Origin of the sequence: Shewanella sp. SP2S2-4, from assembly GCF_031932025.1 — a bacterium.
GTDB lineage: Bacteria > Pseudomonadota > Gammaproteobacteria > Enterobacterales > Shewanellaceae > Shewanella > Shewanella baltica.
Genome location: NZ_JAUOER010000020.1, coordinates 1 through 97943, shown reverse-complemented (window position 1 = coordinate 97943; position 97943 = coordinate 1). Strand labels below are relative to the sequence as shown.

General features: G+C 47.3%; 71 protein-coding genes. 44 read left to right on the top strand and 27 right to left on the bottom strand.

The window, feature by feature from the left end:
* A partial coding sequence (gene fumC, locus Q4Q54_RS15605; RefSeq protein WP_311988912.1) for a class II fumarate hydratase occupies positions 1–1281 on the top strand: 1281 nt, incomplete at its 5' end.
* A gap of 112 nt (positions 1282–1393) precedes the next feature.
* Here the strand turns inward: fumC and rimO are convergent.
* The gene (gene rimO / locus Q4Q54_RS15600; RefSeq protein ID WP_012088137.1) at positions 1394–2812 is read right to left on the bottom strand and encodes a 30S ribosomal protein S12 methylthiotransferase RimO; all 1419 of its coding nucleotides are present in this window, start codon (positions 2810–2812) and stop codon (positions 1394–1396) included.
* A 418-nt stretch (positions 2813–3230) separates the two neighbouring features.
* Here rimO and Q4Q54_RS15595 point away from each other — a divergent pair, with 418 nt between their 5' ends.
* From Q4Q54_RS15595 to Q4Q54_RS15570, 6 genes are all read left to right on the top strand, one after another.
* Positions 3231–3944, top strand: a complete 714-nt coding sequence (locus Q4Q54_RS15595) for an oxidative stress defense protein (protein WP_063884277.1) — start codon at positions 3231–3233, stop codon at positions 3942–3944.
* 203 nt (positions 3945–4147) lie between these two features.
* Positions 4148–4921, top strand: coding sequence for an EAL domain-containing protein (locus Q4Q54_RS15590; protein ID WP_311988911.1), 774 nt, complete (start codon positions 4148–4150; stop codon positions 4919–4921).
* A gap of 125 nt (positions 4922–5046) precedes the next feature.
* Positions 5047–5508: a hypothetical protein gene (locus Q4Q54_RS15585; protein WP_311988910.1), complete on the top strand. Its 462-nt coding sequence runs from the start codon at positions 5047–5049 to the stop codon at positions 5506–5508.
* A 254-nt stretch (positions 5509–5762) separates the two neighbouring features.
* The gene (locus tag Q4Q54_RS15580; RefSeq protein ID WP_311988909.1) at positions 5763–6620 is read left to right on the top strand and encodes a methyltransferase domain-containing protein; all 858 of its coding nucleotides are present in this window, start codon (positions 5763–5765) and stop codon (positions 6618–6620) included.
* A gap of 238 nt (positions 6621–6858) precedes the next feature.
* The gene (locus Q4Q54_RS15575) at positions 6859–7554 is read left to right on the top strand and encodes a DUF4336 domain-containing protein (RefSeq protein ID WP_259511453.1); all 696 of its coding nucleotides are present in this window, start codon (positions 6859–6861) and stop codon (positions 7552–7554) included.
* 462 nt (positions 7555–8016) lie between these two features.
* The gene (locus Q4Q54_RS15570; protein WP_012088141.1) at positions 8017–8595 is read left to right on the top strand and encodes a porin family protein; all 579 of its coding nucleotides are present in this window, start codon (positions 8017–8019) and stop codon (positions 8593–8595) included.
* 754 nt (positions 8596–9349) lie between these two features.
* On the opposite strand, the gene Q4Q54_RS15565 is transcribed toward Q4Q54_RS15570, so the two are convergent.
* The 3 genes from Q4Q54_RS15565 to Q4Q54_RS15555 form a co-directional block, all read right to left on the bottom strand.
* The gene (locus tag Q4Q54_RS15565; RefSeq protein WP_311988908.1) at positions 9350–11509 is read right to left on the bottom strand and encodes a tetratricopeptide repeat protein; all 2160 of its coding nucleotides are present in this window, start codon (positions 11507–11509) and stop codon (positions 9350–9352) included.
* Positions 11510–12075: 566 nt separating this feature from the next.
* Positions 12076–13179 carry a phosphoribosylaminoimidazolesuccinocarboxamide synthase gene (locus Q4Q54_RS15560; RefSeq protein ID WP_311988907.1) on the bottom strand — a complete coding sequence of 368 codons (1104 nt, stop codon included), beginning with the start codon at positions 13177–13179 and terminating at the stop codon, positions 12076–12078.
* Entirely contained in the window at positions 13166–13594 is a 429-nt protein-coding gene (locus Q4Q54_RS15555; RefSeq protein ID WP_311988906.1) for a hypothetical protein, read from the bottom strand. Before Q4Q54_RS15555 ends, Q4Q54_RS15560 begins: the two co-directional genes overlap by 14 nt.
* 189 nt (positions 13595–13783) lie before the next feature.
* Between Q4Q54_RS15555 and Q4Q54_RS15550 the strand changes: the two genes are divergently transcribed.
* From Q4Q54_RS15550 to nrfD, 5 genes are all read left to right on the top strand, one after another.
* Positions 13784–14263 carry an SRPBCC family protein gene (locus Q4Q54_RS15550; RefSeq protein WP_311988905.1) on the top strand — a complete coding sequence of 160 codons (480 nt, stop codon included), beginning with the start codon at positions 13784–13786 and terminating at the stop codon, positions 14261–14263.
* Between the two features lie 104 nt (positions 14264–14367).
* Positions 14368–15030: a pentapeptide repeat-containing protein gene (locus Q4Q54_RS15545; protein WP_311988904.1), complete on the top strand. Its 663-nt coding sequence runs from the start codon at positions 14368–14370 to the stop codon at positions 15028–15030.
* 442 nt (positions 15031–15472) lie between these two features.
* A complete protein-coding gene (gene phsA / locus Q4Q54_RS15540) occupies positions 15473–17755 on the top strand; it encodes a thiosulfate reductase PhsA (RefSeq protein WP_311988903.1) in 2283 nt (760 codons plus the stop codon).
* Between the two features lie 12 nt (positions 17756–17767).
* Positions 17768–18334, top strand: coding sequence for a 4Fe-4S dicluster domain-containing protein (locus tag Q4Q54_RS15535; RefSeq protein ID WP_311988902.1), 567 nt, complete (start codon positions 17768–17770; stop codon positions 18332–18334).
* A 2-nt stretch (positions 18335–18336) separates the two neighbouring features.
* A complete protein-coding gene (nrfD, locus tag Q4Q54_RS15530; protein WP_311988901.1) occupies positions 18337–19284 on the top strand; it encodes an NrfD/PsrC family molybdoenzyme membrane anchor subunit in 948 nt (315 codons plus the stop codon).
* 105 nt (positions 19285–19389) lie between these two features.
* Here nrfD and Q4Q54_RS15525 read toward each other — a convergent pair whose 3' ends face one another.
* Both Q4Q54_RS15525 and metJ read right to left on the bottom strand, forming a co-directional pair.
* Positions 19390–20133: a sulfite exporter TauE/SafE family protein gene (locus tag Q4Q54_RS15525; RefSeq protein ID WP_311988900.1), complete on the bottom strand. Its 744-nt coding sequence runs from the start codon at positions 20131–20133 to the stop codon at positions 19390–19392.
* 81 nt (positions 20134–20214) lie between these two features.
* Positions 20215–20529, bottom strand: a complete 315-nt coding sequence (metJ, locus tag Q4Q54_RS15520; protein WP_006083215.1) for a met regulon transcriptional regulator MetJ — start codon at positions 20527–20529, stop codon at positions 20215–20217.
* A 212-nt stretch (positions 20530–20741) separates the two neighbouring features.
* On the opposite strand from metJ, the gene metB reads away from it, so the two are divergent.
* The 3 genes from metB (at position 20742) to metF (ending at position 25415) form a co-directional block, all read left to right on the top strand.
* Positions 20742–21905 (top strand): cystathionine gamma-synthase, encoded by a 1164-nt coding sequence (gene metB, locus Q4Q54_RS15515; RefSeq protein ID WP_107946474.1) that lies wholly within the window; start codon positions 20742–20744, stop codon positions 21903–21905.
* Positions 21906–21916: 11 nt separating this feature from the next.
* Positions 21917–24310 (top strand): bifunctional aspartate kinase/homoserine dehydrogenase II, encoded by a 2394-nt coding sequence (locus Q4Q54_RS15510; RefSeq protein ID WP_311988899.1) that lies wholly within the window; start codon positions 21917–21919, stop codon positions 24308–24310.
* A 217-nt stretch (positions 24311–24527) separates the two neighbouring features.
* Complete coding sequence (gene metF / locus Q4Q54_RS15505) at positions 24528–25415, top strand: methylenetetrahydrofolate reductase (protein ID WP_173247104.1); 888 nt, start codon at positions 24528–24530, stop codon at positions 25413–25415.
* A 56-nt stretch (positions 25416–25471) separates the two neighbouring features.
* Here metF and Q4Q54_RS15500 read toward each other — a convergent pair whose 3' ends face one another.
* On the bottom strand, positions 25472–27373 hold the full coding sequence (locus Q4Q54_RS15500) for a methyl-accepting chemotaxis protein (protein WP_311988898.1): 1902 nt from the start codon (positions 27371–27373) through the stop codon (positions 25472–25474).
* Between the two features lie 221 nt (positions 27374–27594).
* Here Q4Q54_RS15500 and slyA point away from each other — a divergent pair, with 221 nt between their 5' ends.
* The 5 genes from slyA to Q4Q54_RS15475 all read left to right on the top strand — a co-directional run bounded on the left by slyA (position 27595) and on the right by Q4Q54_RS15475 (position 32278).
* A complete protein-coding gene (gene slyA / locus Q4Q54_RS15495; protein WP_006083211.1) occupies positions 27595–28068 on the top strand; it encodes a transcriptional regulator SlyA in 474 nt (157 codons plus the stop codon).
* Between the two features lie 8 nt (positions 28069–28076).
* On the top strand, positions 28077–29135 hold the full coding sequence (locus tag Q4Q54_RS15490; RefSeq protein WP_311988897.1) for an HlyD family secretion protein: 1059 nt from the start codon (positions 28077–28079) through the stop codon (positions 29133–29135).
* A gap of 201 nt (positions 29136–29336) precedes the next feature.
* The gene (locus Q4Q54_RS15485; protein WP_311988896.1) at positions 29337–30365 is read left to right on the top strand and encodes a DUF2955 domain-containing protein; all 1029 of its coding nucleotides are present in this window, start codon (positions 29337–29339) and stop codon (positions 30363–30365) included.
* A 208-nt stretch (positions 30366–30573) separates the two neighbouring features.
* A complete protein-coding gene (locus tag Q4Q54_RS15480; protein ID WP_242326387.1) occupies positions 30574–31200 on the top strand; it encodes a c-type cytochrome in 627 nt (208 codons plus the stop codon).
* A gap of 10 nt (positions 31201–31210) precedes the next feature.
* Entirely contained in the window at positions 31211–32278 is a 1068-nt protein-coding gene (locus Q4Q54_RS15475) for a c-type cytochrome (RefSeq protein WP_259521091.1), read from the top strand.
* Positions 32279–32790: 512 nt separating this feature from the next.
* Here Q4Q54_RS15475 and drt4 read toward each other — a convergent pair.
* Positions 32791–34374, bottom strand: coding sequence for an antiviral reverse transcriptase Drt4 (gene drt4 / locus Q4Q54_RS15470; protein ID WP_012586704.1), 1584 nt, complete (start codon positions 34372–34374; stop codon positions 32791–32793).
* Positions 34375–35089: 715 nt separating this feature from the next.
* Here drt4 and Q4Q54_RS15465 point away from each other — a divergent pair.
* The gene (locus tag Q4Q54_RS15465; RefSeq protein WP_012586705.1) at positions 35090–35419 is read left to right on the top strand and encodes a cysteine-rich CWC family protein; all 330 of its coding nucleotides are present in this window, start codon (positions 35090–35092) and stop codon (positions 35417–35419) included.
* Between the two features lie 17 nt (positions 35420–35436).
* Here Q4Q54_RS15465 and Q4Q54_RS15460 read toward each other — a convergent pair whose 3' ends face one another.
* Both Q4Q54_RS15460 and Q4Q54_RS15455 read right to left on the bottom strand, forming a co-directional pair.
* Positions 35437–36549, bottom strand: coding sequence for an energy transducer TonB (locus Q4Q54_RS15460; protein WP_311988895.1), 1113 nt, complete (start codon positions 36547–36549; stop codon positions 35437–35439).
* Between the two features lie 239 nt (positions 36550–36788).
* A complete protein-coding gene (locus Q4Q54_RS15455) occupies positions 36789–37607 on the bottom strand; it encodes a hydratase (protein ID WP_311988894.1) in 819 nt (272 codons plus the stop codon).
* A 316-nt stretch (positions 37608–37923) separates the two neighbouring features.
* Here Q4Q54_RS15455 and Q4Q54_RS15450 point away from each other — a divergent pair, with 316 nt between their 5' ends.
* Both Q4Q54_RS15450 and Q4Q54_RS15445 read left to right on the top strand, forming a co-directional pair.
* Complete coding sequence (locus Q4Q54_RS15450) at positions 37924–38898, top strand: DMT family transporter (protein WP_259511492.1); 975 nt, start codon at positions 37924–37926, stop codon at positions 38896–38898.
* Positions 38899–38929: 31 nt separating this feature from the next.
* Complete coding sequence (locus Q4Q54_RS15445) at positions 38930–39544, top strand: HAD family hydrolase (protein WP_012586709.1); 615 nt, start codon at positions 38930–38932, stop codon at positions 39542–39544.
* On the opposite strand, the gene Q4Q54_RS15440 is transcribed toward Q4Q54_RS15445, so the two are convergent.
* On the bottom strand, positions 39541–39906 hold the full coding sequence (locus Q4Q54_RS15440) for a DUF6677 family protein (protein WP_012088164.1): 366 nt from the start codon (positions 39904–39906) through the stop codon (positions 39541–39543). The two genes, Q4Q54_RS15445 and Q4Q54_RS15440, sit on opposite strands and share 4 nt — an antisense overlap.
* Before the next feature lie 218 nt (positions 39907–40124).
* On the opposite strand from Q4Q54_RS15440, the gene Q4Q54_RS15435 reads away from it, so the two are divergent.
* A complete protein-coding gene (locus Q4Q54_RS15435) occupies positions 40125–40649 on the top strand; it encodes a type II secretion system protein (protein ID WP_006083197.1) in 525 nt (174 codons plus the stop codon).
* A gap of 145 nt (positions 40650–40794) precedes the next feature.
* On the opposite strand, the gene Q4Q54_RS15430 is transcribed toward Q4Q54_RS15435, so the two are convergent.
* From Q4Q54_RS15430 to uvrA, 3 genes are all read right to left on the bottom strand, one after another.
* Entirely contained in the window at positions 40795–42693 is a 1899-nt protein-coding gene (locus Q4Q54_RS15430; RefSeq protein ID WP_311988893.1) for a DEAD/DEAH box helicase, read from the bottom strand.
* A 195-nt stretch (positions 42694–42888) separates the two neighbouring features.
* Positions 42889–44058 carry a M28 family peptidase gene (locus tag Q4Q54_RS15425; protein WP_311988892.1) on the bottom strand — a complete coding sequence of 390 codons (1170 nt, stop codon included), beginning with the start codon at positions 44056–44058 and terminating at the stop codon, positions 42889–42891.
* 182 nt (positions 44059–44240) lie between these two features.
* On the bottom strand, positions 44241–47123 hold the full coding sequence (uvrA, locus tag Q4Q54_RS15420) for an excinuclease ABC subunit UvrA (RefSeq protein ID WP_311988891.1): 2883 nt from the start codon (positions 47121–47123) through the stop codon (positions 44241–44243).
* Positions 47124–47538: 415 nt separating this feature from the next.
* Between uvrA and Q4Q54_RS15415 the strand changes: the two genes are divergently transcribed.
* The 6 genes from Q4Q54_RS15415 (at position 47539) to yidZ (ending at position 55786) form a co-directional block, all read left to right on the top strand.
* Positions 47539–48906 carry an MFS transporter gene (locus tag Q4Q54_RS15415; protein WP_259576998.1) on the top strand — a complete coding sequence of 456 codons (1368 nt, stop codon included), beginning with the start codon at positions 47539–47541 and terminating at the stop codon, positions 48904–48906.
* Between the two features lie 109 nt (positions 48907–49015).
* The gene (gene ssb, locus Q4Q54_RS15410) at positions 49016–49720 is read left to right on the top strand and encodes a single-stranded DNA-binding protein (RefSeq protein WP_006083192.1); all 705 of its coding nucleotides are present in this window, start codon (positions 49016–49018) and stop codon (positions 49718–49720) included.
* A gap of 126 nt (positions 49721–49846) precedes the next feature.
* Entirely contained in the window at positions 49847–50410 is a 564-nt protein-coding gene (locus Q4Q54_RS15405) for an imm11 family protein (RefSeq protein ID WP_311988890.1), read from the top strand.
* Positions 50411–50619: 209 nt separating this feature from the next.
* Positions 50620–53427 (top strand): insulinase family protein, encoded by a 2808-nt coding sequence (locus Q4Q54_RS15400; RefSeq protein ID WP_311988913.1) that lies wholly within the window; start codon positions 50620–50622, stop codon positions 53425–53427.
* Positions 53428–53658: 231 nt separating this feature from the next.
* Entirely contained in the window at positions 53659–54852 is a 1194-nt protein-coding gene (locus Q4Q54_RS15395; RefSeq protein ID WP_311988889.1) for an MFS transporter, read from the top strand.
* Entirely contained in the window at positions 54827–55786 is a 960-nt protein-coding gene (yidZ, locus tag Q4Q54_RS15390) for an HTH-type transcriptional regulator YidZ (RefSeq protein ID WP_311988888.1), read from the top strand. Before Q4Q54_RS15395 ends, yidZ begins: the two co-directional genes overlap by 26 nt.
* A 5-nt stretch (positions 55787–55791) precedes the next feature.
* Here the strand turns inward: yidZ and Q4Q54_RS15385 are convergent, their stop codons facing one another.
* On the bottom strand, positions 55792–58521 hold the full coding sequence (locus Q4Q54_RS15385; RefSeq protein ID WP_311988887.1) for a DEAD/DEAH box helicase: 2730 nt from the start codon (positions 58519–58521) through the stop codon (positions 55792–55794).
* A gap of 375 nt (positions 58522–58896) precedes the next feature.
* Here Q4Q54_RS15385 and Q4Q54_RS15380 point away from each other — a divergent pair, with 375 nt between their 5' ends.
* Entirely contained in the window at positions 58897–60270 is a 1374-nt protein-coding gene (locus Q4Q54_RS15380) for a DUF4397 domain-containing protein (RefSeq protein WP_242326198.1), read from the top strand.
* Positions 60271–60428: 158 nt separating this feature from the next.
* Entirely contained in the window at positions 60429–61550 is a 1122-nt protein-coding gene (locus Q4Q54_RS15375; protein WP_106651750.1) for a sterol desaturase family protein, read from the top strand.
* 190 nt (positions 61551–61740) lie between these two features.
* Here Q4Q54_RS15375 and Q4Q54_RS15370 read toward each other — a convergent pair whose 3' ends face one another.
* Entirely contained in the window at positions 61741–63186 is a 1446-nt protein-coding gene (locus Q4Q54_RS15370) for a LysM peptidoglycan-binding domain-containing protein (protein WP_311988886.1), read from the bottom strand.
* A gap of 220 nt (positions 63187–63406) precedes the next feature.
* On the opposite strand from Q4Q54_RS15370, the gene Q4Q54_RS15365 reads away from it, so the two are divergent.
* The 4 genes from Q4Q54_RS15365 to Q4Q54_RS15350 all read left to right on the top strand — a co-directional run bounded on the left by Q4Q54_RS15365 (position 63407) and on the right by Q4Q54_RS15350 (position 71338).
* The gene (locus tag Q4Q54_RS15365) at positions 63407–64744 is read left to right on the top strand and encodes a leucine-rich repeat-containing protein kinase family protein (protein WP_311988885.1); all 1338 of its coding nucleotides are present in this window, start codon (positions 63407–63409) and stop codon (positions 64742–64744) included.
* Between the two features lie 294 nt (positions 64745–65038).
* Positions 65039–66259 carry an efflux RND transporter periplasmic adaptor subunit gene (locus Q4Q54_RS15360; RefSeq protein ID WP_311988884.1) on the top strand — a complete coding sequence of 407 codons (1221 nt, stop codon included), beginning with the start codon at positions 65039–65041 and terminating at the stop codon, positions 66257–66259.
* Positions 66259–69336: an efflux RND transporter permease subunit gene (locus Q4Q54_RS15355; protein WP_311988883.1), complete on the top strand. Its 3078-nt coding sequence runs from the start codon at positions 66259–66261 to the stop codon at positions 69334–69336. Before Q4Q54_RS15360 ends, Q4Q54_RS15355 begins: the two co-directional genes overlap by 1 nt.
* A gap of 184 nt (positions 69337–69520) precedes the next feature.
* Positions 69521–71338, top strand: coding sequence for a sel1 repeat family protein (locus tag Q4Q54_RS15350; RefSeq protein WP_311988882.1), 1818 nt, complete (start codon positions 69521–69523; stop codon positions 71336–71338).
* Between the two features lie 166 nt (positions 71339–71504).
* Here Q4Q54_RS15350 and Q4Q54_RS15345 read toward each other — a convergent pair whose 3' ends face one another.
* Positions 71505–74630, bottom strand: coding sequence for a M9 family metallopeptidase (locus Q4Q54_RS15345; RefSeq protein WP_311988881.1), 3126 nt, complete (start codon positions 74628–74630; stop codon positions 71505–71507).
* Positions 74631–75105: 475 nt separating this feature from the next.
* Here Q4Q54_RS15345 and Q4Q54_RS15340 point away from each other — a divergent pair, with 475 nt between their 5' ends.
* Positions 75106–76107 carry an NAD(P)H-quinone oxidoreductase gene (locus Q4Q54_RS15340; RefSeq protein WP_311988880.1) on the top strand — a complete coding sequence of 334 codons (1002 nt, stop codon included), beginning with the start codon at positions 75106–75108 and terminating at the stop codon, positions 76105–76107.
* A 497-nt stretch (positions 76108–76604) separates the two neighbouring features.
* Positions 76605–77009: a hypothetical protein gene (locus Q4Q54_RS15335; RefSeq protein WP_006083132.1), complete on the top strand. Its 405-nt coding sequence runs from the start codon at positions 76605–76607 to the stop codon at positions 77007–77009.
* Between the two features lie 158 nt (positions 77010–77167).
* Here Q4Q54_RS15335 and Q4Q54_RS15330 read toward each other — a convergent pair whose 3' ends face one another.
* The 5 genes from Q4Q54_RS15330 to cutA form a co-directional block, all read right to left on the bottom strand.
* Positions 77168–78202, bottom strand: a complete 1035-nt coding sequence (locus Q4Q54_RS15330) for an aldose epimerase family protein (protein WP_006083131.1) — start codon at positions 78200–78202, stop codon at positions 77168–77170.
* A gap of 160 nt (positions 78203–78362) precedes the next feature.
* Positions 78363–79508: a galactokinase gene (gene galK / locus Q4Q54_RS15325; RefSeq protein ID WP_311988879.1), complete on the bottom strand. Its 1146-nt coding sequence runs from the start codon at positions 79506–79508 to the stop codon at positions 78363–78365.
* 295 nt (positions 79509–79803) lie between these two features.
* Positions 79804–81459, bottom strand: coding sequence for a cation:proton antiporter family protein (locus tag Q4Q54_RS15320; RefSeq protein WP_311988878.1), 1656 nt, complete (start codon positions 81457–81459; stop codon positions 79804–79806).
* Positions 81460–81640: 181 nt separating this feature from the next.
* On the bottom strand, positions 81641–83500 hold the full coding sequence (locus tag Q4Q54_RS15315; RefSeq protein WP_311988877.1) for a protein-disulfide reductase DsbD: 1860 nt from the start codon (positions 83498–83500) through the stop codon (positions 81641–81643).
* The gene (gene cutA / locus Q4Q54_RS15310) at positions 83497–83820 is read right to left on the bottom strand and encodes a divalent-cation tolerance protein CutA (RefSeq protein WP_012088202.1); all 324 of its coding nucleotides are present in this window, start codon (positions 83818–83820) and stop codon (positions 83497–83499) included. Before cutA ends, Q4Q54_RS15315 begins: the two co-directional genes overlap by 4 nt.
* Positions 83821–84054: 234 nt before the next feature.
* Here cutA and Q4Q54_RS15305 point away from each other — a divergent pair, with 234 nt between their 5' ends.
* Complete coding sequence (locus Q4Q54_RS15305) at positions 84055–84663, top strand: FxsA family protein (protein ID WP_261273719.1); 609 nt, start codon at positions 84055–84057, stop codon at positions 84661–84663.
* Between the two features lie 125 nt (positions 84664–84788).
* Here Q4Q54_RS15305 and Q4Q54_RS15300 read toward each other — a convergent pair whose 3' ends face one another.
* The 3 genes from Q4Q54_RS15300 to Q4Q54_RS15290 form a co-directional block, all read right to left on the bottom strand.
* Positions 84789–85325 carry a hypothetical protein gene (locus Q4Q54_RS15300; RefSeq protein ID WP_311988876.1) on the bottom strand — a complete coding sequence of 179 codons (537 nt, stop codon included), beginning with the start codon at positions 85323–85325 and terminating at the stop codon, positions 84789–84791.
* Between the two features lie 195 nt (positions 85326–85520).
* The gene (locus Q4Q54_RS15295; RefSeq protein WP_311988875.1) at positions 85521–88610 is read right to left on the bottom strand and encodes an efflux RND transporter permease subunit; all 3090 of its coding nucleotides are present in this window, start codon (positions 88608–88610) and stop codon (positions 85521–85523) included.
* 3 nt (positions 88611–88613) lie between these two features.
* On the bottom strand, positions 88614–89696 hold the full coding sequence (locus tag Q4Q54_RS15290) for an efflux RND transporter periplasmic adaptor subunit (protein WP_311988874.1): 1083 nt from the start codon (positions 89694–89696) through the stop codon (positions 88614–88616).
* Between the two features lie 128 nt (positions 89697–89824).
* On the opposite strand from Q4Q54_RS15290, the gene Q4Q54_RS15285 reads away from it, so the two are divergent.
* The gene (locus tag Q4Q54_RS15285) at positions 89825–90826 is read left to right on the top strand and encodes a LysR family transcriptional regulator (protein ID WP_311988873.1); all 1002 of its coding nucleotides are present in this window, start codon (positions 89825–89827) and stop codon (positions 90824–90826) included.
* Here Q4Q54_RS15285 and Q4Q54_RS15280 read toward each other — a convergent pair.
* Positions 90823–92184, bottom strand: a complete 1362-nt coding sequence (locus Q4Q54_RS15280) for an MATE family efflux transporter (protein WP_311988872.1) — start codon at positions 92182–92184, stop codon at positions 90823–90825. The two genes, Q4Q54_RS15285 and Q4Q54_RS15280, sit on opposite strands and share 4 nt — an antisense overlap.
* 224 nt (positions 92185–92408) lie before the next feature.
* Between Q4Q54_RS15280 and Q4Q54_RS15275 the strand changes: the two genes are divergently transcribed.
* From Q4Q54_RS15275 to Q4Q54_RS15260, 4 genes are all read left to right on the top strand, one after another.
* Positions 92409–92699, top strand: coding sequence for a co-chaperone GroES (locus Q4Q54_RS15275; protein WP_006086113.1), 291 nt, complete (start codon positions 92409–92411; stop codon positions 92697–92699).
* A 57-nt stretch (positions 92700–92756) separates the two neighbouring features.
* Complete coding sequence (gene groL / locus Q4Q54_RS15270) at positions 92757–94394, top strand: chaperonin GroEL (protein WP_259511555.1); 1638 nt, start codon at positions 92757–92759, stop codon at positions 94392–94394.
* 409 nt (positions 94395–94803) lie between these two features.
* Positions 94804–95040: a type II toxin-antitoxin system antitoxin HipB gene (gene hipB, locus Q4Q54_RS15265; protein ID WP_263200738.1), complete on the top strand. Its 237-nt coding sequence runs from the start codon at positions 94804–94806 to the stop codon at positions 95038–95040.
* Positions 95041–95043: 3 nt separating this feature from the next.
* Complete coding sequence (locus tag Q4Q54_RS15260; RefSeq protein ID WP_311988871.1) at positions 95044–96351, top strand: HipA domain-containing protein; 1308 nt, start codon at positions 95044–95046, stop codon at positions 96349–96351.
* A 631-nt stretch (positions 96352–96982) separates the two neighbouring features.
* Here the strand turns inward: Q4Q54_RS15260 and Q4Q54_RS15255 are convergent.
* Positions 96983–97943 (bottom strand): hypothetical protein (locus tag Q4Q54_RS15255; protein WP_311988870.1); only part of this gene is annotated, 961 nt, incomplete at its 5' end.

Sequence of the window (97943 nt, the reverse complement as noted above, 5' to 3'; positions counted from 1 at the left end):
ATGCCGATTGAAGTGATCCATGCATTTGGTTATCTCAAAAAGGCCGCCGCCATTACCAATCAACAACTTGGCACTTTGACTCAAGCTAAAGCCCAACTGATTGCCCAAGTGTGCGATGAGCTGATTGCGGGCGAACTCGATACGCAATTTCCCTTGGTTATTTGGCAAACGGGCTCGGGCACGCAAACTAATATGAACGTCAATGAAGTCATTGCCTATCGCGGCCATGTGCTCTCGGGTGGGCAACTCACCGATGCAGTTAAATGTTTGCACCCCAATGACGATGTAAATCGCTCGCAATCTTCCAACGATACTTTTCCCACCGCCATGCACATTGCTGCCTATCGTCAAGCCGTTGAGCTGGTTTTGCCCTGCATGAAGTCACTACAGCAGAGCTTGCAGGATAAGGCCGAGAAGTTTGCGCACCTAGTTAAAATAGGCCGCACGCATTTTATGGATGCGACACCGTTAACCTTAGGCCAAGAGTTTTCGGGTTACGCCGCGCAATTAAGTCATGCCCTCGAAGGCATTGAGCACAGTCTCAAGCGGGTGGCCGAGTTAGCCTTAGGTGCGACCGCCGTGGGCACTGGGCTGAATACGCATAAGGATTACGCCGTTAAGGTGGCGGACAATATCGCAAAACTCACGGGTTTGCCCTTAGTGACGGCGCCGAATAAGTTTGCCGCCCTTGCTGCCCACGATGAATTAGTCGCCCTGTCGGCGGCCTATAAAGTTGCGGCGGTCAGTTTAATGAAGATCGCAAATGATATTAGGATGTTAGGTTCTGGACCGCGCTGCGGCATCGCTGAGTTATTGCTGCCTGAAAATGAACCGGGTTCGTCGATTATGCCGGGCAAAGTCAACCCGACTCAGGTTGAGGCCATGACTATGGTGTGCGCGCAAATCATGGGCAATGATGTCGCCGTTAGCATTGGCGGCAGCAATGGTCAGTTTGAGCTCAATGTGTTTAAGCCGATGATCATCGCCAATGTGCTGCAATCGGGGCGCTTATTGGGGGATGCTTGTCAGTCGTTTAATGACCATTGCGTGGTCGGCATAGTGGCAAATGAACCTCAGATTGCTAAGCATGTGGAAAACTCACTCATGCTAGTGACAGCGCTGAATCAACATATCGGTTATGAAAAGGCCGCTAAGATCGCCAAAAAAGCCCATAGCGAACACAAGACGCTGCGCCAAGCGGCATTAGAACTTGAGTTTGTCACGGCAGAAGAGTTCGAGCTTTGGGTCGATGCCAATAAGATGTTGGGGCCAGATGTCTAGTGAAGGTAAAAAGCAGGGCGGGCTTCGCCCTGCTAGGACGCTGCAAAGAGCGCAGCTGCTAGAATCTAGAATCTAGAATCTAGAATCTAGAACCTAGAACCTAGAACCTATCTTAGTCTTGGGTGTCAGCGTCGACTACTTCAGCCCATAGATCGTGTTCATCTGAATGGGTGATGCGGGCACGAACTAACATACCAGGTTCCAGCTCAGTTTCACCATTGATAAACACCATACCGTCGATTTCAGGTGCATCGGCGAAGCTGCGGCCAATGGCGCCTTCTTCGTCTACATCGTCAATCAGAATGTCTAAGGTACGGCCAACGAAACGGGCTAAACGTTCGGCGCTGATCTCGGCTTGGACTTCCATAAATCTGTGGTATCTGTCTTCTTTAACATCTTCGCTGATAAGCTCGGCGATGGTGTTGGCGACAGCGCCATCCACTTCTGAATACTTAAAGCAACCGACGCGATCAAGACGTGCTTCTTTTAAGAAATCGAGCAGGATTTGGAAATCCTCTTCGGTTTCACCTGGGAAGCCGACGATGAAGGTCGAGCGGATCACTAGATCGGGACAAATTTCACGCCAGCGTTGAATCGCTTCTAACTGACGGTCAACACGGCCTGGGCGTTTCATCATCTTCAGGATACGTGGGCTTGCATGCTGCATTGGAATATCCAGATACGGCAGGATTAAACCTTCGGCCATCAGCGGGATCAGATCGTCAACCCATGGGTATGGATAGATGTAATGCAGACGCACCCAAGCGCCCATTTTACCCAGTTGGCGCGCTAGGCTAGTAATGTCTTGCTTGACTGGCATACCGTTCCAAAAATCGGTACGACCGCCTTTGTCTTTGCCGTAGGCCGAGGTATCTTGGCTCACGACTAGAATTTCTTGTACGCCTGATTCAACTAGACGCTTGGCTTCATCTAAGATGCTGCCCGCTGGGCGGCTGTCGAGATCGCCACGTAGTGAAGGAATTATGCAGAAAGTGCAACGGTTGTCGCAACCTTCTGAAATCTTCAAATAAGCGTAATGCTTAGGCGTTAACTTAACCCCAGTTTGTGGGATTAACGAGGTGAAAGGGTTGTGCTCTGGCTTAGGCACGTACTTGTGAACATGCTTCAACACCGCTTCGTAGCTGTGTGGGCCAGTGATTTCTAACACATCTGGGTGCACTTCGCGGATTTGGTTTTCTTTAGCGCCAAGGCAGCCAGTGACGATCACTTTGCCGTTTTCTTCTAAGGCTTCACGCACAGCATCCAGAGATTCTTCAACCGCAGCATCGATAAAGCCGCAGGTATTGACGATAACTAAGTCGGCATTGTCGTAGCTGTTAGTGACTTCGTAGCCGTCGATGCGTAACTGAGTCAGAATACGCTCTGAATCCACGAGGTTTTTTGGGCAGCCCAAAGACACGAAACCGATGCGATTCCCAGTGGTAACAGCATTAGTGCTTGCTGCTTCTAATGTTTTTACTGGGATATCAAGCGTGGTCGTTTGCTTGGGTTTAAAAGTTTCAACTGTCATGGTTTCTCGCTGAGGTTAGAGCAGCCTTAAAAAAGATGGCGGATTATACCTGAAGTGGTTAAAAGGTACAGTAGCTTTGGCTGAAAAGTGTACAACTGGGGCGCTGAATATGCCAGTTAACCCTAAGGCCTATTTTGGGTGTGGATATAGAGATATCCGCTAGAGATCCGCAGTCGAACTCATAGGGGTAAAAAGAGCTAAATATTTTTCAGAAAAATTAACCCTTTTTAAAATCCGCCGCGTTTATAGGGAGCAAGAGACAGTTTGTTGATGCTGTTACATATTGGTACAGGTATTGGCACTTTTTACTGATAGCCTAAGCGCTAAATAAGCGACACAGTCGTGTTAGCCGTCTCGTTTTGAATATGCGTTCTATTTGAAGTGGTTTAGCTATAAGCACATTATTTTGGAGTAAGTTATGAAAAATTCTCTTTTAGCGGTATTGGTAGCGGGTGGCCTTTTTTCGAGTACGTTTATGGCGCCAGCAGTACTCGCCGCTGAGGTCGATTTTCCCCACATTGAAACCATGGGTGTGAGCCAAATCCAAGTCGAGCCCGATATGGCGGATGTGAATGTGGAAGTGGCCGTGACCGAAAAAACCGCTAAAGCCGCCAAGGATAATTCCGATGCCGCCGTGGCTAAGTTTATCGCCCGTCTCACCGCAGCGGGAGTGACTAAAGACCAGATCCAGAGCGCGAATTTAAATCTTCAACCGCAATACGTGTATGTGCAGGATAAGGCGCCAGAGCTGACGGGTTACACCGCCAGTCGTCAAATTACCGTGACGGTAACAGACTTAAGCCGCTTAAATGCAATCTTAGATTCGGCTTTGGAAGAGGGCATGAATCGGGTGAATAACATCGCCCTTAAATCGAGCAAAGAAGCGGAATATGTCGCCAAGGCACGCCAAGCTGCAATTGTGGATGCCAAACAAAAAGCCGAGTCTTTGGCTAAAGGCTTTGGTGAAAATCTCGGTAAGATCTGGCAGATCCGTTATTACGATCAACGCCCTGTGCAACCTGTCATGTTACGCATGAGCGCTAAAGCCGATGCCATGGGCGCCGCCGAGAGCTATCAGTACGGCCAAGTGAGCATAGAAGATAGAGTTGAAGTGATTTATAAACTGAAGTAAATCAGTCAGAGGCATATAGTGATGGATGAAGCTCCTATTGGGATTCATCCATTTTTTTATGCCGTTTACAATCGTTTTATATTTTTGGAAATAGCATTCTTCACTCTATATGTGATGGATTTTATTAGGATGATGAACAGTAAAAACTGGCAAATTTAACCATTTATCCTCACACTAGTAAGGTGATGTTTAGGAGGCCGTTTATGGATTTTCCCGCTCAAATAAAGCAACAAACTTGCATGGATTGCTTAAGTGGTAAGTCATTAGGATTTGAAATTCGAATGGCATTTCAACCTATCATTCATTGGCCTAGTCGTGAGAACCACGGGTATGAGGCACTTGTCCGTGGGCCCAATGGAGAGGGCGCTGGATGGGTGTTTGAGCGGATTAACGAAAGCAACAAATACTATTTCGATCAGGCCTGCCGAGTTAAAGCGATAGAAACCGCCTCCAAACTGGGACTCGATAAGATGCTCAGTATCAACTTTTTACCTAACGCCGTATATAACCCTGAGACCTGTATCCGCGCGACGATTGAAGCCGCCGACATGTATGGGTTTGATATCCACAAAATTATGTTTGAAGTGACAGAGGGTGAGCAAATTGTCGATCGGGCGAAATTAGTCCGCATCTTCGAGAGTTATGCTAAGCGTGGTTTTATCACCGCAATCGATGATTTTGGCAGTGGTTTTGCTGATTTAAGTTGGTTGGATGCCCTGCGCCCTCAAGTATTAAAACTCGATATGACCTTGATCCGTGATATCGATGCCGATAAAGAAAAACAGCTGGCGGTGGATGAAATACTGCGTATTTGCCTAGAGCTTAATACCAGAGTTTTGGCCGAAGGGGTTGAAACCGAAGGTGAACTGAATTATCTCGCGGCTATAGGGATTGAGTATTTTCAGGGTTATTACTTTGCTAAACCTAAGCTCGAATATTTAACTACCTATGAAGAGCTGAACTTTCATGCACCATAGTCGTGCTCGTTCGACGTCTTAAACTATCTGGTTATTCTTCTGCTTTGTGTGTTTGCCATCGAATCTAAAATGGCGATATCGACACATCTGACTAAGCTTACTCTGACTCAAACAAAGGAGGTGTTATGAAACAATTTACAGCTTTAACCCTATTAGTATCTTGTTCCTTACTGCTAGCTAGCCCAGTATTTGCCCACGGTGAAATCGGTGAACCCTCGGATGGCGCCAAGGGAATGGCGGGTGCCATGGGCACCATAGAATTTAAACCCTCAGATTGGCAAGAGAATAAACAGAGCTGGTGGAAGGACAGTGATGGTGTTGCGCCCGGTGTTGCCGGTTGCCATGTCGGTACCGATGCACAAGGTGTGCCTAATGGCAGAGTGTTTGGTGAGGCGTGTTTGCCCGATGGCCTGTTAGTCGAATCTAACCCCGGCAAAGATGTAATACACGGTCACAGTGACGACTTAGGTCATCCTGATACCTTTGACTGTAATGCTTGGTGTGTTGGCGAAGGTAAAACTGCGGGTATGTGTGAAGTGGCCGCTGCGCCACCTTGCGAGCAATCCGCGAGATGTGCCTGCAAGTAGTTAATTGTGAGTGTGAGCTCGATGTGTGTTGTGAGTTCACTGCGATTTCATTTCTTTAGCTAACATATTCTTCTATCTGCGATTATCGCGCTTAGCGGCTCTCCTATCCAACATACTTATTTGAATCCTTGAGTGTACAATTGGCCGCTTTAGCTTTAGCCGTACTGAGCTGCGGGGCAATTGTTTGTTTATGATATCGGCTAACTGATATATCATGCGCCACCTAAAATTGCCCTTGTTACCTATTCGCTACTATGTCTTCCAACGCGCTCTATACCGATTTATCCGGCTATTACGATTTAATGTGTTCTGATATTAACTACCAGCAACAGAGTGCGAGCATTCATCGTCTGCATCAGTTCCTTGGCAATAACGGTAAACAACACCTTGATTTAGCTTGTGGTACGGGTCCGCATGTGCGGCATTTTATCGATCTTGGTTATCAATGCAGTGGCCTCGATATCAATCAGCCAATGCTTGACATGGCCATGCGCCGTTGTCCCGAAGCCCAGTTTAACCTCCAAGATATGACAGCTTTTTATTTAGAAGAGCGCGTCGACTTGATTACCTGTTTTTTATATTCCATCCATTACAGTGCTTGTATCGAACGGCTTAAAAGCTGTATCGCCAGCGTGCACAGTGCGCTCAATGACGGCGGACTGTTTTGTTTTAATACTGTCGATAAACACAGAATTGATAACACTACCTCGGTTAAGCATTTTGCCGAGTTTGATGGTAGTCATTTCGCCTTCGAATCCGGCTGGCATTACAGTGGTCAAGGCGAGAAACAGTCCTTAAAGTTGAGTATTGCCAAAAGCAGTCTGCCGTTTACTGAGGTGTCAGCTTCGCCTTTACCAGTCTCTGACATGAAAGGTTTAGGCTCGCTGGAAGCGGGGTTGCAGGCCGCAGGTTTGCAGGAAGTTGGCTTACAAGAACTACACAGCATTGAGCAATGGCAAGATCAACATGCCATGGTCGCGACGAGCTTCACAGAACTGCGGGAACTGTTAGCCCCCTATTTTGAAGTGCATGTTTTCGAACATGATTATGAAAGAATCGTCCCGTGGGATTTAGCATCCGGCAACGCGCTGTTTGTCTGCGTGAAGATTTGACCTTCTGTTGAAGGTTGGGCAACTCAAATGACTCTTCGCAACGTGGAAGGGCAAGGGCGATTCATTGGGTTTAAGTAAGGTTTGTTAGCCCTTAAAACAAAATGAGTCTTGGGTGCTCTGTCTTTTCAATTCTCTTTTCATACTTTTGTGATGATGGCTGGCGGCTGATTTCGTGCTTCAATGTACGGTAAAGCGAAAGCTATTGTTGATGGAATGACTGGCAGCATGGAGAGTTGATATGAAGCAACTAGCAGAAAACCTGTGGATCTTTGATGGTGAGGCCGTACCATTTTTTACCTTGCCCTATACCACTCGGATGACAGTGATCCGCTTAAATAATGGTGCTTTGTGGGTGCATAGCCCAATTAAACTCACCTCTGAACTTCAAGCACTGGTCGAGGCGTTAGGCGAAGTTCGTTATCTTATTGCGCCTAACCACTTGCACCACCTATTTTTAAAGGACTGGCAGCAACGTTATCCACAGGCCCAAAGCTTTGGCACCTCGGAAGTTCAAACAAAGCGGCCAGATCTCCATTTTGATGGCCTGTTCACCGCTCAATTTCATGCCATGTGGGCGGCTGATATTGACCAACTTTTATTTACGGGCTCTCATTTTATGCAGGAATGTGTGTTCTTTCATAAAGCATCGCGTACTTTGATTGTGACGGACCTTATCGAAAACTTTTCACCCGAATCTTTTAATGCCTTACAGCGATTATTGGCTCGCGGAGCGGGAATACTCGCTCCAAACGGTAAAATGCCCTTAGATTGGCGCTTAAGTTTTATGTTTGCTAAGACACAAGCGCGCAGTCATATTGATAAAATATTAGCTTGGGAGCCCAAAGCCATCATCATGGCCCATGGTCTTATTATCGAGAATGATGCAACGGCATTTTTGGAAAAATCATTTTCTTGGGTAAATAGGGAAGGATAATATTATTATTTTTGCCTCAATATCATTTTAGCGTTTAAACCGCTATACATTATCAGCGAATAAAAGGCGAACACTTTATAGTTGAATTCAGGAGTTAACTATCTGCAATATTATTTAAAATTAACCAGAGCGACATGAATGATGACTAATTTATAAGAGGCAGTAGGTTGATGGGATGTAGCGGGCTTGTGAATTTACTCCTTATCTATGAAATAGTTACAATGCAATAGGCAATAAATACATTCGCCAGAGTGGTTGCAACTTACAGCTATTAATATATAAGTGATTTTAGCTGTTATTTTTGACGGTTTTTCTTCATTTTAAATTATCTTGGTTAAGGTATAGCATTGATAGTAATGTTTTTTATTAACTTTCTTAAATCTATTTAGCTTGAGTTCGGTAAGTCTGGCATTACTTTTGTAATGTACTTAGCGTATTTAAATAATTAACTAGGAGTACATTATGAAAAATACCATTCTTACTTTGGCCGCCATTATTTCTTTAGCCTCTGTTAGTGTTTACTCTCATGCGGAGAATATGAAAAATAATGATGTCGCAGAAAATGGCATTTATGTTGGTGCTAACTATGGTTATTTAAAAGTTGATGGTAAAGATGACTTTGATGACAATAGCGATGTTATTCAAGGGCTTGTTGGTTATCGCTTTAACCAATATTTAGCTATCGAAGGCGGATACGTCAACTTCGGTGATTATGGCAATAGCCTTTCTAATGCAGAAACAGATGGTTATACCGCTGCGCTAAAAGTCTCATATCCCATTGTAGATCGCGTTGAGTTGTACGCTAAAGGTGGGCAACTATGGTATTCCACTGATTATGATGTGTTAGGTTTTTCTGGAAATAAAGATGATGAAGGTGTGTTCGCCGGTGCCGGTGTTGCATTCAAAGTCACAGACCGATTCTTAATTAATGCCGAGTACACTTGGTATGATGCAGGAATTACCGTTGAGAATGTTAGCAACGGTGCAGATACAGACACAGACTTTAAACAAGCAAGTTTAGGTGTTGAATATCGCTTCTAATTATTCTTTTTTGATATTTATAATTTAAAAATTGATTATCTAGGTGTGACACGCTAAGTGTCACACCTTTTTTACTTTGATTTTATTTTTATTGTAAAATTTATTTGGTTTCACTTATTTTAAATAAAGATCAAAGGCGTGGGGTTTCCCCCTTGGATGCTCGATGACCGAACTCATGCACTCTTTATTAAATAAAGACCTCTATTCGTCCTGCGGCAACTCCGAGGGGAGGTGAGTTTCTGTCGCCGCGGTATTGGCGTTGCTAAACCCGAGGTGACCATATATGTCCTTCTTTGTCTGTCATTGCGGCCTTACGGCCGAGGTGAATCAAAGTCGTGGGGCTTCACCCCACACCTGACCAAAAGGGGAAAAGCGCCTGTTCCCCTTTTGGAAATCCCCCGGCGTCCCTAGCGAAGTTACATGCATTAGTTAGTGGCTTCGTGCTTATTCGAAAATCGCTAACGCTTCCGATGGTACATCCTGTACCCCGAAAGCTAGCGAGGCATCCATGCCTCGCTCACGCGACTTTCTTCAACGCCCTTCAGTAACTTCGCAGGGGATGGAGAACTCCTGATACTGAGGTGTTCGTTGTTAATCCCGAAAGAGTTATGTATGTCCCATCTTTTCCGGTAAACCATTAACGACCGATACCCCGTTGTGAAAGGTGAATTATCGATTAGCACAAATTAGTTTTAACAAAATAGGACATTGCCTTGCTAACCCCGAGGTGACCATATATGTCCCATTTTTTTCATCAGCTATAGCAGCTTTGTTCTGTTGACCAAAGTTGCCACTGGCGTTTAACAAGCTCACGCATTGGCTTATCCTCATCCACTGGGTGGATATCTAAATCCTTTAAAGTCGCATCATATAAAAACTTGCCACCATATTCCTCAGCACGCAATGCTTCAGCAAACTGTTTCTCAGCTAACGCAGTATCAGCCAGTAATGCAAGTGCATAGGCTCGGTTACCCATGATAATTCCACTTGCCTTACCTGTTTGTTTATGATTTAAAGCCGAATTAAAGTGAGTTAGTGCCTCTTTAAATGTTAACTCTGCATCAATCTTATTTTGTTTAGCTAACTCTTCCTTCCCTCGACATAACAACTTAAATCCTAAAATGTTAAATCCATCTATCAACAGCTTAATTTGCTCAGGATCTGTTGAATCCCTTAATCGATGAACAGCCTCCTTATAAGTGAAAATCGCAGCATCTTTCAGTCCAAGTTCTTCTTGTGCTAAACCTTTGTTTAGGATTACTTGGGCTAAACGCTTCAGCATTTTTGGCTCTGTTGTATCATTAAAACGATTAATGAACTCATTGAATGTATTTAAGGACTCTATATTCTGCTTTAGCTTTGCTTGCGAAATCCCTTTATTTAGCAAAGCCGAAGCCAATTGGCCGATAAGCTCCATATCTTTTGAATCACCAAAACGCTTAACCACCTCGTCATAGGTGGCAATAGCACCTACTGTATTTCCTAGCTCAATTAGTAAGTTACCCTTGTTAAGTAAAGCTACAGCCACATGCTTTCTTATTTCCAAATTTTCGGAATCGCTAAAACGTTTTACCACCTCGTCATAGGCGGTACAGGCGCTATCCTTTTTATCTAACTCAATGAGTAATTTACCTTTATTGATTAATGCCACCGCTAAGCGCTCCATTTGTCTTGGCTCCGTGGAATTCCCAAAAAGCTTAAGCGCCATATCCAATGTATCAAGCGCATCTTCGCTTCTTTTAAGTACAACTTGAAGGATACCTTTATGAACTATCGCCATTAGCACCATATTTTGCAGCAGTGTATCTTCACTAACCCTAAATCTGCGAATAATGTCATCAAAAGAGGCAATCGCGGCATCGTTTTCTTCAAGTTCCTTTTGTATATTCCCAATAGAAAACAAAGCAAATGCTATTTGTAAACTGTCTTTCTGCACAATATCTTCTGACGCATCATTACGACAAATAACCTCGGCATAATTGCCTATCGCTTCAGTGTAATGCTTCAGTCCATCTTGAATTATCGCTTTATTTAATAACGCAGTCACAACACTCTCTTTCAGCCGAGGTTCGGATGAACTACCAAAACGGCGAACTATGTCATCATATATACCTATTGCATCTATAGTTAGGCCTTGGCTGTTTGTTCTACGAGCATTATTTAACAATGCGGTGGCAACCCTCCCATTAATTTCAGGGAATTCACTAATACTAAATCTATCCACAAGTTCATTGCTTATGGATAATGCTAAATCAAGTTTGCCATCCTTTTCATGTTCTTGGGCTCTATCTAGATAAGATTGCGCAATGAGTAGATCATTATGAGATTGAAAGTTAGCTTGTAACTCTTTAATTTGCTGTTCGAACTGCTCTCTCAAATGTTCGAATCGCCCCTGTTCATCCCTTACAAGAAGTTCAGTTTCTTTTGCAATAAGAGTCTTAGCCTCTTTGCTAGCTGCGGTTTTAGCTTCATATATCGCTCTATTTTTGGCGGAAAAACCTAAAAAAATTGCTCCAATTGTGATTATCAAGCCAAAGAGACTGAGCATAACGCCCCAAATATTCACAAACGAATTGATATCAGATATTCGATTGTCATAGCTTTTTGTTTCCCTTAACTGACTATCTGCTTGTGCAGCCAACTTCTCTTTCAGCTCCATCAGTTGTAATTGCAGTTGCTGGAGCTCCTTTTCTGCCTCTTTTACATCACTACTGGTCTGAGTTTGTTGCTGAAGCAAAACCTCTAACCGAGTGCTGCGTTCTTGCAATTGCATAATTTGTTGAATTACCCAAGACTGCTCCTGACTATCAGTTTTAACACTTTGTTTTACTGCATAAACTGTAGCGGTATGAAAGCTACAAATAGCAAAGAGTATACATAGTAGGTATGGGCGAAGTGGATACAATAGCGACACGGTGTTCCTAGTTAAACTGAAGGCATCAATGGACTTTAATTTATCAGAAAATCAGATACTAGCGAATAATAAGTGATACGCCCTATCACCTTCCCGTAAATTGCTAAATTTAACGAGCTACACATTGTTAAATTTTCTAAAAGTGATGGTAGGTATCACTCTGTTTGCTTTGCATTACTCTCAAGTAACACCAAAGCCTCAGAAGTACACCTTTCCCTGCGAAGTTGCTGAATGGCGTTGAAGGAAATAGCGTGACGCAGACAGGACGTCTGCGTAGCTTTCGGGGGGAAGGGACGCCCCATCGGAAGCGTTAGCTATTTTCGAATAAGCACGAAGCTAGTACCGAATGCATGTAACTTCGCTAGGGGCGGCAAGGGAGATCCAAGAGGGAATTGCTGTTGATCCCCTCTTGGTCGGGTGTGGGGTGAAGCCCCACGACCTTGATTTTGATTTTAAAAACAGCAAACGAAGTTTGGAAAATCTACTTTTCGAAGCAAACAAAAAGGCGCCTAAGCGCCTTTCTACTCTTGGGGAAAGGGAAAACTCCTCATTCCACTATGATCTGATTACACAATCAGATCATACTCTTCCCGTAGGATCTTGATGATATCTGCCTTTGGATTCGCTGGCAGCGGGATTGGGGCGCCTGTCACTTTCTCGGCAACGCCTGTGTAAGTGCGTGACACTTGCATCATGGCCTCAAGTGGGAGGTCATTGTCGCGGGCTAGTGCTTCACGCTCTGGCATTCTGTCTTTATTAAGCAGCACATCAGGGTCTGGGAAATGATTCAGCAGGAACTGGCGGAAACCCTCTTTAGAGTTTTCTAAAATCTTGCCATCGCGGTAGGCGGCGCCGTCCCAAATACGGGATGAGTCTGGAGTGCCGACTTCATCCATGTAAATCAGTTTTGAATTGCCATCTTTGTCAGTTACATAACCGAACTCAAATTTAGTGTCGACAAACACTTGGTCAAGTTTTGCCAGCGCGGCTGAAATCACTTTAAAGCCATCTTTTAACAGCTTCTCGTACAGGTCGATATCTGCAAGCTTTTCAAAGCCAAAGGCTTGGTAATTGGCTTCGATGTCGCTGCGGCTGATGTTCACGTCATCTTGGGCGGGCACGCCTGGGATGCCGGTTAAAATGCCTTTAGTCGATGGGGTGATTAACAGCTCAGGGAGCTTTTGATCTTTTTCTAAGCCTTCTGGCAGTGTGATGCCACAGAATACTCGCTCGCCTTTTGAGTAAGCGCGCCACATTGAGCCTGTGATGTACTGGCGACAAATAGCTTCGACTTTAATAGGGCGAGCTTTTTGGACTATCCATACGAATGGGTGCGGGATATCCAAAATATGGCTGTCGGCTAGGCCGTTTTCGGCGAACAGTTTAAACCAATGGTTAGAAATCGCGTTTAATGCCGCGCCTTTACCGGGAATGCCTTTGAGGCCGCCTTCACCGTGGAAGATACAGTCGAAGGCCGAGATACGGTCGCTGATCACCATGATGGCGAGCGGGGTATCTTCGGGGACGTTATAACCTTTAGTGGTAATTAAACGGCGGCTGTCGGCATCGGTTAGCCAGTAAACGCTGCGAACCTTGCCGCTGTGGACTGGACTGTCGGTGCGGATAGGCAAATCGTTATTGATGGCAAGTACGGAATCAGCAAGACTCATGACGAGTATTCCTTAGGATAGAGAGTGTAGGGATAAGGTTTTTATAAGTGTCGGTTTGCAGAAGGGCTAGGGCGTTAGCAACAGCCAGATTCATTGCAACCGCTTTATTATTCGCGCGTGGCTTAAGGCGTAAAGTGTTCGGCCAGTTTGCGGGATTTGATGTTAAATCTTGAACAGCAAAAGGGGTATTTTCGGGCGATGTTTGAATTGTGTCAGCAGGAGATAATGCAAGGGATGGAACAAACGCAGGGCAAGGTTGGCACCACAGTGAAAGTGGTCTGTTAAAGCGGGCTGGCCCCGTGCCATTTTGCTCGAAAATGCTAACCATTAATCCGAGAGAACCTTGTGCTAGACTGCCGCGAAAAAGTGGCGACATTTTACCTTTATTGACAAAATTTGCCACGGCTATTTGCATTGTTCTTCGCAGCGAGTCTAGCGGCCGTAAGGATTTGCCTCGCAATGGCGCGCTAAAGAGAAACGATGGGCGTCATGTTTGATACAAAAATCGGATATTGAAAGGCTGTATTTTAGCTTGCTGATGTGCGAGTTTATGACACAGTTGCAGCCCACAAGACCATCAAGCTAAATATCCAATGGAGGGAATATGAGCACAAGTCATCCACATCCTGATAGCGACAGAGAATTGATATTAGAGCGGATTATCGACGCGCCGCCGGAAAAACTGTTCCGCGCGTGGACCGAGCCTGAGCTTCTCAAAATTTGGTTTACGCCAAGGCCGTGGACTGTGGCTAGCGCGAGCTTAGATGTGCGTGCCGGTGGTTCAAATGTGATCGTGATGCGCAGCCCTGAGGGACAGGATTTCCCGAATCGCGGCGTGTATCTCGAGGTGGTTGAGAATGAGCGTATCGTATTTACCGATGCCTTTACCGAGGCATGGGTGCCGTCCGACAAGGCCTTTATGACAGCAACCATCACCTTTGAAACTGTGGACGGTAAGACCAAGTACACTGCGCGGGTGCTGCATTGGAATAGCGAAGATAGGCAGAATCATGAGGATATGGGGTTTCATCAGGGTTGGTCTAAGGCGACCGATCAGCTTGAGGAACTCGTCGCGAACATTTAGCCGGTGAGTCTCAAGCCTCGTATCAGAGAGTAAACAATAAGCAGTATCTAGCCCAATTGCTCTGCATATTTTATTGCTGGGGATTGGGCAGGATTAGAGGTGTTATGTCGTCACAGAAAGAAGTGCCAATGCTTAAACAATCAGTGCTTGCGCCATCGCAACTCGCGCAAAGCGCAGTTTTGCAGGGCAATAGTTTTTTATCAAAACAGTTCAATGGTTTGTCGGAATTAGCCCAAGAGCTACAGGGCATCGAGTTCGAGGATTGCTGCTTTCAAGACTGCCATTTTAGCGAGAGCGTTTTTCGTAAATGTAAGTTTATAGATTGTCGCTTTGTACGCTGCAACTTGAGCTTAGTGAAAGTACCCCAGTGCCAGTTCAGCGGGGTCGAGTTTGAAGAGTGTAAGTTAGTCGGTATCGATTGGACCCGCGCCGCATGGTCGCGTTTATCCTTTGCCGCGCCCTTTTCCTTTAAGCAATGCATTCTAAACGACTGCTCATTTTTAGGCTTGTCCCTCGATGAAATCATCATCGAAGAGTGTAAGGCCCACGATGTGGATTTTCGCGAGGGCAGCTTTAATCAAGCCAATTTCACCTACACGGATTTTAGTCATAGTCTGTTTGGTCGAACTCAATTATTGGAGGCGGATTTTAGCGAGGCATCCAATTACGATATCGACATTTTTAACAATAAAATCAAAGGCGCTAAGTTTAGCCGTGACGAAGCGATTCGCCTGCTCAATTGCCTCGATATAGAGTTAATGGATTAATGCGATTGTAATCAGTTTGCGCCCGCTAGTGAGATGTTCTTATCCTGCTAGGGTTATCGCAATTGACTGAAATGTTTGTTTTCTTCTAAGCCGCCAGTGTCCAAACTGGCGGCTTTTTTCTGCCTGAATCCTACTGTTAAAACATGTTCCCATTAAGCCTGTTGATCTTATTCACGTATTTCAAGGTCAGTCCTAGGTTTTAGTTGCGGTAGATCACACAGAGCTTCCCCATGTGGTTTACCACAATACCCACCTACCTCTTTCGGGATAACAATCTCTGTGGATGAGCAGTGTATTCAGCGTATGCCGTGTATTTTGAAGATATGGTGGCGCTGTTTTAACGCTTTATAACTAAAAAAGTAATCAAATCAGTGAGCAAACCTCTGCTCGATGGCGCCAAAAATGGCGACTGACGAGTGGGATGAGCGTGATGGAGGTAACCATGATTGAGCTTAATAGGCGAACCTTTTTAAAGGGAGCGGGAGCGAGCAGCGCCACGTGTGCGTTAGCCAGTCTGCTGCCGGGCAGCTTAGCAGCATTAGAGAATAAGCAGCTAAAGGGCATGGGCAAGAAAATTGCCAGTATTTGCGAGATGTGTTCAACCCGTTGCCCGATTTCGGCGCGGGTGATTGAGGGCAAAAACGTCTTCATTAGTGGCAACAAGGCCGCTAAATCCTTTGGCGGTAAAGTGTGTGCCCGAGGCGGCGCAGGCCATAGTTTGTTGTACGATCCACAGCGTATCGTTAAACCGTTAAAGCGTGTCGGTGAGCGCGGCGAAGGCAAATGGGCTGAGATCAGTTGGGATGAGGCTTATAAATTAATCGCTGAAAACCTCAATAAAATCAAAAAAGAACATGGCCCAGAGGCAGTGGCATTCTCGTCAAAATCGGGCTCACAAGAAAAGCATTTGTTTCACCTTGCGACCGCCTTTGGCAGTCCCAATACCTTTACCCACGCGTCGACTTGCCCCGGCGGTTATGAAATTGCCGCTAAGGCTATTTTTGGCACTAAGGTCAAACGAGATTTAAGTAACTCTAAATACATTATTAACTTCGGCCATAACCTGTACGAAGGCATCAATATGTCCGAAACCCGCGGCATGATGGCGGCGCAAATGGACAAAGGTGCCAAGCTGGTGGTCTTCGAGCCAAGATTCTCCGTCGTGGCCGATAAAGCCGATGAATGGTACGCCATTCGCCCCGGTACCGACGTGGCCGTCGCCTTGGCGTTATGCCATGTATTGATTGAAGATAATCTTTACGACAAGGCATTCGTCGCGCGCTATGTGGAAGGCTTCGAAGCCTTTGCCGCCGAAGTGAAAGCCTATACCCCTGAATGGGCAGAAACCATTTCCGATGTGCCTGCCAAAGACATTCGTCGCATCGCCCACGAATATGCGGCAAAAGCGCCCCATGCCGTGGTCGATTTTGGTCACAGAGCCACCTTTACCACCGAAGAGTTTGAGATGCGCCGCGCCCTGTACGCCGCCAACGTCTTGATTGGTAATATTGAGCGCAAGGGCGGGATTTATATCGGCCAGAAACCCGGTGATTACAACAAGCTTGCCGGTGAAGCAGTTGCGCCCGTATTGGCTAAACCTGGCGTGAAAGACATGCCAAAACCAGCAGCGAAACGTATCGATCAAGTGGAAGAACAGTACGCCATGATGTGGACATCGGGCGGCGTTTACCAAACTATTCTCGATGCCACCTTAAGCGCTGTTCCTTACCAGTTACACGGCTGGGTGATGTCACGCACTAACCCAATGCAAACCATGACAGACAGGGCGCGCGTTGTTGAAGCGATGAAAAAGCTCGACTTTGTTGCCGTGTGCGATGTGTATATCAGTGAAACCGCCGCCTATGCGGACGTGATTTTACCTGAGTCGACTTATCTTGAACGTGATGAAGAAATTGCTGATAAATCCGGTAAAAATCCGGCCTATTATGTGCGCCAACGTGTGGTTGAAACCTTAGGTGATACTAAGCCTTCTTGGCAGATCTTTAAGGATGTGGGCGTGGCTATGGGCCTTGGCGAGTTCTATCCATGGGAAAACATGGAAACCCTGCAAATGCTGCAGGTGAACCGCGACACTGACCTGCTGCGCCGTATCAAAGACGAAGGTTTTGTGAGTTTCGGTAAGCCAATTATGTTGTGCGAGCCTAAGATGGTTGCTGAGTTTATTAAGGCATACCCCAATGCGCGACCTGCCGATGAAGACGGCACTTACGCCAGTGCACTCACCTTTAAAACGCCAAGCGGCAAGATTGAACTCACTTCCGCGAAAGTGGAAGCCATGGCACCAGGCCGTGGGGTGATCAAGTTCCGCGAAGTGAATCTTAAAAAAGCAGATGAGCTGTACTTTATCCAAGGCAAAGTGGCGGTGCACACCAATGGCGCCACCCACAATGTACCTATGCTCGCTAACCTGATGTCGGATAACGCTGTGTGGGTTCACCCCATCACTGCGGGCAAATTAGGGATCAGCAATGGCGACCCAATCCGCCTCACCAGCAGTGTTGGCACAGAAGAAGGCCATGCCTTAGTCACGCCGGGTATTCGCCAAGATACTGTGTTTGCTTACATGGGCTTTGGTTCTAAAAACAAAGAGTTGGTCAGAGCAACGGGCAAAGGTATCCACTGCGGTAACTTACTGCCGCACGTGACGGCTCCTGTGTGTGGCATGACAGTGCACACCACGGGCGTCACGCTGGCAAAGCGCTAATCGGAGGCTTAAATGAATAAACGATATGTAATGGTGCACGACGAGAACAAGTGCATCGGCTGCCAAGCCTGTAACGTGGCGTGTCGCAGTGAAAATGGCGTACCCGAAGGCGTTACTCGTCTGCAAGTGCGTGTGGAAGGCCCCTTTGGTGAGATGCCCAATCTGCACTTCAAATACCACAGGGTATCTTGCCAGCAATGTGAAGATGCGCCCTGCGTTAAGGTGTGCCCAACGGGCGCGGCCTATGTGGGTGAAGACGGTATTATCTCTATCCATACCGAGAAGTGTGTCGGCTGTATGTACTGTGTGGCAGCGTGCCCTTATAAAGTGCGCTTTATGAACCCAGAAACCAAGGTGGCGGATAAGTGTAACTTCTGTAAAGACAGTCGTTTAGCGCGGGGCGAAGAGCCAGCGTGTGTGACAGAGTGTCCAACCGATGCCTTAGTGTTTGGCGATGCTAATGATCCGCAGAGTGACGTGGCCATCATGCTCAACACTAAAATCACATACCAAGATAAAACCCATTTGGGCACTAAACCTAGGGTATATCGCGTTCCTACCAAAAGAGGGGGGATTTGATTATGAACAATACTTGGGGCGACATGGCGCAATATGATCCTGTCACTTGGCACTGGGTCATCGCCGTTTACCTGTTTATGGCGGGGTTATCCGCGGGCAGTTTATTGATTGGCATTGGTTTACGCTGGGCGAATAAGGAACTCAGCGCCGGAGCCGAAAGTAGCATTCTTAAGGCGGCCGCCATTATTGGACCTGTGGCGATTAGCTTAGGTTTAGCCTGCTTAGTGTTTGATTTAACCAAACCATTCCACTTCTGGCTGATCTTAATTCACTATAACTTCCAGTCTGTGATGGCCATTGGGGTGCTGGCGCTGCTGGCGTATTCTCCCTTAGCCTTTGCCTACGCCATTATTGTGCTGCGGGATGACTTACCAAAATGGGGTTTGGGTTTCCTAACACCTATCGCTAAGTTACTTATGCCATTTCGAAAGCTGATTGAAGTATTGTTGTTTGTCCTCGCCATTGGCGTAGGGGCTTACACTGGCTTCTTAATTTCGGCGATGAATGCTTACCCTATGCTCAACACTGCGGTACTGCCTGCGCTGTTTTTAGTGTCGGGTTTATCGGCGGGCGCTGCGGCAAACGCGGTACTGGCACTCTTGCTGTTTAAGACTGACAGCCACGATAAAACTTTAGTCAAGATGCACGGTTTAGAGTTGCCTGTGATGGCAATTGAAATCCTGTTCCTGTTCATGTTGTTCTGCGCCTTGTACTTCAAGGGCGGCGCGGCGTCTGCGGCCTTAGCATCGTTAACTTCTGGGCTATGGGCAAGCGTGTTCTGGATAGGCGTCGTCGGTATAGGTTTTGGTATTCCATTGCTGTTCATGTTGCTACCAGCCGCGACTCGCCATACTAAGGGCGCGATGATCATGGTGGCTTGTGCGAGCTTAACGGGCGTACTCGCCTTAAGACACTTTATTGTGTACGCAGGGCAAAGCTATTTAAGCTGAGTGTAAGCTGGCTTTAGATATTGATAGATAAAGAAAAAGCACTGGCAATGTCAGTGCTTTTTATTGTTTGAATTTTCAGATGATTTGCCAGTACAAGCAGAGCGCTTATTGGGGCAATAACTCGATAACCGATTTCACCGTTAGCACTAAGGCGCTGATGCTGCACAGGACTAAGGTCGCCATTTTAGTTTTATCTTTATCGACACGGCCCACTAATCGCCCCGCGACTAAATACCCTAAAAGCACTGAAGGCAGCAACATTAAGGACAGCCACAGGTGCTTCAATTCTAATAAGCCAGTGATCGCCAGAATGACCATAGCTATGGTGGAGCTAAAAATGAAGAAGGCCGACAGGGCGGCGCGAAACTGCGAGGCATCTTTGCCTGATAATAGAATCGCCATCGGCGGGCCACCAATAGCGGCAATATTACCGAAAATCCCCGAGACGACGCCCGCCCCAAAGAGGGTTTTCTTATTCACTGGCAGGCTGAATTTATACAGGCTGAGGATAACCGCGACAGCCACAATGGCGGCGATGGATAACCCGAGTATGGGCTGAGGCGCAAACAGCAACAGACTCGCGCCGATAAAACCACCGGGCACGCGACCTAGGAGTGCATATTGCAAGCCATTGAATTCTAAATGACCACGCTCACGCACTAAGGTCAGCAGGGCGATGGAGAAACCCATAGCAATAACAGGCGCAGGTACGAGCTGCGGATCGACGATATAAAGCAAAGGACTGGCGACAACCGCTAGGCCAAACCCAATCAGGCTCTGGGTTAAGGCGCCAAGAAACACAATCAGTGAGGCCAGGGCGAGAGTCTGTGGATCTATCATAGAAAACATAGGATTCCATATAAACAAAAAGGGATCGTTAACGATCCCTATTGATGAGCACTGTGATGTAACTTTGCCAGCGACAAGTCGCTATTCCATGTCTTCCCACTCGATCCCCATCTCGTCCATCAGCAACTTGGCTTCGGCGGGAATGCTGTCTGGGCTATCTTTTGACAGATCTTCATCGTTAGGCAATGGCTGGCCAGTGTAGGCGTGCAAAAATGCCTCACACAACAGCTCGCTGTTGGTGGCGTGACGCAAATTATTGACCTGACGACGAGTTCGTTCGTCCGTAAGGACCTTAAGCACTTTGAGCGGAATAGACACAGTAATTTTTTTTACTTGTTCATTCTTCTTGCCATGTTCAGCATAGGGGCTGATGTATTCCCCATTCCATTCAGTCATTGACTCACCTGTTATAACGCTAAATTCGGGGCAGATTTTAAACCCTTACAAACAACAGTCAAATTATTGCTACTATTTCTTTGTGATTGCAAACAGATTTCTTTATGTTTAGACGTCTAAACGTCTTCACGCCTATTGACGATGGCGTTGTGCTTAGGTACATTTAGACGTCCAGACATCTCTATCAGTCTACCGAATTTAGGAGTCCACCCATGGCAGAGCGTCAATTAGCCACACTGGCAGTGCGTCAGGGTATCGAAAGCGATACTCAATATGGCGCAGTTGTGCCACCGATTTATTTGTCGACTAATTACGCCTTCGATGGTCATAAAAATCCTCGCGAATTCGATTACAGTCGTTCAGGCAACCCAACGCGCTGCATTTTAGGCGAAGCATTAGCGCAATTAGAAAAGGGCGCCACTGGCATAGTGACCTGCACTGGCATGGCGGCCATCACCTTAGTGACTACTTTGCTCGGCCCCGATGACCTATTGGTTGTGCCCCACGATTGCTACGGCGGTTCTTACCGTTTATTTACTAATTTGGCGAAGAAAGGCCAGTTTAAGCTGATTGTGGTCGATCAAACCGACAGCCAAGCGTTAGCCGTCGCTATCGCGCAAAATCCTAAGATGGTGTGGCTCGAAACCCCATCGAACCCGCTATTGCGTGTGGTGGATATCGAAGCCATTGCCAAGGCTAGCCATGAGGTCGGCGCGCTGGTGGTGGTTGATAACACCTTTTTATCGCCGATATTGCAACAACCCCTATTGTTAGGCGCGGATATCGTTATCCACTCCACCACTAAATATATCAATGGTCACAGCGATGTGGTTGGCGGCGCTGTGGTTGCCAAAGATGCACAAATTGGCGAAAGCTTACATTGGTGGTCGAACACGTTAGGCTTAACGGGGTCGGCATTTGATAGTTACTTAACCCTGCGCGGCCTACGCACCTTAGCGGTGCGAATTCGTGAACATCAAGCCAATGCCCAGCGCATTGTTGAGGTATTGACGCAAAGCCCTGTGGTGAGCAAAGTTTATTACCCTGGTCTTGCGGATCACCCTGGTCACACCATTGCAGCCAAGCAACAAAAAGGCTTTGGCGCTATGCTGAGTTTTGAGCTCAAGGGCGGCGAGGCCGAAGTGGTGGCCTTTTTAGGTGCACTCAGCTTATTTAGCGTGGCGGAAAGTTTAGGTGGCGTCGAAAGTTTAGTGGCCGTGCCCGCAACTATGACCCACAGAGCCATGGAGCCGCAGGCGCGTTTTGAGGCAGGCATTAAAGACACCCTATTGCGTTTATCGGTGGGTATTGAAGATGCCGCCGATTTAGTTGCAGATATTCAAGCAGGATTAGCCGCCGTTGCGGCTTGTCAGTAGAGGAATAATAGATGGCACGTTGTCACTTACATAAATTTGGTGGCTCCAGTTTAGCGGATGCCGATTGTTATCGTCGAGTCGCCCATATCCTGTTAACCCACGGTCATAGTGATGACCTTGTGGTGGTCTCTGCGGCGGGTAAGAGCACGAATTTCCTGTATAAATTATTAGAGCTGCGCGACGCGGGTCAGTTGTGGCAAGAAGAATTACAAGTGCTGACCAGCTATCAACAGGGGTTGGTAGAGCAGTTATTGTCGAACGAACAAGCCCGCGATCTGCGTGAGCGTTTGGCGACAGATCAGGCGCAACTCATCAGTTTATTGTCCCTCGACGAACGTAACGAATATCAAGTTAACCATGTGGTGAGCTTTGGCGAGCGTTGGTCGGCACGTTTAATGGCGGCGCTGCTGCGCGAATCTGGTGTGGCGGCAAGCCACGTGGATGCCTGTTCAATTTTAGTGGCCGATGAAGCCGCCGTGCCACAAATTCGGGTGCAGGAATCCCGCGCTAAAGTACAAGCGCTGTTGGCCGCCCATCCAAATGAACGACTGGTGATCACAGGCTTTATCTGCGCTAACGAGCGCGGCGATACTTTATTACTTGGTCGTAATGGTTCCGATTTTAGTGCTAGCTTGATTGCCAGCCTTGCCGACATCGAGCGCGTGACCATTTGGACCGATGTGGAAGGGGTGTTCAACGCCGATCCTAATAAGATCAACGATGCAAAATTACTGAAAAGCATGTCACTTGCCGAAGCCGACCGCTTAGCGCGTTTAGGCTCGCCGGTATTGCATTCGCGTACTTTGCAGCCTTTGTTTAATACCGAAGTGAGTTTAGCGGTGCGCTCAAGTTATGCATCACACACCGACTTTACCTTGATTGCGCCCCACAGTTCGTCGGCGAGCGCGCCTGTGGTGACGAACCTCAATGCAGTCGTGCTGTTCGGCTTTAAGCTTACGGGCGAATTAACAAGCCTATTAGATTCGTTGATTGCCGCGGGTTTAACGCCATTGGCACATTGGACGTCTGCCCATCAAAGGGTTGAGCTTGCCTATACCGCTGAAAATCAAAAACAAGTACAAAGATTACTCGATGCCGAGGCAGAAGCATTAGGGATCAGCGAACAACAGATCAACACAGATCTCGGCCTAGTGGCGTTAGTCAGTGCCGATGCAGAACATTATCGACGCAGTTTTGCTCGTTTATTAAGTCGTGATGCTAAACCTTTGTTTAGTGGTGACTTAAGTTTAGTGACGCTGGTGCCTCAGTCGCAGGTGAATTTGTTAACCCAAAAGGTCCACCGTCGCTGCGCTGGGCCGCGTAAACGCATTGGTGTCTTACTGCTCGGCGTGGGCAACATAGGTGAGGCTTGGGTCGATTTGTTTAAGTCGGTGTCGCCATCACTGGATCATGAACTCGAAGCCAGTGTTGAGTTAGTCGGTTTAGTCAGTTCGAGTAAAGCCTTGATTAAATCCACAGGCATTAATCTTGCCGCGTGGCAGACTGAGTTTAATACCGAGGCTACGCCTTGGCAGTACGAGCACTTGTTCGAGCAATTAGAACGGGTTAACTGCGATGAGCTGGTGGCCTTAGATATCAGTGCCAGCGCCAGTTTGACGCTGCAATATCCAGAGCTATTTGAGCGCGGCATCCATGTGGTGAGCGCGAATAAACTCGCGGGCTCGGGTCCACTGCCTTTCTACCGTGAGTTAAAGCAGCAACTGGGTAATCGTCGTTTATTTTGGCGTTATAACGCCAGCTGTGGCGCAGGTTTGCCTATCCAACATGCGTTAAATGATCTGCGTAACAGCGGTGATAGCGTTGAAGCCGTGGGCGGGATTTTCTCTGGCACCTTGTGTTGGTTATTTGAAAAATACGATACCAGCAAGCCTTTCTCTGAATTAGTGATTGAAGCCAGGGGCTTAGGGATTACTGAGCCCGATCCCCGTGACGATCTGTCTGGTCGTGACATGCAGCGTAAACTGCTCATTTTGGCCCGTGAAATTGGCCTTGAAATCGAGCTTGAAGATATTGAATTACGCTCATTAGTGCCAGCCGACTTGGCCGATATTCCCTTAGATCAGTTTCTCGCCCGCATTGCCGAGTTAGATGCCGATCTGCTGCAACAATATGGCGCAGCGGCGGAGCAAAATAAGGTGCTCAGATACGTGGCATCCTTAGATAACAGCGGCTCAGAGCTTAAAGCCGAAGTCGGTTTGCAGTGGATTGATGCCCATCATCCCTACGCTAATTTGACTCCAGGCGATAACGTGTTTGTGATCCGCAGCGTTTTCTATCAAGGCAATCCGTTGATCATCCGTGGACCGGGCGCCGGACGCGAAGTGACAGCGGCGGCGGTGCAGTCGGATCTAACGCAGATCTGTCGCGATCTCTTGCAAGAGTAGACTGAAATTCAGCAGCTTAAAGGACTCATTCGAGTCCTTTTTTATTGGCTAGAATAAATCTATCGAATTAACCGAGATTAAATGCGGTTTATGGACATTTTTTGGCTTGACTTACATCTCAGTTTCTCTAGTATATGGACATATAGACGTCCAAACGTCCATTTGAACGAATTCATACTAGCAAAGAGTAGCGCCAAGGGCGGTTGAGGAAATACACATGGCTTTTCATCACGCACAACATTCACAATCGCTGAACCAGAGCTTGTCTGAGCTTAATGGCGATATTAATGTTTCTTTTGAGTTTTTTCCGCCATCGACCCCCGAAATGGAACAGATCCTGTGGAACTCTATCCGTCGTTTAGAGCCGCTGAATCCTAAGTTTGTGTCTGTGACCTATGGCGCTAACTCAGGTGTGCGCGACCGTACCCACGGCGTGATTGAACGTATTCAACAGGAAACCGACCTTGTTGCCGCGCCGCACTTAACCTTAGTGGATGCCAGTGATGAAGAGCTGTTAGAACTGGCTAAGCATTACTGGAAGTCGGGCATTCGTGACATAGTGGCGCTACGGGGTGATTTACCCGCAGGCAGCCCTAAGCCAACCCGTTTTGCGGCGGATTTAGTGCGTTTACTGCGCTCAGTGGCTGACTTTGATATTTCCGTTGCGGCCTATCCAGAAGTGCATCCCGATGCGAGCAATGCACAGGCGGATTTGATCAACCTTAAGCGTAAGATTGATGCGGGCGCTAGCCGTGCCATTACCCAGTTTTTCTTCGATGTGGAATCTTACCTGCGTTTTCGTGACCGCTGCGTTGCCGCCGGTATCGACGTTGAAATCGTGCCAGGCATTTTACCTGTGACCAACTTTACCCAGTTAAAACGTTTCGCGGGCATGACCAATGTGTCGCTACCTAACTGGCTGCATAAGCAATTCGATGGTTTAGAAAACGATGCCGGTACACGCCAATTAGTGGGTGCAAACGTAGCGATTGATATGGTTAAGGTGTTGTCACGTGAAGGCGTGAAGGATTTCCACTTTTACACCCTAAACCGCGCCGAATTGACCTACGCGATTTGCCATACGTTAGGCGTGCGTCCTAAGTAAAACTTTATAAAATAAGCTAATAAAAACGCCGCAGAGAATGCGGCGTTTTGTTTTGTTTAAATTCTAAATTGAGCTAATAAAGTTGTTAAACGGACTGCGAGTTGGGCAAGCTCATCTCCAGCCCGTGCAGTTTGTACCGCACTATCTGTCGCATTAGTTGCAATGTCATTGATGTTATTAACATTCTTATTAATCTCAGCTGAAACCGCACATTGCTCATTTGCAGCGCTGGCGATCTGGATATTCATCTGGCTAATGGTGGAAACCGCATGGGTAATGGCTTCGAGTGCTTCACCCGCTTGGTGAACTTGGGATACACAGCTTTGGGTGGTGCGGGTGCTGGTTTCCATCGCATTGACTGTAGACTTAGCTTTATGCTGAAGCGCTTCGATCATCTGCTGAATTTCTGCCGTAGATGCTTGAGTGCGACTCGCCAGAGTGCGTACTTCATCGGCAACGACTGCAAACCCTCGACCTTGTTCTCCCGCCCTTGCGGCTTCAATTGCCGCATTGAGTGCGAGTAAATTAGTTTGGTCGGCAATATTACGGATAACTACAAGTACAGAATCGATTTCAGCGGTATTACGCTCTAATTCATTGATTGCACTTGCTGCTGTGGCTATTTCCTCGGCTAATATTGCGATAGTGGTTACCACTTTTTGTACAACTAATTTGCCTTGTTCGGTTGAGTCATTGGCATGATTGGCGGCATCGGCCGCATCGGTTGCGTTATGGGCAACTTCTTGTACCGTTGCGGCCATTTCATTCATTGCGGTGGCAACTTGATCTGTTTCGAGGTGTTGACGACTCGCCATCTTCTGGGTTTCCCGCGTAATGCTCGACATTTCTTCAGCAGAGGTTGCGAGTAAACTCGTGGCATCAGACACTTGAGTTACTGTGTGGTGGATTTTCTCCACAAAACGGTTAAATGCCTGCGCTAACTCGGCGATTTCATCTTTACTCGTTATGGTAATTCGACGGGTTAAATCGCCTTCACCTTCGGCGATGTCATTCATGGCTTGGGTTGTTTCTGCTATCGGGCGGGTAATGCCCTTAGCAATAAACCAAGCAATGGCTGTGCCGATTAACATTGCAGCGAAACCGATGAGGATCAACTTGAGGCGAATATCCGCCATGACTTGCTCTGAATGGCTTCTGTCCATCGCAATATCCAGTACCCCAAAGACTTGTCCCGAGTAATCTTTTATGGCGTGGCGATACAAAGCGAAGGTTTTGCCCTCTAAGCTAATAGTGCGAATAACTTCGTTGCCTTGCATCACGCTATTGAGTTCACTTATGGCCTGAATATCGGGCGTGAACGTGGCGCCAAATGCTTTAAAATCCGCGCCATTGGGCAACAATAATGCGATTTCAGCTTGATAAGCATCTTTAAAAATGTCGAAGAAAGGTTGTCCAAAGGACATACCAAATTCCACTGAGCCTGTGTGTTGGCCTTGATAACCCATGGGTACTAAACCGCGAATCCCTAAACCTTCAACACCATATTCCAAACCGTTTAAGGGCTGTTTTGTGGTGTTGGTTTCCACAATCGTTTTACGAATTGCAGTGAGATCATCACCGAATTTTTCGGGGCGATGTAATCGTAAAAAAGAGGTTGCTGGTGGCGTATGAAACTGAAATTGTTGTACGTCGAAATCTTGCTTAAGCTTGGCAAACAGCGGCAGAGTACGGTCTTTGAGTGCAGGGCGATCCCGTTCGGCGAAGTTACTTTGGATCTCTGGCGTCAGTGAAACTATCGTTGCCATTGCTTGTGCGAGTTTACCGGATGAGGCTATGTTGGCTACCGCAGTTTCGTACAGTTTATGCAGTTCTCTTTGCTCAGATTCTTTCACCTGACTGCTGAATTCCGACAGGACTAGCAGCATGATAAAGCTCATCATGGCCAACAGTAATAGACATATCCCAACCACAATCCTCGTACTAATTTTTAAATTCACCAAAGCCAACCTCCCAGTTCACTTCATCAGTCTGATTTATCTTTTTAATATTATAGAGATACGGCTGACTATATTTGAGATGGCGCCAGCCTTTTGGATTATTTGTTTCCCTATGCGACATTTTTGCGCCATAGGACACAGAAAATTTTTTATATGAGCACATTTACTTAGCCTGCTAACTAAGTATAATGCTTAGCACGCTAACTAAGTGGGTGAGCAAGATGCAAAAAGAATTAGAGCGATTGAAAGAGTTATCACTGGCGGAGCATTTAGGCCGTCTGCATCGACTGTGGCGCACCGTGGCCGATGTCGAGCTGGCGCCTTTGGGATTAACTCATCCCCGTTGGACGGCATTGTGGAAATTACTGCGTTTAGGCGACAGCGTGAGCCAAAAAGTGTTGGCCGATGCCTTAGAAATTGAATTGGCTTCGTTAATGCGCACCTTAGGGCAATTAGAAGAGCAAGGTTTAGTCGAGCGTCATTGCTGCGACAAAGATAAGCGCGCAAGGATTGTGACGCTAACGCCTGCGGGATTGGATGTATTAAAGCAAATGGAAGCGCGGATAATTCAAGTCCGCCGTGAGTTATTAGCTGGGATCAGTGCCAGCGAGCTCAGCGAATTTGAACGCATTATTAGCCTGATTAGTGACAACGCCAGCGCCAAATTGGCCAAGGCAACAGCAACCATTTTGTGAGAAAGAAGATGACACCGGATCAACAGTTTGCCCGTTTAGTAAAATTTGCCATGTTCGGCTTTGTGATGGTTTTTGGCTATTTTATGCTTGCCGACACTATGATGCCATTGACGCCGCAAGCTATGGCGACGCGTGTGGTGACTAAAGTCACGCCGCAGATCAGCGGCAAAATTCAGACCATAGCCGTGACGAACAACCAAGCGGTTGCCAAGGGCGATTTGCTGTTTCAAGTCGATCCCGCGCCCTATAAGTTAGCGGTATCTCAAGCTAAATTGGCCTTAGAGCAAGCCCGCCAAGACAATGCCGAGTTAGATGCCTCGCTGCTGGCCGCGAAGGCCGACGTCAATGCCAACAAAACCACCTCACAACAGAAACGCAGCGAAGCTAAGCGCCTCGATGCGCTGTATGCCACCCATGGTGTATCGCAGCAGCAAAGGGATCAGGCCGATAGTGATGCCGCCGCCGCGGAAGCCAATTTACTCGCCGCCAATGCGCGTTTAGAAAAACTTAAGGTGAGCCGTGGCAGTTATGGCGAAGAGAATCTTAAGGTACGTCAGGCACAAAATCATCTTGCCCAAGCTGAGCTCAATTTGTCTTACACCCAAATCCATGCTGATCAGGACGGGATAGTGACTAACCTGCAGTTAGAAGTCGGGAGTTTTGCGACTGTGGGGCAACCTCTGTTAGCCGTGGTATCGGATAAGATTGATATTATTGCTGATTTTCGTGAAAAGAGTCTGCGTGGCGTCAATGCTTCATCGACCGCTTTGATTGCGTTCGATGGCGAACCCGGTCGTTTATATCGGGCGACGGTGAGCAGTGTCGATGCGGGCGTGAGTGCGGGGCAATTCGATGCCAATGGCCGTTTAGCGGCGCCGCAGGAATCTGATCGTTGGGTGCGTGATGCCCAAAGATTGAGGCTGCATTTGGAGTTAGATGGGATGGCGATGAACAGCTTGCCAGCCGGTTCGCGCGCGACAGTACAACTGCTGCCTGATAATAGCCTGTTTAGTCTGCTGGCTAAAGTGCAGATTAAAGTCATTAGCCTGCTGCACTATATTTATTAGCCTATTTACTAGCTTATTTATTAGCGTATTGACTCGCCTATCTACACGCACTTATTGCTGTTGACGGGCGAGTGACTCGCGGTTGGTGTGTGTTTGCCGTGAGTCGCTTGAGTGAACGCTTCAAAGCAACATAAGTGTGAACGCAACATAAGCCAGCTAAACATCCCCAATTTTACGTATCGATAGAACAAGGCGACGAGCATGTTACTACGCCATAGCCCATTGACGGCCAACGATTTACGCCAGTGTTTACGGATTGCGAGTGGCGCGACCATAGGTTTTACCCTGTGTAAAATGTTTGGTTGGAGCAATGGAGTCTTCTTCACTGTTACGCCTATGCTATTACTCGGACTCGTGCCTGTGATGAATGGCCACGCCATGCGCCAGTTATTGGCCTCATCTGCCATGGCGGGGTTAGAGGTTGGACTGCTCGGTGGTTTCTTTGGCAGCCATCCCGGCCTGATGACGCCCATCGTCTTTCTGTTATTTCTATACCGTTTTGCGGCCATGTCCCGCGGCAGTTTATTCCTCTTTGGCGCCAATGGAGTGCTCAGCCTTAGCATCATGCTGCACTTTGCAAGCTATCCCAATACCAATCTGAATGACTTAGTTTTCAGTAACTTTTGGGCGACGGCATTATCGGTCGTTATTGCCTACGCTATGACGGCACTCTGGCCCGATGTGGAACCTAGGGCGGCTTACAAGCCTGGACCTAAGGCGCCACATCGAATGCGTCACGAAGCGTTACTCGGCGCGACCATAGCGACCGCATCGTTTCTGGTATTCCAAATATTTGATCTGCGGGATTCGATGTCGGCTCAGGCGACCACCTTGTTGCTCCTGTTTCCTATGCATTGGAATGGCGCACTCGACTATGCCCGTAAGCGCGCTATTGGTACTTTGCTGGGCGTGTCGTTTGGGGTCGTTGTGCAGTTGGTACTCTATGACTGGTCAGGACTATTGATATTAATCGTCCCTTTGCTATGGATTGGACTGATGATCTTTAGCCAAGCCCATGTGCGAGAGGCAAGTGGCTCTGGCGTGGGTTTTGGCGCCATGACAACTTTAGGTATTCTGTTTGGCCAGTATCTGACCCCAGGCAACGATTTAATCTTCAGCGCCTTATATCGAGTGAGCAGCATTCTCACCGCCATCGTCGGCACGCTACTCCTGTGTTATTTGATACATAAGTTATTGAATCGTTTTGAATCGACGCGATTTGGTTATTGATTCTGGCTACTCGGGCTTGAAGACTTGCAGCATACCCTTTCAAAGAGTAAGGTAAATTTATCCCATTTGGATTGAACAATAAATGAGCTTTAATGAACGCTAAGGCTCATTTATTGACTGTTTTAAAAATGGGCTCAGTGTGTGAGCAGCAACATAAATAACAATTACCACCTATGCTTTAGAGCTTAACTCTCTTCAAGGATAGAACATGAAGATTAAAACATTCGTCATAGGCTTAACGCTATGCAGCGGCTATGCGGCCGCCTCCGTTGCGCCTTCTGGCAAACAATTGATGGAAATTATCCCCCAACCGGCACAGTTATGTGTGTCTTGTCATGGGGTAGAAGGTCAGGGCGTTGAACCGCTCGGCCCTCGATTAGCGGGATTATCTAAACAATATATCTCGACCCAGTTACAGCATTTCCAAGCGGGTGTGCGCCAAAATGCGACCATGATGCCGATGGCAATGACGTTACAAGGTGATGGGATTGAGCAAGTGGCAAACTACTTTTCTGCAAAGCCTGCCAATGAGGTCAAGCCCGTTATCCGCGGTGAACAGGTGGTTTTCAATGACGATACCGCCCGTTTAGCCTACCAAGGTGATTGGTCACGTGGTTTACCAGCCTGCGTGACCTGCCATGGTCCTTCGGGGTTAGGTGGCGGCTTATTTCCCCGTTTAGCCGGTCAGCAAGCGAGTTATATTAAAACTCAATTACTGGCATGGCAGTCGGGAATGCGCAAAGGTGATGTCGATGGCATGATGGCGAACGTAGCTAACAAGCTTACTGCCGCTGAGGTTGATGCCTTAGCGAACTACTTTGCTAATTTGAAATAAGGAGCTGGCCATGAAATATTCCGCAATGTTATTACTGGCCGCGATGGGGTCGTTAACCGTGCAGGCACAAGCCGAATCGGATCCGGTGCAAGAGCGCCCAGATAAACAAGCCCCGCTGCCTTCTTTCCCTAAGATACCGGATCAAACCTATCTTACTCCTAGACCTTTGAGTGCCATTCCTGAAGGCGCCTTTGGTGACAAAGTGCGTTTGGGTTATCAGCTATTTGTGAATACCCAACAGCTGCGTGATAAGTATGTGGGCAACGAACTTAACTGCACCAACTGCCATATGGATGCGGGCCGTAAAGCCAATGCTTCACCCCTATGGGGCGCGTATTTTGCTTATCCGGCCTATCGCAAAAAAGATAATAAGGTCAGTAGCTTTGAAGAACGCATCCAAGGCTGCTTTAACTATTCGATGAATGGTAAAGCCCCTGCATCGGGTAGCCCTGAGTTAGTGGCGCTTTCTGCCTATGCCTATTGGTTAGGCATGGGTGGCTTGATGGACGAAGCAAATATTAGCGGCCCAGTCCCTGAGCTTAGCGATGCCGAGTTAGTCAAAGGTGCTAAACGGGAAGACTTCCCGCTACCTGAGATATTAGCCAAGGCGATGACAGTTGAGCAGCGTGCCAACTTGCCGGGTCGTGGTTATCCTGAGATCCCAAAACCCGAACAAGCCTATTCACCTGAACGGGGTAAAGAGGTCTATGTCGCCCATTGCCAAACTTGCCACAGTGTTGATGGCCAAGGTCAAGCGATTGCTGGCGTTTATGCGCTGCCACCGCTGTGGGGGCCTAAGAGTTACAACTGGGGGGCGGGAATGCACAGGGTCAATACTGCCGCATTCTTCATCCATGAAAACATGCCTTTTGGTAAGAGTATGCAGTTGACTAACCAACAGGCTTGGGACGTTGCAGCTTATATCAACTCCCACGAGCGTCCACAGGACCCGCGTAGCAAAGGTGATGTGAAGCAGGCGCAGGAAAAATACCATAATGACAGCGATTACTATGGTGTCACGGTCGATGGCAAAGTGTTAGGCACTGAGTCCTATCCCATTTTTCCTAAGAAGTCATAGTTGAGCGGCTTTGATTCAGTGCTCGTGTGATGTTATAAAACGAGTGAATAAGTTAGACAGAAAAGCCAGTAAGCATTTAGCTTTGCTGGCTTTTTTATTAATTAGCCCAAGAGTTTAGGCTTGTCATGGCACTTTCTCACCGACACGCAGCTAGTCCATCCGTGGATGCTCGACCGCCCCGTCCATGGGGCGGACGGTCGTCTCGCAAATCACCATGACTCACCTTTCGGACATCAGTGTTAACTGTCGCTTTAAAAGCATACGGAGATTTTCGCTATAAGTGGCTTATTCACTATCTCGAATGTGCAAAACGTATTGAGGGAGTCGAACCCTCTCTACGTTTTCTAAGAAGCTGATTTACGCTGGTTTTATGTGTGTTATAACGGTTCATTGTTACACTTTACTGTAATCGTATTAGTCCACTAATTGGTGCGTTTTATTTAGGTTTACCAACAACCAATAAATAAAGTTAGGTCACAGTGTATTGGCTTAAACCAGACTACCATTTTAACTTAACTAACTTGTAAGTCTGAAAATAGCTCGCTTACAAAGGCCATACGAATTTTTTCGCACTCCTGTTCGGCTTCAGAAATTGACTCATCAGGGATAAAGTTCACGTTAAATCGTTTCAGTACTGGAAAGACATCATCTCCATATGGGTCATCTTGCAGATCGTCGAACAAAAATAACTGATACAAAAGGAGCCAGTAATTATCTTTTTGGTAGTCATCACCACCAAGAATTTTTCCTGCAAACTCAACAATTACCTGCCTATTTTCTAGCATTGAGTGAAGTATTGTAATAGAAACGCAATCTCCACTAGTAATTACTGCATTTATAGCCTCATCTGATGGCATTTGTTGATTTTGTTTTAGTATATGAAGAGGCCAAGCCATACCGTCAGAGCGCTGTTGCTTAGCATTCTCTATAATCATTCTATCAAGTTGAGTCAAATATGAAGCGGGTAATGCTGCAGACTTATCAATGAGCTGGGCTATATAGGGGATAAGTATCGGATAGTGCCAAGACAAATTGATTACAACAGACAGAAAGTCATGGGATGCAGCATCATCAATATGAGGTGTGATTAATTGAACTGCGTACTTAAGAACACTTCCATCCGGAGTAGCCTTATTGACAGCAATAGCCCTATTAAGAAATGTAATAGCTTCAGCGGCATTAAACAGTTGATTTTGATCTTCTGGTTTACCAAATCTATTCGGCAATGCTCCTAGCAACTCAAGAACCCAGTCGTCTTCACTTGAGCTTGGTAGTGCTACTATATAAGTTTTGTTTAAATTCAACGTCAGTTTGAAGACCGATAATTCTTGTCCCAAAACTAGAATGATTTGCTGCGCTTGTTCATAGCTATCACAATAAAACTGATAGTCATCGACATAGCGCTCAAAGTTAAATCCACAGGCCGATAGTTTTTGATCGACTTTTTGAAGAATTAACTCGACTACGAAACTAGAAGTCGCTGGTCCAATCGGTATTCCCTGCGTCTCGCCGCGCTTAGATTTACGTTGAAACATATCAAGTTTATTGTACCAGAGTTCATTTTCTCTATTATTCTTAGCAGCCTCAACCCCCACAGCAGCCCAAGGGATTGCATGTGTATAGATACTATTAAAGCAGTTCGCTATATCGGCCTTGACACAGAACTTCTTAGAAAAGCTTGCTTCGTTATACCTTCTCTTTTTGATAATTGGCGCTTCATAGTTCATTACCATAATGCGGCCATCTTGTCTTAGTTCAGGTTTGATTATACTGTTGTCGCCACTTTGAATAAACTTGATTTCATCCCAGTTATCACAAATATGTTTAACCAGAAATGCATATGCTTTGGGATGAACAAGAGCCAACGTTCTTGGCACGTTGTTATATCTGGTCGCTTTGTATTCAACTAAATCATAACCATTTTTACGTCTACTAGCTGAATCAACGAGTAGTGCAAGAGCTTCACACACCTCAGGAGTAAACTGCCTACTATCAATGCATGGAGGCAATTCCCCAATAGTTTCCTTTTGATTTGGAAAATAATTCCTTCGAGTAAGTGCTTCATAAAGATTTCTTTCATCATTTAAACCCAGCATTTTTCCTCCTTGAATCTATGATCTAATCGTTATCTATTTCAACCGACTGATTCGGTGGTGATAACAATAGATAGGTTAATATGTTGTGGTCAATCAAAATCTAACAGAAATGATGCAAACCAATGATTAATTGCAAAAAGTCCACAAATTTAGAACCATAACAACAAATACAATCTTTTTATTTTAGTGATCACCATGTATGCATCTGTGAACACACTTGCTATAACACAGGAATGCGGTTCACTGAGCCAAATGAATACACCCAAATATTATTTAAGTTAGATAACTTGATGAATACAACCAATTGAACTTTATTGAAACATCCATAGTTTAATTTAGCGACAGGTATACTCGGGAATTAACGAGATTAAGTACTTGCATGGAAGTGACCGTTGGCGGCAAGGATGCCGCCGTCGAGCCCTCAGGGATGAGTTTATGGCGTGTCACTGGAATACAAGTACTTAATCTTTTAGCAAATCAGAAAGGATACTTTATTGTATCTGACCGATAGCGGCATAGAGAATATCACTATAATGCCTAGGACATTATTAACACTTCTTTTTAAATCATAAGCAGGCGTGTCACTGGGAAAACAATGGCAATTAATGCTGCATAACTCAGCAGCTTTGCTTTGGTGGGAAACAACTCAGCCTGAGTTGCAAAAATCTATTATGATCTCCGCGCTATAACAACTTATCTTGCTATAAGGATTACCGTGTCTCAGCCATTGGAAGTACCTAAGTTAGAAACTGCGCAAATTTGCCCTCTGTGCCAAGGCGCGAATCAATGTGCTGTGATTTTAGGTAAGGGTATTGAGGATTGTTGGTGCGCTCTGCAAACATTTCCACCTTTGGCCGCCTTGCAAGCGCAAGCATCAGATTCGCCGCTAGGGGTCATCAACCATATTTTACCGTCTGCCGATGCGTGTATTTGCCAAGCTTGTTTAATCCAACTTAAGCAGGGGTTAAGTCTGGGGCAGATCGCAGAGCAGGATGAAAAAAGCCCATCGAGTGTGAGCGATGGGCTAGGTTATGAGGTGAAATAGCGGGCTGAAGTAATGAGTTATCGACCGATTGTGTAATCCAGTTGCACAGTGGTTTGTGCCTCAACGGCTATACCATTTTCAAACTTGGGTGCGTAACGCCATTTATCTATCATTTTTAGCGTTTCTTTCTCAAAGAGAGCACCACCCTTAGAAGCTAAAATTTCAGGATTTTTGACGAAGCCATGCTCATCGACAGTAAATTTAAGCTGAACCCAGCCACTTTTACCTCGCTGCGCATAGGACATTGGATAGTCTGGAACGGTACGGAAAATAGGTTGTTGTTCCTGTGCGTCGGCCCAAGGACGCATTTTGCCGATAGCAATACAGTGAGCGGTGGATTCGTCACGCTTTCCTTGGCGCTCATACAGTTCGACTAAATACGCATGGGCACTCAAGGCATAGGGATGACTAAAATTGAGTGCGTCGAATTGTTTAACCACTTCCAGCAGTAAAGGTTCGGCTTTACTATCATGTTTTTCCACAAATTCAACAGCGCCAACAGTAAAGGTTGCTTTGACTCTGTCTATGGCGTTCTCTGGTAATATTTCTTTATAAATATCATAGACATCGAAGGCATAGCGTCTAACGCTTTTGGTGTATAGTTCTGTATTGGATAAGCGGTTAAAGGCTGCCATTTTTACATCAGCGATCAGTTTCTTTTTATCGGATTTTTCCGCAATTGCGATTGCAGTAAGAAAATCCTCTTTCGCATCTTTGGCTTCGACGGCGGTTTGCGCAGCGCCCAGTAAGGGATCGATAAGCTCAAGCGCTTGTTTACCATAATGAACTTTATAGTTTGCGAGAGCGAGCTGATACAACTCATTCGCCTTAGCCGTTTTTGGCAGATTCGTTTCTGTAAATGGGTAGGGTGCAACTTGCTTCTCTATCGCGCTGGCCCAATTCAAGGCGAGGTTAGCTAAGTCGACACTGTCTTTGGCATATTGAGCTTCGCCGAGTTGATAAGCGGTTTTTGCGCTCGCTTCAATATTTGCAGCATCGCCTTTTTCTACGGCGGCTTGATAGTCACTATAGGCTTTGGCAAAGCTATTTTCTGAGGCGTGCACGCTAAGAGATGTGCCTAAAGTGAGGGCAAGAAGACAGGCTATTGGCAACATTTTTCCGTGCGACATTCTATATATCCTTATTATTTATGAATTTAGATGATACATAGATGTGCATTATGGGACAAGTCGGTTTGGCTTTTGTTAATAATGCTGGGGGAGTGCTGATAACTGGGAATTGATAATTGAGAGCTGAGATTAAAAATAAGCGAGCCCAGTTTAAACCGAGTTCGCTTATTTATCAGTGCCTTGTCGCTTTACTAGCCGTTATGAGTTCGAATAGCCGCAAGTGCTTTTACTCGCCGCAATTACTTAGCTGTGAACGTTATGGCAAATTGCCCGAGTGCGCCGTATTCAAAGTCACAAACCTGCGCCAATGGCAGATCGAGGACGCCAGCGTAGGAGCCGGTGATCACATATTGCTCTTGAGTTAAGCCAATGCCTTGGGCGGATAGAAAGTTAACTAACCAGTAGAGTCCCGCTTTAGGGAAACCATTGGGATGAATGGCGAATTTTTGCAGCGTTTCATTTTGCAGCTGCTCGCCATTGGCAATATTAACGCTGAGTTCGAAATGGCTGGTCTCTAAATCTGCTAGTGGGTTTAGCACTGGCCCTAACCATAATCCTTGATTGACTAAGCCATCGGCGAGGGCATCGAAATGCGTCGCTTCACTGGGCGTATGGTAGCGGCTTTTGATCAATTCCAAGGCTAAGCGAGTGTGGCCTAAGGCCGCGTCGATTTCAGCCTCTGTGTAAGGTGTGGCTCTTGGTGGTAAATCGCGAGCAATCTCGAAGGCGAGTTCGGGTTCGACTCGGGCCAGATCTTTAGTCGATGGATAGAGTGGGCAAGTGGCCGATTGCTGATACACATCCTTTTGATAAATAGGCGCTACGACGGTTTTTTCCGCCGAGGGTAATAGGCATTTCCACGCCGCGATAGGATTGTTGTTAGCCTTATAGATGGCAGCCACGGTTTGCTGAATGGCGAAGGCCTGTTCGAAGCTCGTTGGCCTCAGCTCTGGGATCAGTAAATCGCCGCTGGTGCCTGCGGCGCGGCGCTCGGCGAGTTCCTTTGCTGCGGCATGAATCTGCATTTGAACTGGTTCGAGCGTGGCGGTAGATGACATTAACTTTCCTATTTAAAGCGTTCGCTTAAAAAGAAGTGGCCTAGAGAGTGTGTGAAGAAGCCATTTAATCGGCCAAATATACTCGGTTATTGCCATCGCGGGAAATGCCAATGTTGGCTTTCCTAGTAAATCAGCTGCCGCTGGGTCAAGAGTGCGGCCAATATTTCAATTATTGTAAGATGCTGAAACTTGCTCCACATCAGTGTCAGCTAAAGTATCCAATCTAACGCGAATGTTTCCATGATGTGCCGCTAGATATTGCGCTGACTCAGTGCCAGAATGACGCTCCATTTTGCGGTCTCTACTGGATATCTCCGTGAACCTTAGCCATAACGCCCCTTCGGCAAATAATCATGCTCAACTCGGGCTGCTCTTCATCTCAGTTGCGATTGTATTTTGGGGTATGTTACCCATAGCCTTGAAGCTTTCGGGGGCTTTTATCGATCCTGTCACTTTGACTTGGTTTCGTTTTTTGGTTGCGCTTGTGGTCAGCATACTAATCCAATGGAGCGCGGGCAGCCTTAAGCAATTTGCGGCGCTCGATGCTAAAGTCTGGTTAAGATTAGTGCTTGCGGGCGTGTTTTTGATGCTCAATTATGTGTCTTTTGTTTACTCACTCGATTATCTCGCGCCGGGTGCTGCCCAGCTGAATTTCCAGACTTCGCCCTTTTTCCTTGCCTTCGGTGGCGTGCTGTTTTTTAAGGAACGGCTGAATGCGGTGCAGCTCAGTTGTTTTGCGACACTGGCCTTAGGCATGTTGATGTTTTTCCATCCGTATTTGGATTTATCTGGCGCCAATAATCATCAGGTTTGGATTGGGGTGATGATCATTCAGTTCTCGGCGTTGTCGTGGACTAGCTATGCCTTGTTGCAAAAATCCTTATTGAATCGTTTATCGCCCGCGAACGTGCTTTTAGTGATCTATGGCTTAGGTATTTTCGTAATGGCTCCCTTTAGCGACTTTAGTCAGTTTGCCAGTATGGACAGCTTCGAGTGGCAGATTGCGCTGTTTTGCGCCGCCAATACCTTGATCGCCTATGGCTGTTTTGGGCAGTCGATGAAGTACTGGCCGACGGCACAGGTGAGTGCCATGTTGGCCCTAACGCCAGTATTTAGCTTTAGTGCCACTGCTTTGGTAGTGAGCATTGGCTGGTGGCCAGAAGTCTTCCATGCAGATGAATTAGATGGATTATCTCTGCTGGGGATTGGCGTCATTATTGTGTCTGTGATGGTGGTACAATTACTGCCACTGTATCGCAATCGTCAGGCGAAGCGTTTGCAGATTGTCTAAGGCGTACATTTTCACCTAATGGGAAAGGTCAGTGATCACTAGACTTAGCGATTTAAAACTTAAGGATATCCGTGGGGTCATCTTCGATCTCGACGGCACCTTAGCGCATTCCAATCCGGATTTTGCTGGTCTGCGGCGTGAGTTGGGGATTCATTCTGGTACGGATATCTTGGCCCATGTCGATAGCCTGAGTGCGGGTGAAGCACAGGCTCAGGCGCTGGAAATCGTCCATGAGTACGAGAGACAAAGTTCACTTAAGGCCAGTTGGATTGATGGCGCGCGTGAGCTTATCGAATGCCTACGGGCTAAATCGCTGCCCTTGGCTATTTTGACCCGCAATATGCCGGAAGCGGCGCAAATCACTATCGATAAGCTCGGCATAGATATCGAACTAGTATTAACGCGCTACGACGCGCAGCCTAAGCCGCATCCCGAAGGTATTCATCTTATTTGCCAGCAGTGGCAGCTTGCCCCCGCAGATATCTTATATGTGGGCGATTATCTATTCGATCTGCAAACCGCGCGTAATGCGGGTAGCCGCTGCGCATTATATTGCCCTGAAATTATTCCCGATTATGCCCACGAGGCCGACATGCTAGTGGCTTGCTACCATAGCTTTATCGAAGCGTGGACAGTGGGTGACTAGGCATTGTTTAGGACTGCATCTTGCTTATCTTGCTTCAGTCCCAAGCGTACGCTATCTAATAAGGCAATCAGCCAGCAGAGGATAAAGCCATACATCAGCTTGTCTGCACCATCCCGAATGGTTGCCGTGGTTTGTTTGGTCACTTCGGCCGCAATTACGCCCATATCCAGCGGCAAAACACCAGTTTGAATATCCAGCGAGATAAGCTGCGCCACTTGCATGACTTGTTGCAGCAACAGGCCGAGACTCAATATTGCCAGCACAAAAAACACTAGAGCGCTGCGTTTATGTTGCAGATAAAAATGGCCGCTGCCAGGGGCGACGAAGGCGGATAATAGTCCAGCGGTAAGGGCTTTTTTCATGGGGAAACTCTCAAAGGGAACGCTTAGCGTTTGGATGACATTGTTAAGCGAATAAGCATTAGAGTCAATCTTGAGCCATGGCTGCTTGTTAAGGAGTCTGTTTTTGTCGATATTGTGTCTTTGCGCTGCTTATTTGTCGTTTATTTATTAACACCAGTCTACACAGAGCGTATTCTTCCACTGCTTGCATGGCAGCTTCTGGAGGAAAAGGAATAAAAATGCAGATGTCTTTAAAGAAACGTGTTCAAGGGTTTACCTTAATTGAATTGGTCGTCGTGATCATTATTTTAGGCATTTTGGCTGTTATCGCCGCGCCTAAATTTATGAACTTGCAAAGAGATGCCAAAGTGAATGCCGTAAAAGGGTATTTAGGGCAGATGCAAGATATGACCAAGATGCTGCATATGAAAGCACAAATCGTCAACACCACTGGCGACGATGTTACTATCGCGACCCAATACGGTGATTATCAGTTCTATGCAGGTTTTCCTGAAACTAAGAGTGAATCTACGTCACCTAATTTGTATTTCCTAGAGACTTTTATGGATTTAGGCGTGCCTAAACAACAGACTAAAGATAATACTAAAAGGCAGGCTGATTACGGCGATATACAAGCATTTGAAGATAATGACTATTCGCGGTTGGGTTATGGAACGGGAGATTTAACTGCCGGCCAGTGCTATGCCGAATATCACCATACCTCAACTGGACACTCGTTTTTATTCGAGACCGATGGATGCTAGTTTTAGCTGTTAGCAAATTCGTTATCTGAGGCCTGTATTCATGTTGTGAATGGTCGTAGGCTCTCTTTGTTAGAGACAGATTACTGATTTCAAGCCAACAAAAAAGGAGCCTAGGCTCCTTTTTTAGTCTCTAGCTTAAGCTAGATTAGTCTTCACGTGGTTTACGTGGCTTACGCTCACCGGCAGGTTTGTCTGCACGAGGTTTGCGGTCAGCAAATGGCTTGTCACCCGTAGATGCTGTGCGAGGCTTACGATCACCCGCTGGGCGGTCACCACGTGGTTTACGGTCACCAGCAGGGCGGTCTGAACGCGCGCTACGGCCTGAATCAACAAATACTTGATCGCCAGCTTCACGGATGTTCAATGGCTTGCCACAAACACGTACTTTACGTAGGTGCTGTAACACGTCTTTTGGCATGCCGTCTGGCAGGTCAACAGTGGTCACTGCATCGTAAAGTTGGATTGCGCCAATGTAACGGCTGTCGATGTTAGCTTCGTTCGCGATAGCGCCAACGATGTTACCCACACCTACACCATTCTCACGACCTACGTCGATGACGTAACGGCACATTTTCAAATCTGGGTTATCTTTCAACGCTTCAGCTGTACCTAAGCTGGCTGGCATTGGACGCGGTTCGCGACTTCTGCGTTCACCACGCTCACCACCACGGTCGCTACGCTCGCTGCCGCGATCAGTACGTTCACTGCGCTCATCACGGGCACGTTCTTGAATTGCTGGCAATTGAAGCGGGCGTTCTTGTTGTACTTGATGCAACAAGGCTGCGGCGAGAAGATCGGTATCGACTTCTAACTGTTGGCATAGTTGAGCAACCGCTTCTTTCATGAAATCTAAATCGCCGTTGATCGTCTCAGCCAATTGCTCACCTAAGCGAGATAGACGACGTTCTGCAACAGTCTCTGGGCTTGGGATTTTCATTGGAGAAATACGGCTGTTAGTTGAACGCTCGATCGTGCGCAGCATGCGCATTTCACGGCTTGTCACAAACAGGATCGCCATACCAGTACGGCCAGCACGGCCAGTACGGCCAATACGGTGTACATAAGCTTCGGCATCATACGGAATGTCGTAGTTCACAACGTGACCGATACGCTCAACGTCAAGACCACGGGCCGCAACGTCAGTCGCGATCAATATGTCTAACTTGCCACGTTTCAGTTGGTCAACTGCACGCTCACGGGCTTGCTGGTTCATGTCACCGTGTAGTGGTGATGAAGCATAACCGCGGGCTTCTAACTTCTCGGCTAACTCAACACATGAGTTACGAGTACGCACGAATATGATTACACCTTCAGTGTTTTCAACTTCTAATACGCGTACTAAAGCTTCGAGTTTGTTGTGCTGTGATACTTGCACGAAACGCTGCTCAATTGACTCAACCGTTGTTTGGCTTGATTCAATACGAACATGCACTGGGCTGCGTAAGTGTTGGTTTGCAACACGCTTAATTTGCTCTGGCATAGTGGCAGAGAATAACGCCAGTTGGCGCTCGCTTGGCGTGTGCTCAAGGATCCATTCGATATCATCGATGAAGCCCATTTTTAACATTTCATCGGCTTCATCGAGCACGAGTGCTTTTAATGAGTCGAGTTTCAAAGTACCGCGACGCATGTGGTCCATAACACGACCAGGCGTACCCACAATAACTTGTGGACCACGTTTCAGGGCATTCAACTGTTGTTGCATGCTTTGACCGCCGTAAATTGGCAGTACGTGGAAATTCTTCATAAATTTGGCATAGCTGCTGAACGCTTCAGCAACCTGAACCGCTAACTCACGTGTTGGCGCTAATACTAAAATTTGCGGCGTGGTTTGGCTGGTCACTTTGTTTAGTAGTGGTAAAGCGAAGGCGCCAGTTTTACCTGTACCTGTTTGCGCTTGGCCTAAAATATCTTTGCCAGCCATAAGTGGGTCGATACTGGCTGATTGGATTGGCGTTGGTTTTTCATAACCTAGCTCGTCAAGAGCACGCAACAAATTCTCGGATAAGCCGAGTTCACGGAAAGTTCTTTCATCGGATGACATTGGGTTGTAGCCTTGTGGATGCGCGCGCGAAATGGCGCTAATAGTTTCACAGACAGAAAATCAACCCCGTGTCGATTTCCCGCGAACGACGGATTATAGCAGCATGGACGCCACTTTACCAATCAGAGTCACGCTATTTAACCTGTTTTCTGCATTTTTTTCGCTAAAACTGAGCAAGAAACGCGCCACTTCCCATTAATTCTTTAAATATTCGGCATTTAATTGAAGTAACTCAAATGCTGACTCAGTCACTGCTGCAAGAAAAGTGATGTCGATTGTCGCGACGGTATCTTCAGGGGTGTGATATTGGGGATGGGTCGGCACGCCAAAATACAGCCAAGGAATATTGGCTTTGTGGAAGGAATAGTGATCCGATGCCCGCAGCCAATCGGTACTTTGTATGCTACGGCCAACGGGTTTGGGGTGGGAGAGCTTAATGCACAGTCGGTTCTGTTGATTCAGTAGAGGTTTAAATTGAGTGAACTGAGTGAAGTTTCGACTGCCTTCAAGGTAAATCGCATAGGGCCTGCCGGGGTGACTCACCATATCTAAATTCAACATCAGCTCAAAAGTCGCCTCTGGCAGACGGGTTTTGAGTTGTTCGACCAAGGCGATGCTGCCATAGAGCCCAGGTTCCTCGGCATCGGTTGCGACAAACATCAGATTCACCTTAGGCAAGGTATTGGGTTGTATGGCAAATTGCTGCTGCCAATGTTTGGCAATCGCCAGCATAGCGGCGACGCCGGAGGCGTTATCATCGGCGCCGTGGTAAATCTTGCTGCCGCTCATGCCTAAATGATCGTAGTGGGCGACGATAATACGCCATCGATTCGTCGGCTCTGTCGCCATGGCGGTAGCGACCACGTTGGCGCCATTTTCTTGGGTGAAGAAGGTTTGGTATTCAAAGGGCACGATAAAGTCCGCTCCCCAAGGCTGTAAATTGAGACTCTCAAATTGCTGCTTTATATAGTCACGACTTTTTTCTGCGCCTGGAGTTTGGGTTTTGCGGCCTTCAAATTCATCTGAGCTTAATCTTGTGACAATCGCTTGTAACTCTAAGGGTTCGGCCCAAGTGAGCTTAAGCTCAGTACGCGCACAGGTTTCGGGTGAACTGGCGCAGCCAGTGAGAGTCGTTGCAACAAAGCAGGCCAGTGCTAATAAGCCAAGTCTTTGGAATTGATCTCTTATAAGGTGCATGAACGTGAACTTGGCGAGCAGCTGACCGATGCGACTGTGGTTGAATTGAGTCGATGGGCTTAGGTTTATGTCACTGAGGTTTATGTCGCTTAGTTTTTTATTTAAAAGTGATTGATGTTGCCTCGGTAACATAAGGTGAGTCACTGGGGACTGAGTGCTATCACGCATGGACATTCCTTATCGCTGAAGCCTTAGCCAGAAGATGAATATCATCTTTGCCTAAATCCAATTCTAATTCAATGATACCTCTATGTATGCGATAGCTTAAGCATATTGGATTGCTGAGCTAAAAAGAAGCGCAGTGCTTATGCGACTGCGCTTCTACTGTACTCAGGTCAAGGGCTCTACACTCAAGCCTTGGCTTGATTGGCCTTTGCCATTTCAATATCCCGTTCCAGCAGTGGCTTTAAGAAGCGTGCCGTATGGGAGGTTGGATGCTCGGCGACGTCTTCCGGCGTGCCTGTGGCTAAAATCATCCCGCCGCCACCGCCGCCTTCTGGGCCTAAGTCGATAATCCAGTCCGCGGTTTTGATCACGTCCAGATTATGCTCAATCACCACAATCGTGTTGCCGTGGGATTTAAGACGATGCAAGACATCGAGCAGCAATTGGATATCGGCAAAGTGTAAACCTGTGGTCGGTTCATCCAAGATATACAAGGTCTTACCCGTATCACGCTTAGACAGCTCTTTAGCAAGTTTCACCCTTTGGGCTTCACCGCCCGAAAGGGTGGTTGCGCTTTGGCCGAGGCGTACATAGGATAAACCCACATCCATCAAGGTTTGCAGCTTACGGGCAATGGCAGGTACGGCATCGAAGAAAGTGCGCGCATCTTCCACTGTCATCTGCAGTACTTCGTGAATATTCTTTCCTTTATAGCGTACTTCTAAGGTTTCGCGGTTATAGCGCTTACCTTTACAGGAATCGCAGGGCACATACACATCGGGGAGGAAGTGCATTTCGACCTTGATCAAGCCGTCACCTTGGCAAGCCTCGCAGCGACCACCTTTAACGTTAAAGGAGAAGCGGCCGACCTGATAACCGCGCGTGCGTGACTCTTGGGTTCCTGCAAAAATCTCGCGAATTGGGGTGAAGATGCCAGTATAAGTGGCAGGATTCGAGCGCGGCGTGCGGCCAATCGGGCTTTGGTCGATATCGACCACTTTGTCGCACTGCTCCATGCCTTCAATACGGTCATAGGGTGATGGCTCATCCACTGTCGCCCCGTTGAGCATTCTATGGGCGATCTTGAAGAAGGTATCGTTGATTAAGGTTGATTTACCCGAACCCGACACGCCCGTCACACAAGTGAATAAACCAATGGGAATGGTTAAATCCACATTGCGCAGGTTGTTGCCGCGTGCGCCAAATAACTCAATCACTTGAGTTTTGTCGAACGGAATACGCGGCGTATCAATATGAATGCTGCGCTTACCGGAAATATATTGGCCAGTGACTGACTCTTCACAGGCGATGATTTTCTCAATCGGGCCGTCGCAAATCACTTCGCCGCCGTGTACGCCAGCGCCAGGGCCTATGTCGATCACGTGATCCGCCATGCGGATCGCATCTTCATCGTGCTCAACCACAATTACTGTGTTGCCCAAATCCCGCAGGTGGATCAGGGTTTGCAGCAGACGTTCGTTATCCCTTTGATGCAGGCCGATTGAAGGTTCGTCGAGCACATACATCACGCCGACAAGTCCGGCACCAATTTGGCTGGCGAGTCGAATCCGTTGGGCTTCACCGCCCGAGAGGGTTTCCGCCGAGCGTGATAGGCTCAAATAATTGAGGCCCACGTTCACGAGGAAACCTAAGCGATCGCGGATTTCTTTTAAAATCTTCTCGGCGATCTGCGCTTTTTGGCCACTAAACTCGACTTTCTCGAAGTAATCTAAGGCTTCGCCAATCGACCAAGTGGTGAGTTGCGGCAGATTGATATCGCCTAAAAACACGTTACGGGCTTCTTCGCGCAGACGTGAACCACCACAGCTTTGGCAGGCTTGGGTGTTGATAAACTTGGCTAATTCGTCACGTACCGAGTTGCTTTCGGTTTCGCGATAGCGCCTGTCCATGTTGTTGAGAATGCCTTCGAAGGGGTGATTACGCACCACCACATCACCACGATCGTTGATGTACTTAAAGGCAATGCTATCTTTGCCTGAACCGTACAGGACGATTTTGCGGACTTTTTCGCTGAGCTGCTCATAGGGCACTTCGACGTCGAACTTATAGTGTTCGGCGAGTGAGCTAAGCATTTGGAAATAATAGAAGTTGCGTCTATCCCAGCCGCGAATCGCACCGCCCGCCAGTGACAGCTCGGTGTTGCTGATCACGCGCTCAGGATCGAAAAATTGTTGTACCCCTAAACCATCACAGGTTTGGCACGCGCCGGCTGGATTGTTAAAGGAGAAGATCCTTGGCTCTAATTCCGCCATCGAATAACCGCAGTGCGGGCAGGCAAAGTTGGCCGAGAAGATCAGCTCTTCACCTTTTGCTTTACCAGTACCAGTGTCGTCATCCATGGTGGCGACGGTCGCTATGCCGCCGGAGAGTTCCAGCGCAGTTTCGAAGGATTCCGCTAAGCGTTGCTTGATATCGTCACGCACTTTAAAACGGTCGACGACCACTTCAATCGTGTGTTTAACGTGTAAGTCTAAGGTTGGTGGATCGGTTAAGTCACACACTTCACCGTCGATACGCGCGCGGATATAACCCTGCGCCGATAGACCTTCGAGCAATTTAACGTGTTCACCCTTACGGGCGTTGACCACAGGTGCGAGCAGCATCAAGCGGCTGTCTTGGGGCATTTCCAACACTTTATCGACCATTTGGCTAACGGTTTGCGCCGCCAAAGGTTGATTGTGTGTCGGACAACGCGGCTCACCCACGCGGGCAAACATCAAGCGCAGGTAATCGTAAATTTCGGTAATCGTGCCCACGGTTGAACGTGGGTTATGGGAAGTGGATTTTTGCTCTATGGATATCGCAGGGCTTAAGCCTTCGATATGGTCCACATCGGGCTTTTCCATCAAACTCAAAAATTGGCGAGCATAGGCTGACAAGGACTCGACGTAACGTCGCTGGCCCTCGGCATATAAAGTATCGAAAGCAAGGGAGGATTTGCCAGATCCTGATAAGCCCGTGATGACAATCAGTTTATCCCTTGGGATAGTCAGGTTGATATTCTTGAGATTGTGGGTGCGTGCGCCGCGTATTTCAATCTTATCCATCTATCGCTCTAATGCCATATGCTTAAAAAAATGAGCATAAGTATCGCACAGTTCCGCGGCTGAGTTTAGTTGATTCTGTGATCGGCACCAATCCTAGGGCTGGCACTGGCTTTTAATCATCTTGCTGACAGTGGCAGTTATGTACCGAGTGGATTAACTAAGATTAATGCGGTTGTTGCGTACTGACTCACAGGACAAATGTGAACACTATGTTAGACTCGTTTCCATGTGCCTGAGCGTTAAATAGGGCAGAAAAATAAACATGTTAACCCGAGCACGGTCAATATAGGTCCGTGATAATCGGGATAAAAGTTAACTGTACAGGCAGTGGTTTAGGCCACTATTTCCTTTTGAGCAAATCCTTTTGGGTGTGGTAACATGCGCCCCTTAAAAGACTTCAATCCAGGGCAAAATCATGGGTAACAACGGACTTTCGGGTACTGAGAAAAAAGTCGCGTTTTCTTTAGCCAGTGTATTTGGTTTACGCATGATGGGCTTGTTTATGATCATGCCCGTCTTTGCACTTTATGGTCAGCACCTCGAAGGTTTCTCGCCGCTGTGGGTCGGTATTGCTATCGGCGCCTACGGTCTGACTCAAGCTGTGCTGCAAATCCCCATGGGGATTTTATCTGACAAATATGGTCGCAAGCCGATTATTCTTATCGGTCTGGTGCTGTTTGCCATTGGTAGCTTGATTGCCGCCAACGCTGATTCGATTTACGGCGTGGTGTTTGGTCGCGCAGTGCAGGGCATGGGCGCGATTGCCGCAGCCGTGTTGGCGCTGGCAGCGGATTTAACCCGCGACGAACAGCGTACTAAGGTCATGGCGATTATTGGTATGTGTATTGGCGGCTCTTTTGCGCTGTCCTTACTGGTCGGCCCGATTGTGGCGCAACATGTTGGCTTATCAGGCTTGTTCTTCCTCACGGCGATTCTCGCTGTGACGGGCATGTTGATCGTGCAATTTTTAGTACCGAATCCGATTTCCCACGCGCCTAAGGGCGATACGTTAGCCACGCCTGCCAGACTCAAGCGTATGTTGACCGATCCCCAACTGTTTAGACTCGATGCGGGGATCTTTATTCTGCATTTAGTGTTAACCGCAGTATTCGTGGCCTTGCCGCTGGATCTGGTGGATGCGGGGCTCGTGAAAGAAAAACACTGGATGCTGTATTTCCCCGCTTTTGTGGGCGCGTTTTTCCTGATGGTGCCGTTAATTATCATTGGGGTTAAACGTAAGAATACTAAAGCTATGTTCCAAATCGCCTTAGTGATCATGATAGTGGCGCTGTTGGCGATGGCTTTATTCTCTAAAAACTTATGGGTGTTGAGCTTTGCCGTGGTGCTGTTTTTCACTGGCTTTAACTATTTAGAAGCCTCATTGCCCAGTTTGATTGCCAAATTTTGCCCCGTCGGTGAAAAAGGTTCGGCCATGGGCGTGTATTCCACTAGCCAGTTTTTAGGGGCCTTTTGTGGTGGTATGCTGGGCGGTGGCGCCTTCCAATTAGTGGGCGCGGTCGGGGTGTTTATTGTTGCTGTGATCTTAATGTCTATCTGGTTATTCCTGACATTGGGCATGGAAAATCCCGTGCTGTTAAAGAGTTACACCTTAGAAGCCGAAGTCAAAGACAAGGCACAAGCGCGGGATATGGCGGCTCAGTTATCACAGCTCATGGGCGTCGTCGAAGCGATCGTCGTGTTGGACGAGAAAGTGGCTTACTTAAAGGTTGATGAGCATTTCGATTTAAGAGAAGCACGAGCTGTGTTAGGCTCTGCTCAATAATATCTGGGTCCGCCGTGTGGTATTTGGGGAAGCTGATTTTCCTCTATGGCGACACAGATAAACAACATACTGAATTAATAGATTATTTAAAGAATCGCAGGAGATTTCAATGGCCAGTCGTGGTGTTAACAAGGTAATTTTGGTTGGCAATTTGGGACAAGATCCAGAAGTGCGTTATATGCCAAACGGTAATGCAGTCGCTAACATCACAGTTGCGACCAGCGAATCGTGGAAAGACCAACAAGGTCAACAGCAAGAGCGTACTGAATGGCACCGTGTGGTTCTGTTCGGCAAATTAGCTGAAATTACAGGTGAATACCTGCGTAAAGGTTCACAAGTTTACCTCGAAGGTAAACTGCAAACTCGTAAGTGGAAAGACCAAAGCGGTCAAGACCGTTACAGCACTGAAGTGGTTATCGATCAAAGCGGTAGCATGCAAATGCTAGGTAGCCGTGGTCAAGGTGGCCAAGCACAAGGCGCGCCAATGGGCGGCGGCATGCCACAAAACGCAGGTTACCAATCTGCACCACAACAAGCGGCACCAGCGCAAAATCAATATGCGCCAGCCCCTCAAGCTGCACCTGCTTACCAAGCGCCAGCTCAGCAACAATATGCTGCGCCAGCACCTGCTCAGCAGCAATATGGACAACAACAAGCTCAACCACAGCAAGGCGGTTATGCGCCTAAGCCACAAGCCGCTCCAGCGCCTGCTTACCAAGCGCCAGCAGCACCGGCACAACGTCCTGCACCACAACCACAGCAAAACTTCACTCCAGATTTGGATGATGGCTGGGATGACGATATCCCGTTCTAGCTTGATTATCTAGCATAGTTCTAAGATTCAAACACAAGGCCCCGTTTACGGGGCTTTGTTTTAATTGCAATTTTCCGTCGATAGCAAATCGTTGAGTTGCTTTCAAACCATTTACAGGATGTAGAGATGGAACCATTTTTTGAGTTGGATGCTTTCTATCACAGGGATGTTTATTTTGTGTATTCGGAGCAGAATGAGCAGCCCTATATTGATAGTTTTACTAAGCCTTTGAATTGTGTAACGCCCCTTTACTATGAGGTGGATGTGCTTGATGAGGCGATTACCCAGTACGACATTTTGCCTACCATAGGCCTTCCCCTTGTCAGTTCATTATTTGTCGAGCAATTTCGTGCAGTTAGCGACAAAGAAGTCCAGTTTATCCCTGCTCAAATACGTGATAATAGCGGAGATATCAATCATCAATTTTATGCGATGAAGGTGCTTAAGCGTTTCGCCTGTATCGATATGAATCGCTCGAAAGTCAGTTATCGCCGCTATGGTGAATGTCAGTCACTCCAAATCCAGACTTTAGTGATTGATGCCAGCAAGGTGGAGGGAGCGTCGATATTTTCGCTACAGGAAAAACTGGCTTATATCATAGTGAATCAAACTATTCGCGATCTGTGTCAGCCGCTTCGGGGCGTAGAGTGTTTGCCGCTGGATGAGGCATTTGGATCGAGATTTTGGTGAGATTATTTCTAAAGATATTTTGCTAAATATCAAGGCTATAAACTATTTTTAGTACGCCATAAGGTATTGATTTTGTGACTTAAAGTGCTTTAGGTACTATAGTGACTGCTTATTTTATCTGAAACTTAGGTGTGCGCTTCCTAGGTTTCTTATTTGATTTTGGGGGAAAAGTGCGAATTTTAATGAACAATTTCAAGGTGATTAGTTTGATGCGCCAGTGGTTACTGCTGGCATTATTAAGTGTGGCGTTGCCGCTACAGGCGAGCGAAGAGCCGCTGTGGATGGGGACGGCTGACTTGCCCATGAGTGGGCGAATCCATACCGGTGAACTTGCCAATGGCATGCGCTATTTATTAGTGAGCAATAAGACGCCAGAGCAGGCTGTCATAGTACGCATGCGGGTGGACGTGGGCTCAGTGGTGGAGTCTGATACCGAGCAGGGGTTAGTGCATTTTCTTGAGCACATGGCCTTTAATGGCTCGACGGGTTTGGCTGCGGGGGAGATGATCCCGACATTGCAGCGTCTTGGTCTGAGTTTTGGCGCCGATACCAATGCTGTGACTGAGTTTCAGCAGACGGTTTATCAATTCAACTTGCCAAGTAATAGCCAAGATAGAGTCGATACTGCTTTATTTTTAATGCGTGAAATTGGCAGTAATCTATTACTCGACCCAGCGCTAATTGAACGTGAAAAAGCTGTGGTATTGGCTGAACTGCGTGAGCGTAGCGGTGCGGATCTGGAGAATTACCGCAATCAATTACAGTTCTTAATGCCGCAAACATTGCTGTCAAAGCGCTTACCTGTGGGTGAAGCGAACAGCATCAAGAATGCTACTCGCGAGACGCTGCTGTCTTTATATCAGCGTTTTTATACGCCCTCACGTACTACTGTAATTGTGGTCGGTGATATCGAGGTGGCCGCAGTTGAACAAAAGATAAAACAACAGTTTACCGGTTGGCAGGCCGCGCCTTTAGCGGCGAAGGTGAAGCCGCAAGCGATTGGCACTGTCGCTGAGCGTCAACGCGTCGAGGCTGCGGCATTTTTCGATCCTAGCCTATCGACCTCGGTTTCACTCGGCATGCTCAAACCTATGGCATACCCTACCGACAGCCCTGCCGTGCGCGAGCAGGAAATACTGCTCGAACTCGCCCACGGCATCTTGTATCGCCGAATGGAGTCGCAGTTACTGCATAGCCAAGGTTTATCTGGCGTTAGCCTGCAGGTTGGGGAGCAATTTGATATCGCCTACGGCACTCAAATGAGCTTAGGTACGCAGGAAAATAACTGGCAAGAGGGCATAGCAATATTGGAGCAAACCTTGCGCCAAGCAAAAGAATTTGGTTTTAGTCAGCAGGAAATTGACCAACAAATCAAACGTATGCACAAAGGATATCAGCTCAGCGCTGCGGGTAGCAGTACTATCCACAGTGTGAATATTGCTGATGGGTTAGTCTACTCGGTCGCAGAAAAGCGCGTGCCTGTAGAGCCTGAATGGCAGCTGGCATTTTTTGAAAAAATAATGCCAACAGTGACGCCGCAAAAGCTAAAGCAAGTGTTTAATCAGACTTGGAACGCCACGCCGTATCTGTATCTAACCAGCAATAAGCCCATCGAAAATGTTGAAAAACAGCTTATTGCTAGCTATGAGAAAAGCCGCAAACAAGCTGTGAGTGCGCCAGTAACTAAGGCAATTGACGAGTTTGCATACACTCAATTTGGCGATCAAGGCAAGTTAATCGCCGATAGTCGCGATGCCGAAACGGGCATTCGTCAGTTGCAGTTTACCAATGGTGTGCGCCTTAATCTTAAACCTACTGACTTTAATAAAGGCACTACTTTGGTCAGCCTCAACATAGGCTTTGGTGAAGTGCCATTCCCTGAGTTAGATGGCTTATCTTATCTGTTTAACAGTGCGTTTGTGCAGGGTGGACTCAAGGCCCATGATTATGAAAGCCTGCAGGAGATTTTTGCTGGGCAAGATATTTCCATCAACCTAGGCGTGCGTGAGCAGAGTTTTGGCGGTGAGATCAGTACCAATGCTGCAGAACTGCGCACGCAGCTCGGTTTAATGACGGCCTTTTTGATTGAACCCGGCATGAATAAGCAGGCCGAGCAATTGTTCCGCGAGCAAGTGATTGCCGAGCAGCAAAGTCTCCATAGCAACCCGCAAACTGAGTTTTCTAATCAGTTTGACCGTATCTCCCACAGTGGTGATAAACGATATGGTTATGGTGAACCGGAAGAAATTTTAAAACGTCAGTTTGCAGAGCTGGCGCCGAGTTTCCATTCAGCCGTCGAGCAAGGGGCAATTGAAATCGCCATGGTAGGGGATTTCGACGAAGCCAGCGCCATCGCTGCAGTGGCTGAAACTCTCGGGGCAATCAAACGCAGCCCCATTAAAAATAGCCAGTCGCTAGTGCCTGTGTTCCCGAAAGTGCCCGCTAAGATGACGTTAACACACTATGGTCATCCCGATTCAGCGGCGCTGGCCATGGTGTGGCCAACAACGGATATGACTCACCTAAGCCAACACGCTGGACTGGGATTGTTGGAGCAAGTGCTCAGCATCCTATTAACGGAAAATGTGAGAGAAAAAGCGGGCGCGAGTTATTCGCCATCGGCCTTTTCTTACAATGATCTCAATGCCAGCGGTTATGGTTATCTCGGTCTATTTAGCGTGACGACTCAAGCCATGTTGCCAACGGTTTCCGAGTATTTCACCGCTGCAGTTAACCAAGTGAAGCAGCCGCAGGGGATTAGCGAAGACTTACTTAACCGAGCCCGCCAACCAGTGCTTGAATGGATGCAAGCCGCGCCGCAAAGCAATGGTTTTTGGTTAGATTTGGCATCAAATGCCCAGAGTTATCCCGGGCGCTTTGCTGCTTTCAAACAAAGACAAGCGTTGGCGCAGAAGATGACACCGGCAGAGCTTAGTAAACTGGCACAGCAATATCTGCCAGCTGATGGCAGTTTAACCATCCAAGTCCTTCCTGCACCACTTGAACCCCAGCAATGAGTGTTGGTGCATAGAATAGAAGATTGATCATTCACCGCCATATCCCCTGTGCTAGCCAGTGCAGGGGATATTTGTTTCTGTTCCTTCTGTTCCTTCAATTTAGGGCCAATTCCACGGCCTATATCCCTTGGTCGCAAACGGAAATACCTGTTGTCGAAAAAGCCACTCACTTAACTGCGCTCGCCCCACTACTCTAGGCGCAACTTATTTGCGAGGAGATGGGTGAGGTATATGTTGCGATATCTTTTGTGTAGTTTTTGTTTAGTGCTTCTGTATCCAACTGGGATAGATATGTACTTGGTTGGTTTACCGCAAATCGCGCAGGATTTAGGCGCGAGTGAAGCACAGTTGCATATCGCTTTTTCTGTGTATCTTGGCGGAATGGCGGCAACCATGCTTTTTGCTGGCAGCGTAGCGGACCGATTAGGGCGCAAGCCTGTCACTCTATTCGGCGCTATTGTCTTTGCCTTAGCTTCGTATTTAGGTGGTATGGCTGAGACAAGCAATCAGTTCTTACTCATTCGTTTTATGCAGGGAATTGGTGCCGGTTCCTGTTACGTTGTCGCCTTTGCTATTCTACGCGACACCTTAGACGATAAGCTCCGAGCTAAAGTGCTCTCAATGATCAATGGTATTACATGTATTATCCCGGTCATCGCACCTGTTATTGGGCATGTAATTATGCTCAAGTTCCCTTGGCAGAGTCTGTTTAACACTATGGCTGGTATGGGACTATTGGTCTGTTTGTTATGTACTTTTGTATTAAGGGAGACTAAGCCAGCGCAGAGTAGGATTGAGGATGTTAATCGTGAGCTGACGTCGCAAGAGTCTTTTCGTCAGTCCTTTTTCCTCAGCCGGCTTGTTATGACGACTCTAGGTGTGACTACGATTCTGAGTTATGTGAATGTGTCTCCCATGCTGATCATGGGGCAGATGGGGTTTGACCGCGGGCAATATTCTAATGTTATGGCATTGACAGCGTTAGTGAGTATGCTGGTATCGTTCTCGACTCCTTTTGCACTTGCTGTGCTTAAAGAAAAAAGTTTGATGTTGATTTCACAGCTGTTATTTGCAGCTGCCGCGCTAGTGTTTGTGCTAACTCAGGTGCAATATTTTAGCCTTAATGTGAATTTATTAGGCTTTGGTTTTGTCTGTAGCGGATTCGCTATTGGATTTGGTGTGACTATGAGCCAAGCACTGAGCCCCTTTGCATCGCGTGCTGGGGTGGCAAGTTCATTGTTAGGTATTGCACAGGTTTGTACTTCAGCACTGTATATTTGGCTGATGGGATTAATAGGTATTAGTCCACTTAACATATTGTTGCTGATATTAGCCTTGGGCTCTGTTATCAGTACCTTACTCATATTATGTGTGCCTACAGCACCGAGCGTTTATCTAGATGAAGAAATCACTCGCACGTCTTGACCTTAATCTATTGTTTACTCTACAACTTCTCTTACAAGAGCGGAGTGTGACTAAGGCCGCTAAAAAGCTCAATGTTACGCCATCGACCGTGAGTAAATCCTTGGCGAAATTGCGTGATTGGTTTGACGATCCTCTGTTTGTCAAAACACCGCATGGATTCCAGTTAACGCCATTAGCTCAAAGCATGGAGCAAGACTTAGCCGATTGGTTGCAAATGGGCAAACAGCTTATGGGCAAGCGCGGGAATGATATGACGAAAGGGCTCAGTTTTGAGCTGATGCTTGAGTCACCTTTGTCGCTCATTATGCTTAATCAATTAACGGGGGCTATTTATCAACACTACCCAGATGCAAAAGTGAAAGTACGAAATTGGGATTATGATTCACTGGAGGCCATTATTCGCGGTGAGGCTGACATAGGTTTTACAGGTCGAGAGAGCCATCCTCGCTCCAAGGAATCCCTTGATTTATTGCCGTATTTTATCGATTTTGAGGTTTTATTTACCGATCTTCCTCAGGTGTATTTACGCCGCGATCATCCAGCCTTGCAGGAAGAGTGGAATATAGACACTTTCTTAAAATACTCGCATATCAATATCTTGTGGGAAAAGAGCGAAACCTGGGCCTTAGATGATGTGCTTATCGAGCTTGGGTTAAGCCGCAATATTGTGCTGACCTTGGCCAGCTTTGAGCAGTCACTGTTTGTCGCGGCTCAGCCTCACCACAGTATGATGGCAATCGCGCCGCAATACTGTGAGCAATATGCCCGCCAATTACACCCTGACTTAGTCACTCGCCCGATCCCGATAAGTGGCGAATATCTTAATAAACTCGCGATCCCTTTTACCTTGATTTGGCATAAGAGAAACAGCCACAACCCCAAAATCACTTGGCTGCGAAGCAAGATAAAATCGATTTACCAACAGCATGATTAAGGTTTCTATTTACTGCTTTCACTTTGTTGGGGAATACCCAATTGCTGGCAAATATGTTGGATACACAGTTCCCGCTGCTGACACCAAAGCCCATAGCTCACGGGGATAAGTTTAATGCCTGCGCGCTGTAAGAGTTTATACAGTTCAATATCGAAAAAGTCCGCCCAAGGTCCTGGGTAACCGATTAAATCTATCGCTAAATATTGGTCACCATAACGGCACAGAATATCCAGTTCGAGTCCCGCCATATGGTAGGCGCGCCATACTGTAATCCCTTTTTCTTCAATCGCGTGTGCCACCGACTGGCCAAATGTATCGAGTGCATCGACATAATTATGTGCTGCTTGAAATTGGCCCGCCGATGCTAAGTAAGTTGCCAGTAAATTATTGTTGGGGAGTTCATGCTCTTGTACCGATAAAAATAGCCATTGCGCCTGTTTGGCTCGGGTAATCGCGACGTTGAACATATCGGCTCGATTTAAATACACGGCGGCGCGGCTGTCGTTGGCCGTAATGCTAAACGACAGCAGCATGATATCGCGCTCTTCCCCTTGAAAACCAAAGGGCGTGGCAATCCTCAATTGATGACGTTCTATTTGTTGTGCGCTAAAGCGTGCGAGGATCTGCTGGGATAAATACTCAGTTTGATTGCGAAAACAGGAGAGCACACCAATGCTGGCGGGCACTAATGTATTCATTTGGTCATCAATCAGTTGTGATAACTTTTGAATTAATGCCTCCGCTTCTAGTCTGTTAACTCCCTTGCTATCCCGCGCGCCTGTCACTTGTATTCTATGTAAGTGTCCTGAACTCGTGCAGGGTCTGTGCTGCATAATTTTCAGCATGCCTTGATAAAACTGCTGATTACTAAATTGGATCAGCTCAGGTTTACTCCGAAAATGCTCATTTAAAAATACCACTTGGGATTGGCTCGCAAGGGATTGTGATACTAAGTCGAGCATACTGGCATCACGGTAGCTCATTAGGCCGCGGCAATCCGCAGCAAGTCCGAGTTGGGTCTGGATTTGGGTTTGCTTTGCGCGGGATAAAAACGAGAAATGGCGCAGCTGTTTACTGTCGCCCACCACCAGTGCCGCTTTTGCCCGCTGTAAGGCCGGTAAACAGGCGGCAATATTGGCTTGGGTGGCTTCATCAATAATCACTAGATCAAACATTTGCTGCTCCATGGGCAGCACTTTATGCAAGCTGGCAAGGCTAGATAACCAAATGGGAAAGGTTTGCTTTAAGGCATCAAAATCCGTTTTGTAGAAACCGTCGAGTTGCTTAGCGGACTGCCGAGCGCGAAGTGCACTGGCAAAACTCACCAGTGTACTGCGCTTATGTTTGAGTAATTGGTTTAATCGATAGTGAGTGGCCAATTGTAAGTATTTGAGGCTTAAGTCTTCTTTTTGGGCGATGAGGGCGGTTAATTTATCGAGCACATCCCATTGCTGAGCAAACTGTTTGATCCCGGCACGGTAAGCCCAGTTGTAAAATCCTAAGCGCCAGCGCGATTGTCCTTGTTGTAAGGTCGCCAGTTTTTGGCCGCGACGTATGGCGTGTCGGCAATGGTGAATAAAACCGGCTTCCATTTTGGTTTGCTCGCGAGTCACAGTATTAAGTTGCTGTTTTGCATTGAGTAGTAGGATATCCGAGAGGGTTTCAGCAGTCGCAGGATGCTGACCATGCAGCATTTCATCTATCTGGTTTTTAAGGACTTTAATAAATTGCGGCGAGCCGGCGCGAATAAGGCTGCTCCCAAGCTGGAATTGTTGCTGCAACTTATCGGCAATCACATCAACGGCAACATCGGTGTGGGCGACGATGAGGACAGATTTACCCCTTAATACCTGCTCCGCCGCCACTGTGGCTATGGTGTAACTTTTACCCGTTCCCGGTGGACCCGATATTTGCCCCAAAGTTTGATTGGCCGCCACCTTTAAGGCTTGAATTTGTGCGCGGCTTAATAGCCCAGGAAGGTAATTCTCTTGGGTATCGACATTGTGACTAACTGAATCTCGAGTTGGCGCTTGCCCAAACAGCGCTTGAAGCGGCGCAGAGTGTGAAGGCGCTGTGATGAGATTGTCGAGTTCGTGCAATATGCCGCGACTTGCCTGCGAACGCTCTGCAAGAATAATTTGGCTGCGACTAACCATAAACCGCCCACGTTTACGGCATAAGCCAGTGAATTCAGTCTCATCGATCAGCTTGGGAAAATGCAATAAATGACTGGTATCAACATCGGCTTGGCCCGCCCGCAGCCAAGCTATCCAGCCACTGACATCCGTTGGATTATCGCGTAACTCTTGACTTAAGCTGTGTCCTTCAACGACTAATTTTTCTAACAGGGCTTCATTGATGGTGAATGGCCCGCCGCCAGAGAAGCTGTTATTAGATTCGAGGTAAATGTTATCGCCATCGGCCTGCAATTGGCATTCGCGGTACAGCAATGGCGTGACGACTTTACGTTTTTCGCCATTAAGCTCGACAGTGCCGCAGAAAAACAGACAAGAGTGCAATAATATTTTTTCACGTAGATACAAGGCACTACGCGCCATTAATGCGGAGGCAGGAGCAAATGGCACCGGCAAGCGAGGCAGAAAGCCACTGCTTAACTCGTCTTCACCTTGGAGCAATAGCTTTTCTTGCTCAGCAAGTTTGTGGCTAGACCAAAGGTTAATTTCAGCACTATCGTGTTGAAAACACTGTTTGTAGTAGTTAAGAATCCCTTGCAAACCCTATCCATCCCAAAGGCTTAATTGGCGGTGCGAGAGTAACTCAATCGCATAAGTCGAACAAGGTTTGCACCAACTGTGGATGATTTCTCCATGGTCGCAATAGCCTAAAAGAGAGGTATTCGATATGCCAGCCTTATTGCTCTGGAGCGGAAGCGTTTTTGTAGATGTGAACTAAGGTATCAGCAATCGCATTTGTATCAATTAAGGGCCCGAAAAGTGGCGTTTGTATCAGTATTTTGTGTGTTATTGAAATGTTTGTTAAGTGTTTGAGTTTGTGAAATATTTGTTTTTGTTTTTAGTGGAAATTGCCATTGTTGTCATTGTATAACTGCGTAGACTGAACTGAATTTTTGTCTGCTAATGAGGGAAACAATGATAAAAAGTAAGCTAAAGGGATTCGCGGTTTTGACCTTCGCCTGTTTAGGCGTGACCGCTTGCGGTGGTTCTGATAATGACAAGGATGAGGATACCTCTAAAACTGATACTTATGTGCAATTCTATAATGCGACAGTGGGGAGCACTGCTACCGCGCTGAAGATTGGCGATAAAACCTATGAAAGCGTGAGCTACGCAGATGCGATGCCACGATTTACATCTACCCCCGGTGTGAGTGAAGTAGAGGTGATGGGTAAGGATGCGGCAAATAAAGATATTTCACTCTACAAAGAGAATATCGATTTAAAAACGGCAACCGACCATTTCTTTGTATTGCATGGGGATTTTGCCTCGCCAGCCCTTTTGAATATCAATTACTCGCGTACCGAGCTCGATAAACAAAATGCCGAAGCGGACAAGAGCAAGATGCAATTATTGATTGCACACACTGCGACTGATGCACCTGCCTACGATGCCTATATTGCCAAAGCGGATAAAGGCTTTGCCGATGCAGTGATGCTAGGCAGCGTCTCCTATGGTGAGGTTTCAACACCACAGATTTTAGATACGGGCGACTATAAAATTTATCTGACTGCGGCGGGTACGACCAATATCAGTTACACCACGGCAAGCATTAACTTTAAAACCAAGGTGCCTTATAAGTTGATTTTAAGGGAAAGCTTTGGCGCTTCAGCCGCTAAAATCAGTTTAGACAGCGTCGACTCAACCACCAATGTGCGTAACCATGTCGCCCTCGAAAGCAGTGTAGATTTTAGGGTATTCAATGGCTTGGCTACACATAATGTTGATGTAAAAGTAGTGAGTAGTAAGCAAGAAGCGCTATTTAGCAATGTGGCCCCCTTCGGCGTAACAGCTTACCAAGGCGCCGAGTTTAATGACTTTGGTGTGAGCGTACTTGACCATACAAGCCAAGCTAAATTACTCGACAATGTGCTGATCACCCTTAATCAAGATGATATTAAAACCATCTTCATTTACGAGCAGGCGACAGAGCAGGGCAGCCAAGTGAAGGCGATGGAGATGAAGCAAACTCAGACGCCAAGTCCCTATAGCTTTAAGTTTGACATCGTGAGTTTTGCCGATAAAAGTAATCTCACTGTATATTTCTTAAAAGCAAATGACACGATTGAAACTGCGGTAAATAAAATCACTGCGGTCAACCCAGCTAGCCCTCAGTCAGTGACTGTACCTGCAGGCGAATATTCTATTAAAGTCATCGCAGTCGAAAACGGCACTAAAACCGTTGTCTATGCCTCCGATTTAATGGATTTCAGCAATGAAGATAATGTCACTATGGTGCTGAATAAAGATGCTGCCACTAGCTTTGGTTATAACTTGATTAAGCTCTAACCGTTAAGGTGAGTGAACTTAGCTAATACAAGAGCGCTACTTAGGTAGCGCTTTTTATTGATTGTGGCAGTGGGGTTAATGTAGGCTAATCGGCAAAATTAAGCTGAGTGGTGGTTGTGTGGATAACGCGAGCAGCATAGGAAAAGGAGTTCACTGTGATTAGCAAAGGATTTAAAGACGGCCATTTCCAAATTGGTGAAGGCAGTATTAGCGGCACCATAGCGTGCATGTTAGCCATATTATCGTTTTTAGGTGTATTGGCGTTTCATTTCCCTGAATACCTGACTACCCCCGAATTACGCCAAAGTTATAACGTCGATATTATTCGCAGTTTGATATTTGTCGCCTTAGTGGTGTCGGGCAGCTTAGGTTTATTAAATTTTATTCGAAATAAAAATAAACGATTTGGCTTTGTCGCTTGGGTATTTGTGAGCTTGGCGATTGCCTTTGGTGGTCATCAAGTCGAGGTCGAGCCTTTTGCCAATCATAAGGTCTCACTGGGGTTAGATTGGTTTATTTTAGACTTATTAGGTTCAACCTTAATTTTTATTTTTATCGAAAAATGGCTACCCCATAAACCTGAACAGCCAATATTGAGACCCGAATGGCAAGGGGATTTAAATCATTTTTTGGTGAATCATTTAGCGATTGGATTTGTATTATTGGTGACGAATCAATTTGTGCAGTCGACCTTTTCTTGGGCTATTTCCAGCACAGTGCAAAGCTTTATCGCAGGTCTGCCCTTTGTGTTGCAACTGCTGTTGATTCTATTGGTCGCCGATTTAATGCAATATGCGGCGCATCGCGCTTACCATGAGATCCCATTCCTGTGGCGTTTCCATTCGGTACACCATAGCGCCAAGCATTTAGATTGGTTGGCGGGATCAAGGCAACATATGTTTGAGTTGATCGCCACCCGTTGTCTAGTACTTACGCCGATTTTTATCTTGGGATTCTCTAAAGACATCATCAGTATTTATGTCATTATCGTTGGCGTACAGGCGGTATTTAACCATGCCAATGTCCAAGTTAACTTCGGTTGGCTACGTTACTTAATCGTCAGCCCGCAGTTCCACCATTGGCACCATGCTTCCGATAAGGCGGCTATAGATCGTAACTATGCCGCCCATTTTTCATTTTTAGATTACCTCTTTGGAACCGCAGTTCGAGGTCAGAAAGAGTGGCCAGAGCAATATGGTGTCGTCGGTGATTACATGCCCGTTGGCATGTTTAAGCAGCAATTATATCCCCTCGGTTTAGCGAAGAAGGACACAAAATAACGGCGCTGCATTTGGAGTGGTTCGTTTTGGAGTGGTTTGTTTTGGAATGATTATCTGGAAGTCAATGTGAGGTCAACTGAGTAGCAATGTTTAAGTGATGGTTAACTCTGACACTGGGACAGCAAAAAGCCCAACACAGCGTTTTTAATTGGCGCTTTGTTGGGCTTTTTTGCAGTTAATATCGCAAGTGTTATTCGCTGATTTTCAGCTCTTGGCCTGGCTTAATAATGCTCTTGCTATTGAGCTGGTTCCACTTCATTAAATCAGCCAGTTTGACCTTATTCTTACGGGCGATTTTATCCAGCGAATCGCCGGATTTTACCTTGTAGGTTTTGGCTTTTGCCGTTGGCATATCGGCCGATTTTGAGCTGGTGGTTTTAGTGCCGTTGGCATTTGTTTTGGTCGATGACTTGGCTTTGCTATCGGACTTAGTGTTGGCTTTAGCGGGTTCTGGCTCATTATCATTGGCTGCCATTGGCGTTAAGAGTGTGAGCTCTTGGCCGATTTTGAGGCGATCAGAGGTCAGGTTATTAGCCTGTTTTAATGCCTTGACTGATGTATCAAACTTAGCCGCGATTGTGCCTAGGCTGTCGCCGGACTTAACGATATAGCTTTGGCTGTCATAGCGTTTTTGGGCGTAGAGTTTGTCGTGATTTTCTTGATATTGGCCTATGTTTTCCAGCGGTAAGGCGATCTGATATTTGCCTTTGCTCGGGATCACGCCTTGGCGAAAGCCCGGGTTATAGGTTTTAAATTCTGCCTTGCTCAGCCCTGCCGCATTGGCGATTTGGCCGATATCCACGCCATTGGGCGCAGGGACTCTATCTAAGAAAGGGCGGTTCGCAATCGGTCGCACTTTTAGATTGTAATGATTGGGTGCGCGAATAATTTGAATAAAGGCCAGCCACTTAGGCACAGTTTGTACGCGTTTGGCCGGAATGCCCAGCGACCAAAAGTCCGTTGGTTTACCCTTGGCTTTATTCTTGTTGATGGCGGCTTTAATCACCAATTCACCGGTATTGTAGGCGGCGACGGCGTTGATCCAGTCTTTGTCTAAGGTGTCGTACAAATGCTGTAGATAGTCGAGCACGGCATCGGTTGAGGCCAGTGCATCTTTGCGACCGTCGTAGGCTGAGTTAACCGTTAAGCCAAAATTACGCCCAGTGGCGGGGATCATCTGCCACAGTCCAGCTGGGCCGTTTGCCTGTGCCAGTGGATTGTAACCACTTTCGACTATGGGTAATAACGCCAATTCTAATGGCATGTTACGGGCTTCGAGCTGGCTGACGATGTAATACAAAAAGGGTTCGGCGCGTTCGCCGACTTGGTTCATAAATTTCTGTTTATCATCGAAAAAGTTACGCTGTTTGCGCACTTCGGCATCGTCATGTACGTCAATGGTGTTGGCGTGTTGGATCTTTTCCCAAACGTCGCTGTACTGCTCAACCACAGCGGGTGGCGTGTGCTGCTGGTGTTGTGGCGAGTGCTCGTTAGCGTTACTCACATCATTTGCTGGGGCATTGAATTCTGTGGTTGATGGGCTTGCCGACGTGGTCGCGCAACCGCTCAATTGGGCCACAAACATGGCTAGCATTAGCACTGTAAAAGAGTGCGTTTGGCGAAAATGTTTCCGCATGATTGTCCTGTGATGAGTTAACTGGGCATTCCATATTGGTGCACATGCTAATCTGTTTTCGCGTTTCTGGATAGCTCCCCACGGTTTCCCCCTATTTGCAATGCCCGCTTAACGTCCGTTTAGCGGGCATTGCGCCGCCCTTTGGCTATATATCTTGCGTTTAGCTTTAACCATTAATGCGCTACCATAGCGGCGATTTTTCATTGACTTGGGTAGCAAAGTGCAGACGTTAGCGCAGTTAAGAGCAGGGCAGTTACAAGGGATCACGCGTTTACAATTGGTCGAGGAGTTAACCGAGTTTCCGCGGGAGATTTTTGACTTAGCCGATAGCCTCGAAATCCTCGATTTGTCGAGTAATCAACTGAGTACTCTGCCCGAGGACTTGCACCGTTTATCGCGTTTAAGGATCCTCTTTGCTTCTAATAACCGCTTCGAACACTTACCCGAGGCATTAGGGCGCTGTGCGAATTTAGAGATGATTGGCTTTAAGGCGAATCAAATCCGTACTGTGACTGCCGCCGCGTTACCGCTGCAAACTCGCTGGCTCATTCTTACCGATAACCAAATCGAAACCTTGCCTGCGGCTATGGGCGATTTACCTCGTCTACAAAAATTAGCCTTAGCGGGCAACCAGTTAACGGCTTTGCCCGAGTCGATGGCTAATTGCCTTAACTTAGAATTAGTGCGCCTATCGGCCAATCAACTGCAAGCGCTGCCAGCTTGGCTATTGGGTTTGCCTAAGCTGACTTGGCTCGCTTTTGCGGGTAATCCATTCAGCCATACCTTGGTCGATCCCCATGCCGATGTGGCCACAGTGGCAAACGTGACTCTGCATGATATCAAGTTGGCAGAAAAACTGGGCGAAGGCGCCTCTGGGGTGATTTACCGTGGTGATTGGTTGAATCAGGCCATGATAGCCGCGACGGGGTCATCACAGATTGCGGTAAAACTCTTTAAAGGGGAGGTGACCAGCGATGGTTATCCCGCCGACGAGTTAGATTGCTGCCTCACAACGGGAGATCACCCGAGCCTTATCAAGGTGGTGGCGCACATCAGCCAGAAGGATCAATTGGGCTTAGTGATGGAGCTCATCCCGCCCGGGTTTAGCAATTTAGGTTTACCGCCAAGTTTGGCAACCTGCACCCGTGATACCTTTCATGCTGATACCCAGTTCAGCCTTGATGACGTGACTAAGATTACACTCCAATTGGCCGATGCGATGGCGCATATGCACGCCAAGCAAGTCAGCCACGGCGATGTCTACGCCCATAACATTATGATTAATCAACAGATGAACTTGTTGTTTGGTGATTTTGGCGCGGCATCCAATTTACGCAATCTGTCTACAGTAGAGCGCTTGGCAATGGAGGCGATTGAAGTGCGCGCGCTGGGCTGCTTGATTGAGGATCTGTTCGCCTATGTGAGTGGCTCGGTTGGCCCTGAATACTATAAAAAATTGAGTGCGATTAAAGACGAATGTATGCAGTTAGATGTGACTCAGCGCCCCTGTTTTGCAGACGTAAAAAAGGCCATCGGAGCCCTGCTAAAAGGCAAATAGTGGCTTGCCAACAGGCTGGCTTTACATCTGTTTCTAGTTTGTTGTGGTTTATGTGGTTTTGTGTGATTTAGGTTTTGTCGATTAGGTTTTGCGTTAACTCATTGTTTTGTTTAAATGTGTAACAGTATTTTTACTGGCACTGACAGGGATTATGCCTATAGGCTGTATACCCAAATAACCTCAAATTGCTGAATAAGCACTTTGGAGGACTGGGTATTAGTCTTGGGTTCAATCCGGTTTGCTGTTGTCGGATAGGATGTCCGTTGAATAGTAAGAACAATAGGTTTGCATACTATGTTTATACAAACGATGTTTACACAAAGAGTGACAAAACGAGCACGCAGTGCATGCGATATTTCATTTAAAAGCCAGCCCCACAATCTTCCAAAGGCGCCCTTAATCGCGCCTTTGACGTTTCTACTGGCGAGTCTTTTCACCTTAACCTCTATAGCCGTATCAGCGGCGGACAAGATCGACGTTATCCCTGTGACGGTCGAGGCCATTCAAGAAACTGCCTTTGCCGATATCGTCAACGAAGTCGGTAAAATCAACGCCATTGATTCGGCGATCCTCAACTTTAATGCCAGTGAAAAAATCAGTGCTATCCATTTTAGTAACGGCGACAAAGTGACGAAGGGCCAAGTGATTGCCGAGCAAGATAACACTAAGGCCAAGGCTGATTTAGACAAGGCCAAAAGTACCTTAGCACTGGCAAAAACAAAGCTTGAACGGATTGAAGACCTGTTAATCAAAGAGCCATTTGCACTATCCAAGCAAGATGTGGATGAACTGCGGGAAAATGTGAATCTGGCTGATGCCGATTTTCGTCAGAAACAAGCAACCATGAACGACTACTTGATCAAAGCCCCCTTCGACGGTCAGCTAACAAGCTTTAGCCAGTCCATTGGTAGCCAAATTGGCGCAGGTACCGCCTTAGTCACCCTCTATAGTTTAAATCCGGTCGAAGTCCGTTATGCCATTAGCCAGAAGGATTTAGGTAAGGCACAAAAAGGCCAGAAGGTGAATGTCACCGTTGAAGCCTATGGTAATAAGGTGTTCAATGGGTTAGTTAACTATGTGGCCCCTGCGGTGGATGAAAGTTCAGGACGAGTTGAGGTACACGCCGCCCTCGATAACCCTGAGTTCAAACTGGCGCCCGGTATGTTCGCCAATATTAAGCAATTCTACAGCAATGATATTAAACACTTATTAGTGCCGCAAAATTCAATTATCGCCAATAATGACGAACGCTTTGTCTGGTTAGTGCGCGGCGATAGCGCCGTAAAACAAGTGGTTAAACTCGCGCAAAACACTAATGATGGCTATGCGGTTGTAACCGAGGGTTTAGCCGAAGGCGATCTCGTGGTTAAAACGGGTATGCAAAACCTCAAGGCCGATAGCAAGATCAAAGTCATTCAGGACAAAAGCGCGGCAGATAAAGCCACTGTCTCCAGTGCTAACTCTGGTGCGGTCGAAGCGCTAAGCGCTGAGCCCAGCACTGAGGGGGCCGAATAATGCGTTTACCCGAAGTCTGTATTCGCCATCCTATCTTCGCCTCCGTGCTCAGTATCATGGCAGTGTTACTGGGCTTGATTGCCTTTCAAAAACTCGATATCCGATATTTTCCTGAGCACACCACCCACTCTGCATCTGTGAATGCATCGATTGCAGGGGCGAGCGCCGATTTTATGTCGAGCAATGTGGCCGATAAGTTAATTGCGGCGGCTTCGGGCATAGACAAGGTCGATACTATGTCGACCGACTGTAGCGAAGGTCGCTGCTCGTTAACCATTAAATTCAATGACGATACCAGCGATATCGAATACACCAACTTAATGAATAAGTTGCGTAGCAGCGTCGAAGGGATTAACGATTTCCCCCAGAGCATGATAGATAAACCGACCGTCACCGACGATACCTCGGCTACCGATGCTGCCAGTAATATCATTACCTTTGTGAACGCGGGTGGCATGGAAAAGCAGGCCATGTACGACTACATTAGCCAGCAGCTAGTGCCGCAGCTCAAGCAAGTGCAAGGCGTTGGCGCCGTGTGGGGCCCCTATGGCGGCTCACAAAAGGCGGTTAGAGTCTGGCTCAACCCCGAGCAGATGAAGGCGCTCAACATTAAAGCCGCCGATGTGGTGGGCACCTTAGGTTCTTACAATGCCAGCTTCACCTCGGGGGCGATTAAAGGTAAGTCGCGGGATTTCTCGATCAACCCTTTGAATCAAGTTGAAACGCTCGAAGATGTGAAGGACTTAGTGATCAAGGTCAGCGAGGGCAAGATCATCCGTGTGGCCGATGTCGCCGATGTGGTGATGGGCGAAGAAAGCCTGTCGCCGAGTCTGTTGTCCATTGGCGGACACAGTGCCATGTCGCTGCAAATTTTACCTTTGAGTAATGCTAACCCTGTGACAGTGGCCTCGAACATTAAGGCCGAAATTGCGCGCATGCAGCAGCATTTGCCCCAAGGGTTAGAAATGACCTTGGCCTACAATCAGGCCGATTTTATCGAGGCTTCCATCGACGAAGGCTTTTCTGCGCTGATTGAAGCGGTGATCTTAGTGTCGCTGATTGTGGTGTTATTTTTGGGCAGCCTGCGGGCGGCATCGATTCCAATCATTACCATTCCCGTGTGTGTGATTGGGGTGTTTGCCGTGATGTCGGCCCTCGGTTTTAGCATCAATGTGTTGACCATTTTGGCGATTATTTTGGCCATCGGTCTGGTGGTGGACGACGCTATTGTGGTGGTGGAGAACTGTTATCGCCACATCGAAAACGGTGAAACGCCTTTTAACGCGGCGATTAAAGGCTGTCAGGAAATCATCTTCCCGATCATTGCCATGACCTTAACGCTCGCGGCCGTGTATTTGCCGATAGGACTCATGTCGGGGTTAACCGCCGATCTGTTTCGGCAATTCTCCTTCACCTTGGCCGCTGCCGTGATGATCTCTGGTGTGGTGGCGTTGACTTTGTCGCCTATGATGAGCGCCTATCTTATCAATACCACTGAGCAGCAGCCGAAATGGTTTAGCCGAGTCGAGCATGCGCTGCAGCAGTTAAACGATTTGTATATCAAAGAGCTGGATAAGTGGTTCGGTCGTAAGCGTTTAATGCTCGGCGCGGCAGTGGTGCTTATTGGTCTTGCGGGCATCGCCTACTGGCAGTTGCCGAAAATGCTTTTACCCGCGGAAGATTCAGGCTTTATCGATGTGGCGTCGAATGGCCCAACCGGTGTGGGTCGCCAGTATCATCTGAACCATAACGCTGAGCTTAATGGCGTGATGGATGAGCATCCCGCCGTTGGAGCGAACCTGTCTTACATCGAGGGCGAGCCAGTGAACCATGTGCTGCTTAAACCTTGGGGTGAGCGCAGCGAGGGCATAGATGATGTGATCAGCGACTTAATGACAAAATCAAAGGAAAGCGTTTCTGCCTATAACATGTCCTTTAGTATTCGCTCGGCGAATAATCTCAGCATTGCCAATAATCTACGCTTAGAGTTAACGACCTTAGATCGCAACAAGGACGAGCTCAATGACACAGCCGCCAAAGTGCAAAAGTTACTCGAGGATTATCCTGGGCTGAACAACGTCGGTAACTCGGTACTGAGGGATCAACTGCGTTACGATTTATCTATCGATCGCAATGCGATTATCCTCTCGGGGGTGAGTTATGGCGATGTGACGAATGCGCTTTCTACCTTCCTTGGCTCAGTCAAGGCGGCGGACTTACATGCCACCGATGGCTTTACCTATCCCATTCAAGTGCAAGTAAACTTAGATAAGCTCAGTGATTTCAAAGTATTGAATAAGCTGTACGTCACTTCAGAATCTGGGCAAGCCCTGCCGTTATCGCAGTTTGTGTCGATTAAGCAGACCACGGCAGAATCGAACATTAAGACCTTTATGGGCCTTGATAGCGCCGAGCTGACGGCGGACGTTATGCCCAGCTATTCCACCGATGAAATCAAAGCTTACTTAGACGAGCAACTGCCAACACTGCTCAACGATGCCCAAGGCTTTAAATACAATGGGGTAGTGAAAGATTTAATGGATTCACAGGCGGGTACCCAGTCGCTATTTTTGCTGGCACTGGTGTTTATCTATTTGATTTTGGCCGCGCAGTTTGAAAGCTTCGTTGATCCTTTGATCATCTTACTGACTGTACCTTTGTGTATTGTTGGCGCGCTGTTGACCTTAACCTTGTTTGGCCAGAGCGTGAATATCTACTCGCAGATAGGGTTATTAACCTTAGTGGGGCTAGTAACCAAACACGGTATTTTGCTGGTGGAGTTTGCCAATAAACAACAAGACCAAGGCTTGAGTGCGATTGAGTCGGCGCTAAGCAGTGCCAAATCGCGCTTAAGGCCGATTTTAATGACGTCTTTAACCATGATTTTAAGTGCCATTCCTTTAGCGCTGGCTTCTGGGCCTGGTTCATTAGGGTTAGCCAACATAGGCTTAGTCTTAGTCGGAGGCTTAATGACGGGGACCTTCTTCTCGTTATTTGTGGTGCCTGTGGCCTATGTTGCTATGGCCGAACTCAAAGCGAAGGATGTGCTTGCTGGCCTGCGCAATGCTAAAGCTTAGTCGCAGGTTGGTTGGGGTTGATCGAGCCTAGATCCACTACATGGGTTCAACTTGCCCATAAATACGTTATGATTTAAGCCAATAGCTAAGCGCGTTGGCTTAATTTTTTTGTTGAGTGATCATTGCAGTATTTGAGAGAGTGTTGAGTGCGAGTGGGCCTCATCAGCGACGGAGAGCTGGCATTATGAGTTTGTTACAGTGTTTTCATCGGGCGCCCCTGTATCTGGCTTGCTCGGCTGGGCTGATGTTTGCTTCTCCGGTCATGGCCTCTTTTTGGCAGGCCTTGTTTCGCAGTGAGTTGCCAGTCGATCAAGTGACGGCGCCGGCGGACAGCCAGCGTTTCGAGTTTGTCGGTGTGTTGCCCGCCAATACGCAATTAGAACTCGTCGGTTATTACGCCTCATCGATTTGTACCCGCAAGGAAATCCGTTTTCCCAGTGGCGATCTTGCTAATCCCTACCGCGCCACACTCGAAGAAACCTCAGTGCTACGGCAAGTCATCAGTAGCGGCAGTGAAGCGAGTGAGTTTTCGCTGCCCTTAGCCTTAAATGGTGGCGGTGATTGTCAGTGGCATCTCGAGGATTTAATGCTCGATGTGACGATACTGCCGAACCACCCGCTGTGGCAGAGAGCTAAAACGCTGCAACGGGATAACCTTGCCAAGTTGCAGGGCACTTCGGTAGATGCGGCTCAGCTTGCCAGCCAAACGGCGTTGCCGACTCAAGTGTCATCCCACGATGATTTTTATCTAAGTCATGAGCTTAATATCGATCCTATTCATGCAGGCAGCGAGGCGGATAACTCACTGCTGGCGACCACGCCGTTATCGTTAGCGCCAGTTTACTATCCGGTTTTTATTCATTATCCAGAGGAAGACAAGCCCTTCGAGGCACGGCTGAAGAGTAGCCTGCAGCGCACTTCTAGCCTGTGGGCCAGCCCGTATACTCAAGCGGTTCGGCGTGGCGATGAGGCGGTGATGCGGGTGAACTTTAATCCACAGATTGCCGAGCATTACGAGGTCGATGTCTGGTATCAGCCCGATACGGTTGAGGTGAAGTATCCCGACGGCACTCAATATGCTTATGTCAACAGTGAAGTAAAACTGTATGCCTATGGCAAACCTGAATCACAAATCAAGACCTTAGCTCAAAGTGCCAAGGCCGAAGATAAGCGCTTATTGGCGCGTATCTATGAGTTGGGTCACGCCTTACCTAAGGACGAGGCTAAGGCACAAGAGTATTACCGTGAAGCCGCAGAGGCGGGCGATATTGAAGCCTTACACTGGATGCTAGATCAAGCCGGTTACGCGGGGCGAATTGATGAAAAAACCTATTGGCTCGAGCGCGCCGCAAGCTTTGGCGATAACACGGCAAAGCTTGAGTTAATCCATTTACCTTTATCTGCCATCGAACGTGGCCTCGTTAATACGGGTGAGGATAAGGTCAGAGAAACGCAAGCGTGGCAGCAGCTAAATCAATTAGTTGACCAAGGAATGCCAGAGGCAAGTAGCCTTATGGCTTTCTATCAACTGTTACCCTATTCGCCGTATTTTGATGCTAACGCCGCGCTGGAAAATTATCGCCTGAGTGTGAAGGCTAAGCCTGAACTGGCCCATGCGGCGGCCAGCGATTACTACTATTTGGCGGATAATTTTGCTGCGGGTGAGGAGTTTTGGCAAATTGCTGCCGAGCGGGAGCTCTATGCCGCAGCCGAACTTGCCAATATCTTGTTATCGGAAACCCATCGAGATACGGTTAACGCGCGCTACTGGTTAGCAAGAGTAACGACGCTGGGTGCTGAGCAAGGTTTGCAGGCGGATATTTTAGGCAATGCTTACTTCCAGCTAGCAACCTTATTAGATAAAGGCGAGGGCGGCGCGGTCGATGCGAAAACAGCGTTAACGCTTTATCAGCAGAGCATTGAAATTGCAGAGCGATTTTCAAATGACTATGAAGCAAAGGCCAAGGACAGAGTGCAAGTGCTTGAAGAGATGCGCTTATAACTTCATGTTTATATAAAAGAGTATTCGTTAGTATTTAGCCAATAAAAATCCCTGCCATGGCAGGGATTTTGCTATTTATTCAACTGCTTGATTTAAGCCTCTAGTGTTAAGTGGCTAGAGTTAAATAAGCAGATTTAAACGTTCTGGCTTAAACAACGACAGCCAACTAGCGTAAATCAACCTGCAGTGCGACTCCTGAACTCTGGGGTTCACTCTGCACTGTGATGTAATACCAACCCAGGCTTGGTGCATCGACTGTGATACTTTCTTGAGTGTTAGCGGGCGTGACAGACGCTGCATCGAAGTGTTGAGCATTGGCCCACGTTGTCCCCGAAAACAGGCTAACATCACCACTGCCGTGGGCTGAGTTGATACTTAACTGACTCGTACCTTCTGGCACCCAAAGATAGTAATCGCTGCGGCCATCGGCGGTGCAGATGGCTTTGCCTGAACTCAGCTCACCATGACTCAAGGGCGATTGCGTCGTGCAGGCATTAGCGATTAGAGCTGGCGTAGGCGTATTGCTCGCGCCTGTATTGAGGGTGAGTGTTACGCCGCTAAACTCAGTGGCAGTATCAACTGTGATATAACGCCAGCCGCGATTGGCACTAAAGCTAAGCGACTCTTGATTACCCACTTGGGTGCTCTTTGCATCGGCATTATCTGCGTCGGCCCACTGACTGGCATTGAAGTAAAGATTGGCATCCCCAGCGCCGCCCTTAGTGGTGACGGTGAACTGGGTATTATCTTCCTCAACCCAGAAGTAGAAGCTGTTGCGTCCACCACTGATACACTCGTTTTTGCCCAGTGTGAGCTGGCCGTAATCTAAGGTCACTGCACCGCAATTTGCTGGTGGCTCAGGATCCACGCCGCCATCTCCCAGATCGGGATCAACATCAGCGAACAGCTCAGTGGTGCTGACTTGCATATCAACGCCGCCAAAATCTCCCGACAAGGTAATGTAATGCCAATATTCGTCAGGGTTTAACTGCACTTTAATGACTTGATAGTTACCGTTGCCGATCCCCGCGCCTTGGTTTTGTTCTGGGCTTGCCCAACCTTTAGAATTGAAATAAATGTCGGCATCACCCCAACCGCCGCCAATCTTGATCCAAAGATCTTGGGCCGAGCGATCGGTATTAGTGAAACTGAAACTGGCGCGGCCGAGTTTGGAATCAATACATTCCATCGGCACATCGATTTTCAGGCTAGCCGATTCAGTGTAACGGTAGGCTTCGTTCGTTACTTGGCAAGGCGAGTAATCCTTACTGATAGTGCCCGCAGGTCCTGTCCAGTTACCTTCACGGCCACTGGGCTCAGCATCGACATCACTTGGGCCTTTATCGACAATGCCATCGTCAGCCGTGCTCAAACCGCTGGCGAGCCAACCTTGCCACTCGTTGTCGTAACGTGTGCCGATACCATCCATAAAGGTTTGATATTCCGCGTATTGGTCGTTACGTAGGTAGGCGAGAATCTGTCTCACATCGTCCCTGTGATGCTCAAACATAAAGCGCACCGCCAGATAACCCCAACGGTAGATACGGTCTTGGCCTGATTCATAGTTGTTTTTGAATATGGTCGACAACATAAATTCACCGGTTTCGCCCATGGCAATGGCCGCGGTATTGGCGTCACGGTAAGAAATATATTCCGCTAGGCCTTCAATCCACCAAATAGTATTGGCCGAAGTGCCGCGGCTAAAGTCACCAAACAGGTTATAGCGCCCGTCGAGGTAGTGCACATATTCGTGTTGCAGGTTCCAGACATGGAAATCCGGCGTGCGCCATTCGGCTTCATAGGCGATAAAACGCGCCTGATTTTTGAGTCCGGCGGGCGAGCCTTCAAGGTACATGCCGCCGTTGTCGGTATTGATGCCAAAGATACTGTTGGCTAAGGATTTATACTCAGACGAATTGCCAAAGACCACTAGCTCTAAGTCATCGTTGTTATCTTGCCCTACGGGTTGCATGCCCGTTTCAAGTTTGCTGTGGAAATAGCTTTCTTGGCTGGTCAGCACATCACAGGCCCACTTGGCTTGATCTTGATAGAGATCTTGGGCGCGGATCTTGAGACTGTCGGAGCATTTCCAATTAAAAGGTAAGGCATCGGCCTCTAACTGCGCCTTAAAACCACAGATATTGTAATCGTTACAATGGCTGCGATCGTAATAGTCGGCCATTTCTGCCGCCGCGTACCAAAGCACTTTGCTCGGTTCGGTTTTACTGGTGCTGCTGAGGATGTTTTTAACTAGCTGAGTCACTCGCGGGCGCATGGCATCAATGTAATACAGTCTAGATAACTCTTTGACTGCGTTGACTAACAGATACTCTGCATTGGTACCTAACAAGTCGCGATGTTCGAGTTGGAAGTTATTCAGCGCATCTAAAATGCCTTGGTCACGAGCGAACAGCGCCTGCACCTCATCATTCCACTGGGCGCGGAATAAGGTGGTAAACACTGAGTTTGCTGCGGCGTTCATGGCGAAACTGGCTTGCCAGTTAGCGTCGTAGTCTGTTAGCACTTTTATGGTGACATGATTAAAATCGGCGCCGAGCTCGGCTGAGTCAATCAGGATTAAGGCTTCTTTCAACACGCCAGCATTAGCATCGGAGACAGTCCAAATTGCAGCGTTGGCAAATAAAGCGTTGAGGGCCGATTTTAAGCTGGCCTTAGCGGCGCTGCTGTAAGCGGGTACATCATTTGGGCTGTAAAACTGCACATAGAGAGCGGCGCGGACAAAATAAATATGCGATTCAAGATGCTGAACATCGACCCCAGTGTAGTCCTTGGCTTTAGTGGCTATGGCGTTGGCGACACTGATCACATTGGCCTCGCTAAATAGCGCGGTCGCAGCACTGCCTTTGAGGCTATAGAGCTTACCGACGCACTCGGGTGTCGATTGGCTCAATTGATCCACTAGGGCTTGGCCCGATTTACCGACAAAGTCACTGCAGTCATTGCTCTGCAGTGCGGCGCTGCGACTCTGTAACTTAAGTGGCGGTTGCTCAGATACTTCTCGCTTCTTGCGTGAATGCATCTTAGGCGGTTCTGTCATTGTCTGTTCTGTCATAGTTGGCTCATTCGGGGATGCCATCAATGGCGTCTCCCGCAGTAGCGGTCTATGGGATTCTATTTGGCTAATGGGCGCCGAGGGTGGTCGTGGTGCCGGTTGCGCTTGTGGATTGCTGGGTGTGTTGCTGCCTAATGGGTGACTCGTATGAGTGTCATGGGCGATAGCGGGAGTCGCAAAAGCTAAGCTAATAGCTGCGAAGAGCAGTGTGTTTTTCATTGTGTATCCGTAGTTATCTAGTCTGCAAAGCAGATCTTCCTTGGGCGTTATTTGATGCGTGGAACCTAAGCTTGCATCAAACCTCATTGGATTATTTGCGTGATAACAATAGCGCGACAAACATCGCAGCTGGCAAATAATGCGTCCAAATGATGGCTGTAAGTTTTTAATATATCTAGTATTTGCCTGTAAATTTGTTTGATACATCTTTTCTGTTCAGCTTAGGTTCAGCTTATTGCTCAAAGGACTCGCGCCAGAAGCTGAGTCAGTGGGACTCCACAGCTTAGAAAGGCCTAATTGAATGCCTTATGAAATACCTGATTGAATACCTTGTGGAATAAGAGTGGCTATTTGGCTTGAATTCGCGCTAGCTTAGCCGCATTAAGGTTAGATGCACTTTTCCGCAGTTAGCACTCGAACCCTGAGATGCTAAGCCATCTGCGATGAGGTCGATGCCATTCCCAAAGGAGCTTTTATGTCAGCTTTACCAAGCGAATACACCCATATCCATGTTGAGCAACCCGGTGCGCCCGAGGTGATGCAGCTATCGCGCTCGCCTTTGCCTGTGCCAGCGTCTGGCCAAGTGTTGATCCGCGTGCATGCAGCAGGAGTGAATGGCCCCGATGTCAAACAAAGGGTAGGTGCTTATCCACCACCACCGGGTGCATCACCGATTATTGGGCTTGAAGTCGCGGGTGATATTTGTGCCCTCGGTGACGGCGTAAGCCAATGGCAAATCGGCGACAAGGTTTGCGCCTTAGTGCCGGGCGGTGGCTATGGTGAGTACGTGCTCACCTATGCTGCCCACTGTTTACCTATTCCAACGGGCTTTAGTTATGTGCAGGCCGCCGCGCTGCCAGAAACCTTCTTCACCGTATGGGGCAACCTGTTTATGCGTGCGGGACTGAAAGCGGGCGAGACTGTGCTGATCCACGGCGGCTCGGGCGGTATCGGCAGTACGGCCATTCAACTTGCCAGCGCCTTAGGCTCAAAAGTCATTGCCACGACGGGGCAAGATGAGAAGCGCGATTATTGCTTGAGCCTTGGCGCCGCTGAAGTCATCAATTATCGCACCCACAACTTTGTTGAGCCCGTCATGGCGCTCACCCAAGATAAGGGCGTGAACGTGGTCTTTGATATCGCGGGTGGCGATTTTATTAACCTCGATATACAAGCCTTAGCGATGGACGGCCGTATGGTGTCGGTGGCGATGCAGCGTGGCCCTAAGGCCGAAGTCGAGATTTTCCGTCTGATGGCAAAACGTATTATGTGGACCGGGTCGACCCTAAGACCACAAAGCGTGGAGGCTAAAGCCGCCATTGCCGCCGAATTATTTGAGAAAGTCTGGCCGCTGTTAAACGCCCATAAAATTGTGCCCAATATTTTTGCGACCTTCCCATTAGGCGAAGCCGCGAAAGCCCATGCGCTGATGGAGTCGGGTGAGCACAGGGGCAAGGTGGTACTGACGGTCATTTAAGCTCGGCATACTGCTTTGGCTGCGATCCATTGTTTAGGTCGCGGCCATTTGAGGCAAGTCTGAGAGCGTTCAGGCAAAAGAGTGCCTGAGTTACGTAGGGGTAAATAGTCGTTTGCGCTACTGTCGTTAAATCGTCATGGTTAAACCTGATGCTTAACCTTGCGTAACCTCGAACGGCAACTTCGAATCGTAAAGTTTATGCCCATCGAACATAGTCGATATGATTGCTTTTTATTGGGAATAAAACTTGCCGCGTCGATTTTTTAGACTAAAGTCGTTAATGATTAAACTTTTTGGGTACTTTGGCAGAAATTAATACGTAATTAGTGAAAATTTCATGGTATGAGGCATTGATTATCGGAAATATTCTGTAAAAATACCCAGTTGAAAACGTCAGAGACTTTCCGGCGCTATTCGTGGATCAAAGCAAGCGATGCTTCGCTTATTCAGGCTAAAAAACTCATAGTGTATGTGTTGATTTAAGGGTATTAGCATATATGTATAACACAGCAAAGAAACAGGTTTGGTATGGTGAGCTGAGAACATCGAAAGGCAACGCGATTGTCGTCCATGACAACCAGCTGCCCGATGCCTCCCCAGGACGTATCTACCTATACAATTCCGATCGCGATGCGATCATTGAGTATGTGGAAGATATCGTCAAAGTGAACCTATACGACTTAGATGAGGCTGCGTTAAAAGCTGCTGAGGCTAAGTTTAGTGGTGCATGGAAGGCGGCTAGAGCTCAATTCATGAGTAAGCATCAAGCTCGTATTGACCTAAACAACGTGAAGGAAACTGCGCCTGTTCGTAAGGCGAAGCCTGAAGTTGAACCAGAAGTGGAATCCGATGCCGTAGGCGTCGATTTTGACGATGATTGGGTCGATGATTTTGATGATTAACACAGTGTCGGCTTAAGGGCTAACACTGTGAGTGTAAGGAATAAAATAGTGCTTATTTTATTCCTTATCGCTTTATTTCCTTCCGCGAAACCGTGCGTTAACCTCAATTCATCGCTATTTTATCGCGACTCGATTTACCCGCTAATTTATAGCTAATGTTACGCATCGGCATCGAACTGATATCGGCTGATGTGGTGATAAACCTTGCCTGGCACTAACCAAACATCATCACCAAAGCGCTCGCCTTGATTCGGTGAGTCTGGCAGCATCTGCGGTTCTAAACACACGCCATGATGTTGATTTAATACCTGTTGATTGCGACCCACAGTGCCATCTAAAAAGTTAGCGCAGTAGAGCTGCACGCTCGGTTGATTGGTATAAACCGTCATAGCGCGGCCACTCACAGGACTGCTTAAACAGCCAAAGCGGGCGAGTGAACCGTCGGGGTCATTCATCATATAACAGTGATCATAACCGCGCGTGCTCGCCAATTCAGCGGCATGCAGTTTGTCGCCTAAGCGTATCGGCTGACTCAAGTCGAAAATCGATCCTGCAGTCTCGGCAATCCCGGTGGGAACACTGACATCATTCATGGTGAGATAACGCTTGGCATCGATTTGCATCAAATGCTCGTGATTGGTCTCTGAACCATCGAGGTTGAAATAACTGTGCTGGGTTAAGCTCACGGGACAGGCTTTATCCACCGAAGCTAAAATTTCCACATAGAGATTATTGCCTGCGAGGCGATAATCCAGCTGAACCGTGCAATTACCGGGGAAACCCATGTCGCCGTCTGGACTCATTAAGGTCAAGCGCACACCATCGGGCAGTTGGCCTAAGTGCCAGTTTTTACGGTTAAACCCTTCACGGCCGCCATGCAAACAGTTAGTCGCTTGGTTGACATCGAGTTGATAATCTTGACCTTGATAGTGCATTTTGCCGTTAGCGATACGATTCGCAAAGCGGCCAGCAATGGCGCCTAAGTGAGCCGATTGCGTCAGGTAGTCTTCGGCGCTGTCGCAACCAAGGACGATATTGGCTCGTTCGCCGTGTTTATCTGGGGTCCACAGAGCACGGATAATTCCGCCTAAGCTGATGACTTCTAATGCGAGTATGCCATTGTCGATCCTCACCCGTTCGATTTCGCCGCCGCGGGGATCGGTCCAAGGATCCAAAACACTGAAACGTACCATTTAGCTTCCCTCTGTGTTGAATATGCTCACTGCTTATTGTGTTAAATGAGTATGTTAACCCTATTGTTTGCCATCAACACCATAAAGTTCAGCGATGAATTCGTATGTTATCGACGGCCTTGTCACTGTATTGGTTTTCTTTGTTTTAAGCGTGTTCTGGCTAATTGTCTATGCGGCCCGCGCCAGCGCTGGCAGAACATAAATAGACAGTGGCATCGATTGCGGTTTTGTCGAAAAACTCATGTTCAACGGCGGCCACTACAGCGTCGGTCAGTTCATGATCGACTAAAGCGACCACGCAGCCGTCGGTCATGCGGATGCCGCCACGCTCGCCAATCACTTGGCTGACAATCTCAACTAAGGTATCAAATTCGGGCAGTGTCACTTCAAAATCATCCCGCAGTGAAGCATGGGATTCCGCCATTAAGCGGCTGAATTTTTGAATGTTATTTTGCTCTAATGCGCGGGCAGAACTCTGGGTTCTTTGGTTTTCTGTGACGACGTGTTTCGCTCTGCGATATAACACTTCATCTAAATCGGCTTTTGCGCTTTCTAATCGACGTAAATCGAGGTGACGCAGCGCATCTAAGCCAAAGTATTCTGCCGCTTGGGCGCATTCGTTGCGACGTTGTTGATTGGTGGCGGCTAAACGTTGTTTCTCAATATGGGCATCTATGATGATAAGGCTTAGGTTTTCTGGGATGGGAATGGCTTCGCTGTCCAGATCTAAGCAGTCAATCAGCAGCGCGTGGTCTTGCTCACCCATAGCGCTGCACATTTGATCCATGATGCCACAGGCCGATTCGACATATCTGTGCTCACCACGTTGGGCGAGTTGCGCGACCGCCATTGGCGATAAATGCAGTTGGCTGGTATCACTGATGGCAGTGCCGAAGGCGACAACGAGGGCGCCCGATGAGGATAACCCCGCCGCAAGTGGTACATCGCCCACAATGGCTAAGTCTAAGCCCTTGGCTAATAAACCTGTTTGCGCCATAGCCGCAGTAAAACCTTTGAGGTAATTCACCCAGCCATCTTGCGGGTCCATGTCGTTTTCTTGACCGAAGGTCCACTCTTTAATTTGTCCGGGAAAGGCATCGGCAACGGCACGAAACTTAGTGTCGTCACGGCGTTTTACCGCAATCACTGTATGAAAATTAATGGCTGCCGGGAGTACAAAACCGTCGTTGTAATCCGTGTATTCACCGATCAGATTGACGCGCCCAGGGGCTTGATATAAATCGTCGGCTTTAGTGCCAAAGGTTTGGACAAATAACTTTGTGGCGCGCTGCGCAGGGTTTGACATGCTGTAAAAAATTCCAAAAAAGCTGAGCTAATTTCGTTACCGTCATCGATTTATATCACGACTGAGTCGGTGATGTAACTGAGATTTTTTGCTGGAATGGCGATGGGCGGCAATGAGAAAATCGATACTGTGATAGGAAGTCAAAATAACGTATTCAGTGCGTTATCTAGTCGATTGATTTGTAAAGATTAGTCAGTAGTTAGTTGGATGCCGCACAAACTTGCAGAGGAAGTTACTGCTCGTTTGTGCGGCCTATTATGGCGTGATTTTAATTCAATGCAGCATTAGCAGGCACTTAACTATTGGACTCTGTATTAATTTTAGGATCAGCCACTTGCGCTGTTTCTTCCGCTTGCGCGGCGTTTTTCTCCGAGTCTTGCAACAGCTCATAAATCACATGATCCACAAAACCGGCACCGGCGGCTTCGTACAGGTTGTAAACACTGTGTACGCCCGATTCTCGAAGTGCCGCGGCATCGTCACTGTACTGTACAATCGCACTGATCTTGCCTTGATAATTCAGTTTTTTGAGTTGCTCAACCGCAAACATATTTCCCGCGTGGTGCGGCATGGCCAGCAGCACTAATTCAAGATTAGGCGCTCTGTCGAGTTTCTCCCAAAAGTCGGTATCCGCGGCGTCACCTTGCACTACGTTGCGGCCCTTGGCTTTGTGTAAATCGACTAAGTCTTGCTTGTGCTCAATGCCGAGAATTTCGCCGTCAAATTGTTCCCTGAGTTCGTCGTAGGCGCCGCTACCAATGCGGCCCATACCTAAGATTAAGAAGCGTGGATTGCCAATGGCGATCGGTCTGTCTTCTGGATGCAATGGGCGTTTTTCAAGCTTGATTAAACGCTGCTGGAATCGTTGATAGATGTTACCTACGGTAGCGTTAAGCGGCGCGGCGAGTAAAAAACTAAAGCTTAATGCTACGGCGATGATCACTAGCCACTCGGGAGGTAACCAGCCTTTATAGGTGGCGACGGCGGCGACAATTAAACCGAATTCACTGAAGTTACCTAGGTTGAACGAGCCCAACATAGAGGTACGTGAACGCAGCTTAAAGCGGGTAAGAATGTAAACAAACAGCAGGATTTTAAGTGGTACTAGCAGCACTAACAGCGCCGCGAGTACGATATCCGATACTGTAGGTAAACCGTTGAGACCAATCGTTAAGAAGAAGGCCACGAGGAAGAGTTCTTTAAAATAGAACAGGGATTTTGCCAGCTCTGAGGACTTTTTGTGGCCCGCCAACAAGATACCTATGATCAGTGCGCCGAGATCGGGTTTCAGGCCAACAGATTCAAATAACCAAGCGCCAACCACAAGTGCCATCACTAGACCAAATAGGACTAACAGTTCACCGTGGCCGACACGGTCGAAGGCTTTATAAATGAGCGGCTTAGCCAGTGGCAGTAAGAGTAATGCGAAGGCCCATACCGAAGGTACATCGCCCTTAGAAATTGTTAAAAACAGTACGGCGAAGATATCCTGCATAATCAAGATACCAATGGCAACCCGGCCGTAGAGGGATTGAACGTCGCCTTTATCTTCTAACACTTTGACCGCAAATACGGTACTGGAGAAGCTTAACGCGAAGGCGATTAACGTCAGTTGCTCAAGATTAAGACTCGTGAGTTGGCTTAAACCCAGTAAGCCGAAGAGTTTCAGAATCGGCACAAAAACGACAATTGAGAGAACTAAGTGCACACTCGAACCCGCCCACACTTCGGCCTTGAACAGGCTACGAATATCGAGTTTCAAACCAATAGCAAACAGCAGCAAAGTCACGCCTAGGCTGGCGAGTTCTTGCAGCAATGGCAGGCTTTCTTTATCTATCCCGAGGACGAATAGTACAAAGCCCGCCACTAAGTAGCCGATGAGCGGTGGCAGTCCTATACGGCTGACGAGCATGCCGCAGATGAGTGTGATAATGAGGATACCGGGTTCCATGATGCTCCAATCTAAAAAGTCCAAAATTATGAGTGATTGTATAAGAAATCTATGACACTGGAACAAAAAAGCGGACTTTTAATGAAAAAAGTCCGCTTTCTATTGGTGTTGCGGCAAATACACTTGCTGGTTAAAACCGGCGCGAGTTAAATCGCTTTAGTGGTCTAAGTCTAAATAGTGACTATTTCACCAGATGATCTAAATGGGCGGCAAAATCTTTAGGGCCCATAAAACCAGTCACACGTAAATCTTCCCTTTGCTCACCTTGTTCGTTAAACATCAACAACGTAGGTAAACCGAGCACATTGTATTTTTCGAGTAAGGCCACATCGACCTTGTCACTCTTAGTCACATCCGCTTGTAGCAGCACGATTTTATTCATGCGGGCTAACACGTCGGCATCCTTAAAGGTGATGGCTTCGAACTCTTTACAGGCAACACACCAATCGGCGTAGAGATCCAGCATCACAGGCTTACCTTGGGCGGCAGCGGCGGCGATTTCTTGATCAAGATCTTCAATGGATTTAATCCGTTTAAAGCCATGGGCTTCTTCGGTCGTCGCCGCGGTGCCTACGGGATTGTGATTAAAACCTAAGTGGCCCATCACAGCTTGGAATCCGTAGGAGAAACTCGCCAGTAGCGTCAGAGTTAATAGCACTGAACGGACAGTTTGTTTCCAGTTGAAGGGACTGAGTTTGTTCTGGTGCATCAAGTAGCCGGTGAAGCTCACGCCCCACAGTGACCAAAGCACATCGGATACCACGCCCGTCCAAATACGACCGAGCATTACGATAGACACAGCGATCAACAGGAAGCCGAAGACGGTCTTGATGATGTCCATCCAAGCGCCCGCTCTAGGTAATAATTTACCGCCAGAGGTGCCGATAATCAGTAGCGGTAAACCCATGCCCATACTCAGCACATACAGGGCTAGGAAGCCTTGGAGTAAGTCGCCGGTTTGCGCCACATAAACGAGTGCGCCGGACAGCGGCGCGGTAGTACAAGGTGATGCGACCAGACCTGAAATCACGCCCATCAAGAATACGCCAACTAAGTTGCCGCCTTTTTGATTGTTCGATACTGAGTTCATCTTCTCCTGCCAGCTCGATGGCAGTTTTAGATCGTACAGGCCAAACATAGATAAGCTGAGCACAAAGAACAGGATCGCCAGAACCACTAACACGGCAGGATGTTGCAATGCTGCTTGGTATTTTAGTCCCGCCGATGCAACCACTAAGCCTAAGATTGAATAAGTGATTGCCATGCCTTGAACGTAAGCCATGGACAAGGTAAAGGCTTTTGCAGTTGAGAGCTTTTGCCCTTGGCCGACAATAATGCCGGACAAAATTGGGTACATAGGGAATACGCAGGGCGTTAATGCCAGACCGACACCTAGACCAAAGAAGATCACTAAGGTCCAAATCAGGCTGTCGTTTGACAGCATTTGGCTCAGGGTATCTTGCTGGGTAATAGGTTGGGTATTGGCTTTATCGGCCGTGCTCGGCTCAATGCTGGCAGACTCAGTGCTGGCTGTTTCTGCTGCGGCGGTTGATTCACCCGCTTCGGCGCCTGCGATTAAGCCATCATTAGCGGCAATCGCTTTTAGCACCACGTCACGTTTGGTTGGTGGATAACATAACTTACCTTCGGCGCAGCCCATAAAAGTGACTGTCAGAGTGGCATTGTCATCGGCCTGTTTCAGCGCAACGGGAATATCCACATAGGTGTAATAGACTTCTTGTTCGCCAAAATACTCATCTTGATGGGGCTTACCCTTGGGCAGCGCCACTGTGCCTAGTTCGGCGCCATTAACACTGAATTTAAGCTTGTCGCGGTACATATAGTAACCGTCGGCAATCACCCAATTGAGTTTGACCTGATTACCTTCTTGCTTGAAATCGAAGGCAAAGGCTTGATCGACAGGCATCAATTCCGGTTCACTCTTCATGAAGTCGAATTTGTTACCGAAAACCCCTTCACTGTGCGCTAAGGGCGTGAGGAGCAATAAAGACGTGAAAATAAGGCTGAGTAGTTTTTTCATGGCTGAGTGTTGTCTTTTATCCAATCTAAGTAGGCTGGTAGCCCGTGAGTCACAGGCACGGCAATAATTTCGGGTACTTGATAAGGGTGAAGTCTAAGCACAAGTTGTTCTAACTCTGAATATCGACTTTGTAAACATTTAATCTGTAAGCTAAATTCTTGTTCTTCACAGATTTTCCCTTCCCAAGCATAAATTGAACGTATCGGGGCGGAGATATGAACACAAGCGGCAATACGCGACTCAACTAAAGCCCGAGCCAAGGTATTGGCTTGTACTTCATCGGGGCAGGTAGTGCTAACCATTAAATACTGATGCTGCATGGTATTAGGTATCGTCTCTTAAGAATCTTAAAGTTCGCTTAAGCCAACTGAGTTAGGCTACTTTACGTGTTTTAATGGTCTCATACATTAGCGCGTTAACAAAAGGGTGAGCTAAATATCAGTTGTTAAATCCGTTGCTTAATCAGAGGTTATTAGCCCCTTAGCCTGACTTGAATTAAGACCGGATAGTCCCCATTTAGTTTACACAGATAGTCAGATAAACCTGAGGTCGGTATGTTTTTCATTATATTTTTACTCTTTGTGCTGATCCCAGTAATAGAGCTGTCGGTGCTGATCCGTGTGGGTGAAGTGCTTGGCACTTGGACTACCATAGGTTTAGTGCTGTTTACCGCTGTGCTCGGGGTCTCTTTGGTTCGCAGCCAAGGTTTAAGCACCTTAATGCAAGTACAGCAAAAACTCGCTCGCGGTGAAGCGCCGGGGCAAGAAATCGTCGAAGGCATGATGTTAGCCATGGCGGGTATTTTACTGGTGATCCCCGGTTTTGTGACCGATGCCATTGGCCTGTTATTGCTGACGCCATTCACTCGTCGTCCCATTGCTGCCTTGCTGTTCAAGCGCATGCAGTTAAGGGTTGTGGCGGGATTACAGGGCGGAATGCACGGTGGCTTTCAAGCGGGCCAAAGTCCCTTTGGGCCTAAGCCGCAGGACCCATTTGGCCAAGCGCCGTTTGATCATAGCGTGAAGAAAGACGGTAATGTGTTTGAGGGTGACTTCGAACATAAAGTCGATCCGAGTGATGTCAAGCCGGCGAGCCATCAGCTGCCTGATAAAGATCAGAATAAAGAACAAGATAACGCGCAGGATAAAGATCCTAAGCCTTAGTCTGTTATGGTCTAGCTAATTTGATTTACGCGTTTATTCGTTTGAGCTTCTACCCAAACCTCGCTTCAATACCAGCGGCCTTCAGAATCCTCTGAGCTGCGCCGCTGGTGTACTTCTTCCACTCGTTATAAAAATTCCACTGAGTTGAGAAAGGCTTCTGCGGTGCGGCGGTTTTGGCCGTTGTCATCATAGCTGGCGGTTAAAATCAGCAGGTGATTATTGTAGGCATAGGCATGCTGCACTAAAGTGCCAAGATCTTTACCCATATCCATACTGATCTCATAACCCCGCTGCCCGCCGTGTTCAATATAACCGCGCGTCAATTTCAGCTCATCTGTTCCCTGCATCTCTTTAAACTTTTTCGCTAGCGTGTTGGTGTCATCGAAGGAAAGCTCGGTAATGTCTTCCTCGTCTATGGTTTCAAACTGGGAGCTGTAGGCGATAACGCTCAATACCAGCGGTTCTTGAGGTTGTTTTTGAGTGGTGATGGTTTCAACGCTGACCTGTCCCGAGTTTTTATGTAGCGCCTTGGGATTAGGTAACATGTGCACTTTCACGGGGACAGAAGTTAATACATGGGATTCGAGGGGTTTGACTGCATACCATTTTTGATACGCCATAAAAACGAGGCCGAGCAGCACCGCTAGCTTGATGAGCTTCATATAACTTCCTTATTTAATAATCACTTCCTTGAGCCTGTCGCTCGCCATCAAGTGTAAATGGCAAGTCAGATAAGCGCAACAGATCGCAATAGCTAGGGGTGGGACATGTATTAGAAATGACCAGCCAGCCACGAGTGACTGACCGGCCGCGCCGGGAAGCGTTTTTGGATCAATTGCGGAGCTATACGTTGAGTGTTATTTGTTAGGTGACTCACCTCCTATCGCTGTCGCTTTAATATTGAATACTAGGCTGTACATCACTGGCAGTACTATGAGTGTTAGCAGTGAAGCAAAACCGAGACCGAAAATAATCGTAATCGCCATTGAACCAAAAAAGGCGTCTGAGATCAGTGGGATCATCCCGAGCATAGTGGTTATCGCTGCCATCATTACGGGGCGCACACGGCTGACACAGGAGTCGACCAAGGCGAAATAAGCGGGTTTGCCTTCACTGAGTTCGAGGTTGATTTGATCGACCAAGACGATACCGTTTTTAATCACCATACCCGACAAACTCAGCAGGCCGAGTAGCGCCATAAAGCTGAAAGGGGCGTCGAATAACAAGAGTCCCGCAGACACCCCAATCAGGGCCAAGGGCACAGTAAACCAGATCACTAAGGGCTGACGCACTGAGTTGAACAAGAATACAGTGATCAAGAACATCGCCAGATAACCCATAGGAATCGAGCTGAATACTGCGGTTTGTGCTTCGCCTGCGGTTTCAAATTCACCGCCCCATTCCAAGTGATAACCTGCGGGCAAGCTGATCGCTTCGACCTTGTCTTTCACTTTACGCAGCACAGAGTCGGCGGTTTCATCAGTGCCAAGCTTAGGATCGGCCATCACAGCGAGCATACGCATGCGATCGCGGCGCATCACCAGCGGATTTTCCCACTCAGTATTGAAGTTACTCACCACTTGGGTGGCTGGTACAAAGGTATTGTGTTCGCTACTCCAAATTTGCAGCTTCCATAGGCTGTCGGCTTGCAAACGTTCTTCGGCGGGCGCTCTGGCGACGATCGGCAGCAAGTGGCTGGTTTCTCTATATAAACCAATTTGCTTACCGCTAAAGTTAACCAATAGGGCATTGTCGAGATCTTGCTTACTGATCCCCGTTTCCCGCGCTTGGGCATTTTCCAGCTGTGGACGGATCAAGGGCACTTGATTACGCCAGTTGTGACGTATGCCATCCATGCTCGGTTCTGCGTGGAAAATGGCTTCGGCTTGGTCGCCTAAAGCGCGCAGCACTTCAGGATTATCGCCATAGAAGCGCGCCTCAATTTTGGCGGCGGGCGAAGGGCCGTTCTCCATGTTTTTCAAGCGATATTGCGCCTGTGGGAAACGTTGATTTAACAAGGTTTCTAACTCTGGCATATAGGCTTTAACGGCGGCGAGATCCTGCATTTCGACTATCAACTGGGCAAAGGCGGGATAGCCTTTTTCTGGTTGATAGGGCAGGACGAAACGCTGCGAACCTTGACCAATAACGGTTGTTAAGTGTTTTAGCCCTACGTCTTTTTGCTCGTTCAGCGAGAGCATTAACTTTTCGATATCAGCGGTAAAGCGTTCGGTCGCTTTAATATCTGTCCCTTCTGGCATCCAGATATCCACAAAGAAAATCGGCGTGTTAGAGGCAGGGAAGAACACATTCTTGATATGACCAAAGCCCACCACAGCGCTGAACAGCATGGCTATAACCAGCAGAATACTCACCAGCCTAAAGCGCAGCGCTAGGGTTAAACTTGCGCGATATAAGCTGAAGAACCAGCCCTTGTAAGGGTCTTGGGCTTCTTCGTCGCTCGGCGCATCTTTAAATAACAGATGGCAGAAGAACGGCGTTAAGGTGATGGCGGTGATCCAGCTGATAAACAGCGAAATCATCAACACTTGGAATAAAGAGCGGCAGAACTCACCTGCGGCATTTTGCGATAAGCCAATGGGCGCAAAGGCAATAATGGCAATGACAGTCGCGCCCAATAGCGGCCACTGGGTTTGAGCCACAATTTGCTTGGCCGCTTCGAGACGGGTTTTACCACGGCGCAGACCAATCAAAATACCTTCGGTGACCACAATCGCATTATCGACCAACATGCCGAGGGCGATAATGAGTGCTCCGAGGGAGATGAGTTGCAGCTCAATCCCCAGCACTTTCATCACGATAAAGGTACCTAGAATCGTCAGCAGTAAGATCAGGCCCATCAACATACCCGAGCGCAGCCCCATAAACAGTAGGAGCACGGCGATCACGATTGCAATCGATTCTAATAAGTTGATTAAGAAGCCGTTAACTGTCTCATCGACCGCCTGACTCTGGTTGTAAACCGTCGCTAAATTCATGCCGATTGGGCGTTGGGATTCAAGCTCGGCTAAACGGTCACTGACCTTTTGTCCAACTTCAACCACGTTCACGCCACTAGAGAAAGAAATCCCCAGTGATAACGCCGCTTCGCCCTTGTTGTGGTAAAGCACATTTGGGGTTTCGTCGTAATCCTTTTCGATATTGGCAATGTCGCCAAGGTAAATCAGCTCAGTGCTACCCGGTGGGCTGACAATCAAGCGCGCCAGATCCTGCACATTGCTAAATTCGCCCGTGGGATGAATGCGGATACGGTTATCACCAATCACTAAACTGCCCGCGTTGGAGACCACGTTTTGATTGTTCACTAAACCATAGATATAGCTTTGATCTAATCCCAGTGCCGATAGTTTTTGCTGGGAGATTTCAATCACGACTTGCTCGGTGACGCTGCCTGCAACTGAAACTTTTTTCACCCCGGGCACGAGCACGAGTTCACGGCGCAGATAGTCGGCGTAATTGCTTAACTCGCGGTTGCTGTAATCAGGCCCAGAGAGATTAAATAAAATGCCATACACATCGCCAAAGTCGTCCATCACCTGCGGCGCAGTGGTGCCCGGAGGCAAGTTGCCCGCCGTGTCGTTGACCTTACGACGCACTTCATCCCAGACCTGTGGCAGGGTGGTTTTGTCGTAGCTTTCTTTAATCTCGATTTGGATTTGTGACAGGCCCGCACTGTTAATCGAGGTCACATGCTTAATGGCATCGAGTTGCTGGAGGGCATCTTCGAGCGGCAGTGTGACTTCTTCTTCAACTTGTTCAGGTGATGCGCCGGGGTAAGCCGTGATCACTAAAGCTTCTTTAATGGTAAATTCGGGGAATTCTAATTGCCCCAAACCGGTAAAACTCACGCCGCCACCCACGAGTAGCAGCAACACAAACATCCAACTGATGACTTTGTGGCGTATCGAATACTCTGCAATGTTCATCAATTACACTCCACGCTGCCAGCGTAGTGGTTTGACTTTCATGCCTGCGGATAATTGAGACACCCCAGCGCTGACGATAAGATCGCCCTTGTTGATACCCGTTAAAATCTCAACACCTTGGTTACTTACGCGTCCTAGCGTCACCATAGTGGGTTTGACTTCACCCGATTGGGTTTGATAAACCCATACTTGCACTTGGCCATCTTGATCGCGTTTATCGATGGCAGTCACGGGCACTATGCTGGATGCAAGGGCGCTTGGATCTTTAACTAAGGCTAAGGTTAACTCGGCGCTCATCCCCGGAAGTAATTGAATATCTTGAGGTTGAGGCAATGAAAACACTACTTCATAGGCTTGAGTACCTGGGGTGACTTGGGTGGAGTATTCTTTAAATTTTGCGTCGAAACTCTGCTCGGGAAAGGCGCTAAAACGCACTTTAGCTGCAAAGTGAGCTTGATCGGTATATTGCTTCAGCCCCGCTGCCATCGCCTCGGGCACTTGAATGCTCACATCGAGCAAGTTGTTGTTTTGCAGTGTTAACACCCCTTGATTAGCCTGCACTATTTGGTGGTTATCCACTAAACGTTTAGCAATCGTGCCGCTAAAGGGCGCGGTTAAGCGGGTGTAACTCAGTTGATCGCGCGCTGCTGCAAGGGCAGCTTTCGCTGATTTGAGCTGCGCTTGCGTGCTATCAAACTCAGATTGTGAAATCAGTTTACGATTGAGCAGCTCGACCTTACGTTTAAAGTCGGCGGCTAACAGTTCGTGTTCGGCCTCTCGGGTCATTAAGTTATTTTTGGCATCCCTGTCGTCAAGCTGGGCGAGCAGGCTACCTTGAGCGACTCTTTGGCCCTCGACTAATGTCAGTTCGGTTAATTGCCCTGAAATACGGAACGACAATTCGGCGCGGCTATTGGCGGCAACGCGGGCTGGAAAGGTTCTAAAATCTCCAGCTTCTACGTTAAGCACTTCAAACAGTTTAACCGGACGTACAGTGTCCACTTGTACTGAACTTTCCGCAGGCGAACAACCACTGAGCAGGGCTGGAAGCAGCATTGCCAGTGGCAAGAGTCGATATGATTTCATGGTGGCGATTTCCTAGTTAACAAGTTGTCAGCATTTCTGGGCGCGAAGATACCAGCTAAAGTAGTTGCAATAAACGGGATACTTTGGGATTATCAGTCCCACATAATGAGATTGAACTTAAGGTCAAAATGAAGACAGAGGACTTAGCGTTATTCCACCGAATTGCTGAAACCGGTAGTTTGATTGAAGCGGCTGATTTACTTAACTTGCCAAAATCGACTGTCAGTCGGCGTTTGCAAGCCTTGGAAGATGAGCTGAATATTAAATTGTTCCACCGCCAGAGCCGCTCCATGACGCTCACGTCTGCAGGTAGCCATTTTTACCAGCGCTCGCAAAACATTCTGGCCCAGCTCGATGAAACCCTATTTGAAATGACCAATGATGATGCTGAGATCAGCGGGCATCTGCGCATTCAAATGTTCCCGATCCACAGCATGAAAATCTTGATGCAAGCCATTTTCCGCTTTATGGATATGCACCCTAAACTCACCTTAGAAGTCATCAGCAGCTCAGAATCCGTTGATATGGTGAAACATAATCTCGATGTGGCCTTTGTGGTTGAGCCTGCGTTGGATACCTTAGATTTAGTAGTGCGGCCAATTTTTACCACTGACTTACGTTTTTACGCCAGTCCGCAATATTTAGCAGTACACGGCACACCTAAAACACCGAAAGAGATTGAAGCGCATAATGTGTCTATGTTCCGGTTATCGAACGGCAAAATTTTTAATGAGTTATTTATCGGTTCAGAGCAAGAGGTGAGAGTCAGAGGCAATTTCTGCTCTAACAGTATTGAAGTGGCGGTTGAGTTTGGATTGCAAGGACGCGGTATAGTGTATGCGCCTGCTGAGGTCGTGGATGAATATGTGCAAACCGGTGAGTTGGTGACTCTGTTACCTGAAATCCAGCCCCACCAAGGCGAGTGCTTCTTAGCTTATCCATCAAGACGTTATGTGAGTTTAGCTAGCCGACGCTTTATCGACTACATAATGCAAGAGTTAGTGCCAAATGGCGTGCCGACTAACATGAGCGAGCAAGGTACACGTCGCTCCTGCAAAGCCTCTTCAGAAGCGTTTTCAGATGATGTTTTGCCACTTTCTAGGCAAAAAATCGAACTCGTTTCCCTTTAGCTCATGGCGTTGGCGGTCGTGACTTTTGTCGGTTCACAGATCCGCTGCGCCAGCCAGTAACAGGCAATCCCCATCAAAATATTGGTCACAGGTAGCGCGAGCAGCAGACCTTTAACGTCACCTATGTACGATCCCAAGGCCGCCAACGGCAGCATAAGTAGCACTAAGCGGCACAGGTTGATCACCAGTGAACTCATAGGTCTGTGGTAAGCATTGAGCGACGTTGCGACAATAATCACTATGCCCAAAGGGCCGTAGGCGCAGGGCAGCACTAAGATATAAAAACTCAACCACTCGATCACTAGCGGATCGGTACTGAATAAGTGCGCGATAGGCTCAGCTAAAAAGATCAGCGGGATATAGAGTAAGGTTTGGAAAACAAAAATAAATTTTATCGATAATAGCAGGGCTTCTTTCGCTCTTTGTGGCTGTCCTGCCCCTAAGTTTTGCGCGATAAAGGGCATTAGGCTCGACGATAGTGCCATCACGACTATTAACAGCACTGACTCTAAGCGAGTTCCAGCCCCAAAGGCTGCCACTGCGCTGTGGTCGATATGCGCCAACATCGCCATGATAACGGCATTGGCTAATGGATTGATTAAATTCATCAAGGCGGCGGGTTGGGCGATATGGGCTAATTTAGTCCAGTTGGCGCGCATTCTGTCGATGTCAAAGGCCGCCCATTCGAGCATCTTGCGCCTAACAATCAACAAATAGCCCGACAAAGATAAGGCAATCAACCAAGCGAACAGAGTTGCAATTGCGGCGCCTTGGATTTCTAAGCGCGGAAACGGCCCAATACCAAAAATCAACAAAGGATCGAGGATAAGATTGATGATTGCCGCCAGCGCCATGATCATCGCCGGCGAGCGGGTGTCGCCAGTGGAACGTAAACCTTGATTGCCTACCATCAACAATACCAGCAGCGGTGCGCTGACATACCAGTAAATCATATAGTCGTGGATCAGCGGCAAGCTGTCATCGTTTGCCCCAAGTAAGCGAAACAGCGGCGCGATAAAAATGCTACCCAGTGCGGCTAAACTGGCAATCAAACCAAAGGTGAGTAATAAGGCATCATGCAAGAACACTTTGGCCTTGTGGGCATTACCCGAACCGATAAGTCGGCCTAAATTAGTCGAGACACCAGCGCCAATACCAATGGCGATACTCGAGATCACTAAGGTCACTGGAAAGGTAAAACTAATGGCGGCTAAGGCTTCGGTGCCCAATTGGCTGATAAAAAAAGTGTCAGCGAGGCTGAAACCTAGAATGGTCATAATGCCAATTAAGTTGGGGAGGCTCATGTTGAGCAGTACACGACCAATTGGCGCGGTGAGCAGCCCGTGTCTGTCTTTCATGGAAAAATAGTGCCTTGTTAGCGAGCGGAGGCGAGATTCTAGCAGGATTGTGCGGACTTGAAAAAACCGACATCAAAAAATTGAAGTTTTTTTTATAAATGCCCTTGGATCTCGACACTATCAGCCCCATATCTCAGACAGCAAAAGAGCAGACTCAGGTGTCTGTTTTTTTAATCACAAATAGGCTCGATTGTAGGGCATCAAATCATTAGGAGAGTTCATAGATGAATATTCGTCCATTACATGACCGCGTAATCGTTAAGCGTCTAGAAGTTGAATCTACATCAGCGGGTGGCATAGTACTGACCGGTAGCGCCGCTGAAAAATCAACTCGCGGTGAAATCCTTGCTGTGGGCAATGGCCGTATTTTAGAAAATGGCACAGTTAAGCCACTGGATGTCAAAGTGGGTGACGTGGTGATCTTCAACGAAGGTTACGGCGTTAAGAAAGAAAAAATCGACGGTCAAGAAGTCTTGATCCTGTCAGAAGCTGACCTGATGGCAGTAGTGGGTTAATCCTCAGCATCAATTCGACATTCCAATTAATCATTAAAAATTTAAAGGATAATCAAGATGGCAGCTAAAGAAGTTGTATTTGGTAATGACGCTCGCGTAAGAATGCTGGCTGGCGTAAATATTCTAGCGAACGCAGTAAAAGTGACCTTAGGCCCTAAAGGCCGTAACGTGGTATTAGACAAGAGCTTTGGCTCACCACTGATCACTAAAGACGGTGTGTCTGTTGCCAAAGAAATCGAGTTAGAAGACAAATTCGAAAACATGGGCGCGCAAATGGTGAAAGAAGTTGCTTCTAAAGCCAACGACGCCGCCGGTGATGGTACTACTACTGCAACTGTACTGGCTCAAGCCATTGTTGTTGAAGGCTTAAAAGCCGTTGCAGCCGGTATGAACCCAATGGATCTGAAGCGCGGTATCGACAAAGCTGTTATCGCTGCAGTTGCTGAATTAAAAGCCTTATCACAACCTTGTGCAGATTCAAAAGCGATTGCACAAGTTGCGACTATCTCTGCAAACTCTGACGAATCTATCGGCGAAATCATCGCAACTGCGATGGAAAAAGTCGGCAAAGAAGGCGTGATCACAGTTGAAGAAGGCCAAGCGTTAGAAAACGAATTGGACGTAGTAGAAGGTATGCAGTTTGACCGTGGCTACCTATCTCCATACTTCATCAACAAGCCAGAAACTGGCAGCGTTGAATTAGATCACCCATTCGTACTGTTAGTAGACAAGAAAATCTCTAACATTCGCGAACTGTTACCTATCCTTGAAGGTCTGGCAAAAACCGGTAAGCCATTGCTTATCGTTGCTGAAGACGTTGAAGGCGAAGCATTAGCAACGCTAGTTGTTAACAATATGCGCGGTATCGTGAAAGTGGCTGCGGTTAAAGCACCTGGCTTTGGCGATCGTCGTAAGGCAATGCTGCAAGACGTAGCAATCCTGACTGGCGGTACTGTTATTGCTGAAGAAATCGGCCTAGAGCTTGAAAAAGCAACCCTGGAAGATTTAGGTACAGCTAAGCGTGTTGTGATCACTAAAGACAACACCACCATCATCGATGGTAACGGTGAGCAAACACAAATTGCTGCTCGTGTAAGCCAAATCAAACAACAAGTTGAAGAATCAACTTCTGACTACGACAAAGAAAAACTGCAAGAGCGTATGGCTAAACTAGCTGGCGGCGTAGCAGTGATTAAAGTTGGCGCAGCGACTGAAGTTGAAATGAAAGAGAAAAAAGCCCGCGTTGAAGATGCTCTGCATGCAACTCGCGCTGCGGTAGAAGAAGGCGTGGTTCCTGGCGGCGGTGTTGCTCTGGTTCGCGTAGCTTCTAAGATCGCTGAAGTAGAAGTATTAAACGAAGACCAAAAACACGGTGTGGTTATCGCACTGCGTGCAATGGAAGCGCCACTGCGTCAAATCGCCACGAATGCGGGTGAAGAAGCGTCAGTTGTTGCTAACACAGTGAAGAACGGCAGCGGTAACTATGGTTACAACGCCGGCAACGACACTTACGGTGACATGTTAGAAATGGGTATCCTTGACCCAACTAAAGTGACCCGTTGTGCATTGCAATTTGCTGCGTCTATCGCAGGTCTGATGATCACTACAGAAGCTATGGTTGCTGAAATTCCACAAAACTCTGCGCCAGATATGGGCGGTATGGGTGGCATGGGCGGAATGGGCGGCATGATGTAATTTTTGCTGGTCTAAAACGTTGATTACGGCGTTGCTGCTCGCTCACATACACACAACGTATGCTACGCTCACAGCGCCTTGTACTGAACGTTTTATCCTGCGCAAAAATATCTGCGGTCTTTAGCTTAATCGCTTAAACCTAAATTCTTGTAAGAGAAAAATGAAAACCCCGATACTGGTAACAGTATCGGGGTTTTGTTTTTGGTCTGGCAACTTGGGGAAGTATTGGGTGTACTTACCTACACTTTTTGAGATTTAAGCACTGAAATGACTATTAAAGTGTAACATTGTACACTTTCTAATGACTTGTCATTTTCAACAATCCAAAAGTGTAGTTCTGTACACTTTTATATTGAATGGGGCTGGTTTTAGGGCTAAGGTGTATGAAGTTACACTTTTGGAGATGATGATGGCATCACCGCTAAATCAACAATCCCTCGGCTTGTTAATTAAAGAGCGAAGGAAAAGTGCTGCTCTTACTCAAGACGTGGCAGCCATGCTGTGCGGCGTAACCAAAAAAACGCTGATCCGAGTTGAAAAAGGTGAAGATGTTTATATCTCAACCGTATTCAAAATCCTTGATGGTCTGGGGATTGATATCGTTTCGGCTCAAACCAGCGCCACCGAAACTAACGGCTGGTATTAACCTATGAGTACTTCCAAAAAGCTCACGTTAGAGATGCACCTCGGTGATTTAATTATCGGGGAGTTATCCTTTGATGCGACGACCGACACCTTTGCCGTACATTACACCAAGCACTGGCAGCAAAGCGGATTTCCACTATCCCCAACAATTCCCTTAGATGGCACAGGAAGTAGCAGTCAGATATCGATGTTTTTGGTTAACTTATTGCCAGAAAACAAAGGATTAGATTATCTAATTGAATCGCTTGGCGTCTCCAAGGGAAATACCTTTGCCTTGATCCGCGCCATTGGTCTTGATACCGCAGGTGCTGTTGCTTTTGTTCCTAAAGGGACTGTGCTGCCTGAAACACAATTACGGCCAATTAAGGCTGAAGAAGTTATTCAGCGAATTGAAGATCCCACAATGTGGCCGATGGAAATTTGGGACGGCAAACCTCGACTGTCGGTTGCGGGTGTGCAACCTAAATTAAACCTGTTTTATAACGGTGAAGAATTTGCATTTGCCGAAGGCGCACTGTCATCTACCCATATTGTTAAATTCGAAAAATATCGCCATTTAGTGCTCAATGAATTTATGACGATGCGCTTAGCTAAGGCGATTGGAATGAATGTGGCGAATGTTGATATCGTTCATTTTGGCCATTACAAAGTACTCTGTGTCGAACGCTTTGACCGACGTTATATACCAAATGAGCAAAGGGTATTAAGAAGGCATATTGTCGATAGCTGCCAAGCCCTTGGTTTTAGTGTTAGCAAAAAATATGAACGTAATTTTGGTTCAGGGCGTGATGTTAAAGATATTCGTGAAGGGGTAAGTTTTAACAGGCTCTTTAGTCTCGCAGCAAAATGCCGTAATCCAGTGGCCGCTAAGCAGGATATGTTGCAGTGGGCGCTATTCAATTTACTGACCGGCAATGCCGATGCACACGGTAAAAACTACTCATTTTTTATGACGCCAAGCGGAATGGAGCCAACCCCTTGGTACGATTTGGTCAGCGTGGCTATGTATGAGGATTTTGAACAACAGCTTGCGATGGCAATTGATGACGAATTTGATCCAAATAGCATTTACGCGTATCAATTGGCTGCATTTATTGATGGCTTAGGTTTACCAAGAAATTTATTAATCAGTAACTTAACGACAATAGCGCGAAGAATACCGCAGGCAATAGATGGTGTGATTTCAATGCTCCCGCCCCTTGATGAAGATGAAGCATCATTTGTGGCTCATTACAAAGCGCAGTTGCTGGCGAGATGTGATCGTTACTTTAGTTTTGCCGCCGATGTCAGGGATGTGGAAGTGTTGCTCTAGCTACAGCTACAGCTTATGACCCTGCGGTAATTTCGCAGGGGGGAGTGAAATACTATCCCTTGGCTTTATTTGTTAATCCATAGAGAGTTGGGTATATCCCATAATTCTTGATTGCTTTTAAAGGCAAAATTAAAGTCGTGGGGCTTCACCCCACACTTGATCTAGGAGGACTGCTCATCCTATCCTCCTTGCTATTGTTTTCACAAGCAGCCAAGACGTCCCTAGCGAAGTTACATGCATTGACTCTCTATTTATAAAGCAGGGCTTCGTGCTTATTCGAAAATCGCTAACGCTTCCGATGGGGCGTCCCTTCCCCCCGAAAGCTACGCAGACGTCCTGTCTGCGCCACACGCCATTCTTTCAATAAAGAGTCTTCAACGCCACGCGGCAACTTCGCAGGGGAGGGTGAACTTCTGTAGTCTCGGTGTCTGTTGTTAGATACAAAAGAGTTATGCCTGCCCCATCTTTGGCCGCTACAACTTTTATAAAATTTAACAATGTGTGGCTCGTTAAATTACTGAGGGGAGGGGGAACTTCTATGATTCTGGTATCGGCTGTTAATCCCAAAAGAGTTATGCCTGTCTCATCTTTGCAGTAGGAAAGCGTACCCGTTAACGGGTACGCACTTATATTAAGCTAAACCACAGAATACGGCTAAATCTTCACCTTTTTTGGTCATTCTTAATTCGTCATTACCCGTCATAGTTATATAGTTTTGTTCAACTAATTTACGAATGGCGATATTTATAGATAATTGATTATTCTCACTGCTCACGTACTCTTTTAAACGTTCACTTCTTAGTGAACCGTTTGAAACTAATGCCATAAAAATATCACTCTGAAGTTTATTTGGTAAATGGAAATCTAAACTTTTTGTTTGTTTTTCATCTGACTTTTCACCAGATAAACGTAGTAATGAGATTTCGCTATCATTGAAAACTTTTAATTTACTATTTAAATCTGCGTTTTCACGCTTCATTTCATTACATACTTCAGTTATTTCACTCAGTTCTTTAGTGCTAGTAGAGTGTTTTTCGTTCAACTCATTTAGTTTTCCAGTTAATTCGTGATTCTTTTCTTTTAAAACAGTTGCATGTGCAGTTAATGATTCATTTTGAATTTTACTATCTTCGATCATTTTATCTTTAATACTAATTAAATCGAGAAAGTGCTTCTCTTGTTCAAAAGATACTCTTTTAATCTTTGCGGACTCATCCACACTAAGTAATAACGTCTTTTCAATTTCATTTCTGGCATCTCTTAATTTATTTTGACTTTTCAACCAGTATTTATACATAAACTCAGATGGTATAGGGTACAAAATAATAAATGCTACAGCAGAGATTAAAGGAAAAGCCAGTCCATTTGATAACAAATAACCTAACGGATCCCAACCCGATATTTTAATAACAGAATTACTCGTAATTATGTCTAATTCACTGTATTTGTCATATGGCTTCATAGAAGAAAATAGGACAATTAAAAATTTATAGTTCCATAAACACCAAGATATTATAAAGCCACTAGATAGTGGACTAGAAATTCTGTCATACAAAGTTGCTTTTATTGAATTTGAAAATTGTTCAATCATT

Excerpts from the sequence above, each read along its gene's own strand:
- Q4Q54_RS15315 (WP_311988877.1), bottom strand. The coding sequence starts at position 83,500 with ATGAAAAAACTACTCAGCCTTATTTTCACGTCTTTATTGCTCCTCACG.
- Q4Q54_RS15545 (WP_311988904.1), top strand. The coding sequence starts at position 14,368 with ATGTCGTCACAGAAAGAAGTGCCAATGCTTAAACAATCAGTGCTTGCG.
- galK (WP_311988879.1), bottom strand. The coding sequence starts at position 79,508 with ATGTCAAACCCTGCGCAGCGCGCCACAAAGTTATTTGTCCAAACCTTT.
- uvrA (WP_311988891.1), bottom strand. The coding sequence starts at position 47,123 with ATGGATAAGATTGAAATACGCGGCGCACGCACCCACAATCTCAAGAAT.
- Q4Q54_RS15475 (WP_259521091.1), top strand. The coding sequence starts at position 31,211 with ATGAAATATTCCGCAATGTTATTACTGGCCGCGATGGGGTCGTTAACC.
- slyA (WP_006083211.1), top strand. The coding sequence starts at position 27,595 with ATGCAAAAAGAATTAGAGCGATTGAAAGAGTTATCACTGGCGGAGCAT.
- Q4Q54_RS15590 (WP_311988911.1), top strand. The coding sequence starts at position 4,148 with ATGGATTTTCCCGCTCAAATAAAGCAACAAACTTGCATGGATTGCTTA.
- Q4Q54_RS15295 (WP_311988875.1), bottom strand. The coding sequence starts at position 88,610 with ATGAACATTGCAGAGTATTCGATACGCCACAAAGTCATCAGTTGGATG.
- Q4Q54_RS15535 (WP_311988902.1), top strand. The coding sequence starts at position 17,768 with ATGAATAAACGATATGTAATGGTGCACGACGAGAACAAGTGCATCGGC.
- Q4Q54_RS15510 (WP_311988899.1), top strand. The coding sequence starts at position 21,917 with ATGGCACGTTGTCACTTACATAAATTTGGTGGCTCCAGTTTAGCGGAT.
- cutA (WP_012088202.1), bottom strand. The coding sequence starts at position 83,820 with ATGCAGCATCAGTATTTAATGGTTAGCACTACCTGCCCCGATGAAGTA.
- phsA (WP_311988903.1), top strand. The coding sequence starts at position 15,473 with ATGATTGAGCTTAATAGGCGAACCTTTTTAAAGGGAGCGGGAGCGAGC.
- Q4Q54_RS15275 (WP_006086113.1), top strand. The coding sequence starts at position 92,409 with ATGAATATTCGTCCATTACATGACCGCGTAATCGTTAAGCGTCTAGAA.
- Q4Q54_RS15400 (WP_311988913.1), top strand. The coding sequence starts at position 50,620 with ATGCGCCAGTGGTTACTGCTGGCATTATTAAGTGTGGCGTTGCCGCTA.
- Q4Q54_RS15405 (WP_311988890.1), top strand. The coding sequence starts at position 49,847 with ATGGAACCATTTTTTGAGTTGGATGCTTTCTATCACAGGGATGTTTAT.
- Q4Q54_RS15570 (WP_012088141.1), top strand. The coding sequence starts at position 8,017 with ATGAAAAATACCATTCTTACTTTGGCCGCCATTATTTCTTTAGCCTCT.
- Q4Q54_RS15260 (WP_311988871.1), top strand. The coding sequence starts at position 95,044 with ATGAGTACTTCCAAAAAGCTCACGTTAGAGATGCACCTCGGTGATTTA.
- Q4Q54_RS15330 (WP_006083131.1), bottom strand. The coding sequence starts at position 78,202 with ATGGTACGTTTCAGTGTTTTGGATCCTTGGACCGATCCCCGCGGCGGC.
- yidZ (WP_311988888.1), top strand. The coding sequence starts at position 54,827 with ATGAAGAAATCACTCGCACGTCTTGACCTTAATCTATTGTTTACTCTA.
- nrfD (WP_311988901.1), top strand. The coding sequence starts at position 18,337 with ATGAACAATACTTGGGGCGACATGGCGCAATATGATCCTGTCACTTGG.
- Q4Q54_RS15575 (WP_259511453.1), top strand. The coding sequence starts at position 6,859 with ATGAAGCAACTAGCAGAAAACCTGTGGATCTTTGATGGTGAGGCCGTA.
- Q4Q54_RS15555 (WP_311988906.1), bottom strand. The coding sequence starts at position 13,594 with ATGCAAATAGCCGTGGCAAATTTTGTCAATAAAGGTAAAATGTCGCCA.
- groL (WP_259511555.1), top strand. The coding sequence starts at position 92,757 with ATGGCAGCTAAAGAAGTTGTATTTGGTAATGACGCTCGCGTAAGAATG.
- Q4Q54_RS15300 (WP_311988876.1), bottom strand. The coding sequence starts at position 85,325 with ATGAAGCTCATCAAGCTAGCGGTGCTGCTCGGCCTCGTTTTTATGGCG.
- Q4Q54_RS15415 (WP_259576998.1), top strand. The coding sequence starts at position 47,539 with ATGGGTAACAACGGACTTTCGGGTACTGAGAAAAAAGTCGCGTTTTCT.
- Q4Q54_RS15335 (WP_006083132.1), top strand. The coding sequence starts at position 76,605 with ATGTATAACACAGCAAAGAAACAGGTTTGGTATGGTGAGCTGAGAACA.
- Q4Q54_RS15425 (WP_311988892.1), bottom strand. The coding sequence starts at position 44,058 with ATGCGTGATAGCACTCAGTCCCCAGTGACTCACCTTATGTTACCGAGG.
- Q4Q54_RS15490 (WP_311988897.1), top strand. The coding sequence starts at position 28,077 with ATGACACCGGATCAACAGTTTGCCCGTTTAGTAAAATTTGCCATGTTC.
- Q4Q54_RS15360 (WP_311988884.1), top strand. The coding sequence starts at position 65,039 with ATGTTTATACAAACGATGTTTACACAAAGAGTGACAAAACGAGCACGC.
- Q4Q54_RS15455 (WP_311988894.1), bottom strand. The coding sequence starts at position 37,607 with ATGTCATCTACCGCCACGCTCGAACCAGTTCAAATGCAGATTCATGCC.
- Q4Q54_RS15280 (WP_311988872.1), bottom strand. The coding sequence starts at position 92,184 with ATGAAAGACAGACACGGGCTGCTCACCGCGCCAATTGGTCGTGTACTG.
- Q4Q54_RS15460 (WP_311988895.1), bottom strand. The coding sequence starts at position 36,549 with ATGTCGCACGGAAAAATGTTGCCAATAGCCTGTCTTCTTGCCCTCACT.
- Q4Q54_RS15430 (WP_311988893.1), bottom strand. The coding sequence starts at position 42,693 with ATGTCATCCGATGAAAGAACTTTCCGTGAACTCGGCTTATCCGAGAAT.
- Q4Q54_RS15305 (WP_261273719.1), top strand. The coding sequence starts at position 84,055 with ATGTTTTTCATTATATTTTTACTCTTTGTGCTGATCCCAGTAATAGAG.
- Q4Q54_RS15320 (WP_311988878.1), bottom strand. The coding sequence starts at position 81,459 with ATGGAACCCGGTATCCTCATTATCACACTCATCTGCGGCATGCTCGTC.
- Q4Q54_RS15350 (WP_311988882.1), top strand. The coding sequence starts at position 69,521 with ATGAGTTTGTTACAGTGTTTTCATCGGGCGCCCCTGTATCTGGCTTGC.
- Q4Q54_RS15380 (WP_242326198.1), top strand. The coding sequence starts at position 58,897 with ATGATAAAAAGTAAGCTAAAGGGATTCGCGGTTTTGACCTTCGCCTGT.
- metF (WP_173247104.1), top strand. The coding sequence starts at position 24,528 with ATGGCTTTTCATCACGCACAACATTCACAATCGCTGAACCAGAGCTTG.
- metB (WP_107946474.1), top strand. The coding sequence starts at position 20,742 with ATGGCAGAGCGTCAATTAGCCACACTGGCAGTGCGTCAGGGTATCGAA.
- metJ (WP_006083215.1), bottom strand. The coding sequence starts at position 20,529 with ATGACTGAATGGAATGGGGAATACATCAGCCCCTATGCTGAACATGGC.
- Q4Q54_RS15440 (WP_012088164.1), bottom strand. The coding sequence starts at position 39,906 with ATGAAAAAAGCCCTTACCGCTGGACTATTATCCGCCTTCGTCGCCCCT.
- Q4Q54_RS15550 (WP_311988905.1), top strand. The coding sequence starts at position 13,784 with ATGAGCACAAGTCATCCACATCCTGATAGCGACAGAGAATTGATATTA.
- Q4Q54_RS15290 (WP_311988874.1), bottom strand. The coding sequence starts at position 89,696 with ATGAAATCATATCGACTCTTGCCACTGGCAATGCTGCTTCCAGCCCTG.
- Q4Q54_RS15485 (WP_311988896.1), top strand. The coding sequence starts at position 29,337 with ATGTTACTACGCCATAGCCCATTGACGGCCAACGATTTACGCCAGTGT.
- ssb (WP_006083192.1), top strand. The coding sequence starts at position 49,016 with ATGGCCAGTCGTGGTGTTAACAAGGTAATTTTGGTTGGCAATTTGGGA.
- hipB (WP_263200738.1), top strand. The coding sequence starts at position 94,804 with ATGGCATCACCGCTAAATCAACAATCCCTCGGCTTGTTAATTAAAGAG.
- Q4Q54_RS15595 (WP_063884277.1), top strand. The coding sequence starts at position 3,231 with ATGAAAAATTCTCTTTTAGCGGTATTGGTAGCGGGTGGCCTTTTTTCG.
- Q4Q54_RS15480 (WP_242326387.1), top strand. The coding sequence starts at position 30,574 with ATGAAGATTAAAACATTCGTCATAGGCTTAACGCTATGCAGCGGCTAT.
- Q4Q54_RS15370 (WP_311988886.1), bottom strand. The coding sequence starts at position 63,186 with ATGCGGAAACATTTTCGCCAAACGCACTCTTTTACAGTGCTAATGCTA.
- Q4Q54_RS15435 (WP_006083197.1), top strand. The coding sequence starts at position 40,125 with ATGCAGATGTCTTTAAAGAAACGTGTTCAAGGGTTTACCTTAATTGAA.
- Q4Q54_RS15345 (WP_311988881.1), bottom strand. The coding sequence starts at position 74,630 with ATGAAAAACACACTGCTCTTCGCAGCTATTAGCTTAGCTTTTGCGACT.
- Q4Q54_RS15285 (WP_311988873.1), top strand. The coding sequence starts at position 89,825 with ATGAAGACAGAGGACTTAGCGTTATTCCACCGAATTGCTGAAACCGGT.
- rimO (WP_012088137.1), bottom strand. The coding sequence starts at position 2,812 with ATGACAGTTGAAACTTTTAAACCCAAGCAAACGACCACGCTTGATATC.
- Q4Q54_RS15340 (WP_311988880.1), top strand. The coding sequence starts at position 75,106 with ATGTCAGCTTTACCAAGCGAATACACCCATATCCATGTTGAGCAACCC.
- Q4Q54_RS15585 (WP_311988910.1), top strand. The coding sequence starts at position 5,047 with ATGAAACAATTTACAGCTTTAACCCTATTAGTATCTTGTTCCTTACTG.
- Q4Q54_RS15560 (WP_311988907.1), bottom strand. The coding sequence starts at position 13,179 with ATGAGTCTTGCTGATTCCGTACTTGCCATCAATAACGATTTGCCTATC.
- Q4Q54_RS15395 (WP_311988889.1), top strand. The coding sequence starts at position 53,659 with ATGTTGCGATATCTTTTGTGTAGTTTTTGTTTAGTGCTTCTGTATCCA.
- Q4Q54_RS15355 (WP_311988883.1), top strand. The coding sequence starts at position 66,259 with ATGCGTTTACCCGAAGTCTGTATTCGCCATCCTATCTTCGCCTCCGTG.
- Q4Q54_RS15525 (WP_311988900.1), bottom strand. The coding sequence starts at position 20,133 with ATGTTTTCTATGATAGATCCACAGACTCTCGCCCTGGCCTCACTGATT.
- drt4 (WP_012586704.1), bottom strand. The coding sequence starts at position 34,374 with ATGCTGGGTTTAAATGATGAAAGAAATCTTTATGAAGCACTTACTCGA.
- Q4Q54_RS15580 (WP_311988909.1), top strand. The coding sequence starts at position 5,763 with ATGTCTTCCAACGCGCTCTATACCGATTTATCCGGCTATTACGATTTA.